Source organism: Azonexus hydrophilus, assembly GCF_038368255.1.
Classification (GTDB): Bacteria; Pseudomonadota; Gammaproteobacteria; order Burkholderiales; family Rhodocyclaceae; genus Azonexus; species Azonexus hydrophilus.
Genome location: NZ_CP151406.1, coordinates 732,048 through 844,987 on the forward strand (window position 1 = coordinate 732,048; position 112,940 = coordinate 844,987).

The 112,940-nt window shown below is 62.5% G+C and carries 107 protein-coding genes, 2 tRNA genes and 1 pseudogene (2 of these 110 cut by a window edge); 58 read left to right on the plus strand and 52 right to left on the minus strand.

Going from position 1 to position 112,940, the window contains the following annotated elements; translation table 11 throughout:
* The 3 genes in view from AADV58_RS03560 to AADV58_RS03570 are tightly spaced (at most 13 nt apart) and all read right to left on the minus strand, a layout consistent with a single transcriptional unit that may run on beyond the window.
* Positions 1-667, minus strand: the start of a protein-coding gene (locus AADV58_RS03560; RefSeq protein ID WP_014237672.1) for a multicopper oxidase family protein. The gene continues 743 nt to the left of window position 1, outside the view; 667 of the gene's 1,410 nt are visible here — the first part of the coding sequence; the start codon lies at positions 665-667; its stop codon lies beyond the left edge, outside the window.
* 13 nt (positions 668-680) lie between these two features.
* Positions 681-2,120, minus strand: coding sequence for a TolC family protein (locus AADV58_RS03565; RefSeq protein WP_341744112.1), 1,440 nt, complete (start codon positions 2,118-2,120; stop codon positions 681-683).
* Positions 2,117-2,401 carry a hypothetical protein gene (locus tag AADV58_RS03570; protein WP_341744113.1) on the minus strand — a complete coding sequence of 95 codons (285 nt, stop codon included), beginning with the start codon at positions 2,399-2,401 and terminating at the stop codon, positions 2,117-2,119. Before AADV58_RS03570 ends, AADV58_RS03565 begins: the two co-directional genes overlap by 4 nt.
* Positions 2,402-2,571: 170 nt before the next feature.
* Here AADV58_RS03570 and AADV58_RS03575 point away from each other — a divergent pair, with 170 nt between their 5' ends.
* The 5 genes from AADV58_RS03575 (at position 2,572) to AADV58_RS03595 (ending at position 10,921) form a co-directional block, all read left to right on the plus strand.
* Entirely contained in the window at positions 2,572-3,249 is a 678-nt protein-coding gene (locus AADV58_RS03575; protein ID WP_341744114.1) for a heavy metal response regulator transcription factor, read from the plus strand.
* Positions 3,246-4,646 (plus strand): heavy metal sensor histidine kinase, encoded by a 1,401-nt coding sequence (locus AADV58_RS03580; protein ID WP_341744115.1) that lies wholly within the window; start codon positions 3,246-3,248, stop codon positions 4,644-4,646. The genes AADV58_RS03575 and AADV58_RS03580 overlap by 4 nt, the downstream gene beginning before the upstream one ends.
* Before the next feature lie 727 nt (positions 4,647-5,373).
* On the plus strand, positions 5,374-7,359 hold the full coding sequence (locus AADV58_RS03585) for a hypothetical protein (RefSeq protein ID WP_341744116.1): 1,986 nt from the start codon (positions 5,374-5,376) through the stop codon (positions 7,357-7,359).
* A 9-nt stretch (positions 7,360-7,368) separates the two neighbouring features.
* The gene (locus AADV58_RS03590) at positions 7,369-10,044 is read left to right on the plus strand and encodes a tyrosine-type recombinase/integrase (RefSeq protein ID WP_341744117.1); all 2,676 of its coding nucleotides are present in this window, start codon (positions 7,369-7,371) and stop codon (positions 10,042-10,044) included.
* A 25-nt stretch (positions 10,045-10,069) separates the two neighbouring features.
* Positions 10,070-10,921, plus strand: a complete 852-nt coding sequence (locus tag AADV58_RS03595) for a hypothetical protein (RefSeq protein WP_341744118.1) — start codon at positions 10,070-10,072, stop codon at positions 10,919-10,921.
* Between the two features lie 793 nt (positions 10,922-11,714).
* On the opposite strand, the gene AADV58_RS03600 is transcribed toward AADV58_RS03595, so the two are convergent.
* From AADV58_RS03600 to AADV58_RS03665, 14 genes are all read right to left on the minus strand, one after another.
* On the minus strand, positions 11,715-13,574 hold the full coding sequence (locus AADV58_RS03600) for a nitric oxide reductase activation protein NorD (protein ID WP_028994781.1): 1,860 nt from the start codon (positions 13,572-13,574) through the stop codon (positions 11,715-11,717).
* A gap of 1 nt (position 13,575) precedes the next feature.
* The gene (locus AADV58_RS03605) at positions 13,576-14,532 is read right to left on the minus strand and encodes a 4Fe-4S binding protein (protein ID WP_081700156.1); all 957 of its coding nucleotides are present in this window, start codon (positions 14,530-14,532) and stop codon (positions 13,576-13,578) included.
* Positions 14,529-14,933 carry a cytochrome c oxidase subunit III gene (locus tag AADV58_RS03610; RefSeq protein WP_028994782.1) on the minus strand — a complete coding sequence of 135 codons (405 nt, stop codon included), beginning with the start codon at positions 14,931-14,933 and terminating at the stop codon, positions 14,529-14,531. Before AADV58_RS03610 ends, AADV58_RS03605 begins: the two co-directional genes overlap by 4 nt.
* 63 nt (positions 14,934-14,996) lie before the next feature.
* Entirely contained in the window at positions 14,997-15,725 is a 729-nt protein-coding gene (locus AADV58_RS03615) for a Crp/Fnr family transcriptional regulator (protein WP_081700157.1), read from the minus strand.
* A gap of 4 nt (positions 15,726-15,729) precedes the next feature.
* On the minus strand, positions 15,730-16,530 hold the full coding sequence (locus tag AADV58_RS03620) for a CbbQ/NirQ/NorQ/GpvN family protein (RefSeq protein ID WP_028994783.1): 801 nt from the start codon (positions 16,528-16,530) through the stop codon (positions 15,730-15,732).
* Positions 16,530-16,823, minus strand: a complete 294-nt coding sequence (locus AADV58_RS03625; RefSeq protein ID WP_081700158.1) for a cytochrome C oxidase subunit IV family protein — start codon at positions 16,821-16,823, stop codon at positions 16,530-16,532. The genes AADV58_RS03620 and AADV58_RS03625 overlap by 1 nt, the downstream gene beginning before the upstream one ends.
* Positions 16,810-17,400, minus strand: a complete 591-nt coding sequence (locus AADV58_RS03630; protein ID WP_341744119.1) for a cytochrome c oxidase subunit 3 — start codon at positions 17,398-17,400, stop codon at positions 16,810-16,812. Before AADV58_RS03630 ends, AADV58_RS03625 begins: the two co-directional genes overlap by 14 nt.
* Before the next feature lie 152 nt (positions 17,401-17,552).
* Complete coding sequence (locus tag AADV58_RS03635; protein WP_028994786.1) at positions 17,553-18,932, minus strand: cbb3-type cytochrome c oxidase subunit I; 1,380 nt, start codon at positions 18,930-18,932, stop codon at positions 17,553-17,555.
* A 33-nt stretch (positions 18,933-18,965) separates the two neighbouring features.
* Complete coding sequence (locus AADV58_RS03640) at positions 18,966-19,391, minus strand: c-type cytochrome (RefSeq protein WP_028994787.1); 426 nt, start codon at positions 19,389-19,391, stop codon at positions 18,966-18,968.
* Positions 19,392-19,490: 99 nt separating this feature from the next.
* On the minus strand, positions 19,491-20,117 hold the full coding sequence (locus AADV58_RS03645; protein ID WP_157272464.1) for a hypothetical protein: 627 nt from the start codon (positions 20,115-20,117) through the stop codon (positions 19,491-19,493).
* 22 nt (positions 20,118-20,139) lie between these two features.
* Complete coding sequence (locus tag AADV58_RS03650) at positions 20,140-20,724, minus strand: SCO family protein (protein WP_088177960.1); 585 nt, start codon at positions 20,722-20,724, stop codon at positions 20,140-20,142.
* Positions 20,721-21,059 (minus strand): hypothetical protein, encoded by a 339-nt coding sequence (locus AADV58_RS03655; protein WP_028994790.1) that lies wholly within the window; start codon positions 21,057-21,059, stop codon positions 20,721-20,723. The genes AADV58_RS03650 and AADV58_RS03655 overlap by 4 nt, the downstream gene beginning before the upstream one ends.
* On the minus strand, positions 21,052-21,741 hold the full coding sequence (locus AADV58_RS03660) for a hypothetical protein (protein WP_028994791.1): 690 nt from the start codon (positions 21,739-21,741) through the stop codon (positions 21,052-21,054). Before AADV58_RS03660 ends, AADV58_RS03655 begins: the two co-directional genes overlap by 8 nt.
* Entirely contained in the window at positions 21,738-22,427 is a 690-nt protein-coding gene (locus AADV58_RS03665; RefSeq protein WP_245580526.1) for an SCO family protein, read from the minus strand. The genes AADV58_RS03660 and AADV58_RS03665 overlap by 4 nt, the downstream gene beginning before the upstream one ends.
* Before the next feature lie 331 nt (positions 22,428-22,758).
* On the opposite strand from AADV58_RS03665, the gene nosZ (AADV58_RS03670) reads away from it, so the two are divergent.
* The 17 genes from nosZ (AADV58_RS03670) to AADV58_RS03750 all read left to right on the plus strand — a co-directional run bounded on the left by nosZ (AADV58_RS03670) (position 22,759) and on the right by AADV58_RS03750 (position 42,347).
* Entirely contained in the window at positions 22,759-25,053 is a 2,295-nt protein-coding gene (gene nosZ, locus AADV58_RS03670; RefSeq protein ID WP_028994793.1) for a Sec-dependent nitrous-oxide reductase, read from the plus strand.
* A gap of 77 nt (positions 25,054-25,130) precedes the next feature.
* Complete coding sequence (locus tag AADV58_RS03675) at positions 25,131-27,710, plus strand: ATP-binding protein (RefSeq protein ID WP_051295189.1); 2,580 nt, start codon at positions 25,131-25,133, stop codon at positions 27,708-27,710.
* Positions 27,707-28,858: an ATP-binding response regulator gene (locus AADV58_RS03680; RefSeq protein ID WP_245580478.1), complete on the plus strand. Its 1,152-nt coding sequence runs from the start codon at positions 27,707-27,709 to the stop codon at positions 28,856-28,858. Before AADV58_RS03675 ends, AADV58_RS03680 begins: the two co-directional genes overlap by 4 nt.
* Positions 28,855-29,499, plus strand: coding sequence for a response regulator (locus tag AADV58_RS03685; protein ID WP_028993582.1), 645 nt, complete (start codon positions 28,855-28,857; stop codon positions 29,497-29,499). Before AADV58_RS03680 ends, AADV58_RS03685 begins: the two co-directional genes overlap by 4 nt.
* A 176-nt stretch (positions 29,500-29,675) precedes the next feature.
* Positions 29,676-31,970 (plus strand): Sec-dependent nitrous-oxide reductase, encoded by a 2,295-nt coding sequence (gene nosZ / locus AADV58_RS03690; RefSeq protein WP_028994793.1) that lies wholly within the window; start codon positions 29,676-29,678, stop codon positions 31,968-31,970.
* Positions 31,971-32,050: 80 nt separating this feature from the next.
* Positions 32,051-32,359, plus strand: coding sequence for a c-type cytochrome (locus AADV58_RS03695; RefSeq protein WP_028994794.1), 309 nt, complete (start codon positions 32,051-32,053; stop codon positions 32,357-32,359).
* 31 nt (positions 32,360-32,390) lie between these two features.
* Positions 32,391-33,122 (plus strand): c-type cytochrome, encoded by a 732-nt coding sequence (locus AADV58_RS03700; protein WP_043421158.1) that lies wholly within the window; start codon positions 32,391-32,393, stop codon positions 33,120-33,122.
* Between the two features lie 119 nt (positions 33,123-33,241).
* A complete protein-coding gene (locus tag AADV58_RS03705) occupies positions 33,242-34,222 on the plus strand; it encodes a hypothetical protein (protein WP_028994796.1) in 981 nt (326 codons plus the stop codon).
* Between the two features lie 4 nt (positions 34,223-34,226).
* A complete protein-coding gene (gene nosD, locus AADV58_RS03710; RefSeq protein ID WP_028994797.1) occupies positions 34,227-35,585 on the plus strand; it encodes a nitrous oxide reductase family maturation protein NosD in 1,359 nt (452 codons plus the stop codon).
* Between the two features lie 38 nt (positions 35,586-35,623).
* Positions 35,624-36,427, plus strand: coding sequence for a 4Fe-4S dicluster domain-containing protein (locus tag AADV58_RS03715; RefSeq protein WP_245580528.1), 804 nt, complete (start codon positions 35,624-35,626; stop codon positions 36,425-36,427).
* Positions 36,427-37,392, plus strand: a complete 966-nt coding sequence (locus AADV58_RS03720) for a NapH/MauN family ferredoxin-type protein (protein ID WP_028994799.1) — start codon at positions 36,427-36,429, stop codon at positions 37,390-37,392. The genes AADV58_RS03715 and AADV58_RS03720 overlap by 1 nt, the downstream gene beginning before the upstream one ends.
* 53 nt (positions 37,393-37,445) lie before the next feature.
* The gene (locus AADV58_RS03725) at positions 37,446-38,297 is read left to right on the plus strand and encodes an ABC transporter ATP-binding protein (protein WP_028994800.1); all 852 of its coding nucleotides are present in this window, start codon (positions 37,446-37,448) and stop codon (positions 38,295-38,297) included.
* A 73-nt stretch (positions 38,298-38,370) separates the two neighbouring features.
* The gene (locus tag AADV58_RS03730) at positions 38,371-38,805 is read left to right on the plus strand and encodes a nitrous oxide reductase accessory protein NosL (RefSeq protein WP_245580529.1); all 435 of its coding nucleotides are present in this window, start codon (positions 38,371-38,373) and stop codon (positions 38,803-38,805) included.
* A 1-nt stretch (position 38,806) separates the two neighbouring features.
* A complete protein-coding gene (locus AADV58_RS03735; protein ID WP_028994802.1) occupies positions 38,807-39,634 on the plus strand; it encodes an ABC transporter permease in 828 nt (275 codons plus the stop codon).
* The gene (locus AADV58_RS03740; protein ID WP_245580530.1) at positions 39,631-40,131 is read left to right on the plus strand and encodes a TlpA family protein disulfide reductase; all 501 of its coding nucleotides are present in this window, start codon (positions 39,631-39,633) and stop codon (positions 40,129-40,131) included. Before AADV58_RS03735 ends, AADV58_RS03740 begins: the two co-directional genes overlap by 4 nt.
* Before the next feature lie 36 nt (positions 40,132-40,167).
* Entirely contained in the window at positions 40,168-41,049 is an 882-nt protein-coding gene (locus tag AADV58_RS03745) for a bile acid:sodium symporter family protein (RefSeq protein WP_341744120.1), read from the plus strand.
* A 50-nt stretch (positions 41,050-41,099) separates the two neighbouring features.
* Positions 41,100-42,347 carry an FAD-dependent oxidoreductase gene (locus AADV58_RS03750; protein ID WP_281982017.1) on the plus strand — a complete coding sequence of 416 codons (1,248 nt, stop codon included), beginning with the start codon at positions 41,100-41,102 and terminating at the stop codon, positions 42,345-42,347.
* 3 nt (positions 42,348-42,350) lie between these two features.
* Here the strand turns inward: AADV58_RS03750 and AADV58_RS03755 are convergent, their stop codons facing one another.
* The 3 genes and pseudogenes from AADV58_RS03755 to AADV58_RS03765 form a co-directional block, all read right to left on the minus strand.
* Positions 42,351-42,842, minus strand: a complete 492-nt coding sequence (locus AADV58_RS03755; protein WP_028994805.1) for a DUF411 domain-containing protein — start codon at positions 42,840-42,842, stop codon at positions 42,351-42,353.
* Positions 42,836-43,297 (minus strand): ankyrin repeat domain-containing protein, encoded by a 462-nt coding sequence (locus tag AADV58_RS03760; RefSeq protein ID WP_028994806.1) that lies wholly within the window; start codon positions 43,295-43,297, stop codon positions 42,836-42,838. The genes AADV58_RS03755 and AADV58_RS03760 overlap by 7 nt, the downstream gene beginning before the upstream one ends.
* Positions 43,298-43,576: 279 nt before the next feature.
* A pseudogene (locus AADV58_RS03765) lies at positions 43,577-43,657 on the minus strand (cytochrome c); the annotation flags it as partial.
* A 221-nt stretch (positions 43,658-43,878) separates the two neighbouring features.
* Here AADV58_RS03765 and AADV58_RS03770 point away from each other — a divergent pair.
* From AADV58_RS03770 to AADV58_RS03815, 10 genes are all read left to right on the plus strand, one after another.
* Positions 43,879-45,144 carry an MFS transporter gene (locus AADV58_RS03770; RefSeq protein ID WP_028994807.1) on the plus strand — a complete coding sequence of 422 codons (1,266 nt, stop codon included), beginning with the start codon at positions 43,879-43,881 and terminating at the stop codon, positions 45,142-45,144.
* Between the two features lie 18 nt (positions 45,145-45,162).
* Entirely contained in the window at positions 45,163-46,809 is a 1,647-nt protein-coding gene (locus tag AADV58_RS03775) for an antiporter (RefSeq protein ID WP_051295349.1), read from the plus strand.
* Between the two features lie 75 nt (positions 46,810-46,884).
* Entirely contained in the window at positions 46,885-50,634 is a 3,750-nt protein-coding gene (locus AADV58_RS03780; protein ID WP_281982022.1) for a nitrate reductase subunit alpha, read from the plus strand.
* Between the two features lie 26 nt (positions 50,635-50,660).
* Positions 50,661-52,211, plus strand: coding sequence for a nitrate reductase subunit beta (narH, locus tag AADV58_RS03785; protein ID WP_281982024.1), 1,551 nt, complete (start codon positions 50,661-50,663; stop codon positions 52,209-52,211).
* Between the two features lie 10 nt (positions 52,212-52,221).
* Positions 52,222-52,770, plus strand: a complete 549-nt coding sequence (narJ, locus tag AADV58_RS03790) for a nitrate reductase molybdenum cofactor assembly chaperone (protein ID WP_028994811.1) — start codon at positions 52,222-52,224, stop codon at positions 52,768-52,770.
* Between the two features lie 10 nt (positions 52,771-52,780).
* Positions 52,781-53,470, plus strand: a complete 690-nt coding sequence (narI, locus tag AADV58_RS03795; RefSeq protein WP_028994812.1) for a respiratory nitrate reductase subunit gamma — start codon at positions 52,781-52,783, stop codon at positions 53,468-53,470.
* A gap of 30 nt (positions 53,471-53,500) precedes the next feature.
* A complete protein-coding gene (locus tag AADV58_RS03800) occupies positions 53,501-55,423 on the plus strand; it encodes a type IV pili methyl-accepting chemotaxis transducer N-terminal domain-containing protein (RefSeq protein ID WP_341744121.1) in 1,923 nt (640 codons plus the stop codon).
* A 1-nt stretch (position 55,424) separates the two neighbouring features.
* A complete protein-coding gene (locus tag AADV58_RS03805) occupies positions 55,425-56,072 on the plus strand; it encodes a response regulator (RefSeq protein ID WP_028994814.1) in 648 nt (215 codons plus the stop codon).
* A gap of 7 nt (positions 56,073-56,079) precedes the next feature.
* Positions 56,080-56,346 (plus strand): biotin/lipoyl-containing protein, encoded by a 267-nt coding sequence (locus AADV58_RS03810; RefSeq protein ID WP_028994815.1) that lies wholly within the window; start codon positions 56,080-56,082, stop codon positions 56,344-56,346.
* Positions 56,343-57,002 carry a carbonic anhydrase gene (locus AADV58_RS03815; protein WP_081700159.1) on the plus strand — a complete coding sequence of 220 codons (660 nt, stop codon included), beginning with the start codon at positions 56,343-56,345 and terminating at the stop codon, positions 57,000-57,002. Before AADV58_RS03810 ends, AADV58_RS03815 begins: the two co-directional genes overlap by 4 nt.
* 90 nt (positions 57,003-57,092) lie before the next feature.
* Here AADV58_RS03815 and AADV58_RS03820 read toward each other — a convergent pair whose 3' ends face one another.
* From AADV58_RS03820 to AADV58_RS03885, 14 genes are all read right to left on the minus strand, one after another.
* A complete protein-coding gene (locus AADV58_RS03820) occupies positions 57,093-57,581 on the minus strand; it encodes a phosphatidylglycerophosphatase A family protein (RefSeq protein WP_028994816.1) in 489 nt (162 codons plus the stop codon).
* Positions 57,571-58,554, minus strand: a complete 984-nt coding sequence (gene thiL / locus AADV58_RS03825; RefSeq protein WP_028994817.1) for a thiamine-phosphate kinase — start codon at positions 58,552-58,554, stop codon at positions 57,571-57,573. Before thiL ends, AADV58_RS03820 begins: the two co-directional genes overlap by 11 nt.
* A gap of 4 nt (positions 58,555-58,558) precedes the next feature.
* Positions 58,559-59,029, minus strand: coding sequence for a transcription antitermination factor NusB (gene nusB / locus AADV58_RS03830; protein ID WP_028994818.1), 471 nt, complete (start codon positions 59,027-59,029; stop codon positions 58,559-58,561).
* A complete protein-coding gene (gene ribH, locus AADV58_RS03835; protein WP_341744122.1) occupies positions 59,022-59,498 on the minus strand; it encodes a 6,7-dimethyl-8-ribityllumazine synthase in 477 nt (158 codons plus the stop codon). The genes nusB and ribH overlap by 8 nt, the downstream gene beginning before the upstream one ends.
* A gap of 3 nt (positions 59,499-59,501) precedes the next feature.
* Entirely contained in the window at positions 59,502-60,617 is a 1,116-nt protein-coding gene (gene ribBA, locus AADV58_RS03840; protein ID WP_341744123.1) for a bifunctional 3,4-dihydroxy-2-butanone-4-phosphate synthase/GTP cyclohydrolase II, read from the minus strand.
* 94 nt (positions 60,618-60,711) lie between these two features.
* Positions 60,712-62,451 carry a putative bifunctional diguanylate cyclase/phosphodiesterase gene (locus AADV58_RS03845; protein WP_341744124.1) on the minus strand — a complete coding sequence of 580 codons (1,740 nt, stop codon included), beginning with the start codon at positions 62,449-62,451 and terminating at the stop codon, positions 60,712-60,714.
* An 11-nt stretch (positions 62,452-62,462) separates the two neighbouring features.
* The gene (gene ychF / locus AADV58_RS03850; protein WP_028994821.1) at positions 62,463-63,554 is read right to left on the minus strand and encodes a redox-regulated ATPase YchF; all 1,092 of its coding nucleotides are present in this window, start codon (positions 63,552-63,554) and stop codon (positions 62,463-62,465) included.
* A 20-nt stretch (positions 63,555-63,574) separates the two neighbouring features.
* Entirely contained in the window at positions 63,575-64,153 is a 579-nt protein-coding gene (gene pth / locus AADV58_RS03855; protein WP_028994822.1) for an aminoacyl-tRNA hydrolase, read from the minus strand.
* Between the two features lie 69 nt (positions 64,154-64,222).
* Complete coding sequence (locus AADV58_RS03860; RefSeq protein ID WP_028994823.1) at positions 64,223-64,825, minus strand: 50S ribosomal protein L25/general stress protein Ctc; 603 nt, start codon at positions 64,823-64,825, stop codon at positions 64,223-64,225.
* Positions 64,826-64,880: 55 nt separating this feature from the next.
* Positions 64,881-65,831, minus strand: coding sequence for a ribose-phosphate pyrophosphokinase (locus AADV58_RS03865; protein ID WP_028994824.1), 951 nt, complete (start codon positions 65,829-65,831; stop codon positions 64,881-64,883).
* 90 nt (positions 65,832-65,921) lie between these two features.
* Positions 65,922-65,998 (minus strand) — tRNA-Gln (locus AADV58_RS03870).
* A 75-nt stretch (positions 65,999-66,073) separates the two neighbouring features.
* Positions 66,074-66,922, minus strand: a complete 849-nt coding sequence (ispE, locus tag AADV58_RS03875; protein ID WP_341744125.1) for a 4-(cytidine 5'-diphospho)-2-C-methyl-D-erythritol kinase — start codon at positions 66,920-66,922, stop codon at positions 66,074-66,076.
* Positions 66,919-67,488 (minus strand): lipoprotein insertase outer membrane protein LolB, encoded by a 570-nt coding sequence (lolB, locus tag AADV58_RS03880; protein WP_341744126.1) that lies wholly within the window; start codon positions 67,486-67,488, stop codon positions 66,919-66,921. The genes ispE and lolB overlap by 4 nt, the downstream gene beginning before the upstream one ends.
* Positions 67,485-69,149 carry a tetratricopeptide repeat protein gene (locus AADV58_RS03885; protein WP_341744127.1) on the minus strand — a complete coding sequence of 555 codons (1,665 nt, stop codon included), beginning with the start codon at positions 69,147-69,149 and terminating at the stop codon, positions 67,485-67,487. The genes lolB and AADV58_RS03885 overlap by 4 nt, the downstream gene beginning before the upstream one ends.
* An 87-nt stretch (positions 69,150-69,236) precedes the next feature.
* On the opposite strand from AADV58_RS03885, the gene mutM reads away from it, so the two are divergent.
* The gene (gene mutM / locus AADV58_RS03890; protein WP_028994827.1) at positions 69,237-70,070 is read left to right on the plus strand and encodes a bifunctional DNA-formamidopyrimidine glycosylase/DNA-(apurinic or apyrimidinic site) lyase; all 834 of its coding nucleotides are present in this window, start codon (positions 69,237-69,239) and stop codon (positions 70,068-70,070) included.
* Between the two features lie 65 nt (positions 70,071-70,135).
* Complete coding sequence (locus AADV58_RS03895; RefSeq protein ID WP_028994828.1) at positions 70,136-72,085, plus strand: dynamin family protein; 1,950 nt, start codon at positions 70,136-70,138, stop codon at positions 72,083-72,085.
* A gap of 62 nt (positions 72,086-72,147) precedes the next feature.
* Here AADV58_RS03895 and AADV58_RS03900 read toward each other — a convergent pair whose 3' ends face one another.
* Genes AADV58_RS03900 through AADV58_RS03920 form a run of 5 tightly spaced genes read right to left on the minus strand, consistent with a single transcriptional unit; the run spans position 72,148 to position 76,115 of the window.
* Positions 72,148-72,405 carry a YfhL family 4Fe-4S dicluster ferredoxin gene (locus AADV58_RS03900; protein WP_028994829.1) on the minus strand — a complete coding sequence of 86 codons (258 nt, stop codon included), beginning with the start codon at positions 72,403-72,405 and terminating at the stop codon, positions 72,148-72,150.
* Between the two features lie 20 nt (positions 72,406-72,425).
* Positions 72,426-72,920 (minus strand): pantetheine-phosphate adenylyltransferase, encoded by a 495-nt coding sequence (coaD, locus tag AADV58_RS03905; protein WP_028994830.1) that lies wholly within the window; start codon positions 72,918-72,920, stop codon positions 72,426-72,428.
* Entirely contained in the window at positions 72,917-73,459 is a 543-nt protein-coding gene (gene rsmD / locus AADV58_RS03910) for a 16S rRNA (guanine(966)-N(2))-methyltransferase RsmD (protein WP_028994831.1), read from the minus strand. The genes coaD and rsmD overlap by 4 nt, the downstream gene beginning before the upstream one ends.
* The gene (locus AADV58_RS03915; RefSeq protein ID WP_028994832.1) at positions 73,456-74,745 is read right to left on the minus strand and encodes a M16 family metallopeptidase; all 1,290 of its coding nucleotides are present in this window, start codon (positions 74,743-74,745) and stop codon (positions 73,456-73,458) included. The genes rsmD and AADV58_RS03915 overlap by 4 nt, the downstream gene beginning before the upstream one ends.
* An 11-nt stretch (positions 74,746-74,756) precedes the next feature.
* The gene (locus AADV58_RS03920) at positions 74,757-76,115 is read right to left on the minus strand and encodes a pitrilysin family protein (protein WP_341744128.1); all 1,359 of its coding nucleotides are present in this window, start codon (positions 76,113-76,115) and stop codon (positions 74,757-74,759) included.
* Between the two features lie 109 nt (positions 76,116-76,224).
* Between AADV58_RS03920 and ftsY the strand changes: the two genes are divergently transcribed.
* From ftsY to ftsX, 3 genes are read left to right on the plus strand one after another with little or no spacing between them, the layout of a single operon-like run.
* Positions 76,225-77,202: a signal recognition particle-docking protein FtsY gene (gene ftsY, locus AADV58_RS03925; RefSeq protein WP_341744129.1), complete on the plus strand. Its 978-nt coding sequence runs from the start codon at positions 76,225-76,227 to the stop codon at positions 77,200-77,202.
* A complete protein-coding gene (locus AADV58_RS03930; RefSeq protein WP_028994835.1) occupies positions 77,199-77,849 on the plus strand; it encodes a cell division ATP-binding protein FtsE in 651 nt (216 codons plus the stop codon). The genes ftsY and AADV58_RS03930 overlap by 4 nt, the downstream gene beginning before the upstream one ends.
* Positions 77,846-78,745: a permease-like cell division protein FtsX gene (ftsX, locus tag AADV58_RS03935; RefSeq protein ID WP_281982860.1), complete on the plus strand. Its 900-nt coding sequence runs from the start codon at positions 77,846-77,848 to the stop codon at positions 78,743-78,745. The genes AADV58_RS03930 and ftsX overlap by 4 nt, the downstream gene beginning before the upstream one ends.
* On the opposite strand, the gene AADV58_RS03940 is transcribed toward ftsX, so the two are convergent.
* The 7 genes from AADV58_RS03940 to AADV58_RS03970 form a co-directional block, all read right to left on the minus strand.
* Entirely contained in the window at positions 78,746-80,302 is a 1,557-nt protein-coding gene (locus AADV58_RS03940; RefSeq protein WP_341744130.1) for an ATP-binding protein, read from the minus strand.
* An 87-nt stretch (positions 80,303-80,389) separates the two neighbouring features.
* Complete coding sequence (locus AADV58_RS03945; RefSeq protein ID WP_028994837.1) at positions 80,390-80,677, minus strand: addiction module antidote protein; 288 nt, start codon at positions 80,675-80,677, stop codon at positions 80,390-80,392.
* A gap of 3 nt (positions 80,678-80,680) precedes the next feature.
* Positions 80,681-80,980, minus strand: coding sequence for a type II toxin-antitoxin system RelE/ParE family toxin (locus AADV58_RS03950; protein ID WP_028994838.1), 300 nt, complete (start codon positions 80,978-80,980; stop codon positions 80,681-80,683).
* Between the two features lie 76 nt (positions 80,981-81,056).
* Positions 81,057-81,398, minus strand: coding sequence for a DUF4870 family protein (locus AADV58_RS03955; RefSeq protein WP_028994839.1), 342 nt, complete (start codon positions 81,396-81,398; stop codon positions 81,057-81,059).
* A gap of 114 nt (positions 81,399-81,512) precedes the next feature.
* On the minus strand, positions 81,513-82,769 hold the full coding sequence (locus AADV58_RS03960) for an anion transporter (protein WP_341744131.1): 1,257 nt from the start codon (positions 82,767-82,769) through the stop codon (positions 81,513-81,515).
* Complete coding sequence (locus tag AADV58_RS03965; protein ID WP_341744132.1) at positions 82,766-83,986, minus strand: DUF1343 domain-containing protein; 1,221 nt, start codon at positions 83,984-83,986, stop codon at positions 82,766-82,768. The genes AADV58_RS03960 and AADV58_RS03965 overlap by 4 nt, the downstream gene beginning before the upstream one ends.
* On the minus strand, positions 83,983-84,513 hold the full coding sequence (locus AADV58_RS03970) for a DOMON-like domain-containing protein (protein WP_341744133.1): 531 nt from the start codon (positions 84,511-84,513) through the stop codon (positions 83,983-83,985). Before AADV58_RS03970 ends, AADV58_RS03965 begins: the two co-directional genes overlap by 4 nt.
* A gap of 120 nt (positions 84,514-84,633) precedes the next feature.
* On the opposite strand from AADV58_RS03970, the gene AADV58_RS03975 reads away from it, so the two are divergent.
* From AADV58_RS03975 to AADV58_RS03995, 5 genes are read left to right on the plus strand one after another with little or no spacing between them, the layout of a single operon-like run.
* Positions 84,634-85,998, plus strand: coding sequence for a TrpB-like pyridoxal phosphate-dependent enzyme (locus tag AADV58_RS03975; RefSeq protein ID WP_341744134.1), 1,365 nt, complete (start codon positions 84,634-84,636; stop codon positions 85,996-85,998).
* 4 nt (positions 85,999-86,002) lie between these two features.
* Positions 86,003-86,698 (plus strand): SPOR domain-containing protein, encoded by a 696-nt coding sequence (locus AADV58_RS03980; protein ID WP_341744135.1) that lies wholly within the window; start codon positions 86,003-86,005, stop codon positions 86,696-86,698.
* Positions 86,695-87,318 (plus strand): dephospho-CoA kinase, encoded by a 624-nt coding sequence (coaE, locus tag AADV58_RS03985; protein WP_341744136.1) that lies wholly within the window; start codon positions 86,695-86,697, stop codon positions 87,316-87,318. Before AADV58_RS03980 ends, coaE begins: the two co-directional genes overlap by 4 nt.
* A 60-nt stretch (positions 87,319-87,378) precedes the next feature.
* Entirely contained in the window at positions 87,379-88,137 is a 759-nt protein-coding gene (gene zapD / locus AADV58_RS03990) for a cell division protein ZapD (protein WP_341744137.1), read from the plus strand.
* A gap of 10 nt (positions 88,138-88,147) precedes the next feature.
* Positions 88,148-88,354, plus strand: a complete 207-nt coding sequence (locus AADV58_RS03995) for a DNA gyrase inhibitor YacG (RefSeq protein WP_028994847.1) — start codon at positions 88,148-88,150, stop codon at positions 88,352-88,354.
* A gap of 1 nt (position 88,355) precedes the next feature.
* On the opposite strand, the gene AADV58_RS04000 is transcribed toward AADV58_RS03995, so the two are convergent.
* Together AADV58_RS04000 and AADV58_RS04005 are read right to left on the minus strand one after the other, a co-directional pair.
* Complete coding sequence (locus tag AADV58_RS04000; protein ID WP_341744138.1) at positions 88,356-89,303, minus strand: Nudix family hydrolase; 948 nt, start codon at positions 89,301-89,303, stop codon at positions 88,356-88,358.
* The gene (locus AADV58_RS04005) at positions 89,300-90,172 is read right to left on the minus strand and encodes an ATP-binding protein (RefSeq protein WP_028994849.1); all 873 of its coding nucleotides are present in this window, start codon (positions 90,170-90,172) and stop codon (positions 89,300-89,302) included. Before AADV58_RS04005 ends, AADV58_RS04000 begins: the two co-directional genes overlap by 4 nt.
* Before the next feature lie 47 nt (positions 90,173-90,219).
* Between AADV58_RS04005 and AADV58_RS04010 the strand changes: the two genes are divergently transcribed.
* The 13 genes from AADV58_RS04010 to ppk2 all read left to right on the plus strand — a co-directional run bounded on the left by AADV58_RS04010 (position 90,220) and on the right by ppk2 (position 103,039).
* Entirely contained in the window at positions 90,220-91,443 is a 1,224-nt protein-coding gene (locus AADV58_RS04010; protein WP_341744139.1) for a murein transglycosylase A, read from the plus strand.
* Positions 91,444-91,599: 156 nt separating this feature from the next.
* Positions 91,600-92,802, plus strand: coding sequence for an ammonium transporter (locus AADV58_RS04015; RefSeq protein WP_341744140.1), 1,203 nt, complete (start codon positions 91,600-91,602; stop codon positions 92,800-92,802).
* Positions 92,803-92,989: 187 nt separating this feature from the next.
* Positions 92,990-93,280, plus strand: a complete 291-nt coding sequence (locus tag AADV58_RS04020; protein ID WP_028994852.1) for a co-chaperone GroES — start codon at positions 92,990-92,992, stop codon at positions 93,278-93,280.
* Positions 93,281-93,328: 48 nt separating this feature from the next.
* Positions 93,329-94,981, plus strand: a complete 1,653-nt coding sequence (gene groL, locus AADV58_RS04025) for a chaperonin GroEL (protein ID WP_341744141.1) — start codon at positions 93,329-93,331, stop codon at positions 94,979-94,981.
* Between the two features lie 146 nt (positions 94,982-95,127).
* The gene (locus AADV58_RS04030) at positions 95,128-95,445 is read left to right on the plus strand and encodes a DUF485 domain-containing protein (RefSeq protein WP_341744142.1); all 318 of its coding nucleotides are present in this window, start codon (positions 95,128-95,130) and stop codon (positions 95,443-95,445) included.
* The gene (locus AADV58_RS04035) at positions 95,442-97,127 is read left to right on the plus strand and encodes a cation acetate symporter (RefSeq protein ID WP_341744143.1); all 1,686 of its coding nucleotides are present in this window, start codon (positions 95,442-95,444) and stop codon (positions 97,125-97,127) included. Before AADV58_RS04030 ends, AADV58_RS04035 begins: the two co-directional genes overlap by 4 nt.
* 230 nt (positions 97,128-97,357) lie before the next feature.
* Positions 97,358-98,029 carry a response regulator transcription factor gene (locus AADV58_RS04040; protein WP_043421166.1) on the plus strand — a complete coding sequence of 224 codons (672 nt, stop codon included), beginning with the start codon at positions 97,358-97,360 and terminating at the stop codon, positions 98,027-98,029.
* Positions 98,007-99,524 (plus strand): sensor histidine kinase, encoded by a 1,518-nt coding sequence (locus AADV58_RS04045; protein WP_043421168.1) that lies wholly within the window; start codon positions 98,007-98,009, stop codon positions 99,522-99,524. Before AADV58_RS04040 ends, AADV58_RS04045 begins: the two co-directional genes overlap by 23 nt.
* 73 nt (positions 99,525-99,597) lie before the next feature.
* A tRNA-Phe gene (locus tag AADV58_RS04050) sits at positions 99,598-99,673 on the plus strand.
* Between the two features lie 194 nt (positions 99,674-99,867).
* Positions 99,868-101,121 carry an HD-GYP domain-containing protein gene (locus AADV58_RS04055; RefSeq protein ID WP_341744144.1) on the plus strand — a complete coding sequence of 418 codons (1,254 nt, stop codon included), beginning with the start codon at positions 99,868-99,870 and terminating at the stop codon, positions 101,119-101,121.
* A gap of 31 nt (positions 101,122-101,152) precedes the next feature.
* Positions 101,153-101,353, plus strand: a complete 201-nt coding sequence (locus AADV58_RS04060) for a hypothetical protein (protein ID WP_281982910.1) — start codon at positions 101,153-101,155, stop codon at positions 101,351-101,353.
* A 62-nt stretch (positions 101,354-101,415) separates the two neighbouring features.
* Positions 101,416-101,871 carry a SixA phosphatase family protein gene (locus AADV58_RS04065; protein ID WP_281982912.1) on the plus strand — a complete coding sequence of 152 codons (456 nt, stop codon included), beginning with the start codon at positions 101,416-101,418 and terminating at the stop codon, positions 101,869-101,871.
* 58 nt (positions 101,872-101,929) lie between these two features.
* Complete coding sequence (gene ppk2 / locus AADV58_RS04070) at positions 101,930-103,039, plus strand: polyphosphate kinase 2 (RefSeq protein WP_281982914.1); 1,110 nt, start codon at positions 101,930-101,932, stop codon at positions 103,037-103,039.
* On the opposite strand, the gene AADV58_RS04075 is transcribed toward ppk2, so the two are convergent.
* The 4 genes from AADV58_RS04075 to aceE all read right to left on the minus strand — a co-directional run bounded on the left by AADV58_RS04075 (position 103,036) and on the right by aceE (position 109,722).
* Entirely contained in the window at positions 103,036-103,527 is a 492-nt protein-coding gene (locus tag AADV58_RS04075) for a thioesterase family protein (protein WP_341744145.1), read from the minus strand. The two genes, ppk2 and AADV58_RS04075, sit on opposite strands and share 4 nt — an antisense overlap.
* Before the next feature lie 90 nt (positions 103,528-103,617).
* Positions 103,618-105,381 carry a dihydrolipoyl dehydrogenase gene (gene lpdA / locus AADV58_RS04080; RefSeq protein ID WP_341744146.1) on the minus strand — a complete coding sequence of 588 codons (1,764 nt, stop codon included), beginning with the start codon at positions 105,379-105,381 and terminating at the stop codon, positions 103,618-103,620.
* 12 nt (positions 105,382-105,393) lie between these two features.
* The gene (gene aceF / locus AADV58_RS04085) at positions 105,394-107,037 is read right to left on the minus strand and encodes a dihydrolipoyllysine-residue acetyltransferase (protein ID WP_341744147.1); all 1,644 of its coding nucleotides are present in this window, start codon (positions 107,035-107,037) and stop codon (positions 105,394-105,396) included.
* Between the two features lie 15 nt (positions 107,038-107,052).
* Positions 107,053-109,722: a pyruvate dehydrogenase (acetyl-transferring), homodimeric type gene (aceE, locus tag AADV58_RS04090; RefSeq protein ID WP_341744148.1), complete on the minus strand. Its 2,670-nt coding sequence runs from the start codon at positions 109,720-109,722 to the stop codon at positions 107,053-107,055.
* Between the two features lie 281 nt (positions 109,723-110,003).
* Between aceE and AADV58_RS04095 the strand changes: the two genes are divergently transcribed.
* The 3 genes from AADV58_RS04095 to folD form a co-directional block, all read left to right on the plus strand.
* Positions 110,004-111,878, plus strand: coding sequence for a thiamine pyrophosphate-dependent enzyme (locus tag AADV58_RS04095; protein ID WP_341744149.1), 1,875 nt, complete (start codon positions 110,004-110,006; stop codon positions 111,876-111,878).
* The gene (locus AADV58_RS04100; protein WP_028994868.1) at positions 111,875-112,486 is read left to right on the plus strand and encodes an indolepyruvate oxidoreductase subunit beta; all 612 of its coding nucleotides are present in this window, start codon (positions 111,875-111,877) and stop codon (positions 112,484-112,486) included. The genes AADV58_RS04095 and AADV58_RS04100 overlap by 4 nt, the downstream gene beginning before the upstream one ends.
* Before the next feature lie 71 nt (positions 112,487-112,557).
* Positions 112,558-112,940 carry the beginning of a bifunctional methylenetetrahydrofolate dehydrogenase/methenyltetrahydrofolate cyclohydrolase FolD gene (folD, locus tag AADV58_RS04105; protein ID WP_341744150.1) on the plus strand. It continues 490 nt past the right edge of the window, so the window shows 383 of its 873 coding nt (coding positions 1-383); its start codon is at positions 112,558-112,560; the stop codon falls past the right edge of the window.

Sequence of the window (112,940 nt, forward strand, 5' to 3'; positions counted from 1 at the left end):
GCGTGTAGCTGCCGGGGTCGATATCGTAGGCATTCAACAGGAAGCAGAAGTCGCGGTCGACAGTTTCGATAAGCGGGTGGCGCTCTTTCGGGTGGGTCACCCAGAATCCCATCATGCCCATCGCCATCTGCGTCATCTCGTCAGCGTGCGGGTGATACATGAAAGTGCCGGGGCGACGCGCGACGAACTCGTAGACGAAGGTCTTGCCGACCGGAATCTGCTTTTGGTTGAGACCGCCCACGCCATCCATGCCGCTGGGCAAGCGCTGGCCGTGCCAGTGAATGGTTGTGTGCTCCGGCAGCCGGTTGGTCACAAAGATACGTACCCGGTCGCCCTCGACCACCTCGATGGTCGGGCCGGGGCTTTGTCCGTTGTAACCCCACAGGTGAGCCTTCATGCCGGGAGCGATTTCGCGGACAACCGGTTCTGCAACCAAATGAAACTCCTTGACGCCGTTGTTCATGCGCCAAGGCAGAGTCCAGCCGTTAAGGGTGACGACCGGATTGTAGGGACGTCCGTTGGGCGGAGTCAGTGGAGATGCCGTGTCCGGGTTGTCCATGGACACCAGTTCGGGCAACGCGGCAAGCGCGACGGAACTGACAGAGGCAGCCGCCACGGCACCGCCAGCCATGCCAAGGTTTTTGAAAAAATCGCGACGTGTGGTCATGATGGATGTCCCCTTAATGGTCGGCGCGGCCGGTGACCGCAATGGTGGCTCGGGCCGAAGCATTCAAAGACGGCTTGCCGATCATCGCCATTTCCAAATCACCGCGAGCGATCCAGAAATCGCGCAAGGTTTCGATATAGCTGTTGACGCTACCGATCTGCGTCCGGGCATCAGCGAGCAAGTCGAAAACGCCAATCAGCATGCCGTTGTAGCGGAGCATGTTCTCGTCCGAAATCCGCTTGTTGAGGGGGATCACCTCGTCACGGTAATGGCGGGCAATGTCGTAATTGGTTCGGTAGGCGTGATAGGCCTCACGAACCTCCGAGCGGGCATTGATTGCCGATTCGCCGGCACGCTCCACCGCCTGCATGTAAATCGATTCAGCCTTGGCCACCTTGGAACCACCCCAATCGAAAATCGGCAATTCGAAGCTGATTTCGTAGCCTTTCTTGTAGCCGCTGTCGCGTGCGCCTTCGAGCACCCGGGCCGGGCCGACTTCGAGAACGTTGATGAAACGGGTCGCCTTGGACAGGCCAAGATTCTTCGCCAGCGCCTCGGTTTCGAGGCGGATTGCCTGCAGATCGAGGCGTTTGTCGAGCGCCGCCTGCTCGACACCCGGCAACTCGTCGATCGTCTTGGGCAAATCGGGGAGTCGTTCGGGCAGGCGAATGGCATTGCGATCAGGCAGGCCCAGCACGCGCGCAAGGCGTTCGCGTGCCGCGATTGCCGACTGCTCCGATCTGGCCAGGTTTAAAGCCGCATCGGCATAGAACGCTTGCTCGCGAGTCTGGCGCAGTTTGCTGAAATTGCCCACCAACGCCATGCGCCGGGCCAGTTCGGCACCTGCCTCGGCGGCCTGCCTGACTTTACGCAGGTAACGCACGGACTCCTCGGCAGCCAGCGCCGTGTAATAAGCTTGGCGGGCCTCAGCGGCCAGGCGGGCCACATCGATCACCGCCAGTTGCTGCGCCTGGGCGAATTTGCGTTTCTCCACCTCGACCGCCAGCGGCATGGTGATCAGGGCGAAGATGTTGAAGGTCAGCGCCTGTTCAATCTTGTATTCACGGATGCCGTTCTCAGGTTTGCTGGCACGCAACATCGAGAAATGAGGATTGGGCAAGCGTCCCGCCTGTACCAGTTCGGCCTCGCCGATCCCCAGGTCGAAAAACGCCGCCTGCAAGCCGCGATTGTTGTAGAGCGCAAGCTGAATCGCGTCATCCGCCGTTAGCGGATTGGCGAGCAGTTCGCCGACCCGGGCCTGCAGTGTCGAGCGCTCCGCATCGCTGCGCGCCCATTGGACGTCCTTGTCCAGACGCTCGCGGGTCGTTTGCTCGACACGGCCGAACCCACCATCGTCCGAAAACGTGGCACAACCGGCCAAACCGAGAATTCCGACGGTGGCGACAAGCAGTTTTCCGCGACGCATCGGCAACAAAGAGAGAGCGGACGTCATGGCTTATCTCCGGTCGCCTGTGAGGGGCGTTCAGCAGGGTTTCCGTGCTCATGGGCTGGCTGTCCAGCCGCTTGGCCGGTTTCAAGATGCCCCATGTGTCCGCGCAGGCGACCCATCTCGCCATTGACCTGACGCCAGTCATGCAGCGTCTCATCCTGGAACGGTTTGTAATCCGCGAAAGCCGATTGGTAGGGTGTTTCGGGTATCGGTTCCTTGGGCGGATGGGAATCGGCCCAGGCGGGTGTCGCGGCGAGCGCGACCGTTAACGCCATGATTTTCATGATGCCTCCATTGGGAATATGCGGAGTCTTTTGCCCCGATGATCGACATCATGCTTTCGCCAAACCAACATCTTGCTGACTTGCGGATTACATTTCCGTAATCTAGGCAATTAGCCTTTAAAAGCGACGGAAAATGCGCCATCAATAGCCAATGATTGGTGGAGAGAACAATGAAAATTCTTGTGGTGGAAGACGAAACCAAAACCGGCACCTACCTCAAACAGGGGTTGGTCGAGGCGGGCTTCGTCGTGGATTTGGCCGTCAACGGCCTCGACGGGCTGCATCTGGCGCTGACCGAGGCCTATGATCTGGCGATCCTCGACGTCATGCTTCCGGGCATCGACGGGTGGCAGGTGCTGCAAGGCATTCGCCGGGCCGGCAAGGAAATGCCCGTGCTGTTTCTGACAGCACGTGACCAGGTCGAGGATCGGGTCAAGGGACTGGAGTTGGGCGCCGACGACTACCTGGTGAAGCCCTTTGCCTTCTCCGAACTGTTGGCGCGAGTCCGGACCCTGCTGCGGCGGGGCGGTAAGGCGAAGGAGTCCGAGTTCCTGCGCGCCGCCGACCTCGAACTCGACCTGCTGCGCCGCCGGGTCAATCGTGCCGGCAAACGCATCGACCTGACCGCCAAGGAGTTCGCGCTGCTTGAACTGCTGTTACGCCGCCAGGGCGAAGTGCTGCCTCGGTCGCTGATTGCCTCCCAGGTTTGGGACATGAATTTCGACAGCGACACGAACGTCATCGAGGTCGCCATCAAACGCCTTCGGGTCAAGATTGATGAGGGGTACGAACCCAAATTGATTCGTACCGTGCGCGGCATGGGCTATGTTTTGGAGATTACCGATTGACCCCGATCCGCGGCCCCTCACTGACACTTCGGCTGACCCTGCTGTTCGCGCTGGCCTCGGCCTTTGTGCTGTTCCTGCTCGGCCTGCTGATTGGCAATGCGGTTGAGCGCCACTTTGAAGAGCAGGATTTGGATGTGCTGACCGGCAAAATGCAGTTGGCAAGGCATGTCCTGGAACGAAAACCAGATAGTCAGCCGAAAGAGACACTGACCCAGCAATTGGACGATGCGCTGACGGGGCATCACGGGTTGATCGTTGCCGTCTATGACCAGAATGGCGAAATGCTGTATGCCAACGAAGCGATGGTGTTTCCGCAGAATCTACTAAGCATTGGCGCGACACCAAGGCGCGAGCAACCCGTCAAATGGAACAGCAACGACGGCCAGCCATGGCGGGGAGTTTCCTCGATGGTAAAAGGCACCGATGGTGGCGGTAGTTACACCGTGGCAATTGCCACCGAAATCACCCGCCACGAGCACTTCATGACTTCCTTCCGGCAGACTTTGTGGGGGTTCATGAGCCTGGCGACTCTGGCGATGGGATTGCTCGGCTGGTTTGTCGTCCGGCGCGGCCTGTTGCCTTTACTGGCCATTAAGCGGCAGGCGGCTGAGATCACCGCCAATCGCCTGCATACCCGCTTGCCGGTCGAAGCCATCCCCCGCGAATTGGCGGATCTGGCCGACACACTGAATGGCATGCTTTCGCGCTTGGAAGAGTCCTTTCAGCGCCTGTCGGATTTTTCATCGGACTTGGCCCATGAGTTGCGAACGCCGGTCAGCAATCTGTTGACCCAGACACAGGTCACGCTCTCGAAAGCACGCTCCGCAGAAGACTACCGGGACATCCTGGCATCGAACGCAGAAGAATTCGAACGCTTGTCGCGAACCATTTCCGACATGCTTTTCCTGGCCAAGGCCGACAACAACCAGATCATCCCCAATCGGGAGGCGATAGACCTTGCCGAGGAAATTGGCGATTTGCTCGAGTATTACGATGTGCTTGCCGAAGAGAAATCGATAGCCTTGTCACTCTCTGGTAGCGGTCAAATTGTCGGAGACCGATTGATGTTGCGCAGGGCGGTTAGCAATCTGCTATCCAACGCGCTGCGCCACACGCCGAACGAGGGCAAGGTTACCGTTCGAGTCGACAATAACCGTGAAGGTAGGATTTTGGTCTCCGTCGAGAACACAGGGAGCGATATCCCTACCGAACATTTGCCCCGCCTGTTTGATCGTTTCTACCGTGTCGACAGTTCGCGCCTGCGCACGACCGAAAATTCAGGCTTAGGGCTGGCGATAACCCAATCTATTGTGTTGGCTCATGGCGGGGATGTTGGCGTCAACTCGGAAGGTGGAAAAACGCGCTTCACACTTTCTTTACCCTGTGCCCATCAGTAGGGGGCCGCTTTTTGTAAATCGATCCCGCCAATACCAAGTTCTAACTCAACTACAGGGCTAGAAACAGACGAGGGGGCCATTTGAATCTCTTGTGGGTGTTCAAAACCCATCATCGAGGGAAGGCTAAGGGCTTCGGCGAAACATTTTTAGCCAGTTTCTTCGCTTGACCTTGCCTCTGTAGTAAGGTCAAAGGGTCGCTTACCGCCGCATTGCCGACAATTTCAGCCAGAGTGTCGAATGGCAACTCAGGCCGAGTAGGGTGAATTGCCTCTACTGTTGTGAAACCCCTCTAACTGTGTAAACATAGGATTGCTGATTGCGATATTTCGTCGCTTACCGTGGTACTTCGTCACCACGGTCAAAATCCTTGGCTCATGAAGGCTGAGGTGTGGGTTTGGCTCTTGGCAAATTCACATATGAAAAAAATACATTCCGAAAAACTGGAATGTTCGCCTAGGGACAAAAACGTCCTAAAAATCCAGAACTTACGGACCGCAGGTTAAGCTGCGGAAGCTGCTGTCTTTTTTGCCGCAAAGGCTGCCAACGAACCGATCTCGCTACAAGCGCCGTCGGTTTTTTTCGTTCGTCCCCCGCGGCAGGGAGGCCCCTCAGCGTTTAAGGAAGTTCAAGCATGCGTACACCTTGTTCGACGAGCACTACCCCTTTCAGTGCACCACTCTCACCCATTGCGCAGTTACAGCGGCAGCTATCTCCAGAAGCGCAGGTAATGCTTCGGAAAATTTCTTCTGCGCTATCCATGCCAGTCGATGCGCCGGGGCTGCGCGCCGTTATCTCGATAGCCAATCATGCAGTACGGGCTTATGGGGCGGTGCTCTCAGCGCCGACTGCCCAGTTCATCGCGATCGTCGAGTTGCTGGAGATGCTTAAGAACGAATGTGAGAAGCACTTTCTTCAGTGCCTAGATCCCGCGGATGCACCCCTTCGCCGGCGCCTGATAAAAAATTCAGCATGGGCACTCATGCTAGAAATGAGCAGGTTGCCGGTACCAAAAGGCCTACTCGTAGCCGCAGGGGTCGAGCTGGCGTATTGCTTGGCAATTGGCAAGGTTTTCCCCGCTGGCTATGCAAAGAATCTGCGCCGAGCCCTTGGGCCGGCGCTTGATTTCCTTCCAGCCGCAGCACAAACGAAAGACGGGGAGGCAGCGTGGATTCCTCATTTTCGGAAAGTGGGTCGCGCGGCTATAAAAATCTTTGAGGCAGCCCCCCAGCCACCGGAACCACCGCAGAGCTTCAGAGACGTGGCCATCAAAACCTTACGCGGTACGTCGTTACTGACGGATACCCGGCATCGGCAGGGAGTACTGGACCATTCGCACCTGTCTCAATTAGTTCTCGTCGAGGCTGCGCAAAGTTTGCGCCATGCGGCAATTGCTGGTTGTGATGATGCAGTTCTTGCGGTACTCACGTTTCTCTCTGGATTGTCGTTGCGTACGACGCATCGGATTCCGTTAGCCGGTGAGAGCGACGATTGGGTGATGGAGCTGGATGTTGATGAGGGCATTCTCCGCATTGACCTGGATCTGGTTTTTTCAAACGCAGCTCACCCGAGGGATGCCTCGACCCACCGACCCGCCGGTCGGATAATCGCGAAACCGCTACCAGTTTTCTTGGCGGACATACTGACAAAAAGGCTTGATGCGGCGCCGAGCGCACTCTTCGTTCACGAACTTCTGCCAGCAGCTACCTGCGACGGAAAACGGCTGGCATTGCACAATGATGCACTCGGGATTGAGCCTTCAATCGCGCGCTTTGTGCGCTCGGCGGCAGGCTTTGCAATTCAGCGTGGAGCAGATCGACTCGCGGCGGCAGTGCTGGCTAACGATTTCGGTGTCATTCCGGCATCCAAACTCTATTACTGCCACATCGAGCGCGGAGAGGTCTGGGAGGTTGCGCGGATTATTTACGAAAACCTTGGTTGGGGGGCTCCAGCGCCATACTCTGAAGGAATGTCATTCGGATCGAGGGTTGCACCGACTCGCGCCGCGGTCACGGATTGGCATGCGACTTTACGCAATGACTTAGAACTGCTGGCTCCGGGCCGAAACGCGGGGATCGAATCGATCTGTTCATTTCACAATCGATACGCAGAAGTATGCGCATCAATTGCGGTGTTTTGCCTTGCATCGCGAGGCACAGCCCGCATCCGTCTGACCGCCGACGCCCTAACGGAAGATGCCGAATCAATTTTGTTGTTTGACAAGCGTGTCGGCAATCTGCCGCGCCCTTTGCCGGTTCCCGTTAACGCTGTAGTGGCCCGGCAGGCGAAGCTATGGGGCACTCACTGCCAGGCGCTCGAGCGGCGCCTGGCGACTAAAGGCATTGCACCAGATCACGAGCTTCGCCGCAGGTTACAGGCCATCGTCAAACAGGAACGAGTCGAAATCTTTTTTCAGGTCGACAAGGAATTGCGACCACGTCCGCTCAGTTGCCATCAATTGGTGCGTGCCGGCTCCAAAGATTACGGCTTCGACTCGGATTTCGGACGCCACTTTTGGGAACTCGAGCTCCGACGGGCCGGGGTGCAAAGCACAACGATCGACTTGTTGTTGCGCCACCAGGTCCAAGGCATCGAGGGGCACCGGTCAACGACAGATAGAAGTTTAATGTCGTCGTTTTTGGAAATCGTTACAGCGCAAGAGCGGGTTCTTACCGAGCTTGGTGTCGCGGCGCATGTCGGACTGTCGAAAAAGTAAGGGGGACGCATGAGTCCAGTTTCCCCAATTCGTATGACTGTCAGCCCAGGTCTACGGGGGCGCCCCTATGGGCCACTTGCGGTTAGCTACGGCCCTCAAGCTTTAAATGCGGCCAGGCGATTTGAACGTTTCCAAGGGGGGGTACTACGAGGCGATATTGCATTTCCGAGCGCGAGCGTTCGACTTGCGGCAAGCCTTATTGCATTTGATGGTGTCGCGACGTCTGGCGCTTTGATCGCAGCGCTCGGCGCATGTCGGTATGCGTACCAATGGAGTAATGCCTATTGCATTGAGTGGCTGGAGCATTGCGGCCGAGTTGATCGACGTCATTTAAGTCTTTGGACGTGCTTCGCGCTCGCGCAACCCAATGCGTTATCGCTTGCAGCAGAGCAGGTGGTCGAGATGCTGGATGAGCATCTAGCGGCTGTGGCTGAGCATCAGAACACTGCCAAACATATCGATATGCTTTTGGAGGACGCTCAGGCTTGGCTCTCCATCAATCTGGCTGGGCCGTGGTTTTCGCATGCAATCGGTGTCGTTCGTTTGGCAGCTTTGCCGCGCAGCGTCCTGGCGCGGGAAAATTCCAAGATGGCACTGCGTACAGTGTCTGCCTCACCGGCTGAAACAAAAAATCTCGCTGATACAGCAATTGGAATGTCGCTCGATTCTTATCTGAGCGGGGATGCTCAGGACGGGGGATATTGGCTGGTCGATGAAATCATGGCCAGTCTGCCGGCCAATGCATCGCGGCCGACAATGGTGAAGAATTTACTCGGAATTTCCGTAAAACATGGAAAGGGTGCCATCTCCAGCTTGATACTGGCCTGGGCAACGGATCTCGCGGAATCCGGCACCCAAGGAGATGCTGAAATTTCTCCGAGGACGGTATCGAAATATGTCCGCTCGATCGCCCACGACCTGCTTGATGAGTTTCGGGGGAAATCGCTGGAGTCTCTTGAGGCGGAATACTTTGATGGCGCTTACCGGCGAATTATCGACAGCAAGTCTCCTGGGACGCAGCGTAACTGTGCTTCTGCTTTAGCTAGTTGGCATTTTTTTCTTGAGTGTTGGCTTGACATCGATCCGCGCACACAGTCACTTCACCGTGATTTGCCGGAGTCGATTCCAAAAGCGAATGTGATTTGGCCGCACGAGATGAAAACGATCAGTGACTGGTTTGCTCAAGCCTGCCATGAGTCTCGCCTGAACTGTCAGGCAGAGGTCGCATTTGCCATCGCCAGCACGATCCGGGTTAGGACGAACGAAATCGTGAAGCTCCGAATCAAGAATGTCCGGTTAATTGGCGAAGCCGTAGAAATCGAGATTTGCACAGCGAACACCGATGGCGGCATGAAGTCGAAAAACGGGCGCCGCACACAGTGTATTGAATGCCCTGTGACCTCAGTACTGGTCCGGTCTTGGAAGCAGCGACGGCAAGAAGAACTGGCGTTGCCCGACGATTATTTATTCGGTGACCCACAGCATCCTGGGCGACTTCATTGCCCGGGGCAGATGCAATCACTGCTCAATCGTGTGCTCAAGGATGCTACGGGTGACAGATCGGTGAGCATCCATTCGTTGAGCCATAGCTGGGCCACGAACAGGTTTATGGATGTTTCGTTAAATCCATCCGGCATCGATGTGAATGCATTTGATTCCTTGAGTGTAGAGGCAGGCCACGGCGACGCGACCATGACCTTTAAGAACTACGTCCATCGATTCGAAGATGCTATGCGGAAGGAGATCGATACAGCAATTGCTGCGCGAATTCGATGGCCAGAGATTAAACCGTTCGTTTCGTTAAGCCATGCCAGTTACCGCCAACGTATTTCTCGCCAGATTCGAGGGGAAGTCAAAGTTGGGGAAGGCCAGTTCAAACTTGGCCTTATCCGGGCATGTTTGCCGACCATCGATTTACCCAGTGCACACAGCGAAACAGACGTGGAGGATGCTGTGAGCACAGCATTGAGTTCCCATCGAATTGCCATGTCGCTCGCGTTGGTTATCGACGTGTTGACGGATATTGAGAGCGGCATTGGTACAGCTACCGTAGCACTGCGATCTTGCCGAAGAACAGAGGAAATTACGCACATTGCCGCACATGCCAGAAACCTACTTGAAAAACTTGGCAATCGGTATTCGAGGCTAACCACTCGATGCTTCGATACGGTGGATGAGCTTCGCATCGCGCTTGACCATGCCCATGGGAAGATCGACTTCGCAAAAATTAGGCAAAAAAAATTACGAACGCTGCGCGAACTTTTAGGTAATCGATTCGATGAGCCGGATTTTCGAGATGCGATTCATTCGTGGTTTGAGTGCTATGAGCATGGTTGTGTTTCGCTGGCTCATCCGTCACGGTCAGCGGCGTTGCTGAGGCTACTGAAAACGGCAGGCATTCCAATCTCATCTATCGGGATTTTCCACAATCCGATCGCAAATCGCCAAAGTGTTCGCTTGCTGCAAGAAGTGGAAGCTGTTTTTATGCAGGAATTTGGACTTTTTCCGGGGACCAAAGAATGCGCTGTGCGTGGCGCACGTCCACCGGTGTACCTAGTGATTACGGGTGTCGATTTTTCGGAGCGGGCATCGAGTGCCACGTTGTGCATGAAGGGATTCAATGCACTTCTTTTCGCAGCTTGCGTGCTGGGAAAAGTCGAAAAATTTAACCCGCTCGCCAACTAATTACCTGATCAGTTCGGAGGTAAATATGGAAAGAATCGAAGCGTTTAGTATCGCGCTTGGGCTTGCAGATGCGGGTCTATCTGAACAGGAGCTCGACGCGAGAAAAAATGACGCTCGGCGAACGGCCAGGTGTTTCATGCCTTCGCTCGATGCACTTCTTTCCTCTTCAATTGAGGAGCGACTGGTCGCTGAAAATGGGCATCTTTGGCTTGCATTCGATTTGTCCGTGGCAAAACAGCAACAACTCGATCTCGACGGGCGTCGGGGAGGATGCCGTCTTGATGCCAATATTGTGCGCAACCTTCACGAGGATTTTTTGCGATTGAGAGGTGAGGCCGGGGAATTGGCCGTTCGTACTGGGCGCCTCAATATTCTGGCGAACCGTCTGCCGCAGATTGAGGCAGAGGAACGCACAACAGTAATCGAGTCTTTATCTGATGAAGAGCGCACTGTGTGGGAAATTATGCACCGTCGCGGTGGTCGTAAGCTTTCTGTACGCTTTGGAAATGAAACGCTTTCTGCGCAATTGCCATTAATTAATCGGTATCTGCCTGATCCGACCATTCGGATGATCAGCGCAAAAGTCTCGGCCATCTGCTCAACCAGTTATCAGCTGACGTCGATTCGAGAAGATGTGCCAAATGCCAACCTAGTTGCGCTACCAGCCTGCATGAAACTAGAGCGTCCTCGCCTGGTAAGTGACGGGATTCGGCGATCCAGATTTTTATTACAGGTGGCAGAAGAAGCTGGTATCCGTATTTCGCTGCAGGTCCGGGCTGTCCTGTGGCAGTCAGATTTGTCACCTGCATATCTTGAATTTCGAGGCATCGACGACAGTGCTTCGCTGCGAAATGCGAGGCAGCATCTATGTGGTTAGCCTGCTCGCGGCATCACCAATAGAGTTTTCGGGGTCTTTCGGTATTGTCTACCTGCCCGGCATTTTGCGTGCTGGGCGGAGCGGTGCCGTATTTCTTGAGATTCCGCGATACGACTATCGAGGGGGCGGATCGCGATGGCGACGAGCGTGGTCTATAGGGCAGGGGCATCACTGCCTGATGGGAATCCACAGGATGTTTTTGAGGTGATCAGCACGGGCCTTAAGTGGTTGGCAGATCGGCTTGGTAAGAGCCTTGCGCTAAGGGCCTGATGCCAAGCTAGGTGATTTGCGCCAGTATTTTCAGTGCCCACGAGGGGGCAAGGGTCGTGGTTTTTAGCGGTTTTTTGCATAGGGGGTGTGACACGGAGGCTGCTTGTGTGATGCCAGTGGTCATCAATATGTCACACCTCTGCTTTGCGGATTTCTTGTAAGTTGTTGTTTTGCCTGATTAGTGACATTTCGCGTCCTATCGGATTGATATATCTTGCTGCACACATACGGCAAGATTTTCACTCCGAAGGCAGGTCGAATCGCGCCGGGCGGGCCAGTTGCATTAGAGTAAAGCCCTGATAGATCGGGGCTTTTTCTTTTTCTCTTCTCCTCGCTTTGGCCTACCCCCTTAGAGAGAGGCAGCTAATCCCTTTGGCGGATTGTTGCCGGAAGGCAGGGCTCCTACACTGCGTTTCAGGTTGTTCCAGACACAACCTGACCCCCTGATGATCGCTGACCCGATTGTCTTCAGGCCCCGCACAAACACCTCCCTGTGCGGGGTCTTTTTCTTTTCTGGCTGGCTTCAGCGGGTCAGTTGTGCGTAGCAGAGCGGCAGGCGCGCCGGTAGTTCGACCGGGTTGCGGATGATGCTGTAGCCGCTGACGCCGAACAGGTGAGGCAGGTAACTGTTGCCGGTGCGGTCGATGGTCAGGCAGAACGGCACGATGCCCTGGTGTCGGGCTTCCTGGATGGCGGCACGGGTGTCCTCGATGCCGTAACGGCTGTCGTATTGATCGAGATCGTTGGGTTTGCCGTCGGAGAGGATGATCAGCACCTTGCGGCCGGCGGTTTCGTCGCCGAGCAACTGGCTGCTGCGTCGTATCGCCGCGCCCATGCGGGTGTAGAACCCGGGCTTGATCGCCTGGATGCGGCCGCGCGCGATGTCGCCGAAGCGTTCGCCGAAATCCTTCAGCCGATGAAAGCGTACCTGGCGCTTCACCGACGAAAAGCCGCACATCGCGAAACGGTCGCCGGTGCCGCGCAGGGCCTCGCCGAACAGCAGCAGGGCGTCGCGGATCACGTCGATGACGCGGGCCTCGCTCGAGACAAAGGCGTCGGTCGACAGGGAGAGGTCGGCCAGGACCAGGCAGGCCAGATCGCGCTGCCGACGTTCGAGCGACTGAAACAGTTGCTCACCACCGTGGTAACCGCAGGCTCGGTCGGTGGTCGCGCGCAAAATGGCGTCGAGGTCGAGTTCGCAGCCGTCGGGCTGCCCCTTGAGCCAGCGGCGCTGCGGTTGCAGGGCGGCGAATTGCTGGTGCAGCCGCTTGGCGGTCCGCCGCAATTCGACGGGGAGCTTGCCGGCCGGCGCCTCGCGGGCCACGAGTTCCTGCAGGCGGACATGGTCGGCCACCAGCGTGCCCTTGCGGTAATCCCATTCGGGCAGGGGAATGCCTTCGCCCAGCGGCAGGTCGTCGGCGGCAGCCGAGGGCAGGTCGAGATCGAAACGGACACGGGTGGCAATCCGTTCGCCGGCATCCGGTGTGGCCAGTGCCAGCTGTTCGAGGTTGCGGGCGGCGTCGGCGGCGTGCGGGTCGGGATCGTCGTCGACGCTGCGGTTGATGCGCAGGAACTCGGCAACCGAAAGCAGGCTTTCGGCGCGGAAGAACATCAGCAGGCCGTTCTTTTCCGCCGGCGGCGTGATCCGCTCACCGCGATGGGCATCGTCGCCGGCATCCTGGCTGTTGCCGCCGTCACCGGGTGTCGTTGCGCGTGATCCGGGCGGGGCAGTTGGTGATTTTTCCAGCAGGTCGGCGTGCAGCCAGAGCAGTACCGGTTGGGCCGGTGGCTTGCCAGTTGGCACCGGCGGCAGGGAATCGATGCTGCCCGGTTGCTGCAAGGCCTGCCGGATCGCTGCCTCGCGCGCCGCTTCGGCAGGCGGCAGGCTGGCAAGCGGAGGGCGGCAGGGCAGGTAGGCCTCGACCAGCCGGTGGTAGCGGGTGTGCAGGCCGGGCCAGCGCTGAAGTGCGTGGCAGGTCGCCTGTTGCTGGCGCCGCACAAAGTGCGCATGGTCGCTCGGCACCTGTTCGGGCAGCGCATCGTGACTGGCGGCCAGCGCGGCCAGCCAGTAATAGAGGTCGCGGTTGAGTGCAGGCTCGGCAAAGGCGTCGATGGTCGGCGGCAGGCGCAGGGTGGCGTCATCGCGCCGGGCCAGCGCGCCGCGCTCGTCACTGCCGGCCAGGCGGGCCAGCCAGTGCCGACGGTGGCCCAGGACATCGTTGGTGGCTGCCGCCACGCGCAGGCCGGGGTCGCCGCCGAGCGCGCGGAAGTAGATGGCCAGCGGCCGAGCCAGCGCTTTCAGTTCGACGGCGGCTTGCGGATGGTGCCCGCCGGCGGCGCGAGTGATCCAGCGATGCCAGACCTTGCCGACCCATTCTTCCATCCTAGTCTCCCGTCCTGTCCTGCTTGCCGGGCCGGAAGCCGGCTTCGTTCTGCCGTGCCGCGGCATCCTTGACCCAGAGCAGCAATGGGCCGCCGGGATTGTCGCGCTGACTGGTCGCGCAGGCGCTGAGGCACTGCGCGCACTGGGTGCAGGTGAACATGTGACGTTTGATGTTGCGTGGGTTGAGCCGCATCGGGCAGGCCATGTCGCAGGCCGACTGGCGTTCCGGCAGGCAGCGGTTGCAGTCGTTGCCGCGTGAGCGCTGGAAACCGACCACCATGGCGTCGCGATTGCCCATCCAGACCAGCGACTGGAACAGGCCGACGGCACAGGCATAGCGGCAGAACAGGTGACGGGCGAACAGGAATTCGAGGCTGAGGAGGGTGGTGAAGGCGCCAATGAACAAGGCCTGATTGCGTGTCGGCGTACCCTGCCACAGGTTGCCATACACTTCGGCCGGCGGCAGCAGGTAGGTGAGGAAGATGACTGCCCAGGCGAAGGCGAAAACGACGGTGGCAGGTACCACCAGCAGCCACCAGCCCGGGCTGTACTGGCGCGGGCTGCCGTCGGCCTGCCAGGGCGGCAGGGCCTCCCGTTCCCAGAGGCTGGGCTTGCCGCTGGCGCGCATCATGAGGCCGTTGATTGCCTCAACCACCGAAAAGTGCGGACACAGCCAACCGCAATAAAGCCGTCCCCAGCGCCGGGCGATCAGCAGGAAAACCGCAGCGCCAGCGAACAGCGGCAGGAAAAGGCGGAGCAGAACGTTGGCAGCGGCTTCGCTGGCACCGATGCGGCCAGCCAGAAATTCGTCGAGGCCGAGTCGCCATTCGAAACCGAGCAGCCAGGCATGGCCTGCGTCGAGGTCGTAGCGAAACAGGTTGAACACCGGCGCCAGAAGAAAAAGCGCGAAGAAGCCAAGCTGGAACGCCAGCCGCTGGCGTTGCCGCGCATCGTTCATGGCGGAGGTGGTCCGATCAACGGAAAACGCCAGGCGTGGCCGTTCATCGCCCGGATCAGCCCCATTACGCCGAGGTAGATCAGCCCGGCGTGGCAGAGAATGAAGTAGAGGATGCCGAGCAGCCAGGTCCACGGATTTGAGAAGCCGCCAAGCAGCAGGATGGCCATGCTGACGCTGATCAGCATGGCGCCCCCCCACAAGCTGGCAACCACATTCTGCAGCAAGTGGTTGCGCACCAGCAGATCGGCATGATCACGATGTTTCCACCATAGCCCGACGAGGATGACAAAGGCGATTCCGGGCAGCAGCATGAGATTGATCAGGAAGAGGGCGCCGGCGGCAATCGCCAGCGCCGGTCCGGGCATGACGTGCTTGAGTGGGTCGGGGCGTGTGATGGTCAAGGGGTTTCCTCGAAGGGGGGGCTGACTGTCGATGAAAACGGTGTCGGCCTGAGGTTTGGGGAGTTACGGCAAGCACAGGCTGGAACGTAGCTTGGTGACATCCGGAACGACGATGCGCCGGCCTTCTATCTCGATCAGGCCATCATTGGCGAGTTCGTGGAGAACGCGCGAAAAATGCTCCTGAGTCAGATTCAGGCGCGAGGCGATGGTGCTCTTGTGGGTTGGTAGGCAGATCTCGACCCTGCCGTCGGGTGGGCTGCATTCGTCGTCGGTCATTTCGCCGAGCAGGTAGCCGACGATGCGTTCGCGGCCGGAGCACAGCGAGTAGATCTCGAGGTCCTTGATCAGGTGGTGGAGGCGCATCGACAGCCCGGCGATCAGGCGCAGGCAGAAATCCGGGTCCTTGCGGATTTCCTGGAAGATCACGTCCTTGGCGATGAACAGCAGTTGGCAGTCGGTCAGCGCCTGAGCCATCAGCACGTAGGGCTTCTGCATGAACATCACCGCCTCGCCGAAGCTCTGGCCGGGGCGGATGATCTCGACCACCTTCTGGTTGCCGGCGGCGGAGACGAAGGCGAGCTTGATCTGGCCGTCGAGGACGAGATGGAAGCCGTGGCAGGGGTCGCCCTTGTGGAAGAGGATGTTGCCGCGGTCGTAGTGCTCGACCCGGCAGCCCTGGGCGAGCCGTTGCAGGTCGTCGGCGGGCAGGTCGGAGAACAGCGGCGTCCGGGTCAGCACCTCGGTGGCGCTGAGCGGCATCGCAGCCGGGCTGGCGTGGGTCGTCGTCCGCATGGCGTCAGCGGCCGAAAGTCGCGCTGATGACTTCCATCAGCGCTTCGGCGACTTCGGGATCGTCGGTCAGGCTGTCGACGATGGCGGCGCGGCAGGCGACCACCGGGTCCATGCCGTCGCGCACCAGCAGCGCGGCGTAGATCAGCAGGCGGGTACTGACCGCTTCCTCGAGGTCCTGGTCCTTGAGCTGGCGCAGGCCGTGGGCGATGCCGACCAGGCGCCGGGCGAGGTCGGCGGGGCATTGCGTTTCGCGCAGCAGGATGGCGGTTTCGCGCTCGCCCTCGGGAAAGTCGAAGCGCAGGCTGACGAAGCGCTGGCGGGTCGACGGCTTCATCCCCTTGAGCAGGTTCTGGTAGCCGGGGTTGTAGGAAACCACCAGCATGAAGTTGGGCGGCGCCTCCAGCAGTTCGCCGGTGCGGTCGATCGGCAGGATGCGCCGGTCGTCGGCGAGCGGGTGGAGGACGACGGTGGTGTCCTTGCGCGCCTCGACGACCTCGTCAAGGTAGCAGATGCCGCCTTCGCGGACGGCGCGGGTGAGCGGGCCGTCGGACCAGCGGGTGTCGCCGTCGACGATCAGGTGGCGGCCGACCAGATCGGCGGCGGTGAGATCGTCGTGGCAGGCGACGGTGTACAGCGGCAGGCCGAGGCGGGCGGCCATGTGAGCGACGAAGCGGGTCTTGCCGCAGCCGGTCGGGCCCTTGATCAGCAGCGGCAGGCGGTTGCGCCAGGCCGATTCGAAGATCGCTTCCTCCTGGCCACAAGGCGAGTAATAGGGCAGGTCGAGGCGGGTTTCGGGGGCGTTCATCAGGCAATGCCTTTCCAGTAAGCCAGGCCGATCAGCGCGCAGACGAAGAGCAGCCAGCCGAGCAGCAGATTGCGCCAGAGCGGCGGGGCATGGCGCAGGGCCATGAAATCGAGGGCGACGGCGGCGCCCTTGAGCAGCGCGATGCCGAGGACGGCAACGGTGAGCGGCAGGCTGCCGCCGCCTTCGCCGAGTTGCCAGGTGAGCAGCGTGGCGACGATCAGCGCCAGCCATAGCCGCAGGGTGCCGGCCGGGCTGCCGTGGCTGCCGGCCGGGATGGTTTCAGTGGATGACATAGACGAGCGGAAAGAGGATCAGCCAGACCAGGTCGACCATGTGCCAGTAGGCGGCGCCGCTTTCCAGGCCGTTCATGTCCTGCGGCCCGTAACGGCCGGCGCGCATGCCGGCCCAGAGCACGACGAGGATGACCAGGCCGAGGATCACGTGCATGAAATGGAAGAAGGTCAGCGACAGGTAGAACATGTGGAAGGTGCTGCTCGACAGACTGATGCCCTGGTCGAAGGCGGCCGCGTATTCGACGCCCTTGACGCCGAGGAAGCCGATGCCGCAGACGATCGCGGCGAGCAGCCAGACCGCGTCGGCGCGGGCGCGGCCGGCCAGCGCGCCCTGCACGGCACGCACGACGAAGGCGCTGGCGGTCAGCAGCAGCAAGGTGTTGACGGCGCCGGCGTCGCGGTTCAGGCCTTGCTGGGCGAGATTGAACTCGGCGACGTGGCTGGCGCGGGTGAACGCGTAGGCGCCGAAGAAGGCGGCGAAGGCGACCAGTTCGGCGCCGATGAAGCACCAGATCGCCAGGTCACCGGCCAGTCGGCGAGATGGCGTGGCGGACAAGGTCAGGGTGTGATGGCTCATGCCGGCGAGTCTAGGTAGCGATGATGTGCTCAGCTTTGATCCGCGCTAATTTTTGAATAAATGTCCGCTTGGCGTAACCGATGCGGGAGGCATGCCAGGGAAAAAAACGGGCGGCTTGCGCCGCCCGAAATCCCAATGAGGAAGGGTGCTGCTTACCGGGCTGTTGCCTTGTCGTCGCCATTGACGAAGAAGGAGACGATATAGACGATGAGGCCGATGAGGAACATGACGCCTGCCCATTCGCGCATCCAGTAGAACAGGGCGACCTGGTCCTGGGTGGCCATGAACGACATTGGTACCTCGGCGACACGCTGCAGCCACACCTGGAGGATGCCGGCGGCGGTCAGGAAGAGGGTGATGAAGACCATGGCGATGGTCATCAGCCAGAAGGACCACATTTCCAGGACCTGCGCCTTGTTGGAATTGGCGGCCCGGCCGCGGATGATCGGCATGGCGTAGGAAATGAGTGTCAGGACGACCATCACGTAGGCGCCGTAGAAAGCCATGTGACCATGGGCGGCGGTGATCTGCGAACCGTGGGTGTAGTAATTGACTGGCGCCAGGGTATGCAGGAAGCCCCAGACGCCAGCGCCGAGGAAGGCCATCACGCCGGTACCGAGCGCCCAGAGGACGGCAGCCTTGTTCGGATGCTCGCGACGGCGGCGGTTCACCATGTTGAAGGCGAACACGGTCATGGCGAAGAAGGGAATCGGTTCCAGCGCGGAGAAGATCGAACCCCACCACTGCCAGTACTCGGGCGCGCCGATCCAGTAGTAGTGGTGGCCGGTACCGATGATGCCGGTGACCAGGGTCAGGGTGATGATCACGTACAGCCACTTCTCGATCACTTCACGGTCGACACCGGTGACCTTGATCAGCACGAAAGCCAGCAGCGCACCGAGGATCAATTCCCAGACGCCTTCGACCCACAGGTGCACGACCCACCACCAGTAGTACTTGTCCTTGACCAGATTGTGCGGGTTGTAGAACGAGAACAGGAAGAAGATCGCCAGGCCCCACAAACCGATCAGCAGTACGGTCGAGATCGCGGTCTTGCGGCCCTTCAGGACGGTCATGGTGATGTTGAAGAGGAAGGCCAGGGCGACGACGACGATGCCGAGCTTGGTTGGTAAAGGTTGTTCGAGGAATTCCCGCCCCATGGTCGCCAGCAGGTCGTTACCGGTCAATTCGGCGAGTGTGGCGTAGGGCACGAACAGGTAGCCGAGGACGGTGGCGGCACCGGCCAGCAGGAAGATCCAGAACAGCGCGATGGCCAGTTTTGGACTGTAGAGCTCGGTTTCGGATTCCTCCGGGACCATGTAGTAGGCCGCGCCCATGAAGCCGAACAGCAGCCAGACAATGAGCAGATTGGTATGGACCATGCGGGCCACGTTGAAGGGGATTTCGGGGAAGAGGAAATCCCCGACGACATACTGCATGCCCATGATCAGGCCGAACAGGATCTGACCGGTGAAGAGGGCGATGGCCGCTATGAAGTAAGGCTTGGCGACCGCCTGTGATTGATATTGCATCGCAGTGAACTCCTGAATGTGTTTATGAGCCGGTCAGCCTTCGATGTTGGGCGGCCAGTTGGCGGTATTGATCTCGGAGGTGTATTTGAGGAAGGCGACGATGTTGTCGAGTTCCTCGTCGGTCAGATGGAACTGCGGCATCTGGCGACGGCCGGGTGCGCCGGTGGGCTGGGCCTGCATCCAGCCCTTGATGAAGTCTGGGCCGCGACGCGGATAGACGTTACCGAGCTCCGGGGCGAAGTAGGCGCCTTCGCCGAGGAGGGTATGGCAGCCGATGCAGTTACGGGTTTCCCAGATCTTTTTGCCGGCGATGACCTGCGGCGTCAGGTTCTGCGAATTGTCACGCTTGGGAAATTCCCTGTGTGAATCAAAGGTCAGGGCAAGAAATAGCAGAAAGAAGAACACCGTCCCCCCGTAGAAGATGTTCCGTGCCATGGATTTTGTGAATATGCCGCTCATTTTCGCGCTCCTTGTTGACGGTGCGGGAAGTTTCAATTTGCGGCGGTTTTCAATCCATGATCTGCCTTAAGAACTGAAAAACAATGTCATTCGCGAGAGTCACTGGCGCCACGCACAGCCTTCAAGCTTGCCCGTGGCCGTGGTGATTTCGGCCTGCCAGGCAAACAGCCGCTCGTCGTCGCCAGCAGTGTCACGGCAACGCTGGCGCGTAATCCGGACAGCGACAGGGGAGGCGCCGGCAATTCGGATTTCTGATTGCTTTGGTGTGCTCAAGGTTTCCTCGTAGCTACCTGTCAAGTCCGGCTGACCGTTACGTTGCAGGGTTGCCATCCCCTCAAACAGTGTCAGCGACCAGGCTGCGCCGGCACCGGCGCGCCATTCGCCGGTGCTGCGCCGTGGCGCGTAACAGCGGGCATCGCGACGGGCCATGTTGAGGTCATTGATGCGCAACATGCCTGACTCGGCGGCACCGAATACTTCGATATACAGCGGTTTGCCGTTGCCCAGGCCAAACTGGCGCAGGGCGGCGCTCACTTCGCCACCGGCCGAAGCATCGTCGACGTTGGTATAGCTGCGATCACGGCAGGGTGAGAAGATCAGACGCTCCTCGTGCTGCAGTAGCAGGCCGCGGGCAATCTTGTCTGGCGCAACTGCGGTGGCCGGCTGGTCGGCGTGGGCGAGGCCGAATACGGTGAGCAGGGCGGCGGCAATCAGGGTCTTGGGCATGCTGGTTTCCATGGGGTTGCGTTCAGGGCTGACGGAACAAGTCGCGCAGTTCGTCGGTGATCAATTGCGTCGAGGTACCGTACCCGTATTTCTTGATGAAGCGGCTGTCCGGACCGAGCAGATAGAGGCCGGCCGAATGGTCGACTGCATAGAGGTTGGGGTCACCGGCATCGCGGGCGACCTTGGCGTAGCGCACCTTGAAGTTACGTGCGGCAGCCTGCACCAGTGCTGGTGATCCGGTCAGGCCGACGATGCGTGGGTCGAAGAAACCGGTATAGGTGGCCAGTGACGCTGGCGTGTCGCGTTCGGGGTCAACCGAAATGAAGATGCCCTGCAGCTGACGGGCGTCTTCGCCAAGCAGTTTCAGGATTTCCGCCATTTCGAGCAGGGTTGTCGGACAGATGTCCGGGCAGAAGGTGTAGCCGAAGGCGATCAGCTGGAAGCGGCCACGAAAATCCTCGTTCGATACCGCCGAGCCCTGCGGTCCGACCAACAGGTAACGTGGCCGGATATCGCGGACTTCGCCAATCAGCAGGTCATGCGCCGACGTGGCGCTGGCCAGCGCCGGCAGAGTGCCCAGCAGCAGGCAGAAGGCGCGCCGGTTCATGATGTCTTGCCGGCGGCAAGGCGCAGTTTCTCGCGGGCAAGGTCGATGTCGCCAGCCAGGCTTTTGCCGTCCGGGCAGACTTTGCCGCTGCTGCCGAAATCGAGAAAACTGGCGTGAGTCGCCTGTTCGAAGACTTCACCGATATTTCTTTCCTTGGGCACGGTATCGACCATGATTTCGCGCATGCGCGCCGTCAGGGCATTCTGTTTGCAGGCCAGGGCAATGCCGTTGAGTGTGCCGAGTTCGCCGATCGCCTGGCGCAAGGCGGTTTCGTCGGCGTGGGTGACGCTGGCAAAGGTGAGTAGCAGGGCGAGCAGGGGGAGGGATTTAGTCATGCTTGGACTCCTTCTTGGCGATGGGTTGGGGCGGACGCGGCTTCAAACTTGCCAGCCGGCGGCCGTCATCGAGATCGACGACGTGGATGGCAGTAAGCTCGCCGACCAGATAACGCTTCTTCAACGTCAGGTCGACCGGCGCCGCGTGCGTGGCCTTCCAGAATGTCGTGCTTTCGCGCGTTACCGGTGGCGTCAGGCAGGCTTCGGCATGCAGTCCCAGCTTGACAGACTCGGTGCCGGGCGGCAGCGGTACGACCAGCGCCGCGTCGTCGTCGTCGCTGGCGACGAAAGCAGCGTAGTTGGCAAAGGCAAGAAAATAGTCGTAACGCCAACGCTCGGTCATGGTCTGAGGTTCGCCGATCTTGTCTTCGGCCTGGTAGCGTTGCCCATCTTCACTTTCGGAAGCCAGTGGCAGGTACTTGTAGCGGTAGTAATCCAGGTCGCGGGAGGTGCTGTCAGGCCAGCTCCAGCCCTCGGCAATTTCCTTGCCGCGCAGTGGGTAGCGCAATACCTCGGGCGTCGTAAGCGCCGTCTCGCCGTGTGAGAGATCGATGTCCACCTCGATGCAATCGGTGGCGGCAGCTTGTTCGAGGAACAGCCGGTAGAGTGCCGGGCCGGCTTCGGCGATGGCCAGCAGTGGGCAATTCAGCATCAGGGCGAGGCAGGCGGCAGCGGGTTTCATGGTCGGCTCTGCAGCTGTTTTCGGATGGCTGAGGTGATCGCGGTCGAACTCGTGCCGTGGGCGATCTTGTCGGCGATGCGGCCATCGCGAGCGATCAGGTGGAGGTCGGCCGAATGATCGACTGCGTAATTCTCGCCCCCGCCTTCCGGTCGGTTGTAAATCACACCGTAGCGTCGGGCGATATCGGCCAGCGTTGCCGGGTAGCCAGTGGCGCCGGTGATCGCCGGACTGAAAAAGGCGGTGTATTCAGCCAGGTGCTCTGGCGTGTCGCGTTCCGGGTCAACCGAGATGAACAGGAAGGCGGCAGCGTCTCGCTCGCTCGGTTCCAGTTGGGCGATCACGTCGGCCAGCGTCATCAGTGTTGTTGGGCAAATGTCGGGACAGGCGGTGTAACCGAAGCTCAGTATCACGACCTTGCCGCGCAGGTCAGAGAGGGCCAGCCTGCCGGCAGCTGTGTCGAGCACGAAGTCGCCGCCGGGAGGTAGTCCGGGGCGCGGTATGTCACGCTCCGGTACTTGTGGATGCCAGAGTACTGCCAACGCAGCGATCGTTAGCGCAAGCAGAACGGCAATGACGGCAAGGGTTTTTTCCAGCATGTTTCGACGGGTCGTGCTGTGGATGCAGGCGATTGTTGGCAGGCAGCCCGGATTATTTGCTAGGCGCGGGCGGAAAAATTTAATCGCCATCAAATTTCCGGTTTTCCGTTGCGCAATGAGGGGCAACAGGGGGCATTGTGCATGTCCGGGCCGGGGTGATTAAGCCCATGGGAACTGATTGCAGACGCCCGAATACTCCGGTCGCGGCTAGGAAAAGTCCTAGATAAATCAGGAATATGGGCGATGGATTTTGTCTTCGCCAGCGTCCATTCTCAAAAAAACCGGGGAATTTAGGATCGATCAATTTTTTCCCTGGGACGGCGTCATAGAGTGCGACAAATTGCCGCACCCTGAGTTGGGGCATGGGTAGGAGTTGAGGCGATTGGGGTTTGACCTGGAAAAATATTTTGGGAGAACGAAGATGAGAGGATTAGGGATCAAGTCGGGCGTGCTGCTGCTGGCGGCGGGTCTGGGTCTTGGGGCGATGGGTTCGGCTGTTTCGGCGGAATCGCTGCAGGACGTTCTGAAGCGTCGGGGGCTGAGCCAGCAGGATTTGCTGGCGGCGGCGAAGACGTATGTACCGACGGGGAAGCGGGATGAGTTTCTGGCGTTCAGTTCGGGCGGGCAGTCGGGTCAGGTGATTGTGTACGGGATTCCGTCGATGCGGATTCTGAAGTACATCGGCGTATTCACGCCGGAACCGTGGCAAGGCTACGGCTTTGACGAGAACTCGAAGGCGGTCTTGAAGCAAGGCTGGATCGACGGCAAGGAAATCACGTGGGGCGACACGCACCACCCGGCGATCTCGGAGACCAACGGCCAGTACGACGGGCAGTTCTTGTTCATCAACGACAAGGCCAATCCGCGGTTGGCGGTGATTGATCTGCGCGATTTCGAGACCAAGCAGATCGTGGTCAATCCGATCTTCAAGTCGGAGCACGGTGGTGCCTTTGTGACGCCGAACACGGAGTACGTGATCGAGGCGGCGCAGTATGCCGCGCCGCTGGAGAACAAGAAGTTCTATCCGCTGGAGGAGTTCAACGAGAAGTACCGCGGTGGTGTGACGTACTGGAAGTTTGACCGCAAGGAAGGGCGTCTGAACCCGAAGGAGTCCTTCACGGTTGAGTTGCCGCCGTACTCGCAGGATTTGTCGGATGCGGGCAAGGGCCCATCGGACGGTTGGTCGTTCACCAACTCGTTCTGTACGGAGCGCTACGTTGGTGGCATCGAGAAGGGTCGTCCGCCGTACGAAGCCGGGTGTTCGGCGAAGGACACCGACTACCTGCATGTGATCAACTGGAAGAAGGCCGCGGAGCTGGTCAAGCAGGGCAAGGCGAAGAAGATCAACGGTCACGATGTGCTCATGATGGAGACGGCGATACAGGAAGGGATTCTGTTCCTGATTCCGGAGCCGAAGTCGCCGCACGGGGCGGACGTGACGCCGGACGGCAAGTTCATTGTGGTGTCGGGCAAGCTGGACACGCACGTATCGGTGTACAGCTTCGAGAAGATCCAGGCGGCGATCAAGGCCGGCAAATTTGAATCGAAGGACCCGTACGGGATTCCGGTGATCGGGATGAAGGACGCGCTGCACACGCAGGTGCAGTTGGGTCTGGGCCCCTTGCACACGCAGTTTGATTCGAAGAAGTGCATTGCCTACACATCGCTGTATGTGGATAGTCAGGTGGCGAAGTGGGACTTCTGTCAGGGCAAGGTGCTGGACAAGATTTCGGTGCACTACAACATTGGTCACCTGATGACGATGGAAGGTGACACGGTGGCACCGAAGGGGCGTTACCTGGTGGCCTTGAACAAGCTGTCGATCGACCGTTTCAACCCGGTGGGGCCGCTGCATCCGCAGAACCACCAGCTGATCGACATTGCCAACGACAAGATGCAGCTGCTGTACGACATGCCGTTGCCGCTGGGCGAGCCGCACTACGTGGTGGCGATCGAAGCCTCGAAGCTGAAGCCGGGGGTTCGCTACAAGGTGGGTACTGACAGCCGGACCGACAAGCCGCATCCGGGTGCGGTGCGTGCCGGTGAAGAACGGATCGAGAAGAAGGGCAACAAGATCACGGTCTATGGCACCTTGATCCGTTCGCACATCACGCCGGAAACGATCGAAGCTGAAGTGGGCGACGAAGTGACGATCCACCTGACCAATCTGGAGCGTGCGCAGGACGAGACCCACGGCTTCACGGTGTCTACGTACAACGTGCATGCGTCGGTTGAGCCGGGCAAGACGGTGACGGTGAAGTTCAAGGCCGACAAGGAAGGGGTGTATCCGTACTACTGCACGGAATTCTGCTCGGCGCTGCACCTTGAGATGCAGGGTTACCTGCTGGTGAAGCCGAAGGGGTGGAAGCCGACGAAGACGACGATGGCCAAGGGCAACTACACGGAAACCGATTACAAGGCGACGTTGAAGAAGGTTGCGGACACGCAGGCGGTGATTGATTCGGTGGTGGGGTATATCACCAGCACGAACTTCAAGGACTTCCCGGACGTGGTGGCGATGGTTGAGGACGCGACGGACCAGCTGAACAAGATCAAGGACGCGAAGCAGAAGCATGAAGCGGCGGCGGCCCAGAAGGACTGGGAGCAGGCCAATCTGTGGGCGGAGCAGGTCTGGCAGTACCAGGTCAAGGCGGCTGACATCGGCCTGCGAGCCAAGACCTACCTCGAGCAGAACGGCGCCAGAAAGGTCAAGTAAACGACCTGGACGGCACGCTGAGGGGCAGGAGAAATCTTGCCCCTCTTTTGCCTTCTGTCGTTTCCGTCCGGCTGACGATGAAACTGTTTCAGCACGATCTCCTTCCCTTTACCGGCTGGACCGGTACCTTGCTCGCACTTGTTGTGTGGTCGGTCCTGGTCATGCTGTCGCTGCTGACGCAACGCGAACAACTTAACCGGACTGCCGCCGAACTGGCGCGTATCGATGCCGTGGCCAACCTGAAGAAGGACATGGCGATCCGCAAATGGGCTTCCACCGTTGAAGGGATTTTCATCCGCGAAAAGCATGTGCCGCCGGTTAACTCGCTCGAACAGGAGGAGCGGGTAACGGCCGTACGTTATACCGGCGAACAGTTCACGCTGGTAACGGTGACGCCCATGCACCTGTTGCTGGCGATCCAGGAAATGACTAACAAGGAGTTCGGTGCCCGCGAACGCCTGACATCGAAACAATTACGCAACCCGGAAAATGCGCCTGACGAATGGGAGCAGCAAGCGCTTGAACAACTTGGTCGGGGAGCCGCAATCGTCACTCAGTCGCTGCCGAAAAAGGGGGGGCACGGGCTGATGCGGGCAATGATCCCGATGCAGATGGAAAAGGAATGCCTCGAGTGCCACCGCGATACGCTGGTTCCGGTCGGTGGCTTGCGCGGCGGAGCAACCGTTTCGATCGACCTGAATACCTACCGTACCGCTCAGGAACCGACCTGGCGGACGATCCAGTACTGGCACGCAGCAATCTGGTTGCTCGGGCTGGCGACGATCATCCTTCTGCATCGAATCTTTGTCCGCCGTGCCGCCGAACTGCAGCGCCAGGACCAGATTTACCGCGAGAACGAGGCCGCCTTTGCGGCGATGGCGGAAGGTGCAGCGATCACCGATGCCGAAGGTAGCATCATCTGGGTCAATGAGGCGTTTTGCCGGATATCTGGATATGCGCGTGACGAAGTCATTGGCCGTAATCCGCGTTTACTCAAATCGGGTATGCATGAGCAGGATTTCTATAACCGGATGTGGCAGCAGTTGCGTAGCGCCGGCCACTGGCGCGGCGAGATCTGGAATCGGCGCAAGAGCGGTGAGATTTTTCCGGAAGATCTGTCAATTCAGGCCTTGCGCGGGTCGGATGGACGTATCCGGCGCTACATCTCGATTTTTTCCGACATCACTCAGCGTAAGCGGAACGAGGATGAACTGGCCGCTTACCGTGAGCAGCTGGAAGATCTGGTCCGCCGCCGTACCGGCGAACTGACCGAGGCGCGCGATGCCGCCGAGGCAGCCAACCGCAGTAAGTCGATCTTCTTGGCCAACATGAGCCACGAGTTGCGTACGCCGCTCAACGCGGTGATTGGTTTCTCCCGTTTGATGGCTGCCGATCCGGGACTGTCGCCTGCGCGGCAGGATAACCTTCGGATCATCAGCCATTCCGGCGAGCATTTGCTGACGCTGATCAACGACGTGCTTGAATTGTCGAAGATCGAGTCGGGCAAGATGGAAATGCGTCCCGAGGAAGTCGATCTGCCCGAACTTCTTGGCCAGGTCGTCGAGATGATGAGCCTGCGTGCCGACGAGGGCGGGCTGGTCCTGCGCCTGGAAACTTCCGCCTTGCCAGGCATGGTTCTGATCGATCCCGGAATGCTGCGCCAGGTGTTGCTCAATCTGCTGTCTAATGCGGTCAAGTTTACGCCGGCTGGCGAAGTCGTCATTCGCGTCGTTGCCCGGCCGCTCGATGATGAACGTGTCTCCCTTGAGTTCGCCGTCCGTGACAGCGGCATCGGCATCAGTGTGGACGATCAGGCGCGAATTTTTTCGTCCTTCGAACAGGTCGGTTCGGCGCATCAGGGGGGGACCGGCCTTGGCCTGACGATCAGCCGGCGCTACGTGCAATTGCTCGGTGGTGAGCTGGCTGTGTCTTCGGCACCTGGGGAAGGCGCTGAATTTACGTTTGCCATACCTGTGTCAGTATTGATTGCTCCGGCGGGCGCCGGCAAACCGCGCCCGGCCAGGCTGGCGCCACTACTCGCGCCGCGCCGGGTACTGCTCGTCGATGATAGCAGCGACAGCCGGCGGCTACTGGCGGCCCTGCTTGAACCACTTGGCTTCATCGTTGCCGAGGCAGGCAAGCTGGCGCAAGCCCGTAGCATGTTGAGTGCACAGTCGGCGGATGTGGTCGTTCTTGACTGGTATCTGCCGGACGGTGAAGGATTGGCACTGCTGCACGAAATCAAGGCGAGCAGTGGGCCGGCGGTGATCATGCTGACGGCCCATGCGCTGGCCGAAACGCGCAACGCAGCACTGGCTGCCGGCGCCGACGGTTTCCTGAGCAAGCCGCTGGCTGAAGGCGAGCTCTATGGGCTGCTGGCCCGTATCCTGGGTCTGCCCATGCTTGAAGTACCGCGTCGCCCCGGTGGGTTCGAAGAAATCGGCCTGTTGCCTGACGACGCCGCATTGCTGACGGCGAGTGAACGGCAGGCGCTGGAAGCTGCGGCGATTGCACTGAGCCCGGCCGAAATCGATCACGCGATTCATGCCATTGCCGCCCGTCTGCCCGAGCTTGCGGCCCGCCTCGCAGGCATTGCTCGGCGGCGAGACTACGAGTTGCTTTGGGACTGGCTGGGCATTACTGGAAACGAAGCATGAACGATTTACCCGAAACTCCCACCGGGATGAATGACAGCGCATTCCACCCCGCTGAAATCCTGATCGTTGATGACACGCCTGCCTCGTTGCAGCTACTCAACGATCTCCTGGTCGGCGCCAGCTATGTCGTCCGCGTTGCCAGCGAGGCCCGGATGGCGCTGCGTTCAGCCAAAGCTCGGCCGCCCGAACTGATCCTGCTCGACGTCCGCATGCCCGGCATGGACGGCTACGAACTATGTCAGCGCCTCAAGGCTGATCCGGCGACTGCCAGCGTGCCGGTGATCTTTCTCTCAGCCCTGCGCGAGACTGGCGACAAGGTACGAGGTTTCGCGCTGGGTGCTGTCGATTACATCGGCAAGCCCTTCCAGCCAGAGGAAGTGCTCGCCCGGGTGCGCACCCATGTCCAACTCTACCGTCTGCAGACCAGACTTGAGGAGCAGGTCGAACAACGTACCGCGCAGCTTCGCGCCTCGGCCCGCCTGCTGCGCGAAAAGCGCCAGCGTCTGCAGGAGCTGACGGCCTTCCTGCAAAGCGTACGTGAGGACGAGCGCACCAGCATCGCCCGCGAACTGCATGACGAACTTGGCCAGGCGCTGACAGCCTTGCGCATTGACGTCGGCTGGCTGCGCAAGCATTGCGCGCCGCTTGGTCAAGGTGTCGTCGAGCGTGCCGACGGGGCCTATGCGCTGGTCGATAACACGGTGCACGCACTGCGGCGGATTTCTGAAGGCTTGCGTCCGGGCATGCTTGACGTGCTCGGTCTGTGCGCCGCGCTTGAACACCTCGCCGGGCAGTTCGCTGAACGCTCCGGTATCAGCTGTCATTTCAGCGCCGATCGTGACGAATATGCATTGCCCGAGAGCGGTGCGATCACCGCCTTCCGCGTCGTTCAGGAAACCTTGACCAACGTGACCCGGCATGCTGAAGCCCGGCGGGTTGACATCGATTTGAGCACCGTCGGTGGGCACCTGTGCATCAGTGTCCATGACGACGGTTGTGGCTTCGATACCGAGTCGCCGCGCCAGGGCTTCGGCCTGCTAGGTATGCGCGAACGCGTCCTGATGCTCGGCGGCGAAATCAACATCGACGGCACTGCCGGGACGACGGTAGTCGTCAGGTTGCCGATGAGTACGGGAGAAAACGCATGATCCGAATTCTGATTGCTGATGATCACGACATCCTGCGCGTCGGTCTACGTCACATCCTGGCCGAATCACCGGATATCGTTGTCGGTGGTGAGGCGAGCAATGGCATCGACGCCGTCACCATGCTGCGCAAGGAGCACTGGGATACGCTGGTGCTCGACCTGACGATGCCCGGGCGCAACGGTATCGAACTGATCAAGCAGATCCGCAGCGAGTTTCCCCGGCTGCCGATCCTGATCCTGAGCATGCACAAGGAAGACATCTTCGCTGTGCGCGCCTTGAAGGCCGGGGCTGCAGGTTACCTGTGCAAGGACAACGCCGAAGCCTTTCTCGCCGAGGCGATCCGCAAGGTGCATGGTGGCGGCTTGTTCATCAACCAGAACGTTGCTGAGCGCTTGACCATGGATATTCTCCAGGGACGTCACGCCGAGCTGCCGCACAACCGCCTGACTGACCGCGAGCACCAGATTTTTCTGCTCATCGTCCAGGGCATGGGGGTTTCCGAGATCGGGCGTCATCTGAATCTCAGCGTCAAGACGGTCAGTACGCACAAAGCCAGTATCCAGACCAAGATGGATCTGGCCAATACCGCAGAATTGGTCCGCTACGCAGTCGAAAATCGACTGGTCGAAGGCGAAGCCTAAGAATGTTCCTATAGGGCGTAAGTCGTTCTCCCGTGTGCTTTATCGGCATTCGTCACCTTATGGCTAAGGGATGGTCCGCGCAGAATTGCGACAAATTGCCGCACCCTGAGTTGGGGCATGGGTAGGAGTTGAGGCGATTGGGGTTTGACCTGGAAAAATATTTTGGGAGAACGAAGATGAGAGGATTAGGGATCAAGTCGGGCGTGCTGCTGCTGGCGGCGGGTCTGGGTCTTGGGGCGATGGGTTCGGCTGTTTCGGCGGAATCGCTGCAGGACGTTCTGAAGCGTCGGGGGCTGAGCCAGCAGGATTTGCTGGCGGCGGCGAAGACGTATGTACCGACGGGGAAGCGGGATGAGTTTCTGGCGTTCAGTTCGGGCGGGCAGTCGGGTCAGGTGATTGTGTACGGGATTCCGTCGATGCGGATTCTGAAGTACATCGGCGTATTCACGCCGGAACCGTGGCAAGGCTACGGCTTTGACGAGAACTCGAAGGCGGTCTTGAAGCAAGGCTGGATCGACGGCAAGGAAATCACGTGGGGCGACACGCACCACCCGGCGATCTCGGAGACCAACGGCCAGTACGACGGGCAGTTCTTGTTCATCAACGACAAGGCCAATCCGCGGTTGGCGGTGATTGATCTGCGCGATTTCGAGACCAAGCAGATCGTGGTCAATCCGATCTTCAAGTCGGAGCACGGTGGTGCCTTTGTGACGCCGAACACGGAGTACGTGATCGAGGCGGCGCAGTATGCCGCGCCGCTGGAGAACAAGAAGTTCTATCCGCTGGAGGAGTTCAACGAGAAGTACCGCGGTGGTGTGACGTACTGGAAGTTTGACCGCAAGGAAGGGCGTCTGAACCCGAAGGAGTCCTTCACGGTTGAGTTGCCGCCGTACTCGCAGGATTTGTCGGATGCGGGCAAGGGCCCATCGGACGGTTGGTCGTTCACCAACTCGTTCTGTACGGAGCGCTACGTTGGTGGCATCGAGAAGGGTCGTCCGCCGTACGAAGCCGGGTGTTCGGCGAAGGACACCGACTACCTGCATGTGATCAACTGGAAGAAGGCCGCGGAGCTGGTCAAGCAGGGCAAGGCGAAGAAGATCAACGGTCACGATGTGCTCATGATGGAGACGGCGATACAGGAAGGGATTCTGTTCCTGATTCCGGAGCCGAAGTCGCCGCACGGGGCGGACGTGACGCCGGACGGCAAGTTCATTGTGGTGTCGGGCAAGCTGGACACGCACGTATCGGTGTACAGCTTCGAGAAGATCCAGGCGGCGATCAAGGCCGGCAAATTTGAATCGAAGGACCCGTACGGGATTCCGGTGATCGGGATGAAGGACGCGCTGCACACGCAGGTGCAGTTGGGTCTGGGCCCCTTGCACACGCAGTTTGATTCGAAGAAGTGCATTGCCTACACATCGCTGTATGTGGATAGTCAGGTGGCGAAGTGGGACTTCTGTCAGGGCAAGGTGCTGGACAAGATTTCGGTGCACTACAACATTGGTCACCTGATGACGATGGAAGGTGACACGGTGGCACCGAAGGGGCGTTACCTGGTGGCCTTGAACAAGCTGTCGATCGACCGTTTCAACCCGGTGGGGCCGCTGCATCCGCAGAACCACCAGCTGATCGACATTGCCAACGACAAGATGCAGCTGCTGTACGACATGCCGTTGCCGCTGGGCGAGCCGCACTACGTGGTGGCGATCGAAGCCTCGAAGCTGAAGCCGGGGGTTCGCTACAAGGTGGGTACTGACAGCCGGACCGACAAGCCGCATCCGGGTGCGGTGCGTGCCGGTGAAGAACGGATCGAGAAGAAGGGCAACAAGATCACGGTCTATGGCACCTTGATCCGTTCGCACATCACGCCGGAAACGATCGAAGCTGAAGTGGGCGACGAAGTGACGATCCACCTGACCAATCTGGAGCGTGCGCAGGACGAGACCCACGGCTTCACGGTGTCTACGTACAACGTGCATGCGTCGGTTGAGCCGGGCAAGACGGTGACGGTGAAGTTCAAGGCCGACAAGGAAGGGGTGTATCCGTACTACTGCACGGAATTCTGCTCGGCGCTGCACCTTGAGATGCAGGGTTACCTGCTGGTGAAGCCGAAGGGGTGGAAGCCGACGAAGACGACGATGGCCAAGGGCAACTACACGGAAACCGATTACAAGGCGACGTTGAAGAAGGTTGCGGACACGCAGGCGGTGATTGATTCGGTGGTGGGGTATATCACCAGCACGAACTTCAAGGACTTCCCGGACGTGGTGGCGATGGTTGAGGACGCGACGGACCAGCTGAACAAGATCAAGGACGCGAAGCAGAAGCATGAAGCGGCGGCGGCCCAGAAGGACTGGGAGCAGGCCAATCTGTGGGCGGAGCAGGTCTGGCAGTACCAGGTCAAGGCGGCTGACATCGGCCTGCGAGCCAAGACCTACCTCGAGCAGAACGGCGCCAGAAAGGTCAAGTAAGCCGGCGTTTTGATCTGTCTTAAAGCGAATCTCAGGGGGCAGGTAGGAAACTGCCCCCATCAAGACCAAAAGGAAATTTCATGAAAAAGACCATTGCCCTGATCGTCGGCGCACTTCTTGCCAGCAGCGCCTTTGCTGCCGGGGAAGGCGCCAAGCTGTATGCCGAGAAAACCTGTGTCGCCTGCCATGGCAAGGACGGCAACAAGACGCTGACGCCGCAGTATCCGAAGATCGCCGGCCAGAATGCCGCTTACGCCGAACAACAGATGAAGGACATCAAGAGCGGTGCCCGTGCCAACGGCCAGTCCGCTGCGATGAAGGGCGTCATGCACCTGGTCAGCGATGCCGAGATCAAGGTCCTGGCCGAGTACCTGGCTTCGCTGAAATAAGCCACGAAATCCTTGAGAGGAGAGGGAAATCATGTTCAAGAAAACAATCACCTTGGCACTGGCCAGCGTGCTGTTGCCGTGTAGCGTTGCATTTGCCGGACCGCCCGCACCGAAGGCGGCGGGCATCGAGTCCAAGGATTACCAGTGGGCGAAGATGGAAGGCGAAATGAAGGCAGCCCTAGCGGTCAAGGGGGTCGCCAAGAAGGGTGAGGAGGGTTATGAGATCTGCGGCGCCTGCCATTTGCCTTCCGGTGCTGGCCGCCCTGACGGGACTTTCCCGCAATTGGCCGGTCAGCACACTACCGTGCTGATCAAGCAGATGGCTGACATCCGCATGGGCCTGCGCGACAACCCGACGATGTACCCGTTTGCCAAGGAGTTGGTTGATCCCGAGGAATTGGCGCATGTTTCCGCATACATCGAAAGCCTGTGTATCCCGACCGATCACGGCAAGTATGAAGGTGCCGATGCCGCCGCCCAGATTGCCAAGGGCAAGGCACTGTACGAGAAGCAATGCGTCGAGTGCCATGGCAAGAACGGCGAAGGCGACAAGGCCAAGTTCTATCCGGTGATTGCCGGCCAGCATTACAAGTACCTGCTGCGTCAGATGACCGAGATCCGCGATGGCCATCGCCGCAATGCCAACCCGGACATGGTCAAGGTCATCAAGCCCTATACCAACGATCAACTGGTGGCAATCTCTGCCTACCAGGCCAGCCTGCAGATGCCGGGCGCGATGTGCAAGCCGAAGGGCAAGAAGTAAGTCGTAAATTCACGCAGACAAGAAGCTGAGTAAATCAGCCTGTTGCGCAAGCCGTTCGCCCTTCCGGCGGACGGCCTCGACCCGGTTGGCGGGGTCAGTAGCGAAAAAAGGGTAGTCTCATGGAGAAACAGAATCGTATCGTCGCCGGCCTCAGCCTCGTATCGCTGATTTGCCTGATCGTTGCCTATTTTGCCCCGATCTGGTGGGTCTCGCTGACGGCGCCGAATTATCCCGAAGATGCCTTCCCTGACGGTATCCGCATCCATTTCCATTTCGACGGTGTGTACAACGGTTGCAAGGCGGCCGGCAAAGGCACAAGGATGGCCAACGAGGTGATCCAGAAAGATCTGTCGCACGAAGACGAACGCTGGAACCCGATCCTTGATCCGCAGAAAAAGAACTTCGACATGAAAGCCGAAGGTCTCGACTGTGTGCACGAAATGAACACCATCAACCATTATGTCGGGATGTTCCCGATTGCTTCCGGCGCGCCGGTCGAGAAGCCCCTGGCCAAATTCTTCTTCGGTTTCTTCGGGGTCATGCTGCTGGCCTTTGCCGTGCCCCGGAAAAAACCCCGTCTGCTCGTGCTGGGCGCAGGTTTTGCCGGTGTCGCCGCGTGGATGCTGGTCGACCAGTTCGTCATGGGCAGGCTAGACGCGCACGTCGCCTATTACATGACCGAAACCGCAACCTTCTTCAATGAGCCGGACAAGATCAAGGCCTGGGGCGACACTGTATCGTCGGTTTCGAAGCTGGTCATCTTCGGCCTGATCGCGGTGATGGCGGTGGTCATTGCCGGTGTCGCCAAACTGCGCAGTTTCCAGTTGCTGATGGCGCTGGTGCCGGCTTTGCTGCCAGTGTTCTTCGTCATTACCTACTCGGCCTGGCTGTGGTTCTTCGGCCACAACATGCATCCGTGGGGGGCCTTCACCGTAAAGCCGTTCATGCCGACAGTTTTCGGCGAGGGCAAGGTCGCACAATTCTCCACCTACTCCTATCCGTACTGGGGCTATGGCCTGCTGCTGGTGATCTTCGTCTGCATGATGCTGGCGCTGCTGATCCGTCGCAAGCAACTGCGTGAAAACCCGGAACAGGAGTAAGACCGTGACAACCTCGTCGAGACTGTTGCGCTCCGTGCTCGCGCTGTCCCTGCTGGGCACGGCCACGCTCGGCCAGAGCGAGCAGGAATTCGGTGCCAATGCCGATCTGAGCACGGCACCTCGGGTAACCATCGACCGCCCGAAACCGGTCTTCATGCTGATTGAGCGCGACAAGCGCATCCATGGCCTGAAGCCCTTCCAGGATCTGGTCGACAAAGCCGAACCCGGGTCTGTACTGAAACCGCCGCCCGGGGTCTATGCCGGGCCGGTGACCATAGACAAGCCGCTGACCATTGAAGGTGGGGGACAGGTCACCATCGATGCCGGTGACAAGGGTACGGTCATGGTGCTGAACGCGAGCAATTCGGTCCTGCGCGGCGTACGGCTGACCGGTTCGGGTGACTCGCACGATACCGACGACTCCTGTCTCGATGTGCGCGGTCATGACAATTTGATCGAGGATGTCGTCGTCGATAACTGCCTCTTCGGTATCGATCTCAAACAGGTTAGCAACAGCACGGTGCGCCGCAACAAGATCAGTTCGAAGGACCTCGAACTGGGTGTGCGTGGTGATGGCCTGCGGTTGTGGTACAGCCATGACAATCTGATCGAGGGTAATGAAATCGTCGATTCGCGTGACATGGTCGCCTGGTATTCGCACCGCAACCGCTTCATCGACAATCTAGGGCGACGCAGCCGTTACTCGATCCACTTCATGTTTGCCAACGAAAACGTTGTCGACGGCAACCGCTTCTACGACAACGCTGTCGGTGTCTATTTCATGTACACCGAAGGCGGTGCTGCAACCAACAACATCATTTCGCATGCCACCGGCGCCACCGGCATGGGCATTGGCTTCAAGGAAGCCTCTGGCACGCTGATCGAGAACAACGAAATCATCTACTGCGGCATCGGTATCGGTTCCGATCTGTCGCCATTCCAGCCCGACAGCACCATCGAAGTGCGTAACAACCGTCTGGCCTACAACGGCATTGCCATTCAGTTCAACAGCGAGACCGGCGGCAACAACATGCGCGGCAACCTGTTCGAAGGTAACCTGACCCAGGTCAGCTATGGCGGGCGTAGCGAAGACTCGTCAAAGAATTTCTGGGAAGGCAATTTCTGGGACGACTATCAGGGGTTTGACCGTAACGGTGATGGCATTGGCGACAACGTCCATGAGCTTTATTCCTACGCCGACCGAATCTGGATCGAATTACCGATGGCGCGCTTCTTCCGCAGTTCACCGGTGCTCGAATTGCTCGACTTCCTTGAACGCTTGGCGCCGTTTTCGGCGCCTGACCTGATCCTGCGCGACGAGCAGCCGGTGTTTCACAAGCCAGAACGGAAGGCCTTGTCATGAGCGGCGAAGACAGTAGGTCCGCTGCGCGCAAGCCAGCGATGTCCATCGAAAAGGCGCAGAAAGCGCGGCGCAAATTTTTGCAATCGCTCGGCCTCACCGTCGGTATCGTTGGCGCCTCGCTACTCGGCTACATTCCGGTCAGCAGTGCCCGGGCGTCGTTGCTGCGTCCGCCCGGCGCACTCGACGAGGCCGATTTGCTGGCCTCGTGCATCAAGTGTGGGCAGTGCGTGCAGGTGTGTCCGGTCCAGGCAATCAAACTTGGCGACATCACCGACGGTTTCGGTCTCGGCGTTCCCTACATCGCCGCGCGTGACCAGGCCTGCGATTTTTCCTGCGATGCGGTCCAATGCATCCTGGCCTGCCCGACCGGTGCGTTGACTTACGAGAAGCCTGACTTTCTCGGTGTTCGTAACGGTGCCCCATTGGCCCATGCGCCCATCCTCAAGGCCAAGGCAAATGATCCGGAACCCAGTCTCAATCTCAAGGAACGCTTCGGTCTGGCCCGCCTGGCCAGACCGGAATCCTGTCTGGCGGTGCAGGGCAAGGGTTTCAAGGGGCAGGCACGCGGTCCCGGTTTCAAGGGCGAAATGCGCTACGTCGACGTCGATCGCTGGGCGCCGATCCCGGTGCGGGATCATCCTTACGAGCGCGAGATCTGCGATCTTTGTGTTACTGAATGTCCGATCGCCGATGCCATCTCGCTGCAGGCGACCGGCGACGGGCGTTTCATCCCGATGGTGCACGAACAATGCGTTGGCTGCGGCGTCTGCGAGATGATCTGCCCGGTCGAGACGGCGGCCATCGTCGTTGATGCGCAGGCCGTCTGGAAGGGAGGTGCGTGATGGGACGCCCACTTGATCTGATCAAGGGGATGCTCGGCGCAGCCCCGAAAAAGCCGGAGAAAGTCTCCGAAAAGGTGCAGAAGATCATGTTCCTCAAGTACGAGGACAAGGATCGCTACATCAAGGAAAAGCTGCACGCGCGCGCGCACCACGAGACCAGCCACAAATGGCGTAACCGCCGCTGGGCGGTGCTGATCGCCACCAACCTGCTGTTCGTCTTCAGCTTCTGGCTTGACATCCAGATTCTCGAAGGGGCGCTGACCGCGTCGCGTTTCGTCGGCTTCCACCTGATCGACCTGAACTCGGCGCTGCACGTGATGCTCGCCCACAAGCACATCATCGTGAACCTGTTCATCGGTACCTTCACGGTTTTCCTGCTGTGGGTGCTGCTCGGCGGGCGCAGTTTCTGTTCCTGGGTCTGCCCCTACCACCTGCTTGCCGAATGGACCGAGAAGCTGCATTTGTGGCTGGTCGAGCGCAAGATCGTCACCGACCATGAATTCCACCGCGGGACACGCACGGTATTCTGGCTGCTGTTCGCGCTGCTGTCGGTGGTGACCGGGTATACCATTTTCGAGACGCTGTCCCCGACCGGCATTTTGTCGCGGGCGCTGATCTATGGGCCGGGGCTGGCGCTGGGCTGGGTGTTCCTGCTGCTGCTGTTCGAAATCTTCTGGTCGCGCCGCGCCTGGTGCCGCTATGTCTGTCCGATCGGACTGACCTATGGTGCGGTCGGCGTAATCTCGCCGCTGCAGATCACCTACCACGTCGAACACTGTTTCCATGAAGGTGACTGCCGCAAGGTCTGCCTGGTGCCGCACGTCCTCGACGTCACGATCAAGGGCCGGGCCGCCGAGGAAACGCTCGGCCTAGGTCCGGACTGCACGCGCTGTGGTTATTGCGTCGATATCTGCCCGACCGGCGCGTTGCGTTACGAGGTCAAGGGGCTGTCGAAACTCTTGTGATTTTTGATCCAGATTCAAAGTGAACCGCCAGTGCCCAGCCTAGAATCCAAGCCATGATCCAGTTCAAGAAACTCAGCAAGTCCTTCCGCCGCGCCAGCGTTCTCAACGGTATCGATCTCGACATCGGCATCGGCGAGCGCGTTGCGCTGATCGGCTCGAACGGCGCCGGCAAGACCACGCTGATCCGCTGTCTGCTCGGCGAGTACGACCACCAGGGCGAGGTCCGCATCGACGGCCTCGATCCGCGCAGTAACCGTACTGCGGTGCTTGGCCGGATCGGTTTCGTGCCGCAGTTGCCGCCACCGTTGAAAATGCCGGTTGGCCAGCTGATCGATTTTTCGGCGGCCCTGTGCCATACCGATCCGGCGCGTATCCATGCGATCGGCAAGCGGCTAGGGCTTGACGTCGATGGGATTCTGTCCAGGCAGTTCGTGCGTCTTTCCGGTGGCATGAAGCAGAAGCTGCTGATCGCCATCGCGCTCGGCCGCGATGCCCGCCTGCTGATCATGGACGAACCGGCCGCCAATCTTGATCCGGAAGCGCGCAAAATTTTCTTCGACCTGCTGGCCGAGCGTCTGGAGGATGCGACGATGATCATTTCCAGCCACCGCCTCGACGAGGTTTCGTCGCTGGTCAACCGCGTCATCGAGATGGACATGGGCAAGGTCGTTATCGACGCCCAGGTCGCCGACGATGCAACGCTGACCGACAGGCTGCTCTGCCGCATCGTGCTGAAGCGCTTCGAGCCGGCCTTTGCCAAGGCGGTCGAGGGCTGGCAACTGGTTCCCGACGCCGGGCAACTGGTCTGGCAGGGGGGTATCGCGGGGCCGGACCGCCTGCGCTTCCTCGGCATCGTGTCGCGCTATACCGCGCTGGTCGCCGACCTGTCGCTGCGTGAGGGTTGATATGTGTGCGCCGTCAATTGACCGCGAACAGCGACGGAGCTTCATCCTCCGCTCAGCGGCCGGGGGGCTGTTGTTGAGCCCCCTTGCCGCACTGCTTGCCGCTTGTGGCAGGAAAGGCGGCTGGCCCGAAGGCATGGCCGAGATCAAGTGGGATCGTGATACCTGCGTGCGCTGCAATATGGTCATCTCCGACCGCCGTTTCGCGGCGCAGACTCGAGGCGGTCCGAAGGATACGGTATTCAAGTTCGACGATGTCGGCTGCCTGATCTTCTGGCTGAGGGAGCAGGCCGACAAGTATCCCTGGCTGGCCGATGCCGCCACCCGCCATTGGGTGGCCGACTACGACAGCAAGAGCCGTGAGGAGATGCGCTGGCTCGACCCGAAGCGCGCCTACTTCGTTTCACGGACTTCGCCGATGGGTTACAACTTTGCCGCCGTTGCTGCGCCGCTGGCGGGGGCCCTGGATTTCACCGATACCCGCCAGCATGTTCTGGCCAAGGGCAAATAACATGAATCAACTGTGGCTGACCGCCAAACTCGACATTGTCGAATCCCTGCGTGCGCGCTGGTTCCAGATCTACACCCTGGTTTTCGGGGGCATCGTCGCGCTGCTGTTCGTTTTCGGACTGACCGAGTCACGCGTACTCGGTTTCATCGGCCTGTCGCGTCTGCTGGTGACCTATATCCAGCTGACCATGGCGATCCTGCCGATCTTCGTTCTGATCACCACCGTCCGTTCGGTTGCCGGCGACCGCGAGGCCGGTGTCTTCGAATACCTGCTGTCGTTGCCGGTCGCCTTGCAGGCCTGGTTCTGGGGCAAGTTCCTCGGCCGTTACCTGGTTGTCTTCGCGCCGGTTTTCCTGGCGATGTTCGGTGCGGTCATCTGGGCGAGCATCGTGGACATCGAAGTGCCGTGGAACATGTTCGCCTACTACACCGGCCTGTTGGCGGCGATGGCGCTGTGCTTCCTCGGCATCGGCATGCTCATCTCGGCATTCGCCCGTACCACCGACATGGCGCAGGGTGCGGCCTTCATGATCTGGCTGGTGCTGTTGTTATTCCTCGATCTGATCCTGCTTGGCGTGATGATCCAGGGGCGGGTAGACCCTGAGCTTGCGGTCACGCTGGCACTGGTCAATCCGTTACAGGTGTTCCGCACCGCCGCGTTGGCGATGTTCGACCCGCAACTGATCGTGCTTGGTCCTTCGGCCTACGTTATCCTCGATCTGTTCGGTACCGATGGCTTCCGTCTGTTTGCCCTGGCTTATCCAGCGCTCCTCGGCCTCGGCTCGGCGGCACTGGGCTACTTCCTGTTCCGTCGGGGAGACCTGCTGTGAGAGTCTGCCAGCTGCTCTGCATACTGTTCGCCGTGCTCGGACTGGGCTTTTCGGCTGCCGCTGGCGCTACTGACAGTGCCCAGCTGTTTGCAGCGACGCTGACTGGCGTCGACGGCCAACCAGTCAATCTCGATAAATTCCGCGGCAAGCCGCTGATCGTCAATTTCTGGGCCCGCTGGTGCCCCCCTTGCCGCAAGGAAATCCCCGAACTGGTCAAGCTCCAGAGCGAGTTCGGCGGGCGCGGCCTGACCGTGCTCGGCATTGCCGTCGAGGAGGACCCGGCCGCCGTCAAGGAGTTTGCTACGGCCTACGACGTCAATTACCCGCTCGTTGTCGACAAGAAAAAGGCCATCTGGCTGATGCAGACGCTGGGCAACGGTAGCACCGGGCTGCCGTTCACACTGCTGCTCGACAGCCAAGGCAATATCGTCCAGCGCAAAATGGGGCTGTTCACCCGCCAGGATTTTGATGCCGCCATTCCGTTGCTACTGAAGTGATGGCTGGCGGAACGCCCGAATAGTCGGTCTCGGATCATGATCGAAAACTTCTTTCTGCCGCTGGTGTTGGCCTTCATCATGTTTTCGCTTGGCCTATCGCTGCGCGTGAGCGATTTTCGCAGCGCGCTCGCTAATTGGCGCGGTGTTGCTTTCGGTATGTTCGGCCAAGTCGTATTGGTGCCGTTGTCTGCTGTGCTGGTTGGGATCAGCCTTCAGCTTTCGGAAACCATGCTGCTCGGCCTGATGATCATCGCCGCCTGCCCTGGAGGCGTCAGTTCGGCCTTTTTGACTCATTTGGCGCGTGGAAATACTGCTTTGTCATTGGTTCTGACCGTCGGGAGCAGTCTGCTTGCGTTGCTTACGCTGCCTTTTGTCGTCAATGCGGTGCTCGGTTTACAGGGAGTCCCGGCTGGCGGTGTTCATGTGAGTGCGGGTGATCTGCCTTTGGGCAAGCTGTTCGCCGGCCTGTTGCTGGTGACAACGCTACCGATCATGCTTGGGATGGTGCTACGCCTCAAGCTCCAGTTGATCGGTGAGCGAGCTGAACGTGTCGTCAGCCGGGTCGCTACTGGTTTCTTTGTGGGCATTGTCATGATTACCTTTATGGCCCACCGCGATACGATCATCAGCGGCTTGCCCGAGGTTGGCAGCGCGACTGTGCTGCTCAACGTTCTGACTATGCTCGGCGGTTTTTCGATTGCCTGGGCTGCCCAGTTGCAGCGTCGCGACAGCATTGCCATTGCGATGGAATGTGGCCTCCAGAATGCCGGCCTAGGCATCTTTGTCGCGCTTACGTTGTTTCAGCAACCAGCGCTTGCGGTACCCAGCGTTGTCTACGCGTTGACGATGAATTTTGGCGCTGTTGTTTTCCTCTACATCATGCGCAGCCGCCGGGAATTATGCAGGGTGCTGTCTTAGCTGGCCATTGAAATGCGTTCGACACTGAGCAAGATGCTGTGGAAAAGCCGATGATCAGCACCGTTCGCCGCCGTCTGCTGTTCGCCAGCGGTTTGCTATCGTTGTATCGCCCGCTGCGCGCTGCGGTACGTCAGGTTGTTGTGGTCGGTGGTGGCTGGGGTGGTCTGGCTGCCGCTGCGCAACTACGCCAACAGGCGCCAGATATCGGGGTCACGTTGGTCGACCGGCACGCTGCCTTTCATTCTTTCGCCCTCGGCAATCGCTGGCTGGTCGATCACGGCCAGGCACCGGCACCGATGCGGCGCGATTATGCCGCTGTCGCGGCAGCGCGCGGCTACCGCTTCGTTCAGGCGGAAGCCATCGGGATCGACCGCAGCGGGCAGCGCCTGATGACCTCGGCCGGTGCGTTGCCCTACGACTGGCTGGTGCTGTCGCCGGGCATCCGCGAGGATTATTCTGCCTGGCAGCTGAGCGATCCTGCTGCGGCCGATCTGCTGAAAAAGCGATTTTCCGGCGCTATGGTGCATGCGGGTGACTTGCCGGCGCTGAAAGCGCGCTTGCAGGCTTTTACTGGTGGCGATCTGCTGCTGAACATTCCACCATTGCCCTATCGTTGCCCACCGGCGCCTTACGAACGAGCACTGCTGCTTGCCTGGTGGCTGAAGACGCAGCGGATTCCCGGGCGCTTGATCATTGTCGATCCGAATCCGTTGATGCCGGTTTTTCGTCATGCACTGCTCGAACGTTTCCGCGACCAAGTGACCTATCTAGATCATGCGCGGGTGCGCAGTGTCGATCCCGAGCGGGGCACGCTGAGCACGGATATCGACGACATCCGTTTCGACATGGCGCTGCTCAGTCCGCCGCAACAGGCCGCCGGTCTGCTCTGGCCGGCCGGGCTGATCCGCGCCGACGGCAATACCGGCGCGCCCGATGGCTGGGCGGCACAGAACGCGCTTGACCTGCGCAGTCCTGGCGACGAACGGATTTTCATCATTGGCGATGCTGCCGGGGTAGTTTCGCCGTTGTTCGGTCATTATCCGAAGACTGGCCATGTCGCTAGCCGGATGGGGGCCATCGTCGCCGGGCAGATCGCTGGACAGCGCGCGCCGATGTTGCCGGAAGGCGTCTGTCACCTGCTGTCCGGGGTTGATCCGGATGCCGGGACGCGGATCGAAACGTCCTACCGCCTGCGCAGCGATGGTTTCTTGCTGCAGGAGGTCCGGCAGGTCAGCCGGCAGAACCCGGTGGGTGAAGATGTGGCCTGGGCCGCCGGCCAGTACGCGGGTTTTCTCTAACGCTCAGTGGCGCGCCCAGGTCGAGGTTCGGCCGTTGGGCATGACCAGCAGGGTTTCGTAGAATTCCCGGCGGATGCGCGGGGCCGCCGTTTCCATATCAAGCACGGTGCAGGCGGTCTGGCAAATCGGGCTGGAGTATTCGCGGCCCGGTGCGCCGAGCGGCAGCCCGGGAACGGCGAGACCTAGTGCTTTTGGCTTCTCGCTCAGCAATTCCTTGATCTGCTCGGCGTGCACATGACCTTCGATGAAATAGCCGGCAATGCTGGCGCTGGGCACGGCTTCGAGTTCCTTCGGTACCTTCAGCTTGCGTTTGACCGCGTCCATCTCGTCGGTCTGCGTGACCTGGACGGTGAAGCCGTGCTGGCGCAGGTGTTCCGCCCAGTCGATGCAGGCGAGGCAGACCTTGGGCATGTAGACTGCAATCGGTGGCAGTTCGGCTGCTCCGGCGTGGCTTGCGGCGAGGAGCAGCAGAGCGTGGGCGAGTTGCTTCAGCATGGCTTGCCTGCCTTGCAGCCCTTGAGCACCCACAGGGAGATAACGCCCGCTGCTTCGTCGGCCTTGACCTTGCGTGCCATCGACGTCGGGTCGCGGCCATTGTCGGTAGTCGCCAGCGGGTCGGCGCCGGCTTCGAGCAGCACGCGGGCGTGCGTCGCGCGGCTGGCATAGGCGGCCATGTGCAGCGGCGTGGCGCCTTCGCCGTCCCGGGCGTTGATGTTGGCGCCAGCGGCGATCAGCGCCCGCAGAGCGCTGATGTCAGGGTTCATGGCTGCCAGATGAATGGCTTGCGAGCCATGGGCGGTGCGCAGGTCGCGTGCACCAGGATCAGCCGCTAGGGCGCGGCGAACATCTTCGCCACTCCCCTGGCGAGCGACGTTGTGGATGGTCAGGTCAGCTGAAATTGCGGGAAGGATCTTCAGACAAGCCAATAGAAAAACAATCAGGAAGCGCATGATGGCCTCGCAAAAACGGGAACGATGCGATTATTGCCGTGCGCGCATCGATGATCTTTGATCCATACGATATTTATGATCAGTTTCAGCTTGGCAATATTGCATGTCAAACAGTCAGGCTTTAATCGCGTGGCAGGATGGTTGGCTGTGGGCCACGGTGAGGCTCAATTGATGGAGAAATATTCATGCCTACGAATGCTGTTGTACGCGCACGCATCGATTAATACATCAAATACATAGTGATGGCCGATGGTTCAGAGAGGCTGATTTTCCGTACTGGGCCAGAAAGACCAGGAAGAAGAACACCGTTCCCCCATAGAAGATGTTCCTGGCCATTGATTTGGTGAATACCCCGCTCATGAAATGACTCCTTGTTATTGAGGTGGAGCGATTCCCGTTTTAACGCGGTGTCGGAAACCATGATGCGTATCAAAGGGGGCGGGCACCTTCGGGCTAGTTCCAAATGACTACGCCGCCTACCGTTTTTTATCTCCCGTATACCGGCGAATGGCGAATGGGCTGCGGACGCCCAAGTTCTTAACCTTCACCCAACGGAAAAAACCGGAGGGAGAGACAAGAACATGACAAGCAGAAAAATGCAGCAATTGTCCGTACTGACCATGAGCACGCTGGCGTTCACCGTCTGCTTCATGGTTTGGATGATCTTTGCCGTGATCGGCATCCCGATCAAGGAACAACTGGGCCTCAACGAAACCCAGTTCGGCATCCTCGCGGCCATGCCGGTGTTGACCGGCTCGCTGATCCGCTTGCCGCTGGGCATGATGACCGACCGCTTTGGCGGTCGGCCGGTGTTCTTCGGCATCATGATGAGTACGGTACTGCCCATCTATCTGATCGGCCAGGCCACCGAATACTGGCAGTTGCTGGTCGCCGGCCTGTTCGTCGGCATCGCCGGCGGTTCCTTCTCGGTCGGCATCGCCTACTGCGCGCGCTGGTTCGAGAAGCAGAACCAGGGTTTCGCCATGGGCGTGTTCGGTGCCGGCAACGCCGGCGCAGCGCTGACCAAGCTGCTCGCCCCGTCGATCGTCGTCGCCTACGGCTGGACCATGGTGCCGACGGTCTTTGCCGTGATGATGCTGGTCACGGCACTGGCCTTCTTCGTGTTCACCTACAGCGATCCGGCACACCGGGTCAGTTCGACGGTGACCGTCGCGCAACAGTTGCGCGCGCTGAAGGATCCGAACGTCTGGAAGATCTGCCAGTACTACTCGATCGTCTTCGGCGGCTATGTCGCGCTGGCGCTGTGGATGACCAAATACTACGTTCAGGAATACGGTTTCGACCTGACCAGCGCGGCCTTCCTGGCCGCCTGTTTCTCCCTGCCCGGCGGCGTGCTGCGCGCGCTCGGTGGCTGGTTTTCGGACAAGTTCGGCGCCCACAAGGTGACCTGGTGGGTGCTCTGGGTGTGCTGGATCTGCCTGTTCATCCTGTCCTACCCGCAGACCGAATTCACGGTGAAGACGGTTACTGGGCCGCAGACCTACGAAATCCATCTCAACGAATACGTGTTCACCGCGCTGCTGTTCGTCGTCGGTGTCGCCATGGCGGTCGGCAAGGCTTCGGTGTTCAAGTACATCTCCGACGACTACCCGAAGAACATCGGCGTCATCTCCGGCATCGTCGGCCTGGCCGGCGGCCTGGGCGGCTTCCTGCTGCCGATCATGTTCGGCGCCCTGGTTGACCTGACCGGTGTGCGCTCCTCCTGCTTCATGTTGCTGTACGGCGTCGTCTGGGTCTCGCTGATCTGGATGTACTGGACCGAGGTGCGTGATGCCGATTTGGTCCGTGGCCGCCCTGCGCGCGTCGGTGCCGACAACCTTGAATGATCAGAACGGGGAGTTTCAATGAACAAGCAAAAATCCGCCCGCCCGCAGCTCACCAGTTCGGTCGACATCGTCGACTGGCGGCCCGAGGACGAGAATTTCTGGCAGACCACCGGTCGCCGCATCGCCAACCGCAACCTGTGGATCTCGATTCCCAGCCTGCTCTGCGGCTTCGCCATCTGGTTGATGTGGGGGATCATCACCGTGCAGATGGCCAATGCCGGCTTTCCGTTCTCGCCGGACGAGCTATTCACCATTGCCGCCATTTCCGGGCTGTCCGGTGCCACCTTGCGCATTCCCGCGTCCTTCTTCATCCGTATCTGCGGTGGTCGCAACACCGTCTGGCTGACCACCGCGCTGTTGATGATTCCGGCCATCGGCACCGGTCTGGCGCTGCAGGACAAGAGCACGCCGCTGTGGGTCTTCCAGTTGATGGCGCTGCTGTCCGGGATCGGCGGCGGCAACTTCGCCTGCTCGATGTCCAACATCAGCACCTTTTTTCCCAAGCGTCAGCAGGGAACGGCGCTCGGGCTCAACGCCGGTCTCGGCAATTTCGGCGTGACCACCATGCAGTTGCTGATTCCGGCGGTGATGACCGTCGGCCTGTTCGGCGCGCTGGGCGGTGAGGCAATTCCGCTGGTCAAGGATTCGGCGACGCTGATCGGCAAGATCGCCGCCGGCACGCCGACCTGGATCCAGAACGCCGGTTTCGTCTGGCTGCTGTTGCTGGTACCGCTGGCCGTCGTCGGCTGGTTCGGCATGAACAACCTGCTCACCGTCTCACCGGCAATCGGCTCGACCGCCGCCGCGCTCGGCCGGGTCGTCGTCTTCTACGGCCTGGCGCTGGTTGTCTCCGGTCTCGGCCTCTACCTCTACCTGCCGGCACCGAGCGGCCTCGGCCTGCTCAACATGTGGGCGGTGGTGGTCCTGGTCATTGTCGCCACGTTGTTCGCCATGAAGGCGCTGGCCACCGGCGAGATGAAGGCCAACCTGGGCAAGCAGTTCGCCATTTTCGGCAACAAGCACACCTGGTCGATGACCGCCCTCTATGTCGTCACCTTTGGCTCCTTCATCGGCTTCTCGATGGCGCTGCCGTTGTCGATCACGGTCATCTTCGGCAACACCCATGTCTTCGATCCGGCGACCCAGGCCTGGGTTCATGCGCGCAACCCGAATGCACCGTCGGCGCTGATGTACGCCTGGATCGGTCCCTTCGTCGGCGCGCTGATCCGTCCGCTCGGTGGCTGGATTTCCGACAAGCTCGGCGGTTCCATCGTCACCCAGGTGATCTCGCTGGTGCTCGTCGTCGCCTCGGCCGCCACCGGCTACGTCATGCACCTGGCCTACCAGTCGGCGACGCCGGAAGACTACTTCTTCCTGTTCATGGGCCTGTTCATCGTCCTCTTCGCCGCCTCCGGCATCGGCAACGGCTCGACCTTCCGTACCGTCGGCTTCGTCTTCGACCAGGATCAGCGCGGGCCGGTGCTCGGCTGGACTTCGGCAGTCGGTGCCTACGGTTCCTTCATCGCGCCGGTGGTCATCGGTGGCCAGATCAAGGCCGGCACCCCGGAAAACGCGATGTACGGCTTTGCCATCTTCTACGCCATCTGCGTCGTCATCAACTGGTGGTTCTACCTGCGCAAGAACGCCTACATCCACAACCCCTGAGCCGTCTCATCACCATCACCGCATTCTGCAATCAACCCCGCGGCCTGGGGCAGGTCGCCAAACGAGGAGCACAACATGAGTCATTTTCTTGACCGCCTGAAATTTCTGAGCAAGGTCCAGAGCACCTTTGCCAAGGGCCACGGCGTCGTCACCAACGAAGATCGCCAGTGGGAGGATGCCTATCGCAACCGCTGGCGGCACGACAAGGTCGTCCGCTCGACCCACGGCGTCAATTGCACCGGCGGTTGCTCGTGGAAGATCTTCGTCAAGAACGGCCTGGTTGCCTTCGAAATGCAGCAGACCGATTACCCGCGCACCCGCGAGGACCTGCCCAACCACGAACCGCGCGGTTGCCAGCGCGGCGCCTCGTTCTCCTGGTACCTGTACTCGCCGCACCGGATCAAGCACCCGATGATCCGTGGTCGCCTGCTCGACCTGTACCGCGCCGAACGGGCCAAGGGCCTTGACCCGGTCGAAGCCTGGGAAGCCATCCAGAACGACCCGCAGAAACGCATCAAGTATGTCGGCGTGCGCGGCCTGGGCGGCTTTGTCCGCGCCGGCTGGGAGGAAATGAAGGAGATCATCGCCGCCGCCAACATCTACACCATCAAGAAATGGGGCCCGGACCGCATCTACGGGTTCTCGCCGATTCCGGCGATGTCGATGATTTCCTATGCCGCCGGCTCGCGCTATCTGTCGCTGATCGGTGGCGCCTGCGGTTCGTTCTACGACTGGTACTGCGATCTGCCGGCCGCCTCGCCGCAGACCTGGGGCGAGCAGACCGACGTGCCGGAAGCCGCCGACTGGTACAACTCGACCTACCTGATCATCACCGGCGCTAACCTGCCGATGACGCGCACGCCGGATGCCCACTTCGCCACCGAAGTCCGCTACAAGGGCGCCAAGATCGTCTCGATGGCGCCGGACTACGCCGAGTACGTGAAGTTCGCCGACCTGTGGATGCCGGTCCGCCAGGGCACCGACACGGCGGCTTTCCTGGCCATGGGCCATGTCGCGCTCAAGGAATACTTCATCGACCGCCAGGACGCCTATTTCCTGGAATACGCCCGCAAGTACACCGACATGCCGATGCAGGTGATGCTGCGCCGGCATGGCGAAAACTGGGTGTCCGACCGCAACCTGCGCGCCTCCGACTTCGTCGATAACCTGGGCGAAGCGAACAACCCCGAGTGGAAGACCGTGGTCTTCGACAGCAAGCACCAATCCTTCGTCGTTCCCAACGGTTCGATCGGTTTCCGCTGGGGCGAGGACGGCAAGTGGAACCTGCTCGAACAGGCGGCCGGTGGCGAGATCGAAGCCGAACTCAGCTGCATCGAGCGCCGTGACGGCGTGGTCAGTGTCGGCTTCCCGCATTTCGAAAATGGCGAATCGACGCTGATCCTGCGCCATGTCCCGGTCCGCATCGTCAAGCTGGCCAATGGCGAGGAAGCCCTGGTGACCAGCGTGTTCGACCTGCAGATCGCCCAGTACGGGATCGATCGCGGCCTGGGTGGCGGCAACGTCGCGCAATCCTACGACGATGCCGATGTCGCCTACACCCCGGCCTGGGCGGCCAAGGTGACCGGCGTCAAGGCCGCCGACATCGAACGTACCGGTCGCGAGTTTGCCGAGAACGCATCGAAGACTCGCGGCAAGTCGATGGTCATCATGGGCGCGGCGATCAACCACTGGTACCACAATGACATGACCTACCGGTCGATCATGAACCTGTTGCACATGTGCGGTTGCGTCGGCCAGACCGGCGGCGGCTGGGCGCATTACGTCGGCCAGGAAAAGCTGCGCCCGCAGGCCGGCTGGGCGCCGATCGCCTTCGCCACCGACTGGCAACGGCCGCCACGGCATCAGAACTCGACCTCGTACTGGTATTTCCACACCGACCAGTGGCGTTACGAAACGGTCGATGCCGACGCCTTGCTGTCGCCGGCCGGCAAGAACAAATACAAGGGTTACACGCTCGCCGACTACAACGTCGACGCGGTGCGCATGGGCTGGTTGCCGGGGGCGCCGCATTTCAACCGCAATCCGCTCGACCTCGTCGCTGAAGCCGAGAAGAAGGGTGCGACCGACGAGGCCGGCATCGCCAAACATGTGGTCGAAGAACTCAAGAGCGGCAAGCTCGATGTTGCCTTCGCCGACCCGGACAACCCGGTCAACTGGCCGCGCAACCTGTTCGTCTGGCGCGCCAACCTGATCGGCACCTCGGCCAAGGGCCATGAGTACTTCCTCAAGCACCTGCTCGGCGCCCAGAACGGCGTGATGCAGGAGGGCACTCACGGCGCCGCCTGCAGCCAGGTCAATTACCTGGAAGACGGCCCGGTCGGCAAGCTCGACCTGATGGTGGACATCAACTTCCGCCTCAATTCCACCGGTGCCTACTCCGACATCATCCTGCCGACGGCCACCTGGTACGAGAAGAACGACCTCAACACCACCGACATGCACCCCTTCATCCACCCGCTGGGCGAAGCCGTGACGCCGGGCTGGGAATCGAAGTCGGACTGGCAGATCTTCAAGGCGATTGCCGAGACCTTCTCCACACTCGCCGAAAAACATCTGGGCAAGAAGCGCGATCTGGTCGCGCTGCCGATGCAGCACGACTCGCCGATGGAGCTGGCGCAGCCCTTCGGCCAGGTCAAGAACTGGAAGCGCGGCGAGTGCGAGCCGATCCCGGGAAAGACCATGGCCGCGCTGCGCCTGGTCGAGCGCGACTACGGCCAGACCTACAACAAGTACATCGCGCTCGGCCCCTTGATGACCAAGCTCGGCAACAACGTCAAGGGCATCGACTGGAACACCGAGCAGGAATACAAGGAACTCGCCGTCCTCAACAAGACCGTCCAGGTCGATGGCGTGTCCAAGGGCATGCCGTCGCTGGAAGAGGACATCTACGTCTGCGACTCGGTGATGCGCATGGCGCCGGAGACCAACGGCGAGGTCGCGCACAAGTCGTGGTCGGCGCTGTCGAAGAAGACCGGCCTCGATCACCATCACCTGTACGCCGGTCGCCATGAGGACAAGATCACCTTCCGCGACATCGTCGCCCAGCCGCGCAAAATCATCACCGCGCCGACCTGGTCGGGGATCGAGTCGGAAACGGTGTCCTATACCGCCGGCTACACCAACATCCACGAGCACATCCCGTTCCGCACGCTGACTGGCCGCGCCCACTTCTACCAGGATCACGAGTGGTTCCTCGACTTTGGCGAAGGTTTCTGCGTGTTCAAGCCACCGGTCGACCTGAAGGCCCATGAAATCGTCCCCGACAGTGTGCGCCGCAAGCCGCACCTGACGCTGTCGTGGATCACGCCGCACTCGAAGTGGGGCATCCACTCCAGCTATCAGGACAACCTGCGCATGCTGACGCTGTTCCGCGGCGGCCCCTACATCTGGATCGCCGAGGACGATGCCAGGCAGATCGGCCTGGCCGACAACGACTGGGTCGAGGCAATCAACGCCAACGGCGCGACGATGGCCCGGGCGGTGGTGTCGCAGCGTGTCCCGCGCGGCATGGCGCTGATGTACCACGCCCAGGAGAAGAACGTGAACGTGCCGGGTTCGCCGTCGTCCGGCAAGCGTGGCGGCATCCTCAACTCGGTTACCCGCGTCGTCGTCAAGCCGACCAACATGGTCGGCGGCTACGCCCAGCTCGCCTATGGCTTCAACTACTACGGCACGGTCGGCTGCAACCGCGACGAGCAGGTGGTGCTGCACAAGGTCGAGGACCGCGATATCGACTGGCTGGAACGTCCGCTGACCCCGGAACGCGAAGCCCAGCGCAATCCGGTCGGTGTCGGCAGCAAGTAATCGCGAACGCAATCTAGGAGATCAACATGAAAATTCGCGCACAATTCGCGATGGTATTCAACCTCGACAAGTGCATCGGCTGCCATACCTGCTCGGTGACCTGCAAGAACGTCTGGTCCAACCGCAAGGGCATCGAATACGCCTGGTTCAACAACGTCGAATCCAAGCCCGGCATCGGCTACCCGAAGAACTGGGAGGACCAGGACAAGTGGCAGGGCGGCTGGACCAAGCTCAACGGCAAGCTCGAGCTCAAGGCCGGCGGCAAGTTGAAGAAGATCGTCCAGATCTTCGCCAACCCCAACATGCCCGAGATCGACGATTACTACGAGCCTTTCACCTACGACTACGCCCGTCTGCAGAACGCACCGCTGTCGGAAGCCGCGCCGACGGCGCGGCCGGTGTCGCAGATCACCGGCGAGAAGATGGACAAGATCACTTGGGGCCCCAATTGGGAAGACGACCTCGCCGGTGAATTCGAGAAGCGCTCGAAGGACAGCAATTTCTCGAACATGGAAAAGGAGATGTACAAGCAGTTCGAGAACACCTTCCATCTCTACCTGCCGCGCATCTGCAACCATTGCATCAACCCGGCCTGCGTCGCCTCGTGCCCGTCCGGGGCAATGTACAAGCGCGAGGAGGACGGCATCGTCGTTGCCGACCAGGATCGTTGCCGCGGCTGGCGCATGTGCATCTCGGGCTGCCCGTACAAGAAGGTCTTCTTCAACTGGGAATCGTCGAAAGCCGAGAAGTGCATCGGCTGCTACCCGCGCATCGAATCGGGTCTGCCGACCGTCTGCTCGGAATCCTGCGTCGGTCGCATCCGCTACAACGGCATCATCCTCTACGACGCCGACAAGATGCTTGATGCCGCCAGTACCGACAACGAGCAGGATCTGTACAAGGCCCACCTCGACCTGTTCGTCGATCCCAACGACCCGAAGATCATCGAGCAGGCGCTGGCCGACGGCGTGCCCCAGTCGTGGATCGACGCCGCCCAGAAGTCGCCGATCTACAAGATGGCCGTCGAATGGAAGATCGCCTTCCCGCTGCATCCGGAATTCCGCACGCTGCCGATGATCTGGTACGTGCCGCCGCTGTCCCCGGTGCAGTCGCAGATCGACCAGAAGAACCTGCCGACCGAAGCCGACGGCGTCATTCCCAAGGCCTCGGCGATGCGCCTGCCGGTCAAGTATCTGGCCAACCTGCTGACCGCCGGCAAGGAGGAATACATCGTCTCGGCACTCAACCGCCTGATCGCCATGCGTTCCTACATGCGCTCGGTCAATGTCGAAGGCACGCCGGACATCCGCCCGCTGACTGCCGCCGGCATTGACGAAGAGACGGCAAAGTCCATGTACCGCTATCTGGCGATTGCCAATTACGAGGACCGTTTCGTCATTCCGACCTCGCACCAGGAAATCTCGCTCGACGATTACCACGGCTTCCAGGGGCAGAACGGCTTCAGCTTCGGCAACGACTCGGCCAACGGCCAGTCGCCGTTTGCGCTCTTCCCGGAACGCCGGACCGAGAGCATGGAACCCCGCGAGCCAGCGCCGCTGGCCGCCAAGAAGAAGTGAGGAGACGGACATGCTGATTTTCAAACTGCTGTCGGCACTGCTCGATTACCCGGATGACGCCTTGCTCGCCGAACTGCGCCGCGAAGTCGCGCAGGCCGGCAGCGCGCTGACCCTGGTCGAGAATCTCGACGAACAGGGGCTGCTCAGCGCCGAGAACCACCTCGGCGTCGCCTACGTCATCGACTACCTGCTCGACAACGAGGCGACCGTGGTCCAGGCCAATTACGTGCAGACCTTCGACCTGACGCCGGAACACAGCCTGCACCTGACTCACCACATCTTTGGCGAGGAGAAGACGCGCGGCCCGGCTCTGATCGATCTGACCGAGTACCTGAAGAGCTACGGCTACCAGCACGACGAGAAGGAGTTGCCGGACTTCCTGCCGCTGATGCTGGAGTTCGTCTCCGAGCTGGCGGTCGACGAAGCCCGCGTTTTCCTGGGCGACGCCGGCAAGGTACTCGGCGTGATCGCCGACAACCTGGGCAAGGCGGCCAGCCCGTATGCCCGTCTGATCGGCGTCGTGAACCAATTCGGCTCGCTGGTGAAACTGGCGGCCTGAGGAGAGCAACATGAATCTTTCGAAATTCGTTTTTGCGGTCTATCCGTACATCGTGCTGACCGTCTTCGTCATCGGTTGCTGGATCCGTTACGACCGGGAGCAATACACCTGGAAGACGGACTCGACGCAGTTGCTGTCGAAGGGCGGCATGGTCTTCGCCAGCAATTTCTTCCATATCGGCATCCTGGCCATCTTCGCCGGGCATTTCGCCGGTCTGGTATTGCCGCACGGCCTGTGGCTGGCGCTCGGCGTCTCCGACATGCAGCACCAGTGGCTGGCGATCATTGCCGGTACGGTGTTCGGCGGCATGATGCTGCTCGGCGGCCTGGCGTTGTGGTTCCGTCGTCTGACCAATGCCCGCGTGCGGGCAGCGGGGCGCGGTTCGGACATGTTCGTTCTGAGCTGGCTGATGCTGACGCTGCTGCTCGGCCTGGCGACCATTCCCGTCTCCATCGGTCACGCCAACCACGGCAACCCGGAAGTCATGCTGGCGCTGGCCAACTGGGTACAGAGCATCCTGACGCTGAACCCGCAACCGGAATTGCTGGATAATGTGGATTCGGTTTTCAAGACCCATCTGTTCTTCGGCATGACCGTCTTCCTGGTCTTCCCCTTCACCCGCCTGGTGCATGTCCTGACGGCACCGGTGAACTACCTCGGTCGGGCTTACCAGATCGTCCGGGCCAAACGTCGGGCCTGATTCATCACCAACACAGGGACGTGCAGCGACATGCCTGACAGCCAGCAAAAGCTCGCCAACAAGATCATCGGTATCCTGACCGTGTTCTTCCTGGTGGCCTTGCTGGCTGTCGGCATGACGCTGCTCATTTCCTGGAAACTCGAAGGCGGTGCGGCGGCGATCAACGACGCCGGGAGTTTGCGCATGCGCTCCTACCGCATCGGCAACCTGCTCCAGCATCCCGAGCCGGTGTCCGGCCAGCAGGCGAATCTGGCCGGGGAAATCCGGGAGTTCGAACACATCCTGGCCGACCTGCGTCGTGGCGACCCGCTGCGCCCGCTGGCGCCGCCGCGCGACAACCGGATCAGCCAGCAACTGGAGCGCGTCGAACAGGACTGGCGCGAGCGCATCGTGCCGCTGCTTGCCGATTTCGGCCGTGCCGACGATGTCGAATTGCAGACCCGCGCCTTCCAGGCCTACCAGTCCTCGGTCCGCGATTTCGTTGCGCAGATCGACAGCCTGGTCCAGGCCATGGAACGCAATTACGCATTCAACACCAATCTACTGCGCACCTTGCAGGTCGGCCTGATCATCCTGGCCGTGCTGGGCACCCTGATCCTGATCCGCTTCTTCTTCGTCCAGGTCATCCGCCCGGTCGATCTCCTGCACGGCGGTATCAAGCGCATGCTGGGCGACGACTTCAGCGTCCGCCTGCCGCTCGAATCCCGGGATGAATTCGGTGCCCTGGCGTCGGGGTTCAACCAGATGGTCCAGCATCTGCAGAATTTGTACGCGACACTGGAAGAGCGTGTGACCAGCAAAACCCGGACGCTGGCCGAGCGCAATCAGGAACTGAGCGTCCTCTACGAAACGACGGCCTTTCTCAACGAGCCGGTCGGGCTGCAGGACATCTGTCATGGGTTTCGCCGGCGCGTGCGGGTGGCCATGGGGGCCGACGCCTGCATGATCCGTTTGCTCGGGCGCGATAGCGAATTCATGGAACCGGTTTCCCACGAGGGGCTGTCGGCCGCTTTTGTCGCCGAGGAAAGCAGCTTGCGTTGCGGCGAATGCCTGTGCGGTGCGGTCCTCAGTTCGGGGCAGTCGCAGCAGATCGATACCGCCAATCCGCCGCCGCTGATGTGTCGGGAAACCTGCGTGCGCGAGGGCTTTCGCACGGCCAGCGCGTTTTCCATCGTCTGCCAGAAGCAGGTCGTCGGCGTGTTCAACCTCTATTACCGCCAGGAACGGCAGTTTTCTCCGCAGGAAATGGCCTTGCTCGACATTCTCGGCAAGCACCTGGGCGTGGCCATCGAAAACCTGCGTCTGCGCAGTCGCGAAAAGGAAGCGGCGGTTTACGAAGAACGCAACCTGCTGGCCCAGGAGCTGCACGATTCGATTGCCCAGGGCCTGGCCTATCTGAACATTCAGACCCAGTTGTTGCAGGACTCGTTGCGCCATGAGGAAACCGCCGAGGCGCAGGAGGTTGCCGAGCGCATCCGCAATGGCGTGCAGGAAAGCTACGACGACGTGCGCGAACTGCTGGTGCATTTCCGTACCCGGGCCAGCCACGCCGACCTGGAAACGGCGCTGATGACGGTGCTGCAACGCTTTGAGGTACAGACCGGCATGGCCGTCAATTTCAAGCGCCAGGTTGGTCTGCTGCAGGTGGCGGAGGACGAGGGCATCCAGATCATCCACATCGTCCAGGAAGCGCTCTCCAACATCCGCAAGCATGCCGGGGCCCAGCACGTGGCTGTGCGTTTCGAACATGAAGGTGCGCGCATCCGCATCGTCATCGAGGACGATGGTGTTGGTTTCGCGCCGGAAGCATCGCGCTCTGAAGATCATGTCGGGCTGAACATCATGCGCGAGCGCGCGGCGCGTATCGGCGGCGAAGTGCAGATCCAGTCGCGCGTGGGCGAGGGGACGAGGATCATCCTCCTGCTGCGCCATTTCTCAAGTCCGGGAGCGTGAAGTGAATAAACTGTCCCTGCTGATCATCGACGATCACACCCTGTTTCGCAGCGGCATCATCGCGCTGCTGCGCCGTTACGAGGAATTCGTCCTGCTGGGTGAAACCGGCGACCCGATGGCCGGCGTCAAGCTGGCCAAGAGCCTCGATCCGGACGTGATCCTGCTTGATCTCCACATGCCGGGCATTTCCGGGGTCGAGGTGCTGAAGATACTGGCGGCCGAAAAAATCCGGGCGCAGGTTCTGATGCTGACCGTTTCGGAGGACGGCGAAGACCTGATCGATGCCCTGTGTGCCGGGGCCCGGGGTTATTTGCTGAAGAACATCGACACTGAAGCCCTGGTCGCCGCCATCCGCCAGGCGGCGCATGGCGAAACCGTGGTCTGCCCGGAGATGTCCAGCAAGCTGGTCGAAGGCGTGCGCAATCCCGGGCGTAAGGCGGCCAAGGGCGAAGACGAAAACCCGTTGTCGCCGCGCGAGCGGGAAATCCTTTCGCACATCGCCCGCGGCGATAGCAACAAGGAAATTGCCCAGTTGCTGAATCTGGCCGACAGCACGGTCAAGATCCACGTGCAGAACATTTTCAAGAAGCTGAACATCACCAGCCGGGTGCAGGCGGCGGTATACGCCATCGACCACGGTTTTCGCTGAGCCGGCGATGCGCCGAACGATCTACATGCCGCGCTATCCGGCGTGCTGGAGCAGCTGCGGCGCTTGCGCCAACGGGCGCGTGTTCATTCTCGAAATTCTGGTCAAACCGGGTGACCGGGTGGCGACCGACGACAACGTCCTGGTCGTCGAAACCGGCAAGGTCGCGCTCGACATTCCTTCGCCCTACGCGGGGACGGTTGAAGAAATTTTCGTCACGCCCGGCGACGACCTGAGCGAGCGCCTGCCGCTGCTGACCGTGCATACCGAGGCGTGAGCTTGGACGACCTGTTGCAATCCCTGAACCGTTTCGAACGGCGTTTCTTTCCCCGCTATCGCGAGCATTTCCGCCGTCTGGTCGAAAAAGGGCAGCAGCCGCGCATGCTCTTCATCGGCTGCTCCGATTCGCGCGTGGTGCCGTATCTGCTGACCGGTGCAGGGCCGGGCGAGCTGTTTGTGGTGCGCAATGTCGGCAACCTGGTGCCGATCTGGAGTGACGAGCATGTCGGTCATGGTACGGCTGCCGCCGTCGAGTACGCGGTGGCCGTGCTCGGTGTGCGCGACATTGTCGTCTGCGGCCACAGTCATTGCGGTGCCATCCGGGCACTCTACGACGATCACGACCTAGCCCTGCCCAATCTCAATGCCTGGCTCGACTTCGCCCGACCGGCCGTACTGCCGGTAAGCGTCAGCGAGGAAGCGTTACGGCGCACCGAACAACGCTCGGTGGTCCTGCAGCTTGAACGCTTGCTCGAATATCCCATGGTCCGCCAGGGCGTCGAAGCCGGTCGCCTGTTCCTGCATGGCTGGCATTACCTGATCGAGGCCGGCAAGGTACTGGTGCTCGACGTCGAACGCGGCAGCTTCGTCGAGGCGGACGCCGTGATGGGTGTGCAGGCCCAGCCGGAGGGGGCGGTGTATCAGTTGCAGTAGCCAGTTACTCCGACCCGCACACAGTTGTTCATCAGTGCTTTGATTGTCCGCGCGGAGCCTAGTATGGAAGGTGGCCTGAAAAAAATGTGCTCAGGCAACGACGATCTTCAGCAGCGCCAGCATCAGCAGCGTGTAGCCGGCGGCGATCAGGTCGTCGGCCATCACGCCGAAACCGTTCTTGACGTGTTCGTCGAAGTAGCGGGCCGGTTGCGGCTTGGTGATGTCGAAGAAGCGGAACAGCACGAAGGCGGTCAGTTGCCACAGCCAGCCGGCCGGCGTCATCAGCAGGACTAGCCAGAAGGGGACGATTTCGTCCCAGACGATGCTGCCGTGGTCGGGGTCGCCGAGGGCGCGGCCGGCGACGTTGATGAACCAGATGCCGGCCAGGTAGGCGGCGGCGAACAGGAACAGCAACTGGCCGTCGCTGAAGTAAGGGCGGAACAGGATGAAGCTGGCCCAGGCGAACAGCGTGCCGAAGGTGCCGGGCGCCCACGGCGTCAGCCCGCTGCCGCAGCCGCAGGCGAAGAAGTGCGCCGGATGGGCGAGCAGGAAGCGGGTGCTGGGCGGTTTACTGGCCAAAGTGATCGTATCCCTTGCGCGCGATGTCGACCGGCTGGTCGTCCGGGTCGAAAACGGTGACCGTGCCGGCGTCGCCGTCGACCATCTCGCCGATGCACCACAGCGGCAGTTCCAGGCGGGCGGCGATGGCGCCCAGTTGGGTGTGCAGCGCGGCGGGAACGGTGAATACCAGTTCGTAGTCGTCGCCGCCGGCCAGTTGGCAGTCGAGCGCCAGGCGGCGCAGGTCGGCGTCGTAGTGGTCGCCGCTGCCGGCCAGGTCGCGCAGTTGCGGCAGTTGTACCAGGCGGACGGCGGCGGCGCAGCCGGAGCGTTCGCCGATGTGGGCGAGGTCGGCCAGCAGGCCGTCGGACACGTCGATGGCGGCGCTGGCGATGCCAGTCAGGGCCTGGCCGAGGGCAACGCGCGGGCGCGGTTTTTCCAGGGCGGCGACGCACAGGCGCGGCCAGGGCTCGGGCAGCTTGACCTTGCCCTGCAGGTGGGCGAGGCCGAGCGCGGCCAGGCCGGGGCGGCCGGACACCCAGATTTCGTCGCCGGGTTTGGCGCCGTCGCGGCGCAGGGCGCGGCCGGGATCGACTTCGCCGATGGCGGTGATGCAGAGGTTGAGCGGCCCGCGCGTGGTGTCGCCGCCGATCACATCGACGCCGTATTCACGCGCGCAGCCGAAGAAGCCTTCGGCAAAAGCGGCGATCCAGGCTTCGTCGACCGCCGGCAGGGCGCCGGCCAGCGTCACCCAGCGCGGCGTTGCGCCCATCGCGGCGAGGTCGGAGAGATTGACAGCGAGCGCCTTCCAGCCGAGGCGGCCGGGGTCGGTATCGGGCAGGAAATGGACGCCGGCGACCAGCATGTCGGTGGTCACCGCCAGTTGCTTGCCGGGCGACGGCTGGATCAGCGCGCAGTCGTCGCCGGGGCCGAGGACTGCCGACGGCGTCGGCCGGGCGAAGTATTTCGCGATCAGGCCGAATTCGCCGGGCATGGGGTCAGCGGCCTTTACGCCGCGCAGCGACCTCGGCGGCGCGCACGTCGGCGGCAATCTTGTCGAGCACGCCGTTGACGTACTTGTGGCCGTCGGTACCGCCGAAGGCCTTGGTCAGCTCGATGGCTTCGTTGATGATCACGCGGTACGGCGTTTCCGGATGGTTGACCATCTCGAAACTGCCCATCAGCAGCACGCTGGCCTCGATCGGCGAGAGTTCGCCGAAGGGGCGGTCGATGTGGGCGCCGATGCGTTCGGTCAGGGCGGCCTGCTGGCCGATGACGCCCCGCAGGGTGCCAACGAAGAACTCGCGATCGGCCTTGGCGAAGCCTTCCATTTCGGGGGCATAGGCTTCGATGGCGGCTTCATCGGCACCGCCGACGCGCCACTGGTAGAGGCCTTGCAGGACGAATTCGCGGGCGCGGCGACGGGCCGACTTGGGCGGCGCCTTCGGGGTTTGTTCCTGGTCACTCATTGATGAGGGCTTTCTGGAGATTGGCCATTTCGACCGCCGCCTGGGCGCAGTCGGTGCCCTTGGGCTGCATGCGCATTTCCGCCTGTTCGTCGGTGTCGCAGGTGAGGATGCCGTTGGCGATCGGGATGCCGGTGTGCAGTTGCAGTTCCATGATCGCCCGGCAGGCGTCGTTGGAAACCACTTCGAAATGGTAGGTGTCGCCGCGGATCACCGCGCCGAGCGCAATCAGCGCGTCGAACTCGCCGGTCTGCGCCATCGTCTGCAGGATCAGCGGGATTTCGAGGGCACCGGGGCAGGTGGCGATGGCCATGTCCTCGTCGGCGACGCCGAGGCGCTTGAGTTCGGCGACGCAGGCCGAGAGCAGGCCTTCGCAGACCGGCAGGTTGAAGCGGCTCATGACGACGCCAACGGTCAGGCCGTTGCCGTCGAGGTTCTTGTCGTATTCGAATACGTTGTCAAAACGGGACATGGATCAAAGCTCCGCAGGGGAAGTGACGAAACCGGTGACTTCGAGGCCGAAGCCGGTCATGGAGGGCATCTTGCGCGGGCTGGAGAGCAGGCGCATGCGGCCGACGCCGACATCGCGCAGGATCTGCGCGCCGATGCCGTAGGTGCGCGGGTCCCATTTCTGTTGCTGGCGCGGGGCATCGACCGGCGTGGTCAGGCGGGCGAGCAGGGCTTCGCCGTCTTCCGGACGGTGCATCAGGACGATCACGCCGTGGCCGTTCTTCGCCAGTGCGGCCTGCGCCTCGTCAATCGAGAACGACTGGCGCTTGCTTGCCGGGTCGAGGAAGTCGAGCACCGACAGCGGTTCATGGACACGGACCAGGGTTTCGCCGTCGGCCGGGATCTCGCCCTTGACCAGCGCCAGGTGGGTGGCGCCGCCGGCGCGGTCGACGTAGGCGTGCATCAGGAATTCGCCATGCGCCGTGGCGATGGTCTTGCTGGTGACGCGCTCGACCAGCTTTTCCGAGGCGGCGCGGTAGTGGATGAGGTCGGCGATGGTGCCGATCTTCAGGCCGTGCTGCTTCGAGAATTCGATCAGTTCCGGCAGGCGGGCCATGGTGCCGTCGTCGTTCATGATCTCGCAGATCACCGACGCCGGTTCCAGGCCGGCCATGCCGGCCAGGTCGCAACCCGCTTCGGTGTGGCCGGCACGGACCAGCACGCCGCCTTCGCGGGCGGTGATCGGGAAGACGTGGCCGGGCTGGACGATGTCGTCGGCAATCGCGTTGCGGGCCACTGCGGTGCGGATGGTGTGTGCCCGGTCAGCAGCCGAAATGCCGGTGGTGACACCTTCAGCGGCTTCGATCGAGACGGTGAAGGCGGTGCCGAACTGGGTGCCGTTGCTGCGCGCCATCTGGCTCAGGCCGAGTTTGCGGCAGCGCTCGCCGGTCAGCGTCAGGCAGACCAAGCCGCGGCCGTACTTGGCCATGAAGTTGATCGCTTCCGGCGTGACGTGCTCGGCGGCCATGACCAGGTCGCCTTCATTCTCGCGGTCTTCTTCGTCGACCAGCACGACCATGCGGCCGGCTTTGAGTTCGGCGACGATTTCTTCGGTGGAGGCAATGGCGGGATGCGGGGGCATGGGAATTCGGGTTTCCAAAAAGGGCTGCTATTTTCGCAGAAACGCGGGGTCGCAGGGAAAGTTTGCTAATCGGCGCAGGGACTTGCGTGCGCCCCTAAGGCGTCACCGGCTGGAAGTGGCGCAGGTATTCGATGATCTGGTCGGCCGGTAGCGGCTTGCTGTAGAAGAAGCCCTGCAGCACGTCGCAGCCGAGGCGGGTCAGGAATTCGCGCTGGATATCGGTCTCGACACCCTCGGCGACCAGTTCCAGGCCCAGGTTGTGGCCGAGGGCGACGGTGGCCGAGCAGATCGCCGCATCGTTGGCATCGGTCTCGATGTCCTTGACGAAGGAACGGTCGAGTTTGAGGCGGTGGATGGGCAGGTGCTTGAGGTAGGCGAGCGAGGAATAGCCGGTACCGAAGTCGTCGATGGCGAGCACGATGCCCATGTCGGAGAACTGGTTGAGGATGGCCAGCGTCAGGTCCGGGTTCTGCATCGCCGTGCTTTCGGTGATTTCCAGTTCCAGGTCCTGGGGCGTCAGGTCGTAGCAGGCGAGCACGCCGCGCACCAGCATCGGCAGGGCCTCGTGGCGCAGTTGCTGGGCCGAGATGTTGACGGCGACACGCAGGCCGCTCAGTCCAGCCTCGCGGAAACGGCGGATGTGCCGGCAGGTCTCCCAGAACACCCAGTCGCCGAGCGGCTGCATCAGGCCGCTGTCTTCGGCGATGCGGATGAAGCGGTCGGGCGGCACCTGGCCGAGCACCGGGTCGTGCCAGCGAGCCAGGGCTTCGAGGCCGACCACGCGGCCGTCGGCGACATTGATCTGCGGCTGGAAGTGCAGCGAGAACGGCGAGTGTTCCGGCGTGATCGATGCCAGCGCCTGACGCAGCGCATTTTCCATCTGCAGGCGCTCGCCGGCCGCTTCGTTCATCCGGCTGGCGTAAAACTGGTAGTTGTTCCGGCCGCGGTCCTTGGCGTGGTACATGGCGACATCGGCGTTGCGCAGCAGGGTTTCGCGGTCGCGACCGTCGCCCGGGTAGATGCTGATGCCGATGCTCGGCGTCGCGTACAGGCTGTGCACGCCGATCTGGTGGCTGTGATCGGCGAGGCGGTGCTGCACCTTGCCGGCCAGCGTGGCGACGGTCATCGCGCTGTCGATGTCGGGCAGCACGACGACGAATTCGTCGCCGCCGAGCCGGGCGACGATGTCGCTGGCGCGTACGCAGTCGCGCAGGCGGATGGCGACGCTCTTCAGCAGTTCGTCGCCGGTGGCGTGGCCGAGGGTGTCGTTGACCGTCTTGAAATGATCGAGGTCGATGAGCATCAGCGCGACCTGCTTGTGGTCGCGCTCGCAACTGCGGATCGCCAGTTCCAGTTGCGATTCGAAGGCCAGGCGATTGGGCAGCAGGGTCAGCGGATCGTGATAGGCCAGGTGCAGCAATTGCTGCGTGGCCTCGATCCGTTCGCCGATGTCGGTGAAGGTGGCAACGTAATTGCTCACTTCGCCGGTGTTGTCGGTCACGGCCGAAACCGTCAGCCAGATCGGGTAGAGCTGGCCGTCCTTGCGCCGGTCCCAGATCTCGCCGGACCACACGCCCTGCTCGTTGATCGCCCGCCACATACTGGCGTAGAAAGCTGGCTCGTTGCGCCCGGAAGCGAACATCCGGGGGTTGCCGCCAATCACCTCTTCCGCCGGATAACCGGACATTTCCGAGAAGGCGGCGTTGACCGCAACGATGCAGTTGTTGCGGTCGGTGATCAGCACGGCCTCGCTGCACTGCAGGAAAATGCGTTGCAGTACCGCCGCGCTCAACTCACTGGCTGGGTTGGTGTTGGCGAGCGCGGTGCCGGGCATGGTCGTGGGTGTCAGACGTTGAAGAGGAAATTGAGTACGTCGCCGTCTTTTACCACGTATTCCTTGCCTTCTGCACGCATCTTGCCGGCCTCTTTGGCGCCGGCTTCACCCTTGAACTGGATGAAGTCGTCGAAGGCGATGGTCTGGGCGCGGATGAAGCCGCGTTCGAAGTCGGTGTGGATGACGCCGGCCGCCTGCGGCGCGGTGTCGCCGGCGTGGATGGTCCAGGCGCGCACTTCCTTGACCCCGGCGGTGAAGTAGGTCTGCAGGCCGAGCAGCTTGTAGCCGGCGCGGATCAGGCGGTCGAGGCCGGGTTCGGTCAGGCCCATGGATTCGAGGAAGTCGATCTTGTCGGCGTCGTCGAGGTCGGCGATCTCGGCTTCGATGGCGGCGCACAACGCGACCACCTGGGCGCCTTCAGCGGCGGCGTGGGCTTCGACCTTGGCCAGCAGGGCATTGTCGGCAAAGCCGTCTTCAGCGACGTTGGCGGCGTAGAGCACCGGCTTGGCGGTGATCAGACAGTAAGGCTTGATGCTTGCCCACTCTTCCTTGCTCAGGTCGAGGGCGCGCACCGGCTTGCCCTGGTCGAGTTGGGCAAAGCACTTTTCCAGTACGGCGACCAGGATCTTGGCTTCCTTGTCGCCGGCGCTGGCCGGGCGGCGGTAGCGGTTGAGCGCTTTTTCGACGGTGGCCAGGTCGGCCAGCGCCAGTTCGGTATCGATGACTTCGATGTCGCGGATCGGATCGACGCTGCCGGAAACGTGGATCACGTTGGGGTCGTCGAAGCAGCGGACCACGTGCACAATGGCGTCGGTCTCGCGGATGTTGGCCAGGAACTGGTTGCCCAGACCTTCGCCCTTGGAGGCCCCGGCGACCAGGCCGGCGATGTCGACGAATTCGACGATGGCCGGCTGGATCTTCTGCGGTTTGACGATGGCCGACAGCTGCGCCAGGCGCGGATCGGGCACTTCGACGATGCCGACGTTCGGCTCGATGGTGCAGAACGGATAGTTCTCGGCAGCGATGCCCGACTTGGTCAGGGCGTTGAAGAGGGTGGATTTGCCGACGTTGGGCAGGCCGACGATACCGCATTTCAGAGACATGGTTTTTCCTTGTGTTCGGGTCAGACGGCTTTGCCGTGCAACTGTTGCTGGGCGCCGGTGTAGTCACCGGCGGCGATTCTGGGCCAGGCCAGCAGGCTGCGGTGCAGGGCGTGTTCGATGTCGGGCGCTTCTTCCTTGCGCGGCTGGTGCAGGACGAAGTCTACAACCTGTTGCGCCAGGCCGAGCGTGCGCGGGTGACCGATACCCAGGCGCAGGCGCCAGAAGTCCGGCGTGCCCAGTTTGGCCTGGATGTCCTTGAGGCCGTTGTGGCCGCCGTTGCCGCCGCCCTGCTTGAGGCGGATGCCGCCGGGGGGCAGGTCGAGTTCATCGTGCACGACGAGGATCTCGGCCGGGGAAATCTTGTAGAAGTTGGCCAGTGCCGCCACCGCCTGACCGGAGCGGTTCATGAAGGTGGTCGGTTGCAGCAGCCACAGTTCGCCGGCGCGCGCCGCCTTGCCGAAGAACTTGGCTTGCGGGGCGAGACTGAGCTTCAGTTGCTCGGCGAGTCGGTCGACGAACCAGAAACCGGCGTTGTGCCGGGTGGCTTCGTATTCGGGGCCGGGGTTGCCGAGGCCGACGATGAGGCGCGGAGGAGTCATGAGTGTCGATGCGAAAAGGCCGCCGGCGGCAAAAAGCCAGCGGCGGCCATGACTGCGGAATGCCGGAAATTACTCGGCAGCAGCTTCGCCTTCGGCAGCCTTGGCGCCACCCTTGCCGACGATGCTGACGACGATCGGGTCGTCTTCACCGTGCTTGACCACGGCAACACCCTTCGGCAGCTTGAGCTGCGAAGCGTGGATGTTGTCGCCGACGTTCAGCGCGCCGAGGTCGACTTCGATGAATTCCGGCAGGTCCTTGGCCAGGCAGTGGACTTCGACTTCGGTGGCAACGTGGTTGACCAGGCCGCCGTTGAGCTTGACGCCCGGGCCGGCTTCTTCGTTGACGAAGTGGAGCGGCACCTTGATGTGCAGCTCATGGGTGGCGTCGACGCGCTGGAAATCAACGTGCAGGATCAGCGGCTTGTAGGCGTGCGTCTGGTAATCGCGCAGCAGGACCTGTTCCTTCTTGCCGTCGATGTTCAGCGTGATGATCGAAGAATGGAAAGCTTCCTTCTTCATCTTCAGCAGCAGGTCGTTGTGGTTGGTTTCGATGACCGTCGGGGCGGCATCGCCACCGTAGACGATACCCGGAACGGTGCCGGCGCGACGCAGGCGGCGGCTCGCACTCGATCCCTGCAGATTGCGCACATTGGCGATAACTTCAAATTGCATGGTACTACTCCAGTAGTTTCCCGGTCCGCGACCAGATCGGGAAGGTTGAAAAGACTTAATCGATGAACAGCGACGAGACGGAGTCGTCGTTGCTGATCCGGCGAATGGTTTCGGCCATGATGTCGGCCACGGAAAGCTGACGGATGCGCGGGCAGGCGGCGGCATCGTCGCGCAGCGGAATGGTGTCGGTGACGACCAGGGCGTCGAGGTCGGAATCGTTGACCCGCTCGACCGCCGGGCCGGACAGCACCGGGTGCGTGCAGTAGGCGACGACCTTCTTGGCGCCGTGCTGCTTCAGGGCGGTAGCCGCCTTGCACAGCGTGCCGGCGGTGTCGACCATGTCGTCCATGATGATGCAGGTACGGCCGTCGACTTCACCGATGATGTTCATGACTTCGGAAACATTGGCCTTCGGGCGGCGCTTGTCGATGATCGCCAGGTCGCATTCGAGGCGCTTGGCCAGCGAACGGGCGCGGACGACGCCGCCGTGGTCGGGCGAAACGACCATCGGGTTCTCGTAGTTCTGCTTCATGATGTCTTCGAGCAGAATCGGCAGCGCATAGATGTTGTCCACCGGGATGTCGAAGAACCCCTGGATCTGTTCGGCGTGCAGGTCCATGGTCAGCACGCGGTCGACGCCGGAAGCGGCCAGCATGTTGGCGACCAGCTTGGCGGCGATGGGCACGCGCGACGAACGCGAGCGGCGATCCTGGCGGGCGTAACCGAAATAGGGGATGGCGGCGGTGATCCGGCCGGCCGACGCGCGCTTGAGCGAATCGACCATGACCAGCAGTTCCATCAGGTTGTCGTTGGTCGGTGCGCAGGTCGATTGCAGCACGAAGATGTCGCGACCGCGGACGTGTTCCTGCAGTTCGACGCTGACTTCGCCGTCGGAAAAGCGGCCGACATTGGCGCGTCCGAGATCGACGTTCAGGTTCTTGGCGACTTCGGCGGCCAGTTTGGGGTTGGCGTTGCCGGTGAAGACCATCAGGCTGTTGTAGGCCATTTCCGCATTCCTCCGGGGACTCCGCGCGCGCCGCGAATTCGCCCGATACAATGAAAATCGGGCAGGCCGAAGACCTGCCCGAAGGGAAACTGGCAGAGGAGGAAGGATTCGAACCTTCGAATGCCGGAATCAAAATCCGGTGCCTTGACCAACTTGGCGACTCCCCTGCGGTTCGTTCAAACTGGGTGTCGTTCGAACGAGGCGCGAATGATACAGGAGGGCGTTTTGGAAATCCAGCCCTTTTAAACAATTTCTGCCAATGGGTGAAACGGCAGCCCGTCGGCCAGCCAGCCGTTCATGCCCGCCGGGCACGCCGCCAGTGCTGCAGCGGCGGCGGCACGGTCGGCAAAGCTGGCGAAGACGCAGGCGCCGGAGCCGGTCATCATCGCCGTCGGCGATTGGCGGCGCAGCCAGTCCAGATGTTCGGCAACGGCCGGAAAGCGGGCGCAGGCGACGGCTTCCAGGTCGTTGTGGCCGTCGCCCGGACGCCAGTCGGCGGGGCGGATGGCCGGCGTGTCGCGGCGCAGTTCCGGGGCGCCGAAAATGGCCGCGGTCGGCACCTGGACCTCAGGGTGAAGTACCAGATAGGTGGCCGGCGGCAACTCGACATCGGTGAAAGCCTCGCCGACACCCTCGGCGAAGGTGTTGCGGCCATGGACGAAGACCGGCACATCGGCGCCCAGCGTCAGGCCCAGGCGCTCCAGTTCGGCGCGCGGTACCCGGGTCTGCCACAGGTGGTTGAGGGCGAGCAGCACGGTGGCGGCATCCGACGAACCGCCGCCCAGGCCGCCGCCCATCGGCAGGCGCTTGTCGAGATGGAGGGTGGCGCCCTGCCGGCAACCGGTGTGTTGCTGCAGCAGGCGGGCGGCGCGCACGGTCAGGTCGCTGTCGGCCGGGACGCCGGGAATCGGCGTCGCCAGTTCGATGCGGCCGTCGCTACGCGGCGAGAAGCGCAGGGTGTCGCAGCGGTCGATGAAGCGGAATACGGTCTGCAGCAGGTGGTAGCCGTCGGCGCGGCGGCCGACTACGTGCAGGAAAAGATTGAGTTTGGCCGGTGCCGGCCAGTCGCTATTCCAGTCCCGGTGGGTCACGGTTGGCTCTTCCAGGTTTCGATGCGCAGGCGCAACTCGATATTGTGGCCCGATGCCTGCAGTTGTTGCGGCAGCGCATCGGGGTTGTCGTCGCTGTAGCGGTATTCGATCAGCCAGCCGTCTTCCTGCAGGCGCAGCGGCCGGGTGTGGGCGTCGCGTTCCAGCGTGCCGGCCGGCGCAGCCCGGCCGAGCAGCCAGGCCGGCAGGCGGCTGAGTGGCAGCGGCTGGCCGGTGGCCGCGGCCAGCAATTGATCGGGCTCTTCGGCCTGGTAGACCTTGCCGTCACCGGTGCGCAGCACGGCGCGCCCGGGCGCGGCGTCGATTTCGGCCAGGCCGATGCCCAGCGGATTGGCCAGCAGCACGCGGTCCATGCCGTTTTCGTGTGTCCAGTTCAGGCGGCCACCAGCGGATTCCTGGCGGCCGTTGGGCTGGATGAGTTTGAGGGCGAAGCGCGCCTCGATGGCGAAATCCTGCAGCGCGTCGCGGGCCGGCAGCGGCTGGATGGGTGCCGGCGCGCAGCCGGCCAGCAAGGCAAGGCCGAGCAGGCCGGCGAACAGTCGCTTCAAGGCAGAAATTTCTGGATGACGGCGTTCAGTGCAGCATTACCCGGATGCTGGCTGCGCGCGTCCTGCCATATCTTGCGCGCTTCGTCGCGGCGGTCGAGTTGCCACAGGACTTCGCCAAGATGCGCGGCGATTTCCGGATCGGCCTTGAGCTGGTAGGCATTCTGCAGCGTGGTCAGCGCCTCGGCCAGCTTGCCCTGGCGATACTGCAGCCAGCCGACACTGTCCATGATGAAGGCGTCTTCCGGCGCCAGGGCGATGGCCTGGGTGAGCAGGACGGCGGCTTCGTCGAGGCGGATGTTGCGGTCGGCGTAGGAATAGCCGAGCGCATTGAGGGCGTGCGGATGCTCGGGGTGCAGCTTGAGCAGGTGGCGCAGGCGGGTTTCCATGGCCTCGTGGCGGCCCAGGCGTTCGGCGGTGAGCGCCGCGTCGTAGAGAAGTTCTGGGTCGTTGGGCGCGCCCAGCAGGGCCTTCTCGAGGGCGGCGTAGGCGCCGGCCTCGTCGCCGCTTTCGCGCAGCAACTGGGCTTCGGCCAGCGCCAGCTGGGTACGTTCGCCGGGCGTGGCGCCGCGCGTCTGGCGCAGCAGGGCGATCGCTTCGTCGCGCTTGCCCTGGCTGAGCAGGAGGATCGCCACCCGGCTGCGGGCAGCGATGTAACGCTCGCCGGCAGTGACCTGGCGGAAATGGCCGATGGCCTGATCCGGCTGCCCGGCTTCCTGGGCGATCTGGCCGAGCAGGTAGTGGATGCCGCTCTTGTCGGGATAGTCGGTTTCCAGCAGATGGGTCAGTTGCTGACGGCCACTGTCGCGGTCACCGGCCTGCAGGGCGAGGATGGCTGCCGGATAGAGGACCGAGGGTTCGTCCGGGTAATCCTTGAGCAGGCGCTGGTACTGCTGGCGGGCTTCGTCGAGGCGCTTCTCGGCAACCAGCATCTGGCCCAGCGCCAGGCGGGCGTCGCGGGCATTGGGGTAGCGTTTGACGAAGCGCGCCAGGTCGTCGATGCCGGTGCTGGCGTTGCTGCGGCCGAGCAGCTTGGCATGGGCGATGGCGGCCGCTTCCCAGTCGGGGCGCAGGCGCAGCGCCTGTTCGGTTTCGGCCAGCGCCCGGGTGGTGTCATTGGCGGCCAGTGCCGCCTGGGCCAGCGCGAAATGCGCTTCCGGCAGCTCGCGGTAGCCGGCCAGCACGCTGTCGAGCAGGTCGAGCACGCCGGCCTTGTCGGTGATCCGGGCGAGCATGCGGTTCAGGTGCAGCAGGTTGTTCGCCAGGTTTTCCTTGTCGGCTTCGAGCAGATTGGCCAGGTGCGGGCGCAATTGATCGAGCTGGCGGGTCTGGATCAGCAGCGCGACCAGCGACTGGCGGGCCGTGCTCGATTCAGGTTCGACTTCGAGCCAGAGTCGGACCAGTTGCAGTGCCCGGACGTTGTCACCGGCGAAGCCGGCGATCTCGACGGCCCGGGACAGGACTTTCGGGTCGCGGGTGCGTTCGGCTAGGTCGGCCCAGGCCTGCACGCTGAGGTCGACGGCGCCTTCGCGCAAGGCCAGTTCGCCGAGCAGGACCTGGAATACCGTGCGTCCGAGCAGGTCTTCTTCGGCGGATGGGGTGGCCGCCCAGGCCGGCAGGCCGAGGGCCAGGGTGAGGGCGACGACGAGTTGCTTCGGGGACATGATGGCTTTCCGGATGGCGTGCGTGTTTGAACGCATAATAACGGACAAGTTTGCGATGTTATTTGGGAATGCGCGGAGGAACAAGCAATGCCGGAATTGCCGGAGGTCGAGGTTTGCCGACTGGGGATCGCCCCGGAACTGATGGGGCAGCAGATTCGGGGTGTGGTCATCCGGGCACCGAAGCTGCGCCACGAGATTCCGCCCGGGCTGCGCGACTGGCTGCCGGGTTACCTGATCGTCGATGTCCGCCGGCGCGGCAAGTACCTGCTGATCGATTGCCGGCGTGAGGGGCTGTCGGGAACGCTGATCATCCATCTCGGCATGTCGGGCAACCTGCGTTTCGTGCCGCCCGACCTGCCACCGGAAAAACACGACCATTTCGACCTGATGTTGCCGACGCAGATACTGCGCTTCGCCGATCCGCGCCGCTTCGGCGTCATCCTCTGGCAGCCCGGTCCGCCGGCCGCCGCCGCCGCGCATCCGCTGATCGCCGTGCTCGGTCTCGAACCGCTGGCCGACGATTTCACGGCCGACTGGCTGCACGCCGCGCTGTCGCGGCGCAATGCGCCGGTCAAGCCGGTGTTGATGGACGGGCATCTGGTGGTCGGCATCGGCAATATCTACGCGTCGGAAAGCCTCTTCCGTGCCGGTATTTCCCCTTTGCGGTCGGCCAGCCGGATCAGCCGTCTGCGCTGCGGCGTGCTGGTCGATGCCGTGCGCGCAACCCTGTCGGCGGCGATTGCTGCCGGTGGCAGCAGCATCCGCGATTACGTGCATAGCGACGGCGGTGCCGGCTGCTTCCAGATCCAGGCCGGCGTCTATGACCGCGCCGGGCAGCCCTGTCTTCGCTGCGGCGGCGTGGTCCGGCAGATCCGCCAGGCCGGGCGCAGCACCTATTACTGTCCAGGCTGTCAGCATTGAAAGCCGGCGGCAAGCCGCTGAATTTATGCTAAATTGAAGTTCGGTTCTTCGCTGGGGTCGTTGCCATGTCGCTTGCCAATCAATTTGCCGCTTACACCGCGTGGCGTACGCTGCTGTCCAACGATATTGCCGAATTCCAGCGCTGGCTGGGCGACAACGAGTTGTCCGACGGCCAGATCGACCTGCGGCTCGCGCAATTGCAGGAGCGCCTGCGCGAAGACCGGCTGAATGTCGCCTTCGTCGCCGAGTTCTCGCGCGGCAAGTCGGAACTGATCAACGCCATCTTCTTTGCCGACTACGGCGACCGCATGCTGCCCTCGTCGGCCGGCCGCACGACCATGTGTCCGACCGAGTTGCTGTTCGATGGCAACAAGCTGCCGGGCGTCGAATTGCTGCCGATCCAGACCCGCGCCTCGAATTCTGGTGTCAGCGAATACAAGCGTTTCCCCGAGGAATGGACCACGCTGCCGCTCGACGTCGATTCGCCGGAAAGCCTGCAGGAAGCCTTGCGCCACGTCAGCGAAACCACCCGGGTGACGCCCGAGGAAGCCGGTCGGTTGGGTTTTGAGGTGGGTAGCGGCGAGGTCGACCTGTACCGCGTCGGTGACGACGGTCTGGTCGAAGTGCCGCGCTGGCGCCATGCACTGATCAATTTCCCGCATCCGCTGCTCAAGCAGGGGCTGGTCATCCTCGACACGCCGGGGCTGAACGCCATCGGTGCCGAACCGGAACTGACCCTGTCCCAGTTACCGAACGCCCATGCCGTGCTGTTCATCCTGGCCGCCGATACCGGTGTCACCCAGTCCGACCTGAACATCTGGAAGGAACACATCTGCACCGGCGGTTCGACCCGGCGCGGGCGCATGGTCGTACTCAACAAGATCGACGGCCAGTGGGACGAACTGAAGACCGAAGCGGAAATCGAAGCCGAGATTGCGCGCCAGGTGGATAGCTGTGCCTCCATCCTCGATCTGCCGACCTCGCAGGTGTTCCCGGTTTCCGCCCAGAAGGGGCTGGTGGCCAAGATCAACGACGATGCCGACTTGCTGGCGCGCAGCCGCCTGCCGGCGCTCGAAGCTGCGCTGTCCGGCGAATTGATTCCGGCCAAGCGCGAGATCGTCTGCGAAAGTACCGAAAGCGAATTCGGCGACGTTGTCCGGCGCGTGCGCGCCCTGCTCGATTCCCGGCTCGACGGTCTGCGCGAGCAACTGGGCGAATTGACCGAATTGCGTGGCAAGAATCGCGGCGTCGTCGAATACATGATGGGCAAGGTCCGCGCCGAGAAGGAAGAATTCGAGGAAGGCCTGCAGCGTTACTACGCCGTGCGCAGCGTGTTTTCGACGCTGACCAACAACCTGTTCGCCCATCTCGGCATGGATCGCCTGCGCCAGCTGACTGGCGAAACGCGCGCCACCATGCTCGAAGCCACCTTCTCGCGCAGCTTGTCAGCGGCAATGCAGTCGTTCTTCGTTCAGTCGCGCAAGGCCTTGAGCGATTCCGGCAACGAGGTCCGCGAAATCCTGGCGATGATGGACGCGGTCTATCGCAAGTTCTCCGTCGAACACGGGCTCAAGCTCGGCTCGCCGGCCAGTTTCTCGCTGCTGCGTTACGAAAAGGAAATCGACCGTCTGGAAGCCTGGTGCGACAGCCACCTGAACACCATGGTCTCGCTGTTGACGCACGACAAGAAGAACATCACGCAAAAGTTCTTCGAAGAAGTCGCCATCCAGGTCCGCCGTGCCTTCGAACGTGCCAACCGCGATGCCGAGGCCTGGTTGCGGGCGATCATGGCGCCGATGGAAACCCAGGTGCGCGAGCACCAGATCCAGTTGAAGCGCCGCCTGGAAAGCATCAAGCGCATCCATCAGGCGACCGATACGCTGGAAGACCGGATCAGCGAACTCGAAAGCGTCGGTCAGGTGCTCGAACGGCAACTGGCCATGCTCGACGACATCGACTTCCGCGTCCGCGACCTGATGTCGCCGGAACAGATGGAAGAACTTCGCGCCGCCTGAACCCGGCGGTTAACGCAAAAAAGCCCACGACGCGAATCGTGGGCTTTTTTACGTGATGCTGCTCAGGGGCGCGAGTTGCCGGTCAGCTTCTCGTACTTGGTCCAGAGCTGGTCCTCGGATTCCTCGTGGCTGGGATCCTTGGGGATGCAATCGACCGGGCAGACTTGCACACATTGCGGTTCGTCATAGTGGCCGACGCATTCCGTGCACTTGGCCGGGTCGATCACATAGATCTCTTCGCCCTGGGAAATGGCCTCGTTCGGGCATTCCGGTTCGCACACATCGCAATTGATGCACTCGTCGGTAATCAGCAGAGCCATGACTCTAGTTCCTCTCTCGTTTAAGCAGTGGTTGTTGCCCGCAGGCGCTTTTCTACAGAAGGATGGACGAATTTTCCTACATCACCGCCCAGGCGCGCAATTTCCCGCACCATCGTTGCGGAAATGAACATGTATTGCTCGCCCGGGGTCAGGAACACCGTTTCGACCTCGGGATAGAGGCTGCGGTTCATTCCGGCCATCTGGAATTCGTATTCGAAGTCGGACACGGCGCGCAGTCCGCGCACGATCACCTTGGCACCCATCTCATGAACGAAGCTCATCAGCAGGGTGTTGAAGCCGACGATCTCGATGTTGGGCAGGTCGCCGACCACCTCGCGCGCCATGTCGACCCGGTCGGCCAGCGTGAATCGCGGCTGCTTGGAAGGGCTCTCGGCAATCGCCAGGATCAGCTTGTCGAACAGGGTTGCGGCCCGGCGCACCAGATCCTCGTGGCCCCGGGTGATCGGGTCGAAGGTGCCGGGGTAGATCGCTACGCGGTGGTTAAGTTTGTTCAATCCGTCGCTCGCCGCAACAAGTGGTAATGGACGCCGCCGGCCTTGCCGTGGCGTGTGGTGCGCCACCCGGCGAGCGAATCGATTTCGTGTTCCGCTTCGACGTACAGCGCGCCATCCGCTTTCAGGGCCTTGTCCAGCAGCGGCGCCAGGCGCGGCAGCCAGCCCTTGTGATAAGGCGGGTCAAGAAAGATCAGGTCGAACGCGTCGTGCACCGAAGCCAAGCATTGTAGCGCATCCCCGCGCCTGATCTCCACGCTGGCCGGCTTATGGAGCAATTCGTGGTTTTCATGCAACGCCGCCAGCACGCGCGGTGAATTCTCGATCATCAGCACGCGGGTGGCACCGCGCGAGGCGGCTTCGAAACCGAGTGCGCCGCTGCCGGCAAACAGATCGAGGCAGTGCCAGCCGTCGAGTTCCTGACCGAGCCAGTTGAACAGCGTTTCGCGCACGCGGTCCGGCGTCGGCCGCAGACCCTCGCTGTCGGGAAAGCGCAGGACGCGGCGGCGGAACTCGCCGCCGACGATACGCACCGAATTCACTCTGCCGCCACCGTGACCGTGACCATATTGCCGAGGCGGACATGGCGGGCGAAAGCCGCCCGTACCTCGTCGGCGGTGACCGCCTCGACGCGTGCCCGGTAATGATCGAGATAATCGAGCGGCAGGCCGTAGAAGCCGATCACGGCGATGTTGCCGAGCAATTTGGCATTGCTGTCCAGGCGCAGCGGGAAGCCGCCGGAGAGATTGGCCTTGGCCGCGACCAGTTCTTCCTCGGTCGGTCCCTTGGCGACGAAATCGCCGACCACCTGGCGGACCACCTTGATCGCTTCCCTGGCCTGCTTGCGCTGGGTCTGCAGGCCGATCTGGAAGGGGCCGGTCTGGCGCATCGGGGCAAAGTAGCTGTAGATGCTGTAGACGAAACCGCGCTTGTCGCGGACTTCCTGGACCAGGTGCGAGACGAAGCCGCCACCGCCGAGGGTGTAGTTGCCGACCAGCAGCGGGAAGAAATCGGGATGCCCGCGCTCGATGGCCGGCAGGCCGAGATAGATGTGGGCCTGGCTGGCCGGGTGCGCCAGCGCCACCGTGCGGGCGCGGGCGGTGCCCGGCGGCTTCGGCAGGTCCGGCGGGGTGCCGGCCGGCAGGGCCAGGCTCAATTGCTCGGCAATGGTTTCGGCTTCGGCCCGCGTCAGCTGGCCGACCATGGCGATGCTGGCGTTGCCGGCGGTGTACAGACGCCGGTGGAAATCGACCAGATCGTCGCGGGTCAGCGTTGCCACGCTGTCCGGCGTCGCCTGGCGACCGTAGGGGTGATCCGGGTACAGCGCTTCCCAGAAGGCCTTGCCGGCGATGCTGTCGGGGCGGGTCATCGCATCCTTGAGGCTGGCGATGGTGCGGGCCTTTTCTCGCTCCAGGATGGCGGCGTCGAAATGCGGCTGGCGCAGCACGTCGGTGAGCACGGCAAGCGCCGCTGGCAGCTTGTCGGCGGCGGTCAGGGTGCGCAGCGAGAGGCTGGCGCGGTCGGTGTCGGCGCCGCCGCCGAGGCGGGCGCCGAGGTCGGCCAGCTGCTCGGCGATTGCCGTTTCGTCGCGCTCGCCGGCACCGAGGTCGAGGATGCCACGGGTCAGCGCGGCCAGCCCGGCCTTGTCGGCCGGATCGAACATCGAGCCGGCGGCGAAGTCGATCTGCACGTCGAGCATGGGCAGCGCCGGCGCGGCCGAAAAGTAGACGCGGGTGCCGTTGGTTGTTGTCCAGTGTTCAATGGCAACGCCGGCCAGCGCCGTCTGGGCGGCAAGGAAGGTGATGGCTGCGGTGAGCAGTCGTTTCATGGCGGATTCCCTCAGTGACGGGTGGGGACGCGCTGGCGGCGCGGCAGGCCGTCCAGCGGTTGCGGGTCGAGGATGCCGATGGTCAGCGCGTCGTCGTCGAAATATTTTTTCGCAGCCGCCTGCACATCGGCGGCGGTGACCTGCTGCAGTCGGTCGATCATGATGTCCACGTCCTTCCACGACAGGCCGATGGCTTCCATCTGGCCGATTTCCATGGCCTGACCGAATACCGAATCGAGCTTGTACACCTGGCTGGCGACGAGTTGCGCCTTGGTCCGTTTCAACTCCGCCTCGCTGACGCCTTCCTGCTGGATACGGGCGATCTCGGCGCGCAGCGCGGCTTCCAGTTCGGCGACCGTGCGCCCTTCCGACGGGCTGCCGTAGAGGTAGATCATGCCCGGGCCGCGCGCCGTGCTGTCGTAGCTGACGCCGGCCGAAATGGCCAGTTTGTCCTCGCGCACCAGCTTGCGGTTGAAGCGGGCGGCGTCGTGGCCGTCGAGGATGCCGCCGAGGATTTCCAGCGCGTAGGGATCGCGGTCGGTCGCCGGGTTGCGCAGGATCGGCGCCTTGTAGCCCATGATCAGCACCGGCAGTTCGGCCGGTCCCTTGGTCGTCAGCTGGCGCGTGCCTTCCTGACGCGGCTCGACCTGCGCCTTGCGCGCCGGCAGCGGGCGGGCCGCCAGAGCGCCGTAGTGCTCGCGGGCCAGGGCGAAGACTTCCTGGTGGTCGACATCGCCGGAGACGACGACATACGCGTTGTTGGGCACATACCAGGTGTCGTACCAGGCGCGGGCGTCTTCGGCGGTCATGTTTTCCAGGTCGTTCATCCAGCCGATGATCGGCCGGCGATACGGGTGGGCCTGATAGGCGACCGCGTTCATCTGCTCGAACAGCTTGGCCTGCGGGTCGTCGTCGGTGCGCATGCGGCGCTCTTCCATGACCACCTTGATCTCCTGGGCGAATTCCTTGGGATCGACGGTCAGGTGGCGCATGCGGTCGGCTTCCAGGGCCATCATCTCGGCCAGCCTTTCGCGCGGAATCTGCTGGAAATAGGCCGTGTAGTCGCGGCTGGTGAAGGCGTTGTCGCGCCCGCCGGCGGCGGCCACGCGCTTGTTGAACTCGCCCGGGCCGACCGTCGGCGTACCCTTGAACATCATGTGTTCGAGCACGTGGGCGACGCCGGAGGTGCCATCGACCTCGTCCATGCTGCCGACCCGGTACCAGACCATGTGCACCGCCGTCGGCGCGCGCCGGTCTTCCTTGACGATGACCTTGAGGCCGTTGTCGAGCGTGGTTTCGTAGGGGTTGGCGAGGGCTGCGGAGAGCAGCCAGGGGGCCAGCAAAACGGGAAGCAGGTGTCGCATGATCATGGGAAGTGGGGGCTTTCTGCTAGAATCCAAGGCTGTTTCTGCATCGATCCGGACGGCATCTTAACGACTGAGCGTCCGCCTGTCAGCAAGGCCTGAGACCTTAACATCCATGTTCAGTTTCCTGAAGAAATCCACGTCGGCCGCCCAGCCCGACGCCACGACCGAAACCCCGGCGCCGGCTTCCTGGCGCGAACGCCTGTTCAAGGGCCTGGCCCGGACCCGCGCCCAGTGGGGCGGCACGCTCAAGTCCATCTTCTCGCGCGGCAAGGTCGACGACGAACTGCTCGAAGAACTCGAAACCCTGCTGCTGACTTCCGACGTCGGCATCGAGGCGACCACCCACCTGCTCGACGAACTCAAGAAGGCGGCCAAGCGCGACAAGCTGGAAACCCCGGAGGCCATCCAGCAGGCCCTGTCGGATGCGCTTTACACGATTCTCGCGCCGCTCGAACAGGCGCTCGATGTGAGTACCCACAAACCCTACGTGATCATGATCGCCGGGGTGAACGGCGCCGGCAAGACGACTTCGATCGGCAAGCTGGCCAAGTATTTCCAGAGCCAGGGCAAGAGCGTGCTGCTGGCCGCCGGCGACACTTTCCGCGCCGCTGCCCGCGAGCAGTTGCAGACCTGGGGCGAGCGCAACAACGTCACCGTCATCGCCCAGGAATCGGGCGATCCGGCGGCTGTCATCTTCGACGCCATCTCCGCCGCCAAGGCCCGCGGCATCGATGTCGTGCTGGCCGACACGGCCGGTCGCCTGCCGACGCAACTGCATCTGATGGACGAAATCGCCAAGGTCCGTCGCGTCATCCAGAAGGTCGAGCCGGACGGCCCGCACGAAACCCTGTTGGTGCTCGACGCCAACATCGGCCAGAACGCGCTGCAGCAGGTCAAGGCCTTCGACAAGGCGATCAACGTCACCGGCCTGGTCCTGACCAAGCTCGACGGCACCGCCAAGGGCGGCGTCGTTGCGGCGATTGCCCGCCAGTGCCCGAAGCCGATCCGCTTCATCGGCGTCGGTGAGCAGATCGACGACCTGCGTCCGTTCTCGGCGCGCGATTTCGTGGATGCCCTGTTCGACCAATGATCGTTGCCAACAGCCTGACCAAACGCTATCCCGGCGGCTTCGAAGCCCTGTCCGGGGTCAGCTTCCGGATCGGTGCCGGCGAAATGGTGCTGATCACCGGCCATTCCGGTGCCGGCAAGACCACGCTGGTCAAGCTGATCGCCTCGATCGAGCGGCCGACTTCCGGCAGCCTGGTGGTTAACGGGCAGAATCTCTCGGCCCTGCGCCGTAGCGCCATTCCTTACGTGCGCCGCCATTTCGGCATGATCTTCCAGGACCAGAAACTGCTGTTCGACCGCAGCGCTCTCGACAACGTGATGCTGCCGCTGCAGATCGTCGGCCTGCCGCACCGCGAGGCCGTGCGCCGGGCGCAGGCGGCGCTCGACAAGGTCGGCCTGCTGGCGCGCGAAAAAGCCAACCCGATTGCCCTCTCCGGCGGTGAGCAACAGCGTCTGGCCATCGCCCGCGCCGTGGTCAACCGGCCGACCGTGCTGCTCGCCGACGAGCCCACGGCCAATCTCGACAGCGCCTCGGCGCAGGACATCCGCACGCTGTTCGCCGATTTCCACCGGGTCGGCGTGACCATCGTCGTCGCCACCCACGACCAGTCGTGGATCGAGCATTGCCAGGGCAACGCGCTGCGCCTCGATCACGGGAGGGTGGTATGAGACGCTGGCTGTCACAACATCGCGCTGCCTTGGCGCTGTCGGTGCGCCGCCTGCTCGCGGCACCGTTCAACACCCTGCTGTCGCTGCTCGCCATCGGCATCGCGCTGACCCTGCCGGCCTTCGGCTACGTCGTTCTCGATAATCTGCGCGAACTCGGCCGCAGCGCTTCCGGCGTGCAGGAAATCAGCGTCTTCATGGAAGTCGGTGCGGCGCGCAAGGACATCGCCGAAATCGAAAGCCGCCTGCAGACCCTGCCCGGCGTCCGCTTTACCTTCGTGCCGCGCGACGAAGCGCTCAAGCGCTTGCAGAAGAGTGAGGAAATGGCCGAAATTGTCGCCAGCCTGCCGCGCAATCCGCTACCCGACGCCTTCATCGTCGAGCCGGCCGACGCCTCGCCGGAAGCCCTCGACGTACTGCGCCAGGAGCTCGCCAGCTGGCCGAAGGTGGCGCATGCCCAGCTCGACTCGGCCTGGGTCAAGCGCTTCGACGCCTTTTTGCGGCTCGGCAAGCTGACCGTGCTGATGCTCGCCGGCCTGTTCGGCGCCGGTCTGGTGGCAGTGACCTTCAACACCATCCGCCTGCAGGTGCTGGCCCAGGCCGCCGAAATCGAAGTGGCCCGGATGATTGGCGCCACCGACGCCTTCATCCGCCGCCCCTTCCATTATTTCGGCGCGCTGCAGGGCGTGCTTGGCGGGCTGGTGGCCAGCGGCCTGGTGTTTGCCGCCCTGCATCTGCTGGCCGGCCCGGTCGGCGAACTGGCCGCGCTGTACGGCGGCAGTTTCGTGCTGCACGCGCCGGGGGTGCGGGAAATCGCCGCACTCTGCGCCGCCGGCGGCATTCTCGGCTGGCTCGGCGCGCAGTTGTCGGTCAGCCTGTCGCTGCGCCGCTTCGACTGATCAGGCGCGCTCGGTTCGCGGCAGCGTGACGCGGAAGCGGCTGCCACGACCGAGTTCGCTGTCCACCTCGATGCGACCGCCGTGCTTGCGCACGATGTCGTAGGCCAGGGCCAGCCCCAGGCCGGTTCCCTTGCCGGCCGGCCGGGTCGTGTAGAAGGGCTCGAAAATGTGCGGCAGCACGTCGGCCGACATGCCGCAGCCGCTATCGATCACCTCGAACCACACCGTTTCGTCGTTGAAGCCGCTACGCACGGTAATCGTGCCGTGCTCGACAATCGCCTGGCCGGCATTGACCAAGAGGTTGAGCGCCACCTGGTTGATCTGCGCGCCGATGCAACGCACGGGCGGCGGTTTGCCGAATTCGCGGGTCACCGTCGCCTTGTACTTCAGTTCGTTCCAGACCACGTTGAGCGTGCTCTCCAGCCCCTGGTCGAGGTCGAAGTCCTCCGCGTCGGTCTGGTCGATGCGCGCGAAATCCTTGAGGTCGGCGACGATGCGCCGCACGCGCTCGAGGCCGTCGCGCGATTCCTGCAGCAGGGCGGGCAGGTCGCCGCGCAAGTAGTCGTAGTCGAAGGCTGCGAAATCGGCCTCGCCGGCTTCGCCCCTGCGGCACTTGTCGAGCAGGTCGATCATCTGCTGGCCGTACTTGCCGAGCGTACCGAGGTTGGAATTGACGAAGCCGACCGGATTGTTGATTTCATGCGCGACGCCCGCCGCCAACTGACCGATGGCCGCCAGCTTTTCCGATTGCAGCAACTGCCGGTGGGTCGATTCCACCTCGTCGATCTTGCCGGCCAGTTCGATCCAGCGCCGGCGCAACTGTTCCAGCAGCGCCCAGCCGAGCAGGGAGATCAGCAGGCAGGTCGCCAGCGTGCTCAGCAGCAGGTCGCCGCGATGCCGGCTGATCGCGCTATCGATCGGCGTGTAATCCTGGGTCACGCTGATGCCGCCCCGGATGTCGCCGACGCGGTAGCCCTGCACGGCATGGCAGGCCAGGCAGCTTTCCTTGACCACCAGCGGCGCCATGTAGCGCAATTGCCGGCCGCCGCCTTCGCTGTTTTCCACCGACCAGCTTTCACTCACCCCTTGCTCGAAGCGTTCCAGCTGGCGGCTCTCCCAGGGGTCGGCCTGGTTGGCCGGGCGGATCGGCTTCAGACTGGTCAGGCGGAATACGGTCGAATCGTCCGCCGCCGCCATCTCGCCGATCAGGCGGGTCATGTAGGCCGGATTGATCATCGTCATCGCCACCCCGTCGGTCGTCGTCACGTCGCGGTGAGGATGGTCGAGGTAGGGATTGGGCTGGATCTGCGGCGTGACCGGCACATAGACCCCGCCATGCGAGGAATTCCAGTCGCGCGTCAGCACCACCATACGGAACATGTTGCGCGCCCCCTCGATGCCGACAGCAGTGAGTTGCTGCCGCATATCGTGCATGTGCCCCAGAAAATACAGCGCGCTACCGCCGATCCACAGCAACAGCGGGATCAGCCACCAGCGACGCTGGTGGATGTAGCGGGGCACGCGATGCAGGGCGGGATTGCTGCGCTGGGCTTCCATCGTCTCGATTCCGGGAGTTGGCCCATTATGGCCGAACTGCCGGAAGGAGGACAATCGGGCGGTGCGGTCCGGAGAGGAAGGGGGCGATCAGCTATGTAGCGGGGAAACCGAGATTTTTACTCCGAGCGCGTGGAGTAATTTGAGCATTGTGTCGTACCGAGGCTTCGCCCCGGGCGTGAGCGCCTTGTACAGACTTTCTCGACCCAGGCCGGCATCTTTTGCAAGTTGGGCCATGCCTCGGGCACGGGCCACATCGCGTACTGCGGTCAGGAACACATCCGGATTGGCATCTTCCAATGCGGCGCTAATGTACGCCGCAATGGTTTCTTCATCGTCGAGGTAATCGGCGGCGTCAAAGGGGGCAAACTTGACCATGTTTTACTCCTTCTCCAAAGCCTGCGCCATCTCAATGGCGCGTTTGATATCGCGCTTCTGTGAGGACTTGTCGCCACCCAGTAGAAGCAAATAGGTTACCTCGCCGCGACGCGTGAAATAGACTCGATAGCCGGGCCCGAAATGCACGCGCATTTCAGATACCCCACCACCTACCGGCTCGCAGTCGCCAAAGTTGCCATGTTCGGCAGAGCGGATGCGGTGAACAATGCGACCGCGTGCCACTTTATCTTTCAGTGTAGCGAGCCAAGAGTCAAATTCATCGGAGCGATGAAAGGTGTTCATGTCGCTATATTGTATCCAAGTGGATACCGGTGCGCAATTTCGAACGTGACGTAGATGAACAGCCTGTCCATCTGCATCAATACATCGGCTTCCCGTCGTTCAGGTTCAGCCAGCCCTTGACGATGCGGTAGATGATCCAGACGGCGTTGGCGACGAGGATGAACCAGCCGATGGCGACCACGAAGAGGATGGCGCCGATGATGCCCCAGAGCAGGCCGAACCAGAAGGTGCGGATCTGCCAGCGGAAGTGGCTTTCGAGCCAGGTGCCGGCGACTTCGCCGCGTTTGATGTAGTTGATGACGATGGCGGCGATGGCCGTGATACCGATCAGGAAGGAGGCGGCGTACAGGGCGTAGATGACGGTGGTCAGCGTCTTGGCCGACTTGTCGGCATCGCCGGTGGCGGGTGTGTAGTCCATGCGGTGCTTCCCCGGTGGTTCGCCCGGCGCTGCTGTCGTCAGGCGATGGTGTGGATGACGGGGATGATTCTGCAATATTTGCCGGGGATAGGCCAGCATCATGCGGAACGGCGTCTACAGGCTCAGCCAGCCCCAGGTAATCGCCAGCGTCAGCAGGGTGACCGGGATGCTGATGCGGGCGTGCTGGCGCCAGTCGATGGCGATGCCCTGTTTGCGGGCGAGGTCGACGACGATGAGGTTGGCGATCGAGCCGACCAGCAGCAGGTTGCCGGCCAGGGTGCTGACCAGGGCCAGGGTGAGGCCGGCGTCCGGGGTTTTCAGGTGGGGTAGCAGGAGCATCACCGCCGGGACGTTGGAGACCAGGTTGGACAGGCCGACGCCGATGGCGAACAGCGGGCCGGTGTCGCCGAGGTGGATGCCGTGGCCACCCAGCCAGCCGACTGCGGCGGCGGCCAGGCCGGTGGTTTCGAAGGCGTGGTTGACGACGAACAGGCCGACAAACAGCACCAGCAGTTCCCAGTCGACAAAGCCCATCACGTGCGAGGAATGGAAGCGGCGCGAGAGCAGCAGCAGGCCGGCGCCGACCAGGGCGGCGACTTCGCGCGGCCAGTCGGTGAACAGGAAGATGAACAGCAGACAGCCGGCGACAGTCAGGCCCTTGGCCGTTTGCAGGCGGTCGAAAGCAGGCAGGGTCTCGTCGGCCGGGGCGGCGGCGGGCGCCTGGGTGGCGCGGCGCGGCGCGAAGACCAGCCAGGCCCACAGCGCGAGCAGGCCGAGGACGACCGGCGGCAGCGCCTTGATCAGGTAGTCGGCGAAGTGCAGTTGCAGCACCGAGCCGATCAGCATGTTCTGCGGATTGCCGATCAGCGTTGCCGCCGAGCCGATGTTGGCGGCGCAGGCCAGGCCGACCAGGAAAGGCACCGGGTCGAGCCGGCGTTCGATGCACAGGCGGGCGACCACCGGCGTCATCGCCAGGCAGACGATGTCGTTGGAAAACACCGCCGACAGCGCGCCGGCAACGAAGATCAGGGCGCCGAGCAGCCAGGGTTCGGCGAGCGGCAGTGCGGCGACCCGGCGGGTGACTTCGGTGTAGAAACCGCCCAGGCGCATCTGCGCCGAAACGACCATGAAGGCGAAGAGCAGCAGGATGGTCGGCAGATGCACGGCACGCGCCGCTTCCTCGGTGCTCATCGCGCCGATGCCGACGACGGCGATGCCGCCGAGCAGCGCGACGCCGCTGCGGTCGAGCTTCAGTTTGGGCAGACCGCCGAGGAACATGCCGAGGTAGACGACGGCAAAGACCGCGACGATGGCCGTCTGCAGCGGATGCGTCCCGATGGCGTGCAGCGGGGCGGCGAGTTCGGGGATCATCGGTAGATCAGGAAAGCCTCGCGTTCGGCCAGCCAGGCGTTTTCGTCGGCCTGTACGGCGGCGTCCAGGTCGGCCGGGGTTGCGGCCGGATCGTCCACCCATTCGCGCAGCAGTGGCGAGCCGTTGATCAGGTCGATGGCCAGACGCTCGAATTCGTATTCGTAGCCGAAATCGCGCCAGATCGGGTAGTCCGGGCAGAGGCGGCGGATTGCCTTGAAGGCCAGCGCCTGCAGGCGCCAGGGCTTGAACGCGGCGTGCTCGTAATACGGGCCTTCGCTGTGGATTTGCAGCGCCTGGCAGAGCTGGCCGTGGAATTTGTGGAAGGTCGGTTCGAACCAGCAGGCGCGCAGCTTGCAGCCGTCCAGCCAGTCGGGCGCGAGCGCTCGCATCTCGGCCAGCACCCCCGCCGCGTCGATGTCCGGGGCACCGAACAGGAATTCGAGGGGGCGGGTCGTGCCGCGGCCTTCGCTCAGCGTCGTGCCTTCGAGCATCACCGTGCCGGCGTAGGCGCGGGCCATCGAGAGGTTGGGGGCGTTCGGGCTGGGGTTGACCCAGGTCCGCTCGCCGAGCGGCCAGCCGTAACCGGGCGCCGCTTCCGGCTGCCAGCCGTGCATCTCGATGACGCGGTAATCGACGTCAAGTTTGAGCTGGGCGATGAACCAGTGACCGAGTTCGCCCATGGTCAGGCCGTGGCGCATCGGCATCGCGCCAGCGCCAACGAAACTCTCCCAGCTGGCGCGCAGGGTGAAGCCCTCGACCGGCCGACCGGCCGGGTTGGGGCGGTCGAGCACCCAGACGCTCTTGCCGTGTGCGGCGGCGGCTTCGAGTACGTAGCGCAGCGTGGTGATGAAGGTGTAGATGCGGCAGCCGAGATCCTGCAGGTCGACCAGTAGCACGTCGAAGCTGTCCATCATCGCGTCGGTCGGCCGGCGCACTTCGCCGTACAGGCTGAAGATGGGGATGCCGTGCTGCGGATCGACGAAGTCCGGCGATTCGACCATGTTGTCCTGCTTGTCGCCCTTGATCCCGTGTTGCGGGCCGAAAGCGGCGGTGAGTTTGAGGTCGGGCAGGGCGGAGAGCGCGTCGAGGCTGTGTGTCAGGTCGGCGGTGACCGAGGCCGGGTGGGCGAGCAGGGCGAGGCGGTGGCCGGCGAGCGGGCGGCGCAGTTCGCGGTCGTTGATCAGGCGGTCGATGCCGAACAGGAGTTTTTGCGTCATGGCAGGGGCAGCGTGAAGCTGGCGGCAAGGTGGAAATCGGGGCGTTCGCCGGCGTGGGCGAGCGCCCAGTAGCTTTTGTCGCCGGCCGGGGTTTCGGCGACGACGGTCAGGCCGAGGTGGGCGGCGCCAGCGGGCAGCAGGGTCGCCGGCAGTTCGGCGCACAGCCACAGGTCGTCGCTGTCGCGCCGGCAGGTGATGTGCGGGGGCGTGTCGATTGGCGGCAAGGCCGAGGCCTGGCGGTAATCGGCAAAATCGTAGATGGCCCAGCAATTGGCGGGCGAGAAATTGAATTCGCGGTAAGCGCTGCCGCCAGCCGGGGCGATGAAGGCTTCGCAACAGGTGTGGCGCCACAGTTCGTCGGTCCGCGCGGGCGTTGTGGCCGCCGGCAGCAGCAGGTTCACGAAGGCCCGCGTCAGCCGGTAATCGAGGCGCAAGCCGCCATCGTCGGTGCGCCGGATGGCGACCGCGACGGCAAGGCCGTCGGGCGGGGGGCCGTCAGGGTGGCAGCGCAGGGATTCGAGGTTCATGGACAGCGAAATTGCAGGGCGAAAACAGGCGTTACTTTAATCCTTGTGCCCTTGGTCCGGGCGGGGTTTTGGAGTAATTTAGCGCCTTTGCGGCACAGACCGCAGGGAGAGAGAAAAAACATGACACCGTTGCGCATCAACCTGGAACAAGAAGAAATCCCGACCCACTGGTACAACGTCGTCGCTGACATGCCCAACCCGCCGGCGCCGCCGCTCGGGCCGGACGGCAACCCGGTGCCGCCGGAGGCGATGGGGGCGATCTTCCCCGACCCCATCCTCGAACAGGAAATGAGCGCCGAGCGCTGGATTGCGATTCCCGAGGAGGTTCGCCAGATTTATGCGCAATGGCGCCCGGCGCCGCTGTGCCGCGCGCTGCGTCTGGAGCAGATGCTGGGCACACCGGCCAAGATTTTCTTCAAGTATGAAGGCGTGTCGCCGGCCGGTTCGCACAAGCCGAATTCCGCCGTGCCGCAGGCTTTCTACAACAAGCTCGCCGGCACCAAGAAGCTGACCACCGAAACCGGCGCCGGCCAGTGGGGCTCTTCGATTTCCTACGCCGGTCAGATGTTCGGCCTGCCGGTGCGCGTGTTCATGGTCAACGTCAGCTACCAGCAGAAGCCTTTCCGTCGCTCGATGATGCAGACCTGGGGCGCCGAGGTCTTCGCCTCGCCGACCAACCTGACCAACGCCGGTCGCGCCGCGCTGGCCGCCGACCCGGACTGCCAGGGCTCGCTCGGCCTGGCGATCTCGGAGGCGGTCGAGGAAGCCGCCGCCGACCCGAACACCTGTTACACGCTGGGTTCGGTGCTCAACCATGTGCTCCTGCACCAGACCGTGATCGGCCTCGAAGCCAAGAAGCAGTTCGACAAGATCGGCCTCTACCCGGACGTGATCTTCGGGCCCTGCGGCGGCGGTTCCAGCTTCGGCGGCATCGCCTTTCCCTTCCTCGCCGACAAGGCGGCCGGCGACAAGCGGGCGGCCAAGCTGCGCTGCGTCGCGGTCGAGCCGACTTCCTGCCCGACGCTGACCAAGGGCGCCTACACCTACGATTACGGCGATGCTTCCGGCTACACGCCGATCATGAAGATGTACACGCTCGGCCACGACTTCATGCCGCCCGGCATCCACGCCGGCGGCCTGCGTTACCACGGCGCTTCACCGCTGCTCTCGCAGCTGTTCCATGAAAAACTGCTCGACGCCATCGCCGTGCCGCAGGTCGGCACCTTCGAGGCCGGCGTTCAGTTTGCCCGTGCCGAAGGCATCATCCCAGCGCCGGAATCCTGCCACGCGATCCGCGCGACCATCGACGAGGCGCTGCGCTGCAAGGCCACCGGCGAAGCCAAGACGCTGCTGTTCTGCCTGACCGGTCACGGCCACTTCGACATGGCGTCGTACGACAAGTATTTCTCCGGCAAGCTGGAAGACTACGAGTATCCGGCCGAAGCCATCGTCGAATCGCTGAAGCACCTGCCCAAGGTCGGCTGAAATCGTGAAAATCCTCGTCTTCCTCCTTGTTCTCGCCAACCTGTTGTTCTACGCGTTTTCGACGGGATTGATCGATACGGGCGGGAGCAACGAGAGCAACCGGGTCGGACTGCAGTTGCATCCCGAGCGGATCCGCATCGTCGCCAGCGGCGAGCCGCCGGCGCCTGCTGCACTTCAGGCAGCGCCGGTCGAGCCGGTGCCGGCTGAAGTTGCCACGACCGAGGTTGTGGCCGAGGCGGTGGCGCCGGTCTGCCTGCGCTGGGCTTCGTTGGCCAAGGTTGAGGCGGAGCGCGTCGGACGGGTTGTCGGTGGTGGTTTTGCCGACTTCACGCTGGCGCAGGCAGCAGTTGCCGGCGAAGGCAGCGGCTGGTGGGTGCATATGCCGCCCCAGGCCAATCGTGCCGCCGCCGAGAAGAAAGCGCAGGAATTGAAGGCGCTGGGTGTCAGCGAGTATTTCATTGTCCAGGAAGGGGCGTCGCGCAACGCCATTTCGCTCGGCATCTTCAGTACCGAGAAGGGGGCGCAGGAACATCTGGCCAAGCTGAAGGCACAGGGCGTGCGGTCGGCGCGGGTGGGCGCGCGGCCGGACAAGGACGGCAATCTGCAGGTCGAACTGCGCGGCCCGGCGGGGCGCAAGGATGCGTTGCTGGCGGCGCTGGCCGAAGCCCTGCCCAAGAGTCCGCCGAAAGATTGCGAGTGAGTCATTACGTCGTCGGTCTGACGGGCGGGGTCGGCAGCGGCAAGACGACGGTCGCCGACCGCTTTGTCGAGGCGGGGGCGGCGCTGGTCGATACCGATGCCATCGCCCATGAGCTGACGGCTGCCGACGGTGCGGCCATGCCGCTGCTGCGCCAGGCTTTCGGCGACGCTATCGCCACCCCGGACGGTGCGCTGGACCGGGCGGCGATGCGCCGTCTGGTCTTTGCCGACGCCTCGGCCCGAACGCGCCTCGAATCCATCCTCCATCCGCTGATCCGCGAGCTGTCGGATCAGCGTTGCCGTGCCGCGACGGCGCCCTACGTGATCCTGGCGGTGCCGCTGCTGGTCGAGTCGGGGCAGTACCGCGAACGTTGTGATCGTATCGCCGTCGTCGATTGTCTGGAGAGCCTGCAGATCGAACGCGTCATGGCCCGTAACGGGCTGTCGCGGGCCGAGGTCGAAGCCATTCTGGCGGCCCAGGCCAGTCGCCGGCAGCGCCTGGCGATTGCCGACGATGTCATCGACAACGGCGGTGACAAGGCAAATCTCGACGCACAGATCGCTGCCCTGCATCGGAAATATCTCGCCTCTGCCCTGAAAAAACCTAATGCAAACTGTTGAGATTTGCATGCAAATGGCTCAGAATTCAGCACAATTTTCCGATTACCGGAACCGGGCCGAGTGATTACCTACGAATATCCGTTCAACGAGCGCATCCGCACGCTGTTGCGTCTCGAAGACCTCTTCGAGAAGACGGCTTACTTCGCCCGGGCGGACGGTCAGCACGAACACCATGCGGCGCTTGTCGCCCTGTTCGAAATCCTCGAAGCGGCGGGGCGTGCCGACCTCAAGATGGACCTGATCCAGGAACTCGAACGGCAGCGGCAGACCTTGCTGGCCTTTCGCAACAACCCCGATATTTCCGAAGAAGCCCTGTCCGGCGCGCTCTACGAAATCGAGCAGTCGTCGGCCGCGTTACTCGGCATGAGCGGCAAGATTGGCCAGTATCTGCGCGACAACGACTGGCTGATGAGCATCAAGAGCCGCGCTGCCATTCCCGGCGGCGTCTGCGAATTCGACCTGCCCTCGTATCACTGGTGGCTGCACCGCGACCCGCAAACCCGGCGGGCGGCGCTGGAAGGCTGGAGCAAGCCGATGTTCGCGCTGCGTGACGCGTCGGCCATCGTCCTGCGCCTGCTGCGTTCGAGCGGCCGGCCCAAGCGCCATGTCGCCGTGCATGGGCAGTTCCAGCTCAATCTCGGCGGTACCTCGGCGCAGATGGTGCGCGTCGAAGTCGATCCCGAGGAAGCCGCGGTCCCCGAAGTCAGCGCCAACAAGTACTTCCTCAACATCCGCTTCACCAAGCCACCGCTCAATGAACTGAAAGCGCGTGGCTGCGAGCGCGATGTCGAGTTCGACCTGACTTTCTGCAACCTCTGATTTTCCACCCATGACCAAGCCGCGTATCGTCCGCTGCCCGCAGTGCGGCCAGGATTCCCTGTGGGCGCCCGAGAACAAGTGGCGCCCGTTCTGTTCCGAGCGCTGCAAGCAGATCGATCTGGGCGCCTGGGCCAGCGGCAGCTACACCATTCCCGGTCAGCCGACCGACGAGGAAACCGCCGCGCCCGGCGTCGATTTCCTCGAAAGCAAGCGCTGACTTACCAGCCGCGCATCAGCGCAATGCCGTGGGCGCCGTGGTGTATGGCGCTGTCGCGCAGGGTTTCGCGCATGCCGCCCAGGGCGAACACCGGTAGCCGGTTGCCGGCGCGGTAATCGGCGAAGCGGCGCCAGCCGATGCCGGGATGCTCGGGGTGGGTCGGCGTTGCCAGGACCGGGCCGAGCAGCGCGTAATCCAGTTCCAGTTCGCCGGCCCGGGCAATTTCCTCTGTCGTGTGGCAGGAGGCGCCGACCCAGGCGAAATCCGGACGTTGGGCGCAGGCGGCCAGCGCTGCCGCTGAGAGGTGCACGCCGTCGGCGCCGCAAAGCTTTGCTAGTTCGATATCGTCGTTGATGACCACCGGTGCGCCGTGGCGCTGGGCGAGGTCGACCACGGCAGCGGCGAAAGCCGCTCGCTGCGCGGCCGGCAGGGATTTGTCGCGGACCTGGATCAGCGGCGCCGGGCCGACGCCCAGTCGCCGTTCGAGGCGGGCCAGCCAGGCCTCGGTGCCGCTTTCCTCGGCCATCGAGATGAGCATCGTGTCGGGCAGCGCCAGGGCTTTCAGGATGGGGTCGTTGGCCGGTAGCACGGGCGTCACGCTGGCCGGACGGCCGCGTTCCTGCCAGTCTACGGCGCTGTGTTCGAGCGGCGCGGTGATGCCGATTTCGCCGGTCCAGGCGGTGACGCGCCAGAAATTGAGGCGGACCGTCGCATGCGGGTAGGTGAACACGCGGGTCAGCCAGGGGTGGCAGACGGTGACGCTGATCCCCAGTTCTTCGTGCAGTTCGCGCACCAGTGCGTCGCGCACGCTTTCGCCGGCCTCGACCTTGCCGCCGGGAAATTCCCAGTAGCCGGCGTAGACCTTGCCTTCCGGACGCTGGGCGAGCAGGAATTCGCGACCGTCGGCGCGCAGCATCACGGCGGCCGCGACTTCGACGATGGCGCTCATGCCGGCTGGCGCCCGGCCAGGTCGCGGGCGAATTGCCAGGCGACGCGGCCCGAGCGCGACCCGCGTGACAGTGCCCAGTTCAGCGCTTCGCGTTCGCTGGCGGCGATCACTGCGTCGCTAATGCCGAACTGCCGCGCCCAATGCGCGAAGACGGCCAGGTAATCGTCCTGCGAGAAGGGGTAGAAGGAAATCCACAGGCCGAAGCGTTCGGACAGCGAGACTTTCTCCTCGACCGCCTCGCCGGGGTGGATTTCGTCGCCGACGCGCTGGGTTTCCAGGTTTTCCGACATGTATTCGGGCATCAGGTGGCGGCGGTTGGAGGTGGCGTAGATCAGCACGTTGTCCGGCGGCGCCGCGACCGAGCCGTCGAGTACCGACTTCAGGGCCTTGTAGGCGGTTTCGCCGGCTTCGAACGACAGATCGTCGCAGAAGATGATGAATTTTTCCGGCCGGCCGTCGACCAGGTCGACGATGTCCGGCAGGTCGATCAGGTCGTGCTTGTCGACTTCGATCAGGCGCAGGCCGTCGGCCGAGAATTCGTTGAGCACGGCCTTGACCAGCGAGGACTTGCCGCAGCCGCGGGCGCCGGTCAGCAGCACGTTGTTGGCGCCCTGGCCGGCGACGAACTGACGGGTATTGGCGACGATGCGGGCTTTCTGGTCGTCGACGGTCTCGATGTCGCTGAGGCGGATCGGGTGCGGCTTGCCGACGCCCTGCAACCAGCCGCGGGCACCGCGCTTGCGCCAGCGGAAAGCCACGGCGGCGTGCCAGTCGGGCAGGGGCGGGGCCGGTGGCAGCGTGGCTTCGAGGCGGCCGAGCACATGCTCGGCGCGGGTCAGCAGGCGTTCGAGTTGGGCGGAGTCGATCATGGTGGCAGGTATACTGTGCGGCAAAGCTGCCCACTCTAACCAAAGCCATGTCAAAAAGCCAAGTTGTCCTGTTTGCTGTCGCCCTGCTGCTGGCCGGGTGTTCGACCTTGCCCGGCTTGCCCGCGCCATCCGAAGAAAAGGCGCCGGCCTGTCCGCCCTGCGCTGCCTGTCCGGCGTGTCCGGCCGTCGAAACGCCGGTGCAGCCGCCGGCCTTCTCGCGCGTGTTCACGCCGGCGAGCTGGGACGAGCTGCCAGGCTGGAAGACCGACCAGCATGCGGCGGCCTGGCCGGCCTTCGTCCAGTCCTGTCGCGGATTGCAGCGGCGCAATACCGGTCAGTTCTGGCGCGAGATCTGCGCCGGGGTCGATGCAGTCGACGGCAAGTCGGACGCTGCCGTGCGCCAGTTCTTCGAAGCCCGCCTGCAACCTTACGCGGTGTCGACGGCCGACACGTCGGCGGTCAGCGGCATGGTCACTGGTTATTACGAACCGCTGCTGCTGGGCAGCCGCGCGCCGGGCAAGCGCTTTGCGTTTCCGGTGCATGGCGTGCCGGAGAACCTGCTGACCATCGAACTGGGCGACCTCTTCCCGGAACTCAAGGGCAAGCGCGTGCGCGGCCGGGTCGAGGGCAACAAGGTTGTGCCCTACTGGACGCGCGGCGACATCCTGGCCAATGAAAAATTGCCGGCGAAGACGCTGGCCTGGGTCGACGATCCGATCGAACTGTTCTTCCTGCAGATCCAGGGCTCGGGCCGCATCCGCCTGCCCGATGGCAGCACCATGCGGGTCAATTACGCCGACCAGAACGGTCATCCGTATCGCTCGATCGGCCGCCTGCTCGTCGATCGCGGCGACCTGAAACTGGAAGAGGCGTCGATGCAGGGCATTCAGGCCTGGGCGCGGGCCAACCCGGCGCGCCTGGACGAGCTGCTCAACAGCAATCCGAGCTATGTCTTCTTCCGCGAGATGCCGGCCAGTGACGACGGTCCGATCGGCGCACTCGGTGTGCCGCTGACGCCCGAGCGCAGCATCGCCATCGATCCGCGTTCGATTCCGCTGGGGGCGCCGGTCTTCCTGGCGACGACGCGCCCCAATTCGGCGCAGCCGCTGAACCGGCTGGTGATGGCGCAGGACACCGGTGGTGCCATCCGTGGTGCGGTGCGCGCCGATTTTTTCTGGGGCTTCGGCAAGGAGCCGGGTGCCTTGGCTGGCCGCATGAAACAGGACGGCCGGATGTGGGTTCTGCTGCCGCCGGGCTATCCGCTCGACTGAGTTGATGCACGATGCCGGGGCGTTCGCCCTGCGTCATGCACGCTCGCGGTGCGCGTTTTGTTTTGGTGCATTTTCCAATGCACTGATTTGAAACGGATTTGATGCACTGGAATGGTGCTTGCTTTTCCAGCCCCCAGATCATTTTCTGGGGGTCCCATGGAAACTTTGCATTCTGGCAGCAACGTATTGTTCATTCTTCTGGGCGGCATCATGGTGCTGGCCATGCACGCCGGCTTCGCCTTCCTCGAGGTTGGCACGGTGCGCAAGAAGAATCAGGTCAACGCGCTGGTCAAGATTCTGACCGACTTCGGCGTGTCGACGATTGCCTACTTCTTCATCGGCTACGGCATCGCTTACGGCGTTCATTTCTTCAGCGGTGTCGAGACGCTGATGGAGAAGAACGGCTATGAACTGACCAAGTTCTTCTTCCTGCTCACCTTCGCCGCCGCGATTCCAGCCATCATTTCGGGCGGCATTGCCGAGCGCGCGCGCTTTTATCCGCAACTGGCGGCCACCTTCATGCTGGTCGGCTTCGTCTATCCCTTCTTCGAGGGGATCGCCTGGAATGGTGCCTTCGGCATCCAGGATTGGCTGACGGCCACTTTTGGTGCGCCCTTCCATGATTTTGCCGGCTCCGTTGTGGTGCATGCGATGGGCGGCTGGATCGCGCTGCCGGCGGTGCTTCTTCTTGGTGCGCGTTATGGTCGTTACACCAAGGACGGCCGGGTGTCGGCGCATCCGCCTTCATCGATTCCCTTCCTGGCGCTCGGCGCCTGGATCCTGACGGTAGGCTGGTTCGGCTTCAACGTGATGAGCGCGCAGACCATCGAGAACATTTCCGGCCTGGTTGCGATCAACTCGCTGATGGCCATGGTCGGCGGCACGCTGGCGGCGCTGGTATTCGGCAAGAACGACCCCGGCTTCGTCCATAACGGCCCGCTGGCCGGTCTGGTCGCCATCTGTGCCGGTTCCGACCTGGTGCATCCGATGGGCGCGCTGGTCATCGGCGCCATCGCCGGCGGGATGTTCGTGATCCTGTTTACGCTGACCCAGAACCGCTGGAAGATCGACGACGTCCTCGGCGTCTGGCCGCTGCACGGCCTGTGCGGGGCCTGGGGCGGCATCGCCGTCGGCATCTTCGGCAGCACCGCGCTCGGCGGCGCCGGCGGCGTTGCCTTCATGTCGCAACTGCTGATGACTCTGCTGGCAATCGGCGTCGCGCTGGTCGGCGGTTTTGTCGTCTATGGCGGCCTGAAGCGCGCATTCGGCCTGCGTCTCGACCAGGAAGAGGAATACCAGGGCGCCGACCTGAGCATCCACCGCATCACGGCGACGCCGGAGCGCGAACCGAGCTGGTAAATCGGTAGGCGGGTGGAAGCCGAAAACAAAAAACTTCCACCCTGCCCTTGAAATCGGCCAAGGGCGTCACTATTATTAGCACTCACTGACGACGAGTGCTAACAAACGCCCGCGTCGGTCCCGGTGCCGCAGCCGCGTGCCCGGCCAATTTCAGTGTTTTGCAGATAAAACTACAGGAGCGATATCCATGAACATCCGTCCTTTGCACGACCGTGTGATCGTCAAGCGCGTCGAAGCCGAGCGCACCACTGCCTCCGGCATCGTCATCCCCGATTCCGCTGGCGAAAAGCCGGATCAGGGTGAAATCCTGGCCGTCGGCCCGGGTAAGCGCGACGACAACGGCAAGCAGATCGCCCTCGACGTCAAGGTTGGCGATCGCGTCCTGTTCGGCAAGTACGCCGGCCAGGCCGTCAAGGTCGATGGCCAGGAAGTCCTGGTCATGCGTGAAGAAGACATCATGGGCGTGCTGCAGAAGTAATTCCTGCATCCGACCTATTCCACAGAACAATTTTCAGGAGCTATTCACATGGCAGCCAAAGAAGTCAAATTCGGTGATTCCGCCCGCGCCCGTATGGTCGAAGGCATCAACATCCTGGCCGACGCGGTCAAGGTCACCCTCGGCCCGAAGGGCCGCAATGTCGTGCTCGAGCGTTCGTTCGGCGGCCCGACCGTGACCAAGGACGGCGTTTCCGTCGCCAAGGAAATCGAACTGAAGGACAAGTTCGCCAACATGGGCGCCCAGATGGTCAAGGAAGTTGCTTCCAAGACTTCCGACATCGCCGGTGACGGCACCACCACCGCCACCGTGCTGGCTCAGGCCATCGTCCGCGAAGGCATGAAGTACGTTGCCGCCGGCATGAACCCGATGGACCTCAAGCGCGGCATCGACAAGGCTGTCGCCGCCACCATCGAAGAACTGAAGCAGATCTCCAAGCCGTGCACGACGACCAAGGAAATCGCCCAGGTTGGTTCGATCTCGGCCAACTCCGATTCCTCGATCGGCGACATCATTGCCGAAGCCATGGAAAAGGTCGGCAAGGAAGGCGTCATCACCGTTGAAGACGGCAAGTCCCTGGCCAACGAACTCGACGTCGTCGAAGGCATGCAGTTCGACCGTGGCTACCTGTCGCCGTACTTCATCAACAACCCGGACAAGCAGGTTGCCCTGCTCGACAACCCGTTCATCCTGCTCTTCGACAAGAAGATTTCGAACATCCGCGACCTGCTGCCGGTCCTCGAACAAGTCGCCAAGGCTTCCCGTCCGCTGCTGATCATCGCCGAAGACGTCGATGGCGAAGCGCTGGCTACCCTGGTCGTCAACAACATCCGTGGCATCCTCAAGACCGTTGCTGTCAAGGCCCCGGGCTTCGGTGATCGTCGCAAGGCCATGCTGGAAGACATCGCCATCCTGACCGGCGGTACCGTCATTTCCGAAGAAACCGGCCTGTCGCTGGAAAAGACCGACCTGAAGGATCTGGGTCAGGCCAAGCGCATCGAGATCGGCAAGGAAAACACCACCATCATCGACGGCGCCGGCGACGAAGCTTCGATCCAGGCTCGCGTCAAGCAGATTCGCATCCAGATCGAGGAAGCCTCTTCCGACTACGACCGCGAGAAGCTGCAGGAACGCGTGGCCAAGCTGGCCGGCGGTGTTGCCGTGATCAAGGTTGGCGCTGCCACCGAAGTCGAAATGAAGGAAAAGAAGGCCCGTGTCGAAGACGCGCTGCACGCCACCCGTGCCGCCGTTGAAGAAGGCATCGTTCCTGGCGGCGGCGTTGCCCTGCTGCGTGCCCGTTCCGCGGTCAAGACCCTGAAGGGCGACAATCACGACCAGGACGCCGGCATCAAGCTGATCCTCAAGGCGATCGAAGCCCCGCTGCGCGAAATCGTTGCCAACGCTGGCGACGAGCCGTCCGTGGTGGTCGACAAGGTCGTTCGCGGCAAGGGTAACTACGGTTACAACGCCGCTTCCGGCGAGTACGGCGACATGGTCGAAATGGGCGTGCTGGATCCGACCAAGGTCACCCGCACCGCGCTGCAGAACGCCGCTTCCGTGGCCGGCCTGATGCTGACCACCGAGTGCATGGTGGCCGAACTGGCTGAAGACAAGCCGGCCGGCGGCATGCCCGACATGGGTGGCATGGGCGGTATGGGTGGCATGGGCGGCATGGGTATGTAATACCCGGCCGGCCTCGCGCCAGTCACAGGCCCCGCTTCGGCGGGGCTTTTTTTCGCCCGCTTTTTGCGGCATCGCAACATCCGCCGGAATGCGCTATTCTTGCGGCCTTTGCGTCGCCGGACCGGTGGTCCGATGGAGTCGGTTTCATGCAGAAACAAGCTGCGAGTTGCGGCCATATTCGTGAAAATCCGCGATTTCTGGCGCTGGTCAGAAAACGGAACCGCTTCGCTTTTTTCCTGGCTGCCCTGATCGTCATGGCCTACTTTTCCTACATTCTGGTGTTGGCGTTTTCGCCGCATTGGCTGGCGCTGCCGTTATTTGACGGCATGGCGACGAACACCGGCCTGCTGTTCGGGCTGGCGATCATCGTGCTGACCGTGGTCCTGACTGCTGTTTACGTGCGCCGGGCAAACCGGGAATTCGATGCCGATACGACCGAAATCCGCCGCCAGGCATTGAAATGAGCCTCTCCATCCGTTTCCTGATTCTTGCTGCCTGCGCGCTGGCAACTGCCGGTGCCGCGCTGGCCATGCCCTCGGTCGGCCTCGGGCCGCGCCAGCCGACCAACTGGTCGGCGATCACCACCTTCATTTTCTTTGTCGGCGCCACCTTGTGGATGACGCGCCTGGCGACCGTGCGCAGTCGTTCCTCGGCCGACCTGTATTCGCCGGGTGGCGGCATTTCCGGCTTCCAGAACGGGTTGGCGATTGCCGGTGACTACATGTCGGCGGCGTCCTTCCTGGGGATTTCCGGCCTGGTTTTCGTCAGCGGCTTCGACGGGCTGATCTTCTCGGTCGGCTGGCTGGTTGGCTGGCCGGTGATCACCTTCCTGATGGCCGAGCGCTTGCGCAACCTGGGCAAGTTCACCTTTGCCGACGTCGCCGCCTACCGTTTCGCGCAACGTCCGGTGCGCACCTTTGCCGCCTTCGGCTCGCTGGTCGTGGTGCTTTTCTACCTGACCGCGCAGATGGTCGGCGCCGGCCAGTTGGTGAAAATCCTGTTCGGGCTGGAGTACGCCTACGCGGTGATCATGGTCGGCATCGTGATGATGATGTACGTGCTGCTCGGCGGCATGACGTCGACCACCTGGGTGATGATCAACAAGGCAGTTTTCCTGCTTGCCGGCACGACGCTGATGGCGCTGGCGGTGATGTTCCATGCCGGCTTCAACCCCGAGGCCCTGTTTGCCCGGGCCAGCGACCTGCATGTGCTGAAGGACGCGCTGATGGCACCCGGCGGCTTGATCAAGGATCCGGTGTCGGCGATCTCCGTCGGCATGGCGCTGATGTTCGGTACGGCCGGCCTGCCGCACATCCTGATGCGCTTCTTCACCGTCTCCAATGCGCGCGAGGCGCGCAAGTCGGTGGCCTGGGCGACGCTGTGGATCGGTTATTTCTACGTGCTGACCTTCATCATCGGCTTTGGCGCCATCGTCAGCCTGATCGGCAATCCCGGCCCCTATTTTGTCGGCGGCAAGGTTGCGGGTGGTTTGCAGGGCGGGGCCAACATGGCGGCGGTGCACCTGGCCAGCGCGCTGGGCGGCGATCTTTTCCTGGGCTTCATTTCGGCCGTGGCCTTCACCACCATTCTGGCCGTGGTGGCCGGCCTGACCCTGTCCGGCGCCTCGGCCGTGTCGCACGATCTCTACGCCACGGTGTGGCGCAAAGGCAATGCCCGCGCCAGCGACGAGCGCCGGATATCCAAGCTGACCGCCTTTTCCCTCGGTGTGGTGGCTGTCATCCTCGGTATTGTCTTCGAGCACGAGAACGTCGCCTTCCTGGTGATGCTGGCTTTCTCGATTGCCTGTTCGGCCAATTTCCCGGTGCTTTTCATGGCCGTGCTGTGGAAGGACTGCACCACGCGCGGGGCGACCGTTGGTGGTTTTCTCGGACTGGCCACGGCGGTGGTGCTGACGCTGCTGTCGCCGGTGGTCTGGGAAAGTGCCTTGCACAACCCGGTCGGTTCGGCGCCGTTCCCGTATGCTTCGCCGGCGATTGTCTCGATGCCGCTGGCCTTCGTGGCCATCTGGCTGCTGTCGCTGCTTGATCGTTCGCCGCAGGCGGCGCGTGAGCGACTCTTGTTCCAGGATCAGCTGATTCGTTCGGAAACCGGTATCGGTCACGTTGCCGTGCGGCCGCATCAGTAGCCGCGTCAATTCGACGCAGCGACGATCCCGACGCTTTTGTTATTTGCTAGACTTGTCGGGATTCCGGGTGCCGGAAAAAAACGGTAGGGGGCTGTCCAGTGCAGGATCGGACCACCCCCTGAGTCGGGGCTTGCGCCTCGAACTCCTAAGACCATAAAAGGAGAACAGCCCGTCCAGATTAATGGGGCAGGCTTACAAAATGCTTACGCCTCCTGGGGGGAGTGTCGAACATGCGAATTCTGATTGCCGAAGACGATGCGATCATCGCCGACGGTCTGAGCCGTTCCCTGCGCCAGGCCGGCTATGCGGTGGATTGGGCAGCCAATGGCCTGGATGCCGACACCGCGTTGCTGACCGTCGAATACGACCTGCTGATCCTCGATCTCGGCCTGCCCAAACTGTCCGGCCTGGAAGTGCTCAAGCGACTGCGTTCGCGCAATTCGCAGTTGCCGGTGCTGATCCTGACCGCACTTGACGGCACCCACGACCGGGTCAAGGGCCTCGACCTGGGCGCTGACGATTACATGGTCAAGCCGTTCGAACTGGCCGAACTGGAAGCCCGGGTCCGCGCCCTGACGCGGCGCTCGGCCGGAACGGCGCCAACCATCCAGTGCGGTTCGCTGAGTTACGACCAGGTCGGTCGGGTGGCCAATATCGACGGTTCGCCGCTGGAGTTGTCGGCGCGCGAAGTCGGTCTGCTCGAAGTGCTGCTGTCGCGCATGGGGCGCCTGGTGAGCAAGGACCAACTGGTCGATCACCTGTGCGGCTGGGGCGAGGAAGTGAGCCACAACGCGATCGAGGTGTACGTCCATCGCCTGCGCAAGAAGCTGGAACCCGGCGGCGTCAAGATTGCCACCGTGCGTGGCCTGGGCTATTGCCTTGAACGACCGCAAGGCGAGTAACCCGCCCGGCGCCAGCGGCCCGCTGTCGCCGGAAACCGAGCGCTCGCTGTTCGGCGAGATTCTCGACTGGATGCTCGCGCCCCTGCTGTTCGTCTGGCCGTTGAGCATCGCCTTCACGCACTACTTCGCCAACAACGTCGCCAACTTTCCCTACGACCAGTCCCTGCGCGAGCACGTCGCTACCATCAGCCGGCAGGTGCAACTGGTCGACGGCAAGCCGGTGCTCTCCCTGCACGCGACAACGCGCGCCATGTTGCGGGCCGATGAACTCGACAGCGTCTATTTCCACGTCCTGACTCAGGACAAAAAACTGCTTGCCGGCGACCTCGACTTGCCGGTGCCCGAATTCCCCGGGCAAGCCGAGATGGTCCCCGGCGAAATCTACTTCCGCGACATGGAGTACAAGGGCCAGGATATCCGCGTCGCCTATTCCTTCATCGCCGAGCCGCAGGCCCCGGTCGAGGAGTGGGTGCTGGTCGAGGTTGCCGAAACAACCGAGAAACGCACGCAACTGGCCAACCGCATTGTCGCCAGCGTGATCCTGCCGCAATTCATCATCATCCCGCTGGCCGTCATGCTGGTCTGGTTCGGCCTGTCGCGCGGCCTGCGGCCGCTGACCCGGCTGCGCAACACCATCGAGGACCGCGATCCCGCCGACCTGTCGCCGATTGCCACGCGCCGCGTGCCGGAAGAACTGGAGCCGCTGGTCGAGGCGTTCAACGAAATGCTCGAGCGGATGAAGCGCAACGTCGAGGCTCAGCAGCGTTTCGTCGCCGACGCTGCGCACCAGATGCGTACGCCCTTGACCGGTCTGAAAACTCAGGCCCAGTTCGCCGTCCGCGAAACCGACCCGGCCGCCCTGCGCCATGCTCTGCGCCAGATCGCCACCGGCGTCGACCGGGCCGGTCGCCTGGTCAATCAGTTGCTGACGCTGGCGCGGACCGAAGGCAGTGAAATCGGCCAGCAGAAACACGAACCGACGGACCTCGCGCTGCTGGTTCGCGAGGTGGTCGAGGACTGGGTCATCGTTGCCCTGGAAAAGAGCATCGACCTGGGTTTCGAGTCGGCCGGCAAGGCCATGATCACCGGCAATCCCTTCCTGTTGCGCGAGCTGGCCAAGAACCTGATCGACAACGCCATCCGCTACACGCCGCCCGGCGGCCACGTGACCTGCCGCATCATCGACACCGGCAAGACCGTATTGCTTGAAGTCGAGGATGACGGGGTGGGCATTTCGCCCGAACAGGCGGAACTGGTGTTCGAGCGTTTCTACCGCGTCGACGATGCGGCCGGCGAGGGCAGCGGCCTGGGTCTGGCCATCGTCCAGGAAATCGCCAACCAGCACGATGCCCGTGCCACGCTGCGCCCGAATCCGCGCGGCAAGGGGGCGGTTGCCCGGGTGGCCTTCGCCACCTGGTACCCGCCGCTGCCGCCACCGAACCCACCGGATGACTACGCCGAACTCTACCGGCAGTCGCCGCCCCTCGGTCCCTGACGCCGGGAGTCCTGAAAATCTGCGCAACGCCCTTGCAGAGCATCGGTGCTATCGCTATAATGCGCGCTCTTTAGGCCAATTAGCTCAGTTGGTAGAGCAGCGGATTGAAAATCCGCGTGTCCGTGGTTCGATTCCGCGATTGGCCACCACGAATAAATGTAGAAAGCCCGGTTAAAAGCCGGGCTTTTTGCATTTCTGGTGCTGCTTGCTGGTTGAAGATGAAATCCATGTGCTTCTGGTATTTCTTCGTCATAAGGTGTAAAAAGTCGAAATCCCGTAGATGCAGCAAGGTGTTTGAAGGACGATGGCGGCCTATAGCTCGAACCGACACTGTGTGGAGAAATTGCTCAATCTCTCCGAGAGCCACTCGATCGTGGCGACTGAGGATATCTACGACGAGCATGGGATGAAGCTGCTCGCCAAGGGCGCCGAGATTTCCCGGGAGATGCAGGATCGCCTGCTGCTGCGCAAGTTGCGGGCGCCACTCGAATCTTCACTGGCGGTTCATGACGGTCTGACGGTCGGCGAAATGATGCAGGGGGCGATCGATCTGATTGCCGAAGTGCCTGCCCTGGCCAGTATTGCCGGTGGGCGCGCCGCCCGCGAGATTCTGCGCGATGCGCGAGGCTTGCATATCCCGCCGCCGCTATTGATGCTGATGACCTGCGCCTGGCATGCCGACCCCGAAAGTTATCGCCGGACTCAGATCGTCGCCGCGCTGTGCGCCGGGATCGCCGGCGAGGTGAACGCGCCGAGCGGTGATGCCCAGGTGCTGTTGCTGGCGTCGGCCTTGCACGATCTCGGCGAGATTTACATCAATCCGGAATATCTGCAGCGGCAAGGTCATCTGTCGCCGCGCGAGTGGAAGCACGTGGCGACGCACCCGCATGTCGGGCAATTGCTGATCGGCAATCTGACCTCGTTGCCCAAAAGCGTGCTGGCCTGTGTCGGGCAACATCATGAACGCCATGACGGCAGTGGTTATCCGGCGCAATTGTCGCGCCAGGAGCAGCATCGCCTGTCCGGGTGGCTGGCCGTTGCCGATGCTGCCGCCGCCTTGATCAGCCGTGGCGAGTCATGCAGTAATCGGGTATCCCTGGCCTTGCGCATCGTGCCCGAGGAATTCGACCGTGAGGCGGCGGACGTTCTGATCCGCGGATTGCAGACCTTGCCCGCCAAGGCGCCGGTGGCGCAGTCGTCGGCTTTCCATCTGGAGTCGGCGCATCGTCTGCTGGCCCGCCTTGAATCGGCGGCTGAGGAAATCGCCCAGGTCCTGCTCGACGACTGTTCGGGCGTGATCCGGAGTGTCGCCGGCCAGGCCCGCCATCTGCTGGACAGCTTTGCCAGGTCCTTGCGGGCAACCGGCATTCTCGATGCCGAGATACTTTCCGGCGATGATTTTGCCGATCCGGGACTGCAGGAGGAGATGCAGCAGATCGTCAGTGAACTGGGCTGGAGAATGCGCAATCTGGCGCGCAATCTTCATCTTTCGGTCGATAACGAGCGTATCGAAGCGGCGGCGCTCGCCCGCCTCGAAGGGGTGATCGATCTGCTCGATTGCTCCCCGGCAACCGAGCCGGCCGGGAGTGGGGGCTGACAGCGGGTTTTGCCCTCGCTATGATGCAGCCATGATCAAGTGGAATCCGCAACCGGGTGGTCTGGCGCTCTACGTTGGCAGGACGCGGGCGCAGACGCGCAACGTGATCGTCGTCGCCGAGGCGAGGGCGGGGCGGATGGTGGTCGATGCCATCGGGCGCAAAGGCGTCAATGTGCGCCTGACGGTGAGTCGCGACAGCTTGCGCGAGCCGCAGCCCGATCTGTTCGTCTGATTGCCGTTGCAATGCCGGCGTAACATTGCGCTGGCATGATGCCGGCTTTTCCGGAGATGACCATGGATCTGCTGCTGTGGCGCCATGCCGAAGCCGAGGATGGCGAAGACGATCTGAAACGCCGCTTGACCGAACGCGGTGAAAAGCAGGCCAGGCGCATGGCGTCCTGGCTGCACGAAAACCTGCCCAAGGATTTGCGCATCGTCGTCAGTCCGGCGATCCGCACCCAGCAAACAGCGCAGGCCCTCAAGCTGCCATTCGAGACCCAGCGCAAGATCGGCCCCGATGCTTGCGTGTCGGAACTGATCGCCGCATCGGGCTGGCCCGATGCGCGCGGCTCGGTGCTGATCGTCGGCCATCAGCCGTCGCTCGGGCGATTGGCCTCGCTGCTGCTGGCCGGTCAGGAAGCCGACTGGAGCATCAAGAAGGGGGCTGTCTGGTGGTTGAGCAACCGCCTGCGCCAGGGCGAAACGCAGACCGTGCTGCGCGCGGTGATTCCGGTCGAATTGCTGGACTAGACAAGCGCCGCCCATAGGCGTGAAATAGACCCTTTGGCAATCCAAACAAGGGGCATTCATGGTTACAGCGAAAAAGAAGACGGCCACCACCACGGCCGCAGCACCAGCAACGCGCACCCGCGCCACCCGTCAACGCCCGGTCGCCAGCGGTGATGTGCCGCCGGTGCAGACGCCGGCCGGGATCGAGGGCTTTTCCGTGCATAATGCCGTCGATGCGGCCCAGGAGGCCAAAATGGCGGCGATGCGCGACATCCTCGCCAATTCTCCGGCCGAGGAAGCGCTGACGCTGCTCAAGAGCCTGCTCAAGCAGCAACGTATCGTGGTCGATGACGCCATCGTCAATCCGGACGAGGAGCTGGCCAAGGATTGGCGCGAAGGCGGTTATCCGTACAAGAACCTGATGCAGCGCGCCAATTACGAGCGCCAGAAATACCGGCTGCAGGTCGAGTTGCTGAAGCTGCAGGCCTGGGTCAAGGAAACCGGGCAGAAAGTGGTGATCCTGTTCGAAGGCCGCGACGCGGCGGGTAAAGGGGGCACCATCAAGCGGTTCATGGAACACTTGAATCCACGGGGCGCACGCGTCGTCGCGCTGGAGAAGCCGTCCGAAATCGAACGCGGCCAGTGGTATTTCCAGCGTTACGTGCAGCATCTGCCGACCAACGGCGAGATCGTGCTGTTCGACCGTTCCTGGTACAACCGGGCCGGCGTCGAGCGGGTCATGGGCTTCTGTTCCGACCAGGAGTACGGCGAATTCGTTCGCCAGGCGCCGGAATTCGAACGCATGCTGGTGCGCAACGGCACCCACCTGATCAAGTTCTGGTTCTCGGTCAGCCAGGAAGAGCAACGCCGTCGTTTCCGCGAGCGCAAGGTGCACCCGCTCAAGCAGTGGAAGCTGTCCCCGATCGACATGGCTTCGCTCGACAAGTGGCACGACTACACCAAGGCCAAGGAGGCGATGTTCTTCCACACCGATACGGCGGATTCGCCGTGGACGGTGATCAAGTCGAACTGCAAGAAGCGCGCGCGCCTGAATGCCCTGCGCTACGTGCTGCACAAACTGCCGTACACGAACAAGGACACGTCGCGGATCGGCAATCTCGACCCGCTGATCGTCGGCCGTGCCAACGTCGTCTATGAACGCGGCGAGCAGTCGGTAGCGCTGATTTAACTGACCACGTAAGCGGCGCTGCCGGTTGCGATCAGCAGCCCGCTTTCATTCTCCAGCGTCATCTGGATCGAGGCGATGCGCCCGCCGAGGCGGGTGATCCGTCCGGTGGCCGTGAATTGCTTGCCGATGCCCTGATGCAGGAAGTCGGTGCGCAGGTCGATGGTGCCGATGCGGCCGAAGCGGTGCGCGACCTGCTCGGCGGATTCGCCGGCGAACTTCTCGGCGATGCCGACAACGGCTGCAAAACCGCCGACGGTATCGAGGACGGCGGCAATGGCGCCGCCATGCAGCCGGCCGTAGAGGTAATGGCCGACCAGTTCAGGGCGCATGTCGAAAACCAGTTGCGGGGCGGCTGGGTCGAAGGAAGCAACCTTGAGGCCGAGCACTTCGTTGAAACTGATGCGGTGTTCGAACATCTCGCGCAGCGTGGCTTCGAGTCGCTGCTGCTCTTCGGCGGAGCGGCGTGGGGTCTGGGCGGTGTGGGTCATGCCCGGGTTTGTAGCATAAAAAAAGGCGACGGGGTGAGCCGTCGCCGAAGACGAACGCTAATACAACAACTTAGCGTAACGCAGAGGACCTTACTTCTTGCGCGGCGCGGGAACGTCCGTGCAGGAGCCGTGGGCAACTTCGGCGGCCATGCCGACGGTTTCGCCCAGGGTGGGATGCGGGTGGATGGTCTTGCCGATGTCGACGGCGTCGCAGCCCATCTCGATCGCCAGGCAGACTTCGCCGATCATGTCGCCGGCCGACGGGCCGACGATGGCGCCGCCGATGACGCGGTGCGTTTCGGCATCGAAGATCAGCTTGGTGAAGCCGTAGTCGGCACCGTTGGCGATGGCGCGACCGCTGGCCGCCCAGGGGAACTTGGCGGTTTCGACCTTGCGCCCTTCCTTCTTCGCCTGGTCTTCGGTGTAGCCAACCCACGCCACTTCCGGATGGGTATACGCCACGCCGGGGATGACCTGGGCGTCGAAAGCAGCCTTGTGGCCGGCGGCGACTTCGGCGGCGACGTGCGCTTCATGCACGGCCTTGTGCGCCAGCATCGGCTGGCCGACCAGATCGCCGATGGCGAAGATGTGCGGGACATTGGTCCGCATCTGCTTGTCGACCGGGATGAAACCGCGCTCGTCGACACTCACGCCGGCCTTGTCGGCGGCGAACTTCTTGCCGTTCGGCGAGCGGCCTGCCGCTTGCAGGATCAGGTCGTACTTGACTGCTTCGGCGGGTGCGCCTTCGCCTTCGAACTTGACCCAGAGGCCGTCGTCCTTGGCGTCGACCGCGACTGTCTTGGTCTTCAGCATGATCTTGTCGAAGCGCGACAGATTCTGTTTTTCCCAGACCTTGACCGCATCGCGGTCCGGGCCCTGCATCAGCGCGTCACCCATTTCGACGACATCGACCCTGGCGCCCAGCGTCGAATAGACGGTGGCCATTTCCAGGCCGATGATGCCGCCGCCGATGACCAGCATCTTCTCCGGGACAAAACGCAGTTCCAGCGCCCCGGTCGAGTCGACGATGCGCGGGTCGCGCGGGATGAAGGGCAGATGCACCGCTGCCGAACCGGCGGCGATGATGCACTTCTGGAACTTGATGACCTTCTTGCTGCCGGTCTTGTCCTGGCCGCTGCCGGAGGTTTCCTCGACTTCAAGGTGATGCGGGTCGAGGAAATGACCGTAGCCACGCACGATGTCGACCTTGCGGCCCTTGGCCATGCCGGCCAGACCGCCGGTCAGCTTGCCGACGACCTTTTCCTTGTGCGCGCGCAGCTTGTCGATATCGACCTGCGGTGCGGCGAAAGTCACCCCGGCGTCGGCCAGGTGGCTGGTTTCGTCCATCACGGCGGTGACGTGCAGCAGTGCCTTCGACGGGATGCAGCCGACGTTCAGGCAGACACCGCCCAGCGTCGAATAGCGTTCGACGATGACCGTCTTCATGCCCAGATCCGCCGAGCGGAAGGCAGCGGAGTAGCCGCCGGGGCCGGCGCCGAGGACGAGCATCTCGCACTCGATGTCGGCGCTGCCACCGTGGCTGGCGGCAGCCGGTGCGGCCACGGGGGCCGCTGCCGGCGCTGCGGCGGCCGGCGCCGGGGCGCTGGCGGCTGCACCGGCCTCGACCTTGATCAGCAGCGCACCTTCGCTGACCTTGGAACCGACCTGCACCAGCACTTCCTTGACCGTACCGGCGACCGTGGACGGTACGTCCATCGTCGCCTTGTCCGATTCCAGGGTGACGATGGCGTCGTCTACCTTGATCGTGTCGCCGACCTTCACGAACAGGTCGATGACCGGCACGCTGTCGAAATCGCCGATGTCCGGGACTTTTACTTCAACCAGATTGCTCATGGTCATTCCCCCTTACAGCGCGACGCGACGGAAGTCGGCCAGCAGTTGTGCGATATAGACGTTGAAGCGGGTCGCCAGTGCGCCGTCGATGACGCGGTGGTCGGCGGTCAGCGACAGCGGCAGGGTCAGGCGCGGCACGAATTGCTTGCCGTCCCAGACCGGCTTCATCGCCGACTTGTTGACGCCGAGGATGGCGACTTCCGGGGCATTCACGATCGGCGCGAAGTAGGTGCCGCCGATGCCACCCAGGCTGGAAATCGTGAAGCAGGCGCCGGACATGTCGGCCGGCTTGAGCTTGCCGTCACGGGCTTGCTTGGCCAGTTCGCCGGATTCCTGCGCCAGTTCGAACACCGATTTCTGGTCGACATTCTTGACCACCGGCACGACCAGGCCGTTCGGCGTGTCGGCGGCGAAGCCGATGTTGAAGTACTTCTTCAGCACCAGGTTGTCGCCGTCGAGCGAGGCGTTGAACTCAGGGAATTTCTGCAGTCCCTTGACGCAAGCCTTCATCAGGAAAGCCAGCATGGTCAGCTTGGCGCCACCACCCTTCTCGTTTTCCTTGTTGAGCAGCACGCGGAAGGCTTCGAGGTCGGTGATGTCGGCGTCTTCGTGATAGGTGACGGCCGGGATCATGACCCAGTTGCGCGACAGGTTCTGGCCGGAAATCTTCTTGATTCGCGACAGCGGCTTGACCTCGATCTCGCCGAACTTGCTGAAATCGACCTTCGGCCAGGGCAGCAGGTCGAGCCCGCCACCCAGGCTGGCGCCGGCAGCGGCGACCGGTGCCGCGGTGGCGCCGGACATCACGCCCTTGACGTACTTGGTCAGGTCTTCCTTGACGATGCGACCCTTGGGCCCGGAAGCGGCGACCTTGGACAGGTCGACACCGAGTTCGCGGGCATAGGCGCGGACCGACGGCGAGGCGTGCACCTTGCCGCCGACCGGCAGGGCCGGGGCCAGTGCGGCGGGCGCGGCGGCCGGTGCGGCAGCGGGCGCTGCGGCAACCGGTGCAGCAACCGGTGCAGCAACGGGCGCCGGCGCGGCAGCTTGCGCCGCGGCAGCCGGGGCAGCTGCGCCGGCACCGGTTTCGACCTTGATCAGCACCGTGCCTTCGCCGACCTTGGAACCAATCTGGACCAGCACTTCCTTGACCGTGCCGGCGACGGTGGACGGAACATCCATCGTCGCCTTGTCGGATTCGAGCGTGGCGATCGCATCGTCGATCTTGATGCTGTCGCCAACCTTGACGTACAACTCGATCACCGGGACCTCGGCAAAATCGCCGATATCCGGCACCTTGACCTCGACCAGGCCGCCGGCGGCAGCCGGGGCTGGTGCAGCCGCCGGAGCGGCCGGCGCAGCGGCGGGTGCCGGTGCCGCAGCGGGGGCGGGGGCGGCTGCAACGGCGGCAGCCGCACCTGCTTCGACCTTGATCAGCAGGGCGCCTTCGGCCACCTTCGAACCGACCTGGATCAGCACTTCCTTGACCGTGCCGGCAACCGTACTCGGCACATCCATGGTGGCCTTGTCGGATTCGAGGGTGACGATGGCGTCGTCGACATTGATCGTGTCGCCGACTTTGACGAACAGTTCGATGACCGGGACTTCGTCGAAATCGCCGATATCGGGAACCTTGACTTCAATGATCTGGCTCATGTCGTCGCTCCCTTCTTAAACCGACATCGGATTCGGCTTGGCCGGATCCAGGTTGTACTTGACCAGCGCGGCCGCGACCTTTTCACGGGCGATCTCGCCGTTGTCGGCCAGCGCCTTGAGGGCAGCCAGCGTCACCCAGTGACGGTCGACCTCGAAGAAATGGCGCAGCTTCTCGCGGGTGTCGGAGCGGCCGAAACCGTCGGTGCCCAGCGTGACGTACGGGGCCTTGACGAAGGGACGGATCTGCTCGGCGAACATCCGGATGTAGTCGGTCGAGGCGATGACCGGGCCTTTGGCGCCAGCCAGCTTCTGCTCGACGTGCGACAGCTTCGGTTCTTCCAGCGGATGCAGCAGGTTCCAGCGGGCGACGTCCTGACCGTTGCGGGCCAGTTCGTTGAAGCTCGGGCAACCCCAGATGTCGGCTTCGACGCCCCAGTCCTGCTTGAGCAGTTCGGCGGCGGCGATGACTTCGCGGAAGATGGTGCCGGAACCGAGCAGTTGCACGCGCGGGCCGGTCGATTCGCCGCCCTGTTTGAACGAGTACATGCCCTTGATGATGTCGGCTTCGGCGCCGGCCGGCATTTCCGGGTGCTCGTAGTTCTCGTTCATCACCGTCAGGTAATAGAACACGTCTTCCTGTTCCTGGAACATGCGGCGCATGCCGTCCTGGGCGATCACGGCGACTTCGTACTGGAAGGTCGGGTCGTAGGAAATGCAGTTCGGGATCAGTTGCGACAGGATCAGGCTGTGGCCGTCTTCGTGCTGCAGGCCTTCGCCGTTCAGCGTGGTACGCCCGGCGGTGCCGCCGATCAGGAAGCCGCGGGCGCGTTGGTCGCCGGCAGCCCAGCACAGGTCCAGCGTACGCTGCAGGCCGAACATCGAGTAGCAGATGTAGAACGGAATGGTCTGGACGTTATGCACCGAGTACGACGTGGCGGCGGCGATCCAGTCGCTCATCGCACCGGCTTCGTTGATGCCTTCCTGCAGCACCTGGCCGGTCTTCGACTCCTTGTAGAACATCAGCTGGTCGTGGTCTTCCGGAACGTAGTTCTGGCCTTCCTGGTTCCAGATGCCGACGGCGCGGAACATGCCTTCCATGCCGAAGGTGCGCGACTCGTCCGGGACGATGGGGACGACGTTCTTGCCGACATTCTTGTCCTTGAGCAGCATGTTCATGATGCGCACGATGGCCATCGTCGTCGACAGTTCGCGGCCTTCGCCGGAGGCCTTGAGCAGGGCGGTGAAGGCGTCGAGCGACGGCACTGCCAGCGGCTCGGCCTTGCGGCGGCGTTGCGGCAGGTAGCCGCCGAGCGCGGCACGGCGTGCCTGCATGTACTTGTATTCGGCCGAGTCTTCCGGGAACTTCAGGTAGGGCAGTTCTTCCAGCTTGTCGTCGGGGACCGGCAGGCCAAAGCGGTCGCGGAAGCGGGCGATCTGCTCCTTGTCCATCTTCTTCTGCTGGTGCGAGATGTTCATGGCCTCGCCAGCCTGGCCCATGCCGAAGCCCTTGATGGTCTTGGCCAGGATCAGCGTCGGCGCACCCTTGTGGGTGACGGCGGCGTTGTAGGCGGCGAAGATCTTGAAGATGTCGTGGCCGCCGCGGTTCAGTTGCCAGACGTCGTCGTCGGTCCAGTCGGCAACCAGTTCACGCAGTTCCGGCGTGTTGAAGAAGTGCTCGCGGACGTAGGCGCCGTTCTTGGCCTTGAAGGTCTGGTACTCACCGTCGCACAGTTCCATCATGCGCTTCTTGAGGATGCCCTTCTTGTCGCGGTTGAACAGGGCGTCCCAGTGGGTGCCCCAGATCAGCTTGATGACGTTCCAGCCGGCGCCGCGGAATTCGGCTTCGAGTTCCTGGATGATCTTGCCGTTACCGCGCACCGGGCCGTCGAGACGCTGCAGGTTGCAGTTGATGACGAAGATCAGGTTGTCCAGCTTTTCCCGGCCGGCCATGCCGATGGCGCCGAGCGATTCGACTTCGTCGGTCTCGCCGTCGCCGAGGAAGGCCCACACCTTGCGGTCGCCGGCCTTGGCCAGACCACGCGAGTCGAGGTACTTCATGAAGCGGGCCTGGTAGATGGCCTGGATCGGGCCGAGGCCCATCGAGACGGTCGGGAACTGCCAGAAGTCCGGCATCAGCCAGGGGTGCGGATAGGACGAGATGCCCTTGCCGTCGGTTTCCTGGCGGAAGTTGTCCATCTGCTCTTCGGTTAGGCGACCGAGCATGAAGGCGCGCGAATAGACGCCCGGTACCGAGTGGCCCTGGAAGAAGATCAGGTCGCCGCCGGACGGATCGTTGATGCTGCGCCAGAAATGCGAAAAGCCGACGTCGTACAGCGCGGCGGCGGAAGCGAAGGAGGCGATGTGGCCGCCGACGTTGGTGTGCTTGTTGGCACGCACGACCATGGCCATGGCGTTCCAGCGGATGTAGGAGTGGATCTTGATCTCCATGTCCGGATCGCCCGGGTACTTGGGCTGCTGGTCGGCGCGGATGGTGTTGATGTATTCGGTGTTGGCGGAGTACGGAATGTCGATGCCGTCTTCGCGGGCCTGACCGATCAGCGTTTCGATCAGGTAATGGGCGCGTTCGGCGCCTTCGTTGCTGATGACGCCTTCGAGGGCGTCGATCCATTCCCGGGTTTCCTGCGGGTCCAGATCGGCGGGCAGGGTGTTCGGCTGGTCGGCCATGGTTTGTCTCCTACGTGGGTTTTCATTCTGTCCTGCTGGCTTAGCAGGACAACTTTAACGCTTTGCACGGAGGATCACACCCCGTGTTTACACCTAGTTTCTGTTGCGCATTGTAAAAACAAAATTCGCATCGTGCAATATTGCGTGATTGGTTTGCGGGATTTTTTTATGCAATTCGATATGAGACAAAAAACTAAAGCGGCCTTGCTTGCGTTGTATCAAATCGAAGTTCTGGCGCCTTCCTATAATTTCCGCTCTTGTCTTTGTAATCAGGAGCTTTCATGGCAGCAGTCATGCCCGCACCGGCCGCCAGCCGGCATTTGCTTTCCGGCAACGAAGCCGTCGCCCGCGCCGTCTGGGAAGCCGGCGTCAAGGTGGCTGCGGCCTATCCCGGCACGCCGTCGACCGAGATGCTCGAAGAAATCGCCACCTACCCGGATCTCTACGCCGAGTGGTCGGTCAACGAGAAGGTCTCGCTGGAAGTTGCCATCGGCGCCGCCTACGCCGGTTCGCGCGCCTTCTGCTGCATGAAGCATGTCGGCATGAACGTCGCCTCCGACGCGCTGATGACCCTGACCCTGACCGGCGTCAGCGGCGGCCTGGTGATTGCCATTGCCGACGACGTCGGCCTGTCGTCGTCGCAGAACGAGCAGGATTCGCGCTACTGGGGGCGTTTTGCCCACGTGCCGGTGTTCGAGCCGGCCGATTCGCAGGAAGCCTACGCAATGACGCTCGACGCCTTCGCGCTGTCCGAGCAGTTCCAGGTGCCGGTGATCCTGCGCATGACGACGCGCATCAATCACGTCAAATCCATCGTCACCGTCGGTGAGCGCGTGCCGCACACCGGCGCCGGCTTCCGCAAGGACCCGGCGCGTTACGTGATGGTCCCGGGCAACGCCGGCAAGCGCATTCCGCTGATGTTCCAGCGTGACCGCGACCTGCGCGCGCTGGCCGAGACTTCGCCGCTGAATTTCATCGAGCCGGGCAGCGACCGCCGCGTCGGCTTCATCACTTCCGGCCCGGCCTACATGCACGTCAAGGAAGCCTTCCCGGACGCCCCGGTGTTGAAGCTCGGCTTCTCCTGCCCGGCACCGTTCGAGAAGTGCCGCGAACTGGCGGCGCTGGTCGATCAGGTGGTGGTGGTCGAGGAAGTCGAGCCGCTGCTCGAAACCGAACTCAAGGCCCAGGGCATCGCCGTCATCGGCAAGGACATCCTGCCGTTGCAGGGCGAGTTGTCGCCGGTCGTGCTCAAGCCGGCGATCGCCCGGTTGCTCGGCGAAGCGCTGCCGGAAAGCGAAGCGACGGCCGCCCTGCAACTGTTCCCGCGGCCGCCGACGATGTGCGTCGCCTGTCCGCACCTCGGCGTCTATTACACGCTGTCGCAGGTGCGCAACCTCAACATCTCCGGCGACATCGGCTGCTACACGCTGGGTGCCGGTCACCCCTGGCAGGCGATGGATACCTGCGTCTCGATGGGCGCGTCGATGGGCATCGCCCTGGGCATGGACAAAGGCCGTGGCGAGTCCGACAAGGACAAGCGCGTGGTCGCCGTGATCGGCGATTCGACCTTCCTGCACATGGGCATGCAGGGCCTGCTCGACATGGTGTACAACAAGGGCAACGTCACCGTGCTGCTGCTCGACAACCGCGCCGTCGGCATGACCGGCGGCCAGGACAACCCGGGCAACGGCCGCGACATCCACGGCAACGACGCGCCGCGCATCGACTTCGCCAAGCTGGTGTCGGCGCTGGGGGTCAAGGACGAGCGCATCCACGTGGTCAATCCCTACGAGCTGCCGGTGCTGTTCAAGACCATTCGCGAGGAAGTGAAGGTGCCCGAGGTGTCGGTCATCATCACCGACCAGCCCTGCGTGCTGATCAAGGACTACCACAAGCTCAAGCCCTATGCCGTCAGCGACGACAAGTGCACCGGTTGCGGCAACTGCGTCGATGTCGGCTGCCCGGCCATCCATGTCACGCGGCGCGGCAAGGAGGTCAAGGCCAGCGGCCGCGAGGTCGACCTGGCTTTCGTCCGCATCGAATCGTCGGTGTGTACCGGCTGCGGTCTCTGCCTGCAGCCCTGCGCGCCGAAGGCGATCGAGCACTACGTACCGAGCGCGCCGATCCAGTTCGTCAAGGGAGGGTGTGCGGCATGAGCGCAACGACCAATATCCTCGTCGTCGGTATCGGTGGTCAGGGCGTCATGACCGCCACCGAAATTCTCGCCGAAGCGGCCATCGCCCTCGGTCACGATGCCAAGAAAACCGAAGTCGCCGGCATGGCGCAGCGCGGCGGCGTCGTTTCCTCGCACCTGCGTTTCGGCGAGCGCGTGCTGTCGCCGCAGATCACACCGGGCAGTGCCGACGTGCTGCTCGGTTTCGAATCGGCCGAGGCGATGCGCTGGCAGCACATGCTGAAAAAAGGCGGCATCACGCTGATGAACACCGCCCGGCTGGTGCCGCCGGTGGTCGAACTCGGCCTGTTCGATTACCCCGACGATCCGCTCGCCGAAATCCGCAAGACCGGCAACAAGGTGGTCGCCTTCGACGCGACGACGATCGCCCAGGAACTCGGCGACATCCGCCTCGGCAACACCGTCATGCTCGGCGCCATCGCCGATCATCTGCCGTTCGGTGCGGAAGTCCTGCTCGATTGCGTGCTCAAGCGTTTTGCGCGCAAGGGCGAGAAATTGGTCGAACTCAACCGGCGTGCTTTCGAGGCCGGCAGGGCGGCGGTTGGCGCAGCTGAAGCAGCGCTCGCGTAATCTGGTAAAATCCGCGCCGAATCAAAGGGAAAGGCCACCGCCTTTCCCCTTTTCTTTTTGACGGATGGACGATGACGGCACAAATCATTGACGGCAAGGCGCTGGCGGAAGAGCTCCGGCAGAGCTTCAAGGCACGCGTGGAAACCCTGACGGCCAAGGGGCACCAGCCCGGTCTGGTGGTCATTCTGGTTGGCGAAGACCCGGCCTCGCAGGTCTACGTGAAGAACAAGGTCAATGGCTGTCTGGCCATCGGCATGCACTCCGAGAAGATCGTCTACGAGAAGGATGTCGATCAGCAGGTCGTCCTCGACAAGATCGCCGAACTGAACGCCGATCCGTCCATCCACGGCATCCTGGTGCAACTGCCGCTGCCCAAGCACTTCGACGAAGAAAAAGTCCTTGAAGCGATTTCCGCCGAGAAGGACGTCGACGGCTTCCACGCCGAGAACGTCGG

Bases quoted from the DNA above. Each gene is read 5' to 3' on its own strand.
- AADV58_RS03860 (WP_028994823.1), bottom strand. From the start codon at position 64,825: ATGCAATTTGAAGTTATCGCCAATGTGCGCAATCTGCAGGGATCGAGT.
- AADV58_RS03755 (WP_028994805.1), bottom strand. From the start codon at position 42,842: ATGCTGAAGCAACTCGCCCACGCTCTGCTGCTCCTCGCCGCAAGCCAC.
- AADV58_RS04015 (WP_341744140.1), top strand. From the start codon at position 91,600: ATGGAAACTTTGCATTCTGGCAGCAACGTATTGTTCATTCTTCTGGGC.
- AADV58_RS03960 (WP_341744131.1), bottom strand. From the start codon at position 82,769: ATGATCCCCGAACTCGCCGCCCCGCTGCACGCCATCGGGACGCATCCG.
- AADV58_RS03655 (WP_028994790.1), bottom strand. From the start codon at position 21,059: ATGACTAAATCCCTCCCCCTGCTCGCCCTGCTACTCACCTTTGCCAGC.
- AADV58_RS03675 (WP_051295189.1), top strand. From the start codon at position 25,131: ATGAAACTGTTTCAGCACGATCTCCTTCCCTTTACCGGCTGGACCGGT.
- ftsX (WP_281982860.1), top strand. From the start codon at position 77,846: ATGAGACGCTGGCTGTCACAACATCGCGCTGCCTTGGCGCTGTCGGTG.
- AADV58_RS03685 (WP_028993582.1), top strand. From the start codon at position 28,855: ATGATCCGAATTCTGATTGCTGATGATCACGACATCCTGCGCGTCGGT.
- AADV58_RS03920 (WP_341744128.1), bottom strand. From the start codon at position 76,115: ATGATCATGCGACACCTGCTTCCCGTTTTGCTGGCCCCCTGGCTGCTC.
- AADV58_RS04000 (WP_341744138.1), bottom strand. From the start codon at position 89,303: ATGAGCGCCATCGTCGAAGTCGCGGCCGCCGTGATGCTGCGCGCCGAC.
- AADV58_RS04100 (WP_028994868.1), top strand. From the start codon at position 111,875: ATGAGCGCAACGACCAATATCCTCGTCGTCGGTATCGGTGGTCAGGGC.
- AADV58_RS03845 (WP_341744124.1), bottom strand. From the start codon at position 62,451: ATGCCCGGCACCGCGCTCGCCAACACCAACCCAGCCAGTGAGTTGAGC.
- nusB (WP_028994818.1), bottom strand. From the start codon at position 59,029: ATGAGTGACCAGGAACAAACCCCGAAGGCGCCGCCCAAGTCGGCCCGT.
- AADV58_RS03680 (WP_245580478.1), top strand. From the start codon at position 27,707: ATGAACGATTTACCCGAAACTCCCACCGGGATGAATGACAGCGCATTC.
- mutM (WP_028994827.1), top strand. From the start codon at position 69,237: ATGCCGGAATTGCCGGAGGTCGAGGTTTGCCGACTGGGGATCGCCCCG.
- AADV58_RS03590 (WP_341744117.1), top strand. From the start codon at position 7,369: ATGAGTCCAGTTTCCCCAATTCGTATGACTGTCAGCCCAGGTCTACGG.
- AADV58_RS03770 (WP_028994807.1), top strand. From the start codon at position 43,879: ATGACAAGCAGAAAAATGCAGCAATTGTCCGTACTGACCATGAGCACG.
- AADV58_RS03700 (WP_043421158.1), top strand. From the start codon at position 32,391: ATGTTCAAGAAAACAATCACCTTGGCACTGGCCAGCGTGCTGTTGCCG.
- AADV58_RS03750 (WP_281982017.1), top strand. From the start codon at position 41,100: ATGATCAGCACCGTTCGCCGCCGTCTGCTGTTCGCCAGCGGTTTGCTA.
- AADV58_RS03995 (WP_028994847.1), top strand. From the start codon at position 88,148: ATGACCAAGCCGCGTATCGTCCGCTGCCCGCAGTGCGGCCAGGATTCC.
- AADV58_RS03695 (WP_028994794.1), top strand. From the start codon at position 32,051: ATGAAAAAGACCATTGCCCTGATCGTCGGCGCACTTCTTGCCAGCAGC.
- AADV58_RS03615 (WP_081700157.1), bottom strand. From the start codon at position 15,725: ATGCGGACGACGACCCACGCCAGCCCGGCTGCGATGCCGCTCAGCGCC.
- ribBA (WP_341744123.1), bottom strand. From the start codon at position 60,617: ATGCCCCCGCATCCCGCCATTGCCTCCACCGAAGAAATCGTCGCCGAA.
- AADV58_RS04095 (WP_341744149.1), top strand. From the start codon at position 110,004: ATGGCAGCAGTCATGCCCGCACCGGCCGCCAGCCGGCATTTGCTTTCC.
- AADV58_RS03760 (WP_028994806.1), bottom strand. From the start codon at position 43,297: ATGCGCTTCCTGATTGTTTTTCTATTGGCTTGTCTGAAGATCCTTCCC.
- groL (WP_341744141.1), top strand. From the start codon at position 93,329: ATGGCAGCCAAAGAAGTCAAATTCGGTGATTCCGCCCGCGCCCGTATG.
- AADV58_RS03665 (WP_245580526.1), bottom strand. From the start codon at position 22,427: ATGGCGATTAAATTTTTCCGCCCGCGCCTAGCAAATAATCCGGGCTGC.
- AADV58_RS03745 (WP_341744120.1), top strand. From the start codon at position 40,168: ATGATCGAAAACTTCTTTCTGCCGCTGGTGTTGGCCTTCATCATGTTT.
- ppk2 (WP_281982914.1), top strand. From the start codon at position 101,930: ATGGTTACAGCGAAAAAGAAGACGGCCACCACCACGGCCGCAGCACCA.
- narI (WP_028994812.1), top strand. From the start codon at position 52,781: ATGAATCTTTCGAAATTCGTTTTTGCGGTCTATCCGTACATCGTGCTG.
- AADV58_RS03895 (WP_028994828.1), top strand. From the start codon at position 70,136: ATGTCGCTTGCCAATCAATTTGCCGCTTACACCGCGTGGCGTACGCTG.
- AADV58_RS03775 (WP_051295349.1), top strand. From the start codon at position 45,163: ATGAACAAGCAAAAATCCGCCCGCCCGCAGCTCACCAGTTCGGTCGAC.
- AADV58_RS03810 (WP_028994815.1), top strand. From the start codon at position 56,080: ATGCGCCGAACGATCTACATGCCGCGCTATCCGGCGTGCTGGAGCAGC.
- AADV58_RS03725 (WP_028994800.1), top strand. From the start codon at position 37,446: ATGATCCAGTTCAAGAAACTCAGCAAGTCCTTCCGCCGCGCCAGCGTT.
- AADV58_RS03705 (WP_028994796.1), top strand. From the start codon at position 33,242: ATGGAGAAACAGAATCGTATCGTCGCCGGCCTCAGCCTCGTATCGCTG.
- AADV58_RS03715 (WP_245580528.1), top strand. From the start codon at position 35,624: ATGTCCATCGAAAAGGCGCAGAAAGCGCGGCGCAAATTTTTGCAATCG.
- AADV58_RS03915 (WP_028994832.1), bottom strand. From the start codon at position 74,745: ATGAAACGACTGCTCACCGCAGCCATCACCTTCCTTGCCGCCCAGACG.
- AADV58_RS04040 (WP_043421166.1), top strand. From the start codon at position 97,358: ATGCGAATTCTGATTGCCGAAGACGATGCGATCATCGCCGACGGTCTG.
- narJ (WP_028994811.1), top strand. From the start codon at position 52,222: ATGCTGATTTTCAAACTGCTGTCGGCACTGCTCGATTACCCGGATGAC.
- aceF (WP_341744147.1), bottom strand. From the start codon at position 107,037: ATGAGCCAGATCATTGAAGTCAAGGTTCCCGATATCGGCGATTTCGAC.
- AADV58_RS03945 (WP_028994837.1), bottom strand. From the start codon at position 80,677: ATGGTCAAGTTTGCCCCCTTTGACGCCGCCGATTACCTCGACGATGAA.
- AADV58_RS03565 (WP_341744112.1), bottom strand. From the start codon at position 2,120: ATGACGTCCGCTCTCTCTTTGTTGCCGATGCGTCGCGGAAAACTGCTT.
- AADV58_RS03650 (WP_088177960.1), bottom strand. From the start codon at position 20,724: ATGAACCGGCGCGCCTTCTGCCTGCTGCTGGGCACTCTGCCGGCGCTG.
- AADV58_RS03930 (WP_028994835.1), top strand. From the start codon at position 77,199: ATGATCGTTGCCAACAGCCTGACCAAACGCTATCCCGGCGGCTTCGAA.
- AADV58_RS03955 (WP_028994839.1), bottom strand. From the start codon at position 81,398: ATGGACTACACACCCGCCACCGGCGATGCCGACAAGTCGGCCAAGACG.
- ychF (WP_028994821.1), bottom strand. From the start codon at position 63,554: ATGTCTCTGAAATGCGGTATCGTCGGCCTGCCCAACGTCGGCAAATCC.
- lpdA (WP_341744146.1), bottom strand. From the start codon at position 105,381: ATGAGCAATCTGGTTGAAGTAAAAGTCCCGGACATCGGCGATTTCGAC.
- AADV58_RS03620 (WP_028994783.1), bottom strand. From the start codon at position 16,530: ATGAACGCCCCCGAAACCCGCCTCGACCTGCCCTATTACTCGCCTTGT.
- AADV58_RS03720 (WP_028994799.1), top strand. From the start codon at position 36,427: ATGGGACGCCCACTTGATCTGATCAAGGGGATGCTCGGCGCAGCCCCG.
- AADV58_RS04060 (WP_281982910.1), top strand. From the start codon at position 101,153: ATGATCAAGTGGAATCCGCAACCGGGTGGTCTGGCGCTCTACGTTGGC.
- AADV58_RS03970 (WP_341744133.1), bottom strand. From the start codon at position 84,513: ATGAACCTCGAATCCCTGCGCTGCCACCCTGACGGCCCCCCGCCCGAC.
- ribH (WP_341744122.1), bottom strand. From the start codon at position 59,498: ATGTCCCGTTTTGACAACGTATTCGAATACGACAAGAACCTCGACGGC.
- nosZ (WP_028994793.1), top strand. From the start codon at position 29,676: ATGAGAGGATTAGGGATCAAGTCGGGCGTGCTGCTGCTGGCGGCGGGT.
- AADV58_RS03600 (WP_028994781.1), bottom strand. From the start codon at position 13,574: ATGGAAGAATGGGTCGGCAAGGTCTGGCATCGCTGGATCACTCGCGCC.
- thiL (WP_028994817.1), bottom strand. From the start codon at position 58,554: ATGCCCGGCGAATTCGGCCTGATCGCGAAATACTTCGCCCGGCCGACG.
- AADV58_RS03940 (WP_341744130.1), bottom strand. From the start codon at position 80,302: ATGGAAGCCCAGCGCAGCAATCCCGCCCTGCATCGCGTGCCCCGCTAC.
- AADV58_RS04010 (WP_341744139.1), top strand. From the start codon at position 90,220: ATGTCAAAAAGCCAAGTTGTCCTGTTTGCTGTCGCCCTGCTGCTGGCC.
- pth (WP_028994822.1), bottom strand. From the start codon at position 64,153: ATGACTCCTCCGCGCCTCATCGTCGGCCTCGGCAACCCCGGCCCCGAA.
- AADV58_RS03965 (WP_341744132.1), bottom strand. From the start codon at position 83,986: ATGACGCAAAAACTCCTGTTCGGCATCGACCGCCTGATCAACGACCGC.
- AADV58_RS03865 (WP_028994824.1), bottom strand. From the start codon at position 65,831: ATGGCCTACAACAGCCTGATGGTCTTCACCGGCAACGCCAACCCCAAA.
- AADV58_RS03575 (WP_341744114.1), top strand. From the start codon at position 2,572: ATGAAAATTCTTGTGGTGGAAGACGAAACCAAAACCGGCACCTACCTC.
- ftsY (WP_341744129.1), top strand. From the start codon at position 76,225: ATGTTCAGTTTCCTGAAGAAATCCACGTCGGCCGCCCAGCCCGACGCC.
- AADV58_RS03780 (WP_281982022.1), top strand. From the start codon at position 46,885: ATGAGTCATTTTCTTGACCGCCTGAAATTTCTGAGCAAGGTCCAGAGC.
- AADV58_RS03645 (WP_157272464.1), bottom strand. From the start codon at position 20,117: ATGCCCAAGACCCTGATTGCCGCCGCCCTGCTCACCGTATTCGGCCTC.
- AADV58_RS03595 (WP_341744118.1), top strand. From the start codon at position 10,070: ATGGAAAGAATCGAAGCGTTTAGTATCGCGCTTGGGCTTGCAGATGCG.
- AADV58_RS03660 (WP_028994791.1), bottom strand. From the start codon at position 21,741: ATGAAACCCGCTGCCGCCTGCCTCGCCCTGATGCTGAATTGCCCACTG.
- nosZ (WP_028994793.1), top strand. From the start codon at position 22,759: ATGAGAGGATTAGGGATCAAGTCGGGCGTGCTGCTGCTGGCGGCGGGT.
- AADV58_RS03570 (WP_341744113.1), bottom strand. From the start codon at position 2,401: ATGAAAATCATGGCGTTAACGGTCGCGCTCGCCGCGACACCCGCCTGG.
- AADV58_RS04075 (WP_341744145.1), bottom strand. From the start codon at position 103,527: ATGACCCACACCGCCCAGACCCCACGCCGCTCCGCCGAAGAGCAGCAG.
- AADV58_RS03605 (WP_081700156.1), bottom strand. From the start codon at position 14,532: ATGAACGATGCGCGGCAACGCCAGCGGCTGGCGTTCCAGCTTGGCTTC.
- AADV58_RS03900 (WP_028994829.1), bottom strand. From the start codon at position 72,405: ATGGCTCTGCTGATTACCGACGAGTGCATCAATTGCGATGTGTGCGAA.
- AADV58_RS03635 (WP_028994786.1), bottom strand. From the start codon at position 18,932: ATGCAATATCAATCACAGGCGGTCGCCAAGCCTTACTTCATAGCGGCC.
- AADV58_RS03975 (WP_341744134.1), top strand. From the start codon at position 84,634: ATGACACCGTTGCGCATCAACCTGGAACAAGAAGAAATCCCGACCCAC.
- AADV58_RS04005 (WP_028994849.1), bottom strand. From the start codon at position 90,172: ATGATCGACTCCGCCCAACTCGAACGCCTGCTGACCCGCGCCGAGCAT.
- AADV58_RS04020 (WP_028994852.1), top strand. From the start codon at position 92,990: ATGAACATCCGTCCTTTGCACGACCGTGTGATCGTCAAGCGCGTCGAA.
- AADV58_RS03640 (WP_028994787.1), bottom strand. From the start codon at position 19,391: ATGAGCGGCATATTCACAAAATCCATGGCACGGAACATCTTCTACGGG.
- AADV58_RS04065 (WP_281982912.1), top strand. From the start codon at position 101,416: ATGGATCTGCTGCTGTGGCGCCATGCCGAAGCCGAGGATGGCGAAGAC.
- AADV58_RS03735 (WP_028994802.1), top strand. From the start codon at position 38,807: ATGAATCAACTGTGGCTGACCGCCAAACTCGACATTGTCGAATCCCTG.
- AADV58_RS03885 (WP_341744127.1), bottom strand. From the start codon at position 69,149: ATGTCCCCGAAGCAACTCGTCGTCGCCCTCACCCTGGCCCTCGGCCTG.
- AADV58_RS03630 (WP_341744119.1), bottom strand. From the start codon at position 17,400: ATGAGCCATCACACCCTGACCTTGTCCGCCACGCCATCTCGCCGACTG.
- narH (WP_281982024.1), top strand. From the start codon at position 50,661: ATGAAAATTCGCGCACAATTCGCGATGGTATTCAACCTCGACAAGTGC.
- AADV58_RS03950 (WP_028994838.1), bottom strand. From the start codon at position 80,980: ATGAACACCTTTCATCGCTCCGATGAATTTGACTCTTGGCTCGCTACA.
- AADV58_RS04030 (WP_341744142.1), top strand. From the start codon at position 95,128: ATGCAGAAACAAGCTGCGAGTTGCGGCCATATTCGTGAAAATCCGCGA.
- AADV58_RS03625 (WP_081700158.1), bottom strand. From the start codon at position 16,823: ATGTCATCCACTGAAACCATCCCGGCCGGCAGCCACGGCAGCCCGGCC.
- aceE (WP_341744148.1), bottom strand. From the start codon at position 109,722: ATGGCCGACCAGCCGAACACCCTGCCCGCCGATCTGGACCCGCAGGAA.
- AADV58_RS03800 (WP_341744121.1), top strand. From the start codon at position 53,501: ATGCCTGACAGCCAGCAAAAGCTCGCCAACAAGATCATCGGTATCCTG.
- AADV58_RS04035 (WP_341744143.1), top strand. From the start codon at position 95,442: ATGAGCCTCTCCATCCGTTTCCTGATTCTTGCTGCCTGCGCGCTGGCA.
- AADV58_RS03585 (WP_341744116.1), top strand. From the start codon at position 5,374: ATGCTTCGGAAAATTTCTTCTGCGCTATCCATGCCAGTCGATGCGCCG.